Below are 111,289 nucleotides of genomic sequence, written 5' to 3'. Positions count from 1 at the left end.
CCGGACAGCAGCGCGGTCGACAGCAGCACGCGTTCGACGTGGATGCCGCCATAGCGTGCGGCTTCCGGATTTTCGCCGGTGACCCTGATCCTGAAACCAAGCGTCGTGCGCGCGATGAGGAACCAGATTAAAGGTGCGGCGATCAGCGCCGCCACGACGCCGAGATGCAGGCGTGTGCCTTCGATCAGCACCGGAAAGTTGGCCGAATCCTCGATCGGCGGCGAGATCGGATAGCCGCTGAAGCTATCCTTCCACGGCCCTTCGATCAGCGCCATCAGGGCATAGTAGATGACCGAATTGAGCAGCAGCGAGCTGACCACATCGTCAACCTTGAACTTGACCCGCAGCGTGGCGGGAACAAGGGCGACGGCCGCTCCGGCGGCGGCTCCGGCGATGGCCATCAGCAGCATGGCGAGCGGCCCCGGCATCGGGATCGCGCCGACGAAGCAGCTGGCGACCGCGCCGGCCAGCAATTGCCCTTCAGCACCGATGTTCCAGAATTTGGCGCGGAAGGCGACGGCGACCGCCAGCCCGGTGAAGATCATCGGTGCGGCGCGCACCAGCGTTTCGGTGATCGCATAGCTGTCGCCGAGCGAAGCCGTGAACATCACGCCGTAGGATTCGAGCACGCCGGCGCCGGCAAGCGCGATGAGGCCGCTGCACAGGACAAGCGTGGCGCCGATCGCCAGCAGCGGCAGCGCCAGATTGAACCAGGCGGGCGTGGAGGTGCGGACTTCCAGGCGAAACATCAGCCGTGGCCCTCCGCCCCGGTCATCATCAGGCCGAGCCGCGCGATCGTCGCATCGGCGCTGTCGAGCGTGCCGACGATGCGGCCTTCATACATCACCGCGATGCGGTCGCAGAGCACGAGCAGCTCTTCGAGATCCTCGCCGATGACGATGATGCCGCAGCCCTTGGTCCGCATGTCGAGGAATTTTTCGTGGATGAAGCGGGCGGCGCCGATGTCGAGGCCGCGCGTCGGCTGGGAAACGATCAGCACCTTCGGATCGAAGGCGAGCTCGCGCGCCAAGAGCGCCTTTTGCAGATTGCCGCCGGACAGCGCCCCGGCCCGGGTCATCGGCCCGGGGCATCTGATATCATAGGCCTTGATCTGCGCTTCGGCGAAGGCGCAGATCGCGTCCGGCTTGAGCAGGCCCTTGGCTGAAAACGCGGCGGTGCCGATGCGCGGCAGCACCATGGAATCGGCGAGCGGCAGATTGGTGACCAGGCCGGTCGTCATGCGGTCTTCCGGGATGCGGCCGAGGCCAAGCGCCTGCACCTCGCGCGGCGAGAACCGCGACACCTTCTGGCCGGCGATCGTCATCCGGCCGGCGTCGGGCACGCGCACGCCGGAGATCACCTCTGCCAGCGCCCGCTGACCATTGCCCGACACGCCGGCGATGCCGAGGATTTCGCCGGCGCGAACGGCAAGCGACACATCGCGCAGCACGGTGCCGGAATGACGCGAGGTGGAAATGCCGTCGAGCGTCAGCACATCGGCACCGGGCGTCGACGCGCCCCTTGCCGGCGGCACGATTTCGTGACCGCACATCAGCTCTGCCATCGCCGCCGACGTGGTGTTGGCGGGATCATCAACGCGGCCGGCGACGCGGCCAAGCCGCAGCACCGTGCAGCGATGTGTCAGTGCCCTTACCTCGTTGAGCTTGTGCGAGATGAAGATGATGCCGAGGCCCTGTGCCGCCATCGAGCGCAGCGCTGAAAACAGTCCGTCGACCTCGCTTGGCGCGAGCACCGCCGTCGGCTCGTCGAGGATCAAGAGCTTGGCGCCGCGAAACAGCGCCTTGACGATCTCCAGCCGCTGCTGTTCGCCGACCGAGAGCGCCGAAACCGGCAGATCGGGATCAAGCGTCAGCCCGTGCTGGCGGCTGATTTCAGCCAGCCGCGCCAGCCCGCCGACGCGATCGATCCGCCCCGATTTGCCCGGGATACCGATGAGCAGGTTTTCCAGCACCGTCAGCCGTGGCGCCAGATGAAAATGCTGGTGCACCATGCCGATGCCGGCGGCCAGTGCGTCAGCCGAACTGGTGATCCTCACTGGCTGGCCCTGGATCAGGATTTCGCCGGCGTCCGGCGCGTAGGCGCCGAACAGCACGTTCATCAGCGTCGTCTTGCCGGCGCCGTTCTCGCCCAGCAGGCCGAGGATCTCGCCCGGCGCGACGCTGAGGTCGACAGCCTCGTTCGCCTTGACGGCGCCGAACCTCTTGGTGATGCCGCGCATTTCGATGAGTGGGGCGGGCGTCGGCAAAGCGAAATCCTGATGGCGTTGGCTCGGCTCTTCACCCTCCCCCTTGTGGGGAGGGTCGGCTTACGATCGCAGCGAAGCGAAGAGCGTGAGACGGGGTGGGGTGCGGCGCTGACCCCCATCCCGATCCGCTTCGCGGATCGACCCTCCCAACAAGGGGGAGGGTAAGGAAGTCAATCCGAAACCGGCGTGTTCTCGTCCACATCCACCCGGAAATTGCCTTCCAGAATCTCGGCCTTCTTCTTCTCGACCAGGTCCTTGACGTCCGCAGGCAGCGTCTTGTCGAACTTGTGGTAGGGGGCGAGATAGGAACCGCCCTTGGCCATGCGCGAGAAATCGCCATAGTCCTGCGCGGTGTAGACGCCGGCCTTGACCAGTTTGATCGCCTGCTCGACCGTCGGGTACATGTCCCAGACCGGGCCGGTGATGACCGTATCGGGGCCGAGGCTGGACTGGTCCGACATGTTGGAGATGGCGAGGATTTTCTTCTCGACCGCCGCCTCGATGACACCGAAGCGCTCGGCATAGATAACGTCGACGCCGGCATCGATCTGCGCCACCGCGGCCTCCTTGGCCTTTGGCGGATCGAAGAAGGAACCGATGAAGGCGACCTTCTTCTTGACGTTCGGGTTGACCTCCTTGGCACCGGCAAAGAAGGCGTTGACCAGCCGGTTCACTTCCGGAATGCCCATCGCCGCCACGGCGCCGACCGTGCCCGATTTCGACATCTTGCCGGCGATCATGCCCGAGAGATAGGCCGGCTCATGAATCCAGTTGTCGAAGACGCCGAAATTGGGTTCGGCGGGGCCGGCACCCGAACCGAACAGCCAGGCGGTTTTCGGGAACTGCTTGGCGGTGCGGCGCGATTCACGCTCGGCGGCGAAGGCATCGCCCAGCACCAGCTGGTAGCCGCCTTGCGCATATTCGCGCATGACGCGGCTGAAATCGGCGGTCTGCACCTTCTCGGACCACTTGTATTCGATGCCGAGTTCCTTCTCGGCCTTCTGCAGGGCGACATGGATCTGGTTGTCCCAAGGCTCCTCGATCGGCGTGGCGAAGATCGCCGCCACCTTCAGCTTCTTGTCCTTGGCGAAGGCGACGCCCGGCAGCATCGCCGCTGCCAGGCCAAGCGCGCCGAGCTCCAGCACGTTGCGTCGCGAAATCCCTTCGCGTGTCGATTGGAATTTGGTCTTCCGGTTTTCCATTGCAGTCCCCTCTGTTCGACAGCCGTGTCGAGCCGGCTGTTCTAAAAATCAGCCTACAGCGCCGCGCGTCCCTCGGACGCGCAGAGGACGCTGTAGCTCTTAGTTCTGCGCATGATCCTTTCCGAAAATCGATTTCGATTTTCGGGGTCATGCGCGGGGAACTATGGAACGAGCCTGGGCTTTTGTCCACATGGTCAAATTTGGCGACGCGCCGAATCGGACCATGATTTCGGCAAGCCAAGGGATCGCGCGATCAGACCCTTTCGAGCGCGATGGCGATGCCCTGGCCGACACCGATGCACATGGTGGCCAGGGCGTAGTGGCCGCCGCGTTCGCGCAGCTCCAGCGCCGCCGTGCCGGAGATGCGTGCGCCCGACATGCCCAGGGGATGGCCAAGCGCGATGGCGCCGCCATTCGGATTGACGTGCGGCGCATCCTCGGCAATGCCGAGCTGGCGCAACACGGCGATGCCTTGCGAGGCAAAGGCTTCGTTGAGCTCGATGACATCGAATTGTTGCGGCGTCAGGCCGAGCCGCGCGCACAGTTTCTGCGTCGCCGGTGCCGGGCCGATGCCCATAATACGCGGCGCAACGCCGGCCGCGGCCCCGCCGAGGATGCGGGCGATCGGCGTCAGGCCGTATTTGTGCGCTGCTGCTTCCGAGGCAACGATCAGTGCAGCCGCCCCATCATTGACTCCGGAGGCATTGCCGGCCGTCACCGTGCCGCCCTGACGGAACGGCGTCGGCAACTTGGCCAATGTCTCGACCGTGGTGCCGGCACGGGGATGCTCGTCCTTCGAGACGACGACGGCATCGCCCTTGCGCTGCGGGATCGTCACCGGCGTGATCTCCTTGGCCAGCCTTCCATTGGCCTGCGCGGCGACGGCCTTGTCCTGGCTGCGCACGGCAAAGGCGTCCTGGTCCGCGCGCGAAACGGCAAAATCCTCGGCGACGTTCTCGCCGGTTTCGGGCATCGAATCGACCCCGTACTGCTTTTTCATCAGCGGATTGACGAAGCGCCAGCCGATGGTGGTGTCGTAAATCTCGGCATTGCGCGAAAAGGCCGTGTCGGCCTTGGGCATGACGAAGGGCGCCCGGCTCATCGATTCCACGCCGCCGGCGATCATCAGTTCGGCCTCCCCGGCCTTGATGGCGCGGGCGGCGATGGTCAGCGCGTCCATGCCCGACCCGCACAGCCGGTTGACGGTCGAACCCGGGATCTCCTTCGGCAGGCCTGCCAGCAGCAGCGCCATGCGCGCGACGTTGCGGTTGTCCTCGCCGGCCTGGTTGGCGCAGCCATAGACAATGTCGTCGACCGCCTGCCAGTCGATGCCGGAATGGCGCTCGACCAGCGCCTTCAGCGGGACGGCGCCGAGGTCGTCGGCACGCACGGAAGACAGCGACCCGCCGAAGCGGCCGATCGGCGTGCGGATGTAGTCGCAGATATAGGCCTCGGCCATGTTATGCAGCCTTTGCTTTTCCGGTTCCCTCATGCGCCGCCCTGGTGCGGGCCTGCAGGTCGCGCAATGTATTGAGTTCGAGTTCGCTTGGCGCCGGTGTTTCGTCAAGCGCCTCGGCGAACTTAACGACCCAGCCACAGCTTTCCTGCACCTGCTGGCGGGTGACGCCCGGATGCAACGACACGACGGTGAATTCCTTGGTCACCGGGTCCGGCTTCCAGATGGCGAGATCGGTGATCAGCAAGGTCGGGCCTGATGTGTCGATGCCCAGCCGCTTGCGATGGTCGCCGCCCTCGCCATGGCCGAAGGACGTGAAGAAGTCGATCTTTTCGACCATGCCGCGCTTGGTCTGCGCCATGGTGATGTAGATTTCCTTCGATGAGGTCGCGATCTCTGGCGCGCCGCCACCGCCGGGCAGCCTGGTCTTGGGATGGAAATAATCGCCGATGACCGTGGTGTTGATGTTGCCGAACTTGTCGAGCTGCGCCGCACCGAGGAAACCGATCGAGATGCGGCCGCCCTGCAGCCAGTAGCGGAACATTTCCGGCACCGCGACGGTGGTGACAGCGGTTTCGCACAATTCGCCATCGCCGATCGACAACGGCAGCACATCAGGCGCGGTACCGATCGTGCCGCTCTCATAGATCAGCGTGATGTCGGGCGCATGCGTCAGTCGCGCCACATTGCAGGCGGCGGACGGCGCACCGATGCCGACGAAGCAGACATCGTCGTTCTTCAACGCGCGGCTGGCGGCAATGGTCATCATCTCGTTGGGGGTGAAGCCTGTCCCGCTCATGCCGCTTTCCTCAGATGCTCGACACGTCCGGCGAAGTCGCCGGCGCTCTTCTCGATGACGTTTGCCTGCATCCAGGCCTGGAATTTCTCACGGTCGGCGGCGATCTCGTCCCACTCCAGATAGGCGGCGTTGTCGCGCGCGTAATAGCCATGCGCGTAGGACGGGTGCGATCCGCCGGGCACGACGGAGATCGCCGCGATCGTCCAGCGCGGCAGCACCGTCAAATTGGGATGGAGATCGTCGAAATTGTCGGCCACTTCCTCCACGGTCACCACGGCGCGTTTGGCCGCCAGCACCGCTTCCTTCTGGATGCCGATAATGCCTTCGACCAGCACATTGCCTTTCTTGTCGGCCTTCTGCGCATGGATGAAGGTGACGTCGGGACGGATCGAAGGCACCGCCGCCAGAACCTCGCCGGTGAACGGACAAGTGACCGACTTTATGTTCGGGTTGACCGCCGCGAGGCCTGCGCCGCGATAGCCACGGAACACCGCGCAGGGCAGGCCGGCCGCTCCCGCCTCATAGGCATTGGCCATGCCGGCATGGCTGTGCTCCTCGACCTCGATCGACCGGGGAAAACCGTTCTCGATGGCGTCACGCGCACGCCGCAGAAGGCCGACGCCGGGATTGCCGACATAGGAGAAGACGATCTTCTTCGCCATGCCCATGCCGATCATCTGGTCGTAGATCAGGTCTGGCGTCATGCGGATCAGGGTCAGGTCGCGAAATCCCTGGCGGATCGCCTCATGCGCGGCGGCTGTCGGGATCAGATGGGTGAAGCCCTCGAAGGCGACGGTATCGCCATTGTTCAAATTCTCCGCAACGGCCTGCTTGAGCGGCAGGAACTTGACCATCGCCAGGGCTCCAATCCAAAAAGTTCGTATTGCGAACATATGTTTTATATGCGATACTTCTAGTCCGATTAAGGGCACGGAGTCAATCCTGGCGACAGCACCCTTGCGCGGAGGCGAGATGAACGAAGAGCCCCCTTCCCGCGATCATGTCGGCTCGCTCGAACGCGGCCTTGCCGTCATGGAAATCCTGGCCCGGCATCCGGCGGGCATGACGCTGACCGAAATGGCCGAGGAGGCGGGCCTGACCCGCGCTGGCGCCCGCCGCTTCCTGCTGACCTTGGTTGCCACAGGCTATGCCACACAGGCCGGCCGCGTGTTTTCGCTGTCGCCCCGCCTGCTGACGGTCGCCCGCACCTGGCTCGGCGGTGCCTCCCTGTGGAGCTTTGCCGCCCCCATCATGCGGGCCGTGGCGGCACAACTGAACGAGGCTTGCTCGGCCGCGATCCTGTCGGGCGAGGATGTCGTCTATGTCGCCCGCATTCCCGGCCGCCGTATCCTCAGCGTCTCGCTCGATGTCGGCACGAGGCTGCCGGCCTATTGCACATCGATGGGGCGGATCCTGCTTGCCGGCCTGGCATCAGGGGAATTGGACACATTTCTCGGCCAGGCAACCATCGAGAGGCGAACGCCAAAGACCATCACCGATAAGCGTGCGGTGGCCGGCGCCATTGGCAAGGCGAAGGCGGACGGCTTCGCCATCGTCGACGAGGAGCTGGAGCTCGGCCTGCGCTCCATTGCCGTGCCGATCCGCGACCGGGCGAAACGCACGGTCGCGGCGATCAATGTCTCGACCCAGTCGGCGCGGTTCACCGTCGCCGAGATGGAGCGGGAAATCCTGCCGGCGCTGCTTGGAGCCAGAGAGCGCATCGAGGATTTCTTTGTCGTCTAGATCGCGTCTGGCGACCTCAATGCTTGATCCGGTCCCGCATCGCGTACCATAGCATGCCCAGTACATAGAGCGGCCCACGCAGCGCCGTGCCGCCGGGGAACGGCATGGGCGTGAGCGTCGAGAACAAATCCAGCCGTGAGGCATCGCCGGTGATCGCTTCGGCGAGCAGCTTGCCCGACAGTGTCGACAGGATGACGCCCTTGCCGGAATAGCCATGCGCGAAATAGACCTCGCCATAGTGCCCGACATGCGGCAGCCGCGACGTCGTCACCGAAACCAGGCCGCCCCAGGCATGATCGATGCGGCAGCCCCTAAGCTGCGGAAACGTGCCTTCCATATGCGGCCGCACGAAGCCGGCAATGTCGGCCGGCGGCGACGGCGTGTAGCGCTCGCCGCCGCCGAAAAGCAGGCGGCCATCCGCCGACATGCGGTAGTAATTGACGACGAAGCGTGTATCGGACACCGCGACATTGGCCGGGATGACATTGCGCTTGCCCTCCAGCGGCTCGGTGGCGACGATGTAGTTGCCGACCGGCATGATGCGGCTGTTGACGCGCGGCTCCAGCCCGTGCAGCAGAGCATCACCCGCCAGCACGACATGTTTGGCCCGGACCGAACCCTTTGACGTCGAGACGCGGATGGAAGGCTCACGCTCCAGCTTCACCGCCACCGAATTCTCATGGATGACGACGCCGGCGGCCACGGCCGCGCGGGCAAGGCCGAGCGTGTAGTTCAGCGGGTGCATATGGCCGCCAAGCGGCTCATACATGGCACCGTGATAGGGCGTGTCGACCTTGGCGCGTGCGGCCGTCGCCGACAGGATCTCGACGTCGCGAAATTTCATCACGCTCTCGAGGCATTTGGCCTCTTCTTCCAGATCCTTGAGGTCGGAACCGTTGACCGCGCCGACCAGATGGCCGGTCAGCCTCAGATCGCAATCGATGGCATGGCGCTTGATGATGTCGAGCACCAGGCCGCGCGCCTCGAAGGCGAGGTCGAACAGCACCTTCGCCCGCTCGGGACCGTAGAGCTTGACCAGACCCTTGGCGCCCTTGCGCAGGCCGGGGATCATCTGGCCGCCATTGCGCCCTGAAGCCCCCCAACCGATCTTGCCGCCTTCGAGCAGCACCACCTTCAGGCCGAGCTCGGCGGCATGCAAGGCGGCGGACAGCCCGGTGCAGCCGCCGCCGACGACCACCAGGTCGGCCTCGACATCGCCGGCGAGCGCCGGATGGTCCGGCGCCGGATTGGCGGTAGCGACATAGTAGGATTTGCCGATATCGAGACCGGAATTGAAGCCTGTTGAAGATGCCAAGATCACACCTTCAGCAGCAGATGGTCGCGTTCCCAGCTCGTCACCACGCTCTGGAACAGGTCGAGCTCGACGCTCTTGACGCGCAGATAGGTCTGGAAGAAATCCTCGCCGAGCAGTTTGCGGACCGGATCGCAAGCCTCGAAACGATCGAGCGCCTCCTCCATGGTCTTCGGCAGCGTGCTCTTGATCTTGTAGGCATTGCCCGACGCCTCGGCCGAGCGCGCCAGCTTCTGCTCGACGCCGAGATAGCCGGCGAGCAGCGAACCGGCGATCGCCAGATAGGGATTGGAATCGGCGCCCGGCAAGCGGTTCTCCACCCGTCGCGCCGCGCGCCCTCCGGCCGGCACGCGCAGGCCGCAGGACCGGTTGTCATGCGACCATTCGATGTTGGCCGGCGCGCTGTGGTTGGGTCTTATGCGGCGGAACGAGTTCACATTGGGCGCGAACAGCGGCATGATTTCAGGGATATATTTCTGCAAGCCGCCGACGAAATGGCCGAACATCTCGGTGTCGGCATCATCCGCTGCGGCAAACAGCGCGTTGCCCGCCTCGTCGACGACGGACATGTGCAGATGCATCGAGCTGCCGGCCTGCGCGGCGATCGGCTTGGCCATGAAGGTCGCATGCATGCCGCATTGCTGCGCGGCCTGGCGCGTCAATCGCTTGAACAAAAGCACCTGGTCGGCCAGTGGCAGCGCGTCGCCATGCAGGAGATTGATCTCCAGCTGCGCCGTGCCCGATTCATGGATCAACGTGTCGAGCGGCAGCCCGGCGGCCGCGGCATACTCATAGACGCGCCGGATCACCGGCTCGAACTCCTCGAGCGCCGCCATGTCATAGGGATGCTGCACGGTCTCGGTGCGGCCATTGGCGCCGACCGGCGCGGTCAGGGGCCTGTCCGGATCGGGATTGTACGCGGTCAGATAGAACTCGACCTCCGGCGCCACCACGGCCCGCCAGCCACGCTGGCGGTAGAGATCGAGCACGGCGCGCAGCACATGGCGCGGCGAGGCCATCCATGGCCTGCCGTCCATATGGAAGGCGTCGGCGAAGACATAGGCCTTCCCCGCCCCAGCGCCGGGCGCCAAGCAGAGCGTGGAAACGTCAGGCACCATGCGCATGTCCGGGTCCGAATAGGCAAAACCCTCGTCGATCGAGCCGGAATAGCGGCCGTCGATGCTGACCAAGAAGGCGCTGCTTGGCAGATAGAGCGCGCGGTCTTCCAGCGCCTTGAGGAATTTTGCCGTCGGCAGTGCCTTGCCGCGCAGCACGCCGTTCATGTCGGGCACCAGGCATTCGACCTCGTTGATGCCGTGCTGGGCCAGCCAGGCCTTGGGGTCGTTGATCGCGGTATTCGTGTTCTTGTCGAGCATTTCGTTCACGTCCGTATCAGGGAGAGTATGGCTTGGGCGGCCACGTCCGTTCCGGGTTTCAGCGCCATCTGGGCTGCATTGTCCCTCAGGCGGGCGCGCATGGCGGCATCGGCCAGCAGGCCGAGAATGGCTCTCTCCAATACTCCTTCGGTCCAGCCGTCACGGCCGATATGGTCGCCGGTACCGGTCTCTTCGGCGCGGCGCGCATTGTCGTGTCCGTCCCAGCAATAGGGCATGATCAGCGACGGCACGCCGAAGCGCAGCGCCTCGCAAAAGCTGTTGTTGCCGCCATGGTGGATGAACAGGTCGGACTTCGCCACCACCGAAGGCTGCGGAAACCAGGCGTCGAGATAGACATTGTCCGGCACCGCGCGATAGGCGTCGCGCAGGCCGCCGGCATTGACGATGAAACGCGCCGGCAGCCTGTCGAAGACGGCGAGCATGCGCTCGATCAGCCCGACATCCATGGCGCCGAGGCTGCCGAAGCTGACATAGACCAGCGGTCCGCCATTGCGCGGGAAGACCGGCACCTCGAACGGTCCTTCCGATCGCACACAGCCTTCGAGATAGACGAAGCGGGCCGGATCGAGCGGCTCGGCACGCTCGCGGCGCACGATCGTCGGCGTCAGCAGCAGATTGAGGTGGGGCGAGCTTTCAAGGAACAGGCCCTTCGGCAACGGCGCCAGGCCGGCGTCCACGCGAAAGCGATTGAAGCGGTCATGCGCGGGCGCGGAGGCCGAGAGATAGCGGGCCTCGAACGCCGCGCGTTGCGGGTCATCGGCTCCGAGGCCGGATAGGTAGGGTGGCACCCGGGCGTCGGGCAGCTCCGTCTCGGCGCAGGAGACGACACGCACCCAGGGGCAGCCGGCGGCGGCGATCGCCGGGAACATGATGACATTGTCGAGCACCACCGCGTCGGGCTTCAGCCGCGCCAGCAATTGGCGCAGCGGCCCCTCTGCATTGACCGCCGTATCGACGATCGCTTGCCAGGTCGGCGCGACATAGGTTTCGAGCTGGTCGATCGGGCTGAGCCTGAAATGCGGCAGGTGCCGGCGCACGAAGGCCTGCCAGTAGCTCTGGCGCTCGCTGTCGCTCAGCGGCTCGTCGGTCGGCAGCTGGTATTCCTGGAAACCATAGTCGGCAAAGACGCCGGAGAAGCCCGCATGGCAGATGAAGACCGGCCGGGCGCCCTTGGCCCGCAACGCCTGCGCGATGCCGACGCAATTCAGCGCCGCCCCGAAACTGGCTTCGGGAAACAGCGCGATGGTCGGGCTGGCTTTACGCGTCAATTAATCCTCTTCATTCCGGCCGGCTGATCATGCCGAACAGCGCGGGGGCGCCGCGGCTGGCCGCCTGCGGTCGCTGGTTGCGGGAGAGCCGCAGGTGGATGCGAAGCAGATCTGCAGCCACCTCATACTGCCGGCTTTCGAGATGGTCGAGTATGTTCAGGTGTTCCAGCAAGGATTGCCGGAGCCGGAAGACGTTGACGCCGCCATAGAGGCCCGGCAGCCGGCGCAGCCTGAGGTGATCGGCCAGCGCGTCGGCGACGAAGCGATTGGCGCAGCCCTCGGCGATCATGCTGTGAAAATCTATATCCAGCCGCTGGAACTCGCGCGTGTCGAACGCGGCATCCGGCAGCGCCGATAGCGCGTCCATGCCTTGGCGCAGGGCCGCAGCCCGCGCGCCGTCCAGCCGGAAGCCCGGCGTCAGGATCGCCACGGGCTCCAGCACCAGGCGGAATTCATAGCTTTCGCCTTGCGCCTCCGGATCGTCGGGCGTGCGGCGGAACAGCCATGACTGGCCGGGCGCACGGTCCAGAAGATTCTCTTCTGTCAGTTTATTAAGCGCTTTTAGTACCGTCTTCCTCTCGGCGCTGTAGCGTCGCATCAACGCCGCGGCGGTCACCGTCTGGTCCAGCCTGCGCGCCGAGCGGTCGCGCAGGATAGCCTCGGCCAGCTCGTCCTCCTCCGCGCTGGGAAGCTCGGTGGCAATGGCCGGCTGCGCGGCGAGGTCGACCGCCAGGTGGTAACCGGTATCGGCCTCCCAGCGCACGACGCCCCGCTCCGCCAGCAGGCTGAGTGCCGCCCGCACCGGCGTGCGCGAGACATTGCACAGCGAAGCGATCTGCTGCTCGGGCAGGCGCGCGCCGGGTTCGAAGCCGCGCTGCCGCGCCACGTCCAGGATGCGCTGCGCCAGATCGAGATGGTTGGTGCGAGGTCGTCGGGCTGCGGCTTGCATGACTGGTCTCGGCGGACGGATGGGATCTTACTGGTTTGGCCGATCGCCGGGACAAGCGCAATCGGCCAGATTCCTCGGTCGGTTGGCAAATTATGGATTGACGTACTTTTTTCTGCAATAGTACTGTCAGCGCAATCGGCGATAAAAAGACCGAGGGAACAGGATCGAGGGCAGCGGCATGGGTCGCGACCGGTCCAGCACAGAATTCGACGATCAACCGGAATGGGAGTCTGCCATGACCGCTACCAGCCCGCGGCGCCGTGCGCTCAAGGTTTCTTCAATCGCTGTCGGCCTTGCCCTGGCGCTGTCCGCACCGGCAATGGCCGCCGGCCTCGTCATCTCCAACTGGGACGGCTACATGGCGCCCGATGCCATGGCCGCCTTCAAGACCGCGACCGGCGTCTCCGGCGAGGTCGTGGTGCACGCCACCAATGAAGAGATCATGGGCAAGCTCATCGCCGCCGGCGGCAAGGGCTATGACGTGGTCTTCGTGTCCTCGCCCTTCGCCGAAGTGCTGAACAAGCTCGGCCTGACCGAGCCGATGGACCACGCCAAGGTCCCCAACCTCGCCAACCTCTATCCCGAAGCAACGAAACTGCCGCACGATGTCGGCAACACTTTCTCGGTGCCGTACACCTGGGGCACGACCGGCCTCTGCTACCGCTCCGACCTCGTCAAGGCGGCGCCAACGAGTTGGAGCGACCTGCTCGCCCCTTCCGACGAGCTGAAGGGCAAGACCACCATGCTGGCGACCGATCGCTGGCTGCTGGCTGCCGGCCAGCTCGACAAGGGCTTTTCCGTCAACGAGACCGATCCGGCCAAGATGGCCGAGGTCAAGGACCTGCTGATCTCGGCCAAGAAGACCCTGCTCGCCTATGACGACACCACCTTCTATTCCAAGCTGGTTTCGGGCGAAGCGCTGATGGTGCAGGCCTGGGACGGTTGGTGCAATTACGGCATCGCCGAAAAGCCGGAGATCAAATACGTCATCCCGAAGGAAGGTTCCGACCTCTGGGTCGACACGATGGTGGTGATGAAGGCATCCGAGCACAAGGACGACGCCTTCAAGTTCATCAACTTCATGCTCGACGCCAAGAACCACGCCTGGGCGGCGCAGAACATCGACTACAAGGTGCCGAACAAGCCGGCGATGGAAAGCCTGCCGGCCGACTTCCTGGCCAAATTCCCCAACATGGCGATGCCGGTGGCCGACCTCGTCAAGTTCGAACAGCTGCGCGACGTCGGCGAGGCCCAGCGCGACTATTCCAAGATCGTCAGCGAGATCAAGGCCGCCCAGTAGGCGGCACGGATATCACGGCCGGCAGCGCCTCGGCTGCCGGCCCTGAGCGGTACCTTAAATTGTCCCAGACCCGACTTCGCTCCTCCCTGCTGATGGCCCCGGCGCTGGTCTGGCTGACCGCGCTGATGGTGGTCCCGTGCGCGCTGGTGCTGGCGCTCGCCTTCTTCCGGCGCGGCATCTATGGCGGCATCGACTACACCTTCACGCTGGAGAATTTCGGGCTGGTCTTTGACCCGCTCTATGCCGGCATCTTCCTCAAATCGGCGCGCATCGCCGGCAGCGCCACCCTGATCGCCGTGGTGATCGGCTATGCCGCCGCCTATGCCATTGCCGCGGCACCGCGCCGGTGGCAGCCGGTGTTCCTGTTCTTCGCCGTGCTGCCGTTCTGGTCCAACTACCTGATCCGCACCTATGCCTGGATCGTGCTGCTCAACCGCGAAGGCCTGATCACGCAACTGCTGCGGTGGTTGGGCTACACCGGCGAGCCGCCGTCGATGCTCTATACCGAAGGCGCCGTCATCGCCGGCTTGGTCTACAACTATTTGCCCTTCGTCATCCTCGCCTGCTACGCGCCTTTGTCCCGGCTCAACCCGGAGCTTGCCGAAGCCTCACGTGATCTCGGCGCCTCGGCCGCCACCACCTTTCGCCGTGTCGTCCTGCCGCTGACCGTGCCCGGCATCGCCGCCGGCGCGGTCTTCGTCTTCGTGCTGTCGATCGGCAATTTCGTCACCCCGGCGCTGCTCGGCGGCGGCCGCTTCCAGATGATCGGCAATCTCGTCTACGACCAGTTCCTGACCGCCAATGACTGGCCCTTCGGCGCGGCACTCGCCATGGCGCTGATCGCCATCATGCTGCTGGTGCTGATGGCGCAAGCACTGGCCGCCGACCGCGCCTCGGGGCGGGCGGCCGAGGCCAAAGGTAATGCCGATGGCTGAGCGTTCCCCAGCCACGCGGCGCACGCTCTGGCTCGTGCTCGGCCTCGTCTTTGCCTTCCTCTATATCCCGATCGGCGTGCTGGTGGCACTGTCCTTCAACGAAGGCGGGCTGCCGACGGCATGGTCGGGCTTTTCGCTGAAATGGTATCTTTCGCTGGCCAACAACTCCGCGATCCTTTCCGCCGCGCTCAACACGCTGATCGTGGCGCTGGTTTCCACCGCCATCGCCACACTGCTCGGCACGCTGCTGGCGATCGGCGTCGAGATGCGCCGGCAATATGGCAAGGGCCTGGAAGCGCTGATCTTCGCGCCGATGATCATTCCCGACATCGTGCTGGCGATCGCGCTGCTGTCGTTCTTTTCCATGCTCAACCTGACCATGGGGCTGCACACCATCATCCTCGCCCATGTCGTCTTCAATCTCGCCTTCGTCTGCTCGGTGGTGCGTGCCCGGCTGAAGAGTTTCGACTGGTCGATCGTCGAGGCCTCCGCCGACCTCGGCGCCTCCGCCGTAACCACGTTCCAGCGCGTGACCTTGCCGGTCATCCTGCCGGCGGTGATCGCCGGCGCGCTGCTTGCTTTCACGCTTTCGGTTGACGAGTTCATCATCGCCTTCTTCACATCCGGCGCCGGCCGTGCCTCGACCACGCTGCCGATGCAGATCTACGCCATGATCCGCTTCGGCATCACGCCGGAGATCAATGCGCTGGCAACCATCGTCATGGCTGTCTCCATCACCGCGTTGACCCTGTCGCAGCGGCTCAATCGAGGGATTATCGGCCAATGAGCGAACCGCGCACGCTGCTGGCCATCGACCATGTGTCGAAGAAATTCGGCCGCGTCACCGCCGTCGACGGCATCTCGCTCGATATCCGGGAGAACGAGTTCTTCGCGCTGCTTGGGCCCTCCGGCTGCGGCAAGACCACGCTTCTGCGCATGCTGGCCGGCTTCGAGACGCCGACCGACGGACGCATCCTGCTCGACGGCAAGGACATCGCCAGGACGCCGCCCAACAAGCGGCCGGTCAATCTGATGTTCCAGTCCTACGCGCTGTTCCCACATATGAGCGTGCGCGCCAATGTCTCCTACGGGCTGGAGATGGAGCGTTTGCCGGCTAAAGAAATCCGCTCACGCGTCGACGCCATCCTGGCGACCACCGAACTCGTCCCGTTCGCCGACCGCAAGCCTGAGCAATTGTCCGGCGGCCAGAAGCAGCGCGTCGCGCTCGCCCGTGCCCTGGTCAAGTGCCCCCGGCTGCTGCTGCTCGACGAGCCGCTCGGCGCGCTCGACAAGAAACTGCGCGGTGCCATGCAGCTGGAGCTGAAGCGCCTGCAGCACGAGGTCGGCATCACCTTCGTCATCGTCACCCACGACCAGGAAGAATCGCTTGTCATGGCCGACCGCATGGCGGTGCTGAAAGACGGCAGGCTGCTGCAATGCGACACGCCGCACGCGATCTATGAACATCCCGCGGACCGCTTCGTCGCCGACTTCATCGGCGTGATGAATTTCGTGCCCGGCAAGGCCGCCGCCGATGGCGTGGTCGCTGCAAACGGCGCGCGCATCACGGGCAAGGTCCCCGCCACACTTTCACCTGGCGCATCGGCGGTTGCCTCGGTGCGGCCCGAACGCATCCGATTGTTCCCGTCAGCCGAGACCGCCAACCGCACGACCGGCACGGTCGAGGCGCTGGCCTATCACGGACTCGACCTGCAGCTGCATGTCCGCACGCCTTTGTCGCCAAAGCCGTTCATGGTGCGCGTCACCGCGGATGCCGCCGACCGCAGGCCTGTCGCATCAGGCGACCAGCTCGAACTCGGCTGGGACGCCGCCGACGTCAGAATTTTTGAGGAATAGAGGAGAAGCCTGATGGCGCAGAAGACGATCGCGTTTTTTCCCGAAGCCGCCTACGGCCCGGCGCTCAATTCCGTCGGCATCGCGCAAGCCGTCGAGGCGCGCGGCCACAAGGCTGTGTTCCTGTCGGACCCCGGCTTTGTCGAGGTCTACAGGGGCTACGGTTTCGAGGCGCATCCGGTGAACCTCTCCGAACCGATGCCGCCCGAGCAGATGGCCAAGTTCTGGGAGGATTTCATCAACGGCCACATCCCGAACTTCCGCAAGTCGCCCTACGACCAGGTCGACAACTATGTGAAGGATTGCTGGACCGCGATCGTCGACAGCGCCAAATGGGCCCAGAAGGATCTACCGGGCGTGCTTGCCGCCATCAAGCCCGACGTGATCTGCGTCGACAACGTCATCCTGTTCCCGGCGATAAAGCAGTTCGGCAAACCATGGGTACGCGTCATCTCCTGCTCGGAAAACGAGATCGAGGACGAGGACATCCCGCCGCATCTCTCCGGCTGCGGTGAGAATGACCACGCCGGGCACCAGCGCTACCGCGATCACTTCAACGCGGTGATCAAGCCGATCCATGACGACTTCAATGCCTTTCTCACAGCCAACAACGAAGCGACCTATCCGGTCGGCCAGTTCTTCGAGGCGTCGCCCTATCTGAACCTGCTGCTCTATCCCGAGGCCGCGAAATTCAAGCGCCGCCATCCGCTCGACCCGGCGCAATTCCAGTATCTCGAAGGCTGCGTGCGGCAAGAGAAGCCCTATGCGGTACCCACCTTCGCGAAGAACAATGATGGCCCGCTGCTCTATGTCTCTTTCGGCAGCCTCGGGGCCGGCGATGTCGATTTGCTGAAGCGCATCATCGCAACGCTAGGCAAGACGCGCTACCGCGCGCTGGTCAATGTCGGCGGCTACAAGGACCAGTACACAGACGTTCCCGGCAACGTCATCGTCGAGAGCTGGTTCCCGCAGCCTTCGGTCATCCCGCAGGTTGACGCCGTCATCCATCACGGCGGCAACAACTCGTTCACCGAATGCCTCTATTTCGGCAAGCCGGCAATCATCATGCCCTATGTCTGGGACGGCCACGACAACGCCACCCGGGTCGAGGAAACCGGCCACGGCTTCGGCATGCCGCGCTACGACTGGAGCGATGCCGAGCTGATCGCGAAGATCGAGACCTGCCTGACCGATCCCAGGATGAAGGCGAGGCTGGCGAAGACGTCGGCACAGATGCACGCGCAGAACGGGCCGGAAAAGGCGGCTGGGTTGCTGGAGGCGCTGCTGTGACCTCTTCCGCCCCACACCTCCACCACGCCTCCACCCGCACCGACCTCGTCGACTGGGGCACCCAGCCCGATGCACTGGAAGGCGCCTCGCATTCCACCGGCAGGCTGGTGCACAAGGGTCCGAACAACCAGCCGGAATCCGGCATCTGGGTGTGCACGCCGGGCCGTTGGCGGCTCTCGATCCCGCGCGATGAATTGTGCCATTTCGTCGCCGGCCGCGCGACCTACCGATCGGATGTCGGTGAAGTGATAGAAGTGTCGACCGGGACCGTGGTCATGTTTCCCGCCGGCTGGACAGGCGAATGCACCGTGCATGAGACCATGCGCAACGTCTACATGCTGGCCTGACCGAGGAGCTGACATGCCGACACCGCACTGGCCAAAGGCCTCAACCGTGGAACTGGACGACTGGGGCGCGGGCAGCAATACGCTTGCCGGCGCGCCGCGCGCCTCCGGCAAGATCCTGTCGCGGAACCCGGACGGATCGAGCGAATGCGGCCTGTGGTCATGCACGCCGGGCACCCGCAAGGTCACCTTCGCCGCCGACGAGTTCTGCCACTTCCTGTCGGGTCACGGCAGCTATGTCCATGAGAATGGGGAGCAAATTCCGGTCGAGGCCGGCACGCTCGTGTTCTTCCCCGCCGGCTGGACCGGCATCTCCATCATCACGCAAACGCTGACCAAGGCCTTCATGTGCCGGTGAGCCCATTTCAAGGAAATCGATATGACCACACCCATCATGCAATCCCCCTTGGCCATCGCCGACCTCGTCGACTGGGGCATCATCCCGACCATGATCGAGGGGCAATCCCACACCTCGGGTAAATTGCTGCACAAAGGGCCCGAGGGCCGCTCCGAGTGCGGCCTGTGGGTCTGCACCCCTGGCAAATGGCACTGCCACGTTACCCGCGACGAGTTCTGCCACTTCCTCGAAGGCCGCTGCACCTACGTGCATGAATCCGGCGAGGTGATCGAGATCGAGCCGGACACGGCGGCCTTCTTTCCGCAGGACTGGAAGGGCGTCTGCACCGTCCATGAGACCATCAAGAAGGTCTACATGATCCGCTGAGCCTCGGCAGGGCGAATCCTCAAAAAAGGCTCCACGCGTGGAGAAGGATAAGAATGCATTTCTCCCCTGACCAGCCGACTTTCTTCGTCAATCCGGGCTACCGGCCGATGGCTGGCGCAAGCAAACCGGTGATCGACCCGGCCACGCTTGAAACGGTTGGCGCCATCACCGCGGCCAGCGACGACGAAATCGACGCCGTGCTCACTGCCGCAACCACGGCGCAGGTTAGCTGGAAAAAACTCGACGCCAAGAGCCGAGCCAGGCATCTGCATGCCGTCGCCAATGCCATCGAGGCGGCGGATTTCACCCGCTGCGCCGAACTGATGGTGCGAGAGATGGGCAAGCCCTATCCCGAAGCCATCGGCGAGATCGCCAATTGCGCGCCGATCTTCCGCTACTATGCCGAGATGGCGCGCGACGACGCCGGCAAGGTCGCCGGCACGACGCAGGCCGGCTCCTTCCAATATGCGCGCTACGAGCCCTATGGCGTCTCCGTCCACATCATGCCCTACAATTTTCCGATCCTGCTGATGTGCTGGACGGTGGCCGCCTCGCTTGCCGCGGGGAATGCCTGCATCATCAAGCCGGCCGAGGCGACGACGCTGTCGACGCTGGACTATATGGCCGTGTTCCGCTCGCTGCCGGAAGGCCTTGTCTCCTGCCTGCCGGGCGGCGCGGTCACCGCGCAGGCACTGATCACTTCGGACCGCACCCATGCGGTTGCCTTCACCGGCTCGGTCGCCGCCGGCAAGGCGGTCGCGGTGGCCTGCGCCGAGCGCATGAAACCTTGCGTCATCGAGGCGGGCGGCAGCGATCCGCTGATCATCAGCGAACATGCCCCGCTCGAGGTCGCGGCCGCCGGCAGTGTCACCGCCGCCTTCCACCTCACCGGCCAGGTCTGCACCTCGGCCGAGCGTTTCTTCGTCGTCGACGCCGTGCACGACCGCTTTGTCGAATTGTTCGCCGAGAGGACACGCGCGCTGCGCATCGGTAACGGCATGGACAAGACCGAGATCGGGCCGCTGGTCAGCGAGAGTGCGCGGGCCAAGGTGATGCGGTTGGTCGATGACGCCATTGCACACGGAGCGAAGGCCGTCACCGGCGGGCGCATCCCGCCAGCGCACAACACGGGCTGGTTCTACGAACCGACGATCCTGACCGGCGTCACCCCTGACATGGCGATCGTGCGCGAGGAATGTTTCGGGCCGGTCGCCGCCATCTGCCGGGTGAAGGATTTCGACGAGGCGATCCGGCTTGCCAATGACAGCCCGTTCGGGCTCGGCGCCTCGGTGTTCACGACAGACCTCGCCGAGGCGCATGAGGCGGCCGAGCGGCTCGAAGCCGGCATGGTCTGGGTCAACAACCCGCTGATCGACAATGACGCCTTGCCCTTCGGTGGCTGGAAGGCATCAGGCCTTGGCCGCGAGCTTGGACGCCAGGGGCTCGATGCCTTCCGCCGTTCCAAGATGGTCATCATCGATCACAAGCCCGAAATCCAGGGCTGGTGGTATCCCTACCCGGACAGCTGGTTCCGCGAGACAGGCGGCCGCAAGCATGTGTGAGAAATGCAGCACGGCACAGCCGCGCTGCTCCGACGGCTCATGCCTCGATTGCTTCCACCAAGGCGCGCGAGACCGAGGCAATCGTCGCATTGCGCTTGGCCAGACTCTGCTTGGTGCCGGTCAGGTAGACCGACATCAGAACCGGATTGCCTGACATCGGCCAGATGACCGCCGCGTCATTGGTGCTGCCATGCTCGCCGGTGCCAGTCTTGTCGCCGCATTTCCAGCCTTTCGGCAGTCCTGCCCTGATGCGGTCGTCGCCGGTCTTGTTGGCCGCCAGCCAGTCGACAAGCTGCACCCGGCTCTTTTGCGACAGGCTGTCGCCGAGAGCGAGGCGCTCGTAATCCTCGATCATGGCTAGCGGCGAGGTCGTATCGCGGGGGTCGCCCGGCACGGATTCGTTCAGCTCCGGCTCGATCCGGTCGAGCCTGGTCACCGTGTCGCCGATCGAGCGCAGATAAGCGGTCAGTTGCGGCGGTCCGCCAAAGGAGGCCAGCAGCAGATTGGCCGCGCCATTGTCACTGACCGTCACCGCGGCCTCGCAAAGCTGCGCCACCGTCATTGCGCCGCCGGCATGGTTCTTGGTCGTTGGCGAGTTCGCGACAACGGCGTCATGCGGCACCTCTATGCTGCGGTCGAGCTGCTCGACGCCGCCGTCGACGCGATGCAGGATGAGCGCCGCGGCCAGCGTCTTGAAGGTGCTGCACATCGGAAACAGCTCGTTCTCGCGATAACCGAACTGAACCGCCGTTCCTGCGATCCGGCAGGCCACACCAAGCCGGCCGCCGCTTTTCGCTTCGATCCGCCTTATTTTCGGCAAGACCCCATCAAATTTTGTCGGGCTTGTTGCCGCCTTCGCCACCGCGCCAAGCGTGATGGGCGCCGTCAAAACCACTGCGAGACCACCAATGAAACTGCGTCTGCTCGTCATGTCCACACTCTCTGTTGCCCCGCGCCGCAGAACTGGACCGGATCCGACGCCATCGCAAACAAGTAAACGTCGCCTCCGCCATAAGAAAAATTAGGGCTGCACCCGATGAAGCGATCGCATCTTCCGCTGAACGGCTTGCGCGCCTTCGAGGCCGCCGCACGGCATCTCAGCTTCACCGGCGCCGGCCTCGAACTGCGCGTCACCCAGGCCGCCATCAGCCATCAGGTCAAGGGCCTTGAAGAGGTGCTTGGCGTCCGGCTCTTCCGCCGGCTGCCGCACGGGCTGACCTTAAGCGATGAAGGCGAAGCCTTGCTGCCGGTGCTGAGCGACGCCTTCAACAGGATTAGCATCACGCTCGACCGTTTCGAGGGCGGCCGCTTCCACGACATCGTCACCGTCGGCGTCGTCGGCACCTTCGCCTCGGGCTGGCTGATCCCACGATTAGCGCTGTTCCACCAGGCCTATCCGGACATCGAACTGCGCATCTCGACCAACAACAACCGGGTCAACCTCGCCGCCGACGGCCTCGACTTCGCCATCCGCTTCGGCGACGGCTCCTGGCAAGGGACGGACAACACGCCGCTGATGTCAGGCTCGTTCTCGCCTGCTTGCGCGCCCGACATAGCCGCGCGCCTGCGCGACCCCTCCGATCTCGCCCGCGAAACGCTGCTCTGCTCCTACCGGGAGGACGAGTGGCTGCGCTGGTTCGAGGCGGCGGGGCGCCATTGCCCACCGATCAAGGGCATCGTCTTCGATTCCTCCGTCACCATGGCCAACGCCGCCGTCCAGGGCGCCGGCGTGGCGCTGCTGCCGGTCTCGATGTTCAGCCGCGAGTTTGGTTGCGGCCAGCTGGTACAGCCCTTCGGCAGCACGGTCGATGTCGGCCGCTACTGGCTGTCGGCAAGACGCAGGCGGCAGAACTCGCAGGCGATGACGACCTTCGCGGACTGGCTAACGGCGCAAACACTGCGATCAGCCGATGCTCTCGCCGCCGTCGATCACCAGCGCCTGGCCGGTCATGAAGGATGACCGGTCGGAGACGAGGAACAGGATCGCCTCCGCTATCTCTTCCGCACTCGCCCAGCGGCCCATCGGGATCTTGGTGCGGACATAGGTTTCGATCGCCTCGCGTCCGCCCATCTGGGCGATGAACGGCTCGTTGAACGGCGTGTCGACCCAGCCCGGGCAGAGCGCGTTGACGCGCACATTATGCCGGGCATAGTCGAGCGACATTTGCCGCGTCATCGCCACCACCGCATGTTTCGACGTAGCGTAGGCGATCATCTCGCGGTCGTAGAAGACACCCGAATTCGAGGCAGTGTTGAGGATGACGCCGCCGCCTTGCGCGATCATCGACGGCATGACGATCCTCGCCGCCAGGAATTGCGCCCGCACATTGACCCTCCACGAGGCATCCATGCCGTCGGTTCCGACCTCGGTCAGCGTACCGCCGACCTGGATGCCGGCGTGATTATGCAGGATGTCGATGCGACCATGCCTTTGGAGCGTGCCGGCAAGGAGCTGCTCGACATCCGCGTCATCCGAAACGTCGGCGGCAATTGCCTCGGCACTGCCGCCCGCCGCGCGGATATCCGAGGCTGTCGCCTCGCCGCCGGCCTGGTCCCTGTCGGCGATGACGACCGTCGCGCCTTCCCTGGCCATGATCATGGCGCCGGCGCGGCCGATGCCGGAACCCGCGCCTGTCACCACGGCGATGCGGTCTTTGAGGATCATGATGCGGCTTTCAGTTGGACGGCTTGCGCTGGCGCAACTGCCATTGGGCAAGCACCACGAGCAGCACGGAGGCGACGAGCACGATCGTCGCGATGGCGTTGATTTCCGGAGTCACGCCGCGCCGGATCGAGGCGAACACATAGATCGGCAGCGTCGTCTGCGCGCCGGCGACGAAGAAGGCGATGATGAAATCGTCGAAGGAAAAGGTGAAGGCGAGCAGGAAGCCGGCGACCACCGCCGGCATGATCTGCGGCAGCACGATCGAGCGGAACGTCGTCAGCGGCGTCGCGTAGAGATCGCTGGAGGCCTCGACCAGGTTGCGGTCGAGACTGCCGAGCCGCGTGCCGACGATCATCGTCACCAGCGCCATCGAGAACAGGCCATGCGCGGCGATGATCGAACCATAGCCGAGCGACAGGCGCGGCGGCTGATCGTCAGGCCAGATCGAGGCGAGGAACGGATTGACGAAGGCGAACAGCTGGACGAGCGCGACCAGCGTCGAGATGCCGATGACGACGCCGGGAACCACGATCGCGGCACCCAGCAGCGCGTCGAAGACAGCCCGGGTTCTGATTCCGACACGCGCGAGGCCCAGCGCCGCCGCGGTGCCGAACACAGCCGCCAGCAGGGCACTGGTGGTGGCGATGAACAGGCTGTTCTTCAGCGCTTCGACCAGGAACGGGTTCGACAGCGCCGTGCCGTACCACTGCACCGAAAAACCGGTGAACTCGCTGGCATGGCGGCCGGCATTGAAGGAGAACAGCACGACCAGCGCGATCGGCAGATAGAGGAAACCGAAAACGGCAATGACGAAGGCGCGCATCAGATCAGGTCCACCCGGCGGGCGCCCGAGACGCGGGTCGAGATGCGGTTGGCCACGATCAGCACCACCACCGAAACCAGCACCAGCGTGATGGCGATGGCCGATCCGAACGGCCAGTTGCGCGACTGCAGGAACAGGTCGACCAGCGCATTGCCGATGAAGAACACCTTGCCACCGCCAAGCAGCGTCGGAATCAGATACTCGCCGAGCAGCAGGATCATCACCAGCGAGAAGCCGGTCATCACGCCCGGCAGCGAGAGTTTCAGAGTCACGCCGAGGAAGGTCGACAGCGGCGTCGCGCCGAGATCGGCGGAAGCTTCCAGGAGCCTTCGGTCGAGCCGCTCGAGGCTGACATAGATCGGCAGGATCATCAGCGGCAGATAGCCGTAGACGATGCCGAGCAGGACGGCGCCCGGCGTGTTGATCAGCCTGACATCCTCGATGCCGACAAAGGCGAGCAGCGCCGGGATACCGCGTCCGCCCAGAATGTACATCCAGGCATAGGTCCGCATCAAAAGGCTGGTCCAGAACGGAATGACGACCAGCGCCAGCAGGATCAGCCGCCAGCGCTGCGGCGCCTGCAGGGCGAGATAATAGGCGACCGGATAGGCGACGAGCAGACAGGCCAGCGCGCCCACCGGGGCCAGCACCATCGTGTTCCAGAAGGCCGTCGCCCGCGCCGGAAGGTTGGCATATTGCGCGAAGGTGAAGGCCGCCTGATAGCCGCCTTCCGGTGCCCGCTCGCCGACGCTGAAAACGGCAATGGCGATGAACGGCAGCACCAGGAATACCACCAGCCACGCCGTTGCCGGGGCAAGCAGCAAGGCGGTCAGGAAATTATGACGAAATCTGTTGCCGTACATCTGGAACCGCCCCGATACCGGCAGGCATGTGCCCGCCGGTCAATTGTCCCCGTCAGGCCGACCCTCAGGCCGACTTGAAGCGCGCCATCAGTTCGGCGCGGCCCGGATCGGTCAGCGTTGCCGCGGCGCCGAACTCCAGCGGCGTCAACAGGTCGGCCGCCGGATAGAGGATCGGATTGTCGAGCACTTCCTTGGGCAGCAGCTTGTTGACGCGAGCATCGGTCGAGGGCGCGCCGTTGGCAAGGTGCTCCTTCACCGCGACCTGCGGGTTCATCAGATAGTTGAGCAGTGCATAGCCGGCCGGCTTGTTCGGCGCGTCCTTCGGGATGGCGTAGAAGTCGGTCCAGATCTCGCCGCCCTCCTTGCCCAGCACATAGGCGATCTCGGGAATGTCGCGATGCAACTGCGCGCCGTCATTGGTCCAGCACATCGTCATCCAGGCGTCGCCCGCGCGCATGCCCGGCTGATAGTCGGAGGAGACCGCGAACAGATGCGGCTTGACCTTCAGCAGCAGCTCCTCCGCCTTGGCAAGTTCGTCCTGCTTGAGCGAGTTGAACGAATAGCCGTAATATTTCAGCGCATTGCCGATCGTGGTCAGCTGGTAGTCGTGCACCATGGTGCGGCTGTCGCCCTCGGCCATCGCCGTGTCCCAGAACTCCTTCCAGCTCGTCATCGGCTTGGTCAGCTTCTTGGTGTTGACGGCGAAACCTGTCGTGCCCCAGTTCTTCGGCACGGCGTAGATCACCTTGTCGATCGTGCCCTCCGAGGTGAAGCGCGGGTCTTCCTGCGTACCGTCGAAATTCGGCAGTTTCGCCATGTCGAGCGGCTCGATGATGCCGAGCTTCTTGTAGGTCGAGATCGTGTAATTGGTCGGCACGAACAGGCTCCAGCCAGAGGCGCCGGCCTGCAGCTTGGCCAGCATCTCCTCATTGGAGCCGAACACGTTGACCTCGACGGCGACGCCGGTGTCCTTCTTGAAGTTCTCGAAGGTCTGCGGATCATGGTAGTTGGGGCCTTCGCTCGGCTGTTCGAACCCGCCGATCATGCGCAGGCACGTTGTCTTGCCGCAGCCGGACGGCCCGAGCAGGGCGACAAAGGCGGAGGGCGGGACAGAGAGATCAATGCCGCTGACCGCGGTCACCGCGCCATAGCGCTTCGTGACGCCGCGAAACTCGATGTCGGGCACTGCGGTCAAAGGCTGCGGGCTCCAGCGACAGGGCTATTTCCGAACGCTACCAGAGCCAATGGCCGCTAGTATATACCTCGCAGGTGGTATATCTGATCTATTTTCGCGTTTAAGGGGGTAGGGATTGAGTGCGTCCCGCAGCGACGAATACAGCCGGCTCGCCGCCCTCGTCGCGGCGACGCGGGAGACGAGCGGCGACCTGTTCGGCAAGGCGATGGTCGATTGGCTGCGCCAGCATGTCAGCTTCGATCACTGCGTGGTCTTCGGCTATCGCGGCGCCTCGCGCCCGCCATTGCTGTTCGAAACCTTCTCGCCGGCCGAAAGCCATGTCTTCGTCGCGCTCTACCAGGAAGGGCCCTATCTGCTCGATCCGTTCCACCACGCTGCGGTCGAGCGCAAGGAAGGGTTCTGGCGCATGCGCGAGCTGGCGCCGGACCGCTTCTATGCCAGCGAGTATTTTCGCTCCTATTACAGCCAGACCAGGCTGGCCGAGGAGGTTGGCTTCTTCGTGCCGCTGCCGGGCAAGGACGCGCTTGTGCTGTCGCTGATGCGGCTGCGCGCTTCAGGCCCGTTCGGCACCGCGGACGCCAGGCTGCTGCGCGACATGGCGCCGGCCGTGATCAGCTTCATCAGGTTGCGCTGGCCTGCCCTTCCCGTCGACGAGCCGGCTGAAGCCAGGCAAGATGAGACGATCGCCGCGGTCAACGAGTTCGACCGTGCCCATATCTGGAAGAGCCTGTCGCTGACGCCGCGCGAAAAGCATGTGGTCGACCTGGTGCTGCAGGGCCATTCGACGGAATCGATCGCGAGAGCCATGCGCATCGTGCCGGGAACCGTGAAGGTCCACCGCCGCAACATCTACCGCAAGCTCAAGATCAAGTCGCAGGCCGGCCTGTTCGCCCGCTTCGTCGAAATCATCGACGCACGGATTCGATAACCGCCACATCCCTCAGCGGTCATCTGGTCAGGCTGTCGCGTCGGCCTCCCAGGAGCCGGTCTCGGCCATCCGCTTCAGCAGCGTGGCCGGCTTGAACACATCCTTGCCGGTCTGCCGGAACCAATGCTCGAGCCGTTCGACAATCCTGGCTCCGCCTTCGAGGCCGGCCCAGAACATCGGGCCACCCTTGCCGATGGGAAAGCCGTAGCCATTGACCCAGACGACGTCGATGTCCGAGGCGCGGGCCGCGATCTTTTCTTCGAGGATCTTCGCCCCCTCATTGATCATGGGATAGAGCGTGCGCTCGATGATCTCCTCGGCGCCGATGGCGCGCGCTTCGATGCCCCGCTCGGCCGCCTTGGCGCGGATCAGCGCCTCCACCTCGGGATCGGGAACACCTGCCCGTGCACCGGCCTCGTAGAGATAGAAGCCGCGGCCTGTCTTCTGGCCGAAGCGCCCCTGCTCGCACAGCGTGTCGGCGATCACGGCCGTCAGGCCGCGCGCCTTGCGGTTGCGCCAGCCTATGTCGAGACCGGCGAGATCGCCCATCTGGAACGGCCCCATCGGCCAGCCAAAATCGGTGAAGGCCTTGTCGATCTGGCTGGGTGTCGCGCCCTCCAGCAGCAGCGCTTCTGATTCCGAGCCGCGCGCGGCCAGCATGCGGTTGCCGACGAAGCCATGGCAGACCCCGACGACGACCGCCACCTTGCCGATCCGCCGCGCGAGGTCGACCACCGTCGCCAGCGCATCCGGCGCGGTCTTTTCGGCGCGAACGATCTCCAGCAGCTTCATGACATTGGCCGGCGAAAAGAAATGCAGGCCGAGAACATCCTGCGGCCGCGAGATCGAGCCGGCGATTTCATTGATGTCGAGATAGGAGGTGTTGGTGGCAAGGATGGCGCCCGCCTTGGCGACGGCATCCAGCTTGCCGAAAACCTCCTTCTTCACCGCCATGTCCTCGAACACCGCCTCGATGATCAGGTCGCACTCGGCGAGATCGGCATAATCGGTCGAACCCTTGAACTGGGCGAGCCGCCGACGCTTGGCGTCTTCGGTCAGGGAACCGCGCGAAACGGAGACCGCATAGTTCTTCTCGATCGTGCCCAGCCCGCGTTGCAACGCCTCCCCGCTGGTTTCCAGCAAGGTCACGGGATAGCCGCCATTGGCGAAGGCCATGGCAATGCCGCCGCCCATCGTGCCGGCGCCGATGACGCCGACCCGGGCAATGCTGCGCTTGGGCGTGTCCTTGCCGGGAAGCTTTGCCGCCTCGCGTTCGGCGAAGAACAGATGACGCTGGGCGCGCGACTGGTCGCTGCCGACAAGCGTCACGAATAGCGCGCGCTCCGCCGCCAGCGCCTCGTCGAAGGGCAGCGTGACGGCATTGCGCACCGCTTGCGCACAAGCGATCGGCGCTTCCAGCCCGCGCGCTTTCCTGGCGAGGTCGGCGGCCTCGGCATCGAAAGCCCTGAGGTCGGTTTCCTTGAGCCCGTCATCGCGATCACGCACCGGCGTGAAGGGGCCACCCTTGCGGGCGATTTCCCGGGCGAAGTTCACGGCATGCGTGGTCAAATCGCCTTCGAAAACGGCGTCTACGAGACCGGCGGCATGCGCCTCGGCCGCACCGATCGGCGTGCCGGAAACGATCATCTTCAGTGCCTTCACCGCACCGATGAGGCGCGGCAGCCGCACGGTGCCGCCGCCGCCCGGCAATAGCCCAAGCTTCACCTCGGGAAGGCCGAGCTTGGCGCCGGCATCGGCGACGCGGAAATGGCAGCCAAGCGCCAGTTCCAGGCCGCCGCCGAGCGCGGTGCCGTGGATGGCGGCAACCGTCGGTTTGGCGATGGTCTCAAGCGTGACGATCAGAGCGCGCAGATCGGGCTGTTGCACCGGCTTGCCGAATTCCGTGATGTCGGCGCCGGCAACGAAGGTCCGTCCGGCGCAGGCAATCACGATGGCCGCGGCCGAAGCATCATCGCGCAAGGAAACCAGCGCGTGCATCAGCGGTTCGCGGACATGAAAACTCAGCGCGTTGACCGGTGGATTGTCGATGATGACGATGGCAACGTCGCCGTCCCGGCTGACCTTCACGAAATCGGACACACAAACCTCCCAGCAACGGTTAGCGGCCTGGCCGCGATCAGGATTTACAGGGCTGCGGCACGGATGGGAACCAGATGCCTGCCTGGCACAATGTTTACCGTTTGGATCAGCGCCGGCCGGCACTCTCCGCCGCCAGCATCTCCGGCATCGCGGTATTGGCGGTGCGTCCGCCGCGCCAGGAGGCGAAAGCCGCGACAAGGTAGAGAATGGCCGAGAAGGTGAAGGCGAAGACCAGCCCATGCTTGAACGGCCCCGACATCAACTCAGGGAAGAAGACGTGGCCGGTCAGCGTGTCGATGCTCTGCTGCGGCAGCGCGTGCAGCACATTGGCCGGGATCAGTTCGCCCATCGGATTGTAGCCGAGGAAGGCTGCGAACAGGCTGGCGACCGGCGGCATGTTGGCGATCTGGTGAGCGACCGCCTCAGGCACGTGCTGCGCCAGCAGGCCGGCCTCCATGCTCTGCGGCAGGCTGGCGGCGAGGCCGACGATCATCAGGCTGAAGAACAGGCCGATCGACAGAACCTGGCCGGCATTGGTGGTGGTGGCGCGCATGCCTGAAGCCTGGCCGCGTTCGCGCGCCGGCACCGAATTCATGATCTGCGTCGAGTTCGGCGCCACGAACAGGCCGGAGCCGAGGCCGTTGAGGAACAGCAGCGCGGCAAAGGCCGTGTAGGAGAAATCGGCCGGCAGCGCCATCAGCGCCACGAAGCTTGCGGCACCCACGACCATGCCGCCGACCGCGAACGGCACGCCGCCGACCCGGTCGGAGAAATAGCCCGATACAGGACCTGCGATGAGGAAGCCGACCGTCAGCGGCAGCATGAATATCGCCGACCACAGCGGTGTCTCCTCGAAGGAATAGCCGTGCAGCGGCAGCCAGATGCCTTGCAGCCAGACGATGAGCATGAATTGCAACCCGCCGCGCGCTATGCCCGAGGCGAGATTGGCGATGTTACCGTAGGCGAAGCCGGGGATGCGGAACAGCTTCAGGTCCAGCATCGGCTTGGCGACGCGCTGCTCTATAAAGACGAAGGCGATCAGCGAGACGAAGCCTATGGCAAACAGAACGAGCACTTTCGGGCTGGTCCACGCCATCACCTGGTCGCCATAAGGCTGCAGGCCATAGGTAATGGCGGTGAGGATGAGCACGAGGCCGAGGCCGAAGCTGATATTGCCGAGCCAGTCGATCGTGTGGGTGGAACGGTTCGGCGCATCATGCAGCTTGAGATACGCCCAGACCGTGCCGACAAGGCCGAACGGCACGTTGATCCAGAACACCAGCCGCCAGTCGGTGTCGGCAAGCAGGCCGCCGATCAGAAGGCCGACGAACTGGCCGCCAATGGCCGCCACGACATTGATGCCGAGCGCGAAGCCGCGCTCGTTTTCCGGAAAGGCATCGGTGAGCAGCGCCGTGGAGTTGGCCATGATCAGCGCGCCGCCGATGCCCTGGATGATGCGCACGGATATCAGATACATCGCCGCGAAATCGCCTTGTCCCGGCAGCAGGCTGAGCGCGATCGAGGCGGCGGTGAAGACGGCAAAGCCAAGATTGTACATTTTCGCCCGGCCGAACTGGTCGCCGAGCCGGCCGAAGGCGACGACCAGCACCGCCGTGGCGATCATGTAGCCGATGATCGCCCAGAGCAGATAGTTGATATTGCCGGGATCGAGCGCCTTGAGGCCGATGCCGCGGAACACCGCCGGCAGGCTGATCAGCAGGATCGAGCCATTGATGGCGGCGGCCAGCATGCCGAGCGTGGTGTTGCTCAGAACCATCCATTTGTGACTCTGCGGGCGGCTGTCTGCGGCGGTATTCATGGTGGTAAGGTCCAAGGGTGCTGGCGCGGTTGCCGCCGGCGCTATATATGAGGATAGTCTCAGGTTTGGAAATATGAGGATGGCCTCGGAAAAGGCAAGAGCATCGGTGGCGAATCCGCGTGCACCGCAGCAAAAAAGAGGGCGCGAACGGGTCGCGGCACTCATGGCGAGGGCGGCAGCGCTGTTCGTCGAGAAGGGTTTCGACGCCACCACGATGACCGAGATCGCCGCCCGCGCCGGGGCCGCCATCGGCACGCTCTACCTTTTCTTCCCCACCAAGGAAGCGTTGGCGCAGGCCATTCTGGCCGAGAACGCGGAAACCCTGTCCACTCAGCTTGACGCTCTGCAGGAACAGGCCAAGGGCTTGGCGCCGGCAGCGATCGCCGACGCGCTGTTCGAGGTGCTGGGCCGTTTCGTCGCCACGCACCCGGTCTATTCCGCGTTGCTCGACCTTCCCGGTGACGATGGCTGGCGCCGCAAGATGCGGGCCCGCCGGCGCGACCAGATCGCCGCGCTGTTCGCGCAGGCAGAGCCGCCGCTTCCAGCCGGCCAAGCCGAGCGGCTCGCCGTCATCGTGCCGCAGCTGATGCGCATCCCGCTGGCGCTGGTGGGCGAAAAACGGCTGCGCGACGGCGTGCTGGAGGAATTAAGGCTGATGCTGGCCCGGCACCTCGAGGGCACCGCGTAACGAGGCGACTCAGCGCACTGCCTTCTCCCCACCAGCAGCCGTAATCACCCCGACGATGATGAGCCCCGTCAGCAGCAGACGCACGCCGGCGCTGACGCCGAACGTGTTGAGCATGGTGAGCAGCAACACCAGGAACAGCGCCGCGCCCCACACGCCAGGCACATTGGCCTTGCCGCCCGCGACCGACGTGCCGCCGATGACCACCACGGCGATCGAGGCCAGCAGATATTCGTTGCCGATATCGACATTGGCGCCACGGAAATAACCTGCGAGCAGCGCACCGTCGATGCCGCCGAGCGCCCCCGACAGCGTATAGGTGAGGAAGCGGATGCGGCCGACATTGACCCCAGCGAGCCACGCGGCGCGGATGTTCTGGCCGATCGCCAGCACCGAGCGGCCATAGATCATGCGCTGCAAGGCAATGGCCGCCCCGATGGTGAACAGCACGGTCAGGATCGCCAGCACGGGAATGCCCAGGATCTGCCAATTGGTGAAATCGGCGAAGCCGGGCGGCGGCTTGATCTGCAGCCCGCGTCCATAGCTGATGTCGATCGACTGGATGATGAAGCTCGCCGACAAGGTGGCGATGATCGGCGGAATGCGCAGCGCCCAGATCAGCAGGTAGTTGACCGCGCCGATCGCAGCGCCGCAGGCGAGCGCGGCAAGCAGCCCGACCAGGATCATGGAATCGCTGCCGGCCATCACCTTCATGGCAACGGCACTGGCGAGCCCGATATTGGCCGGCAGCGACAGGTCGACATTGCCGGGCCCGAGCGTGATGACGAACATCTGGCCGACGCCGACGATGACGGTGAACACGGCGAGCGAGAGTGCCGCCGTGACCATGCCGCCGGCGCCATAGCCGCCGGTGAAGGCGATCGTCGCCAGCCACACGACAAGCGCGCCAACGAACGACCATATCCAGGGTTTGGCGGCCAGCGATTTCACCAATGCCATCGCTCACCTCTCCCTGCGGCTGATCAGCACCCGCGCCGCCAGCACGATGATCAGGATGGCGCCGTTGGCGGCCACCTGCCAGTCGGGTGGAATGCGCATGAAGGTGAGCAGCGGCGAGGCCGCCAGCGCCAGCGTCAGCGCGCCGATCACCGCGCCGATCGGCGACACCCGGCCGCCGACGAATTCGCCGCCGCCGAGGATGACGCCGGCGATCGCCAGCAGCGTGTAGCCATTGCCGATATTGGCGTCCGCCGATGTGGTGATGCCGATCAGCGCCATGCCGGACAGCACGCCGAACAGGCCGGCCAGCGCGAACAGCACGACCTTGGTTTTGAGCAACGACCAGCCGGCACGTCGAAGCGCTGCCGGATTGCCGCCGGAACCGCGCAGGATCACGCCATAGGAGGTGCGCATCAGGCCAAAGTGGACAATGAGACCGATCAGCAGCGCCGCGATGATCGGGAAGGGAATGAAAGGCGGCTTGAACGACATGATCGCCAGCAACCAGTCCGGCGCCTTGCCGCCGGGCTTGGGCAGGACGAGAATGGCCAACCCCTGCCAGACGAAACTCATGCCGAGCGTCACCACGATCGACGGCAGATTGCGCAGATGGATCAGCGCGCCGAGCAGCGCATAGACGCCGATCGAGCCGAGCAGGATGGCGACGCCGATGAGCGGCGCGTCCTTCAGCCAGGTCGCGGTGACGCAGCCGACGAAACCGACGAAGGTGCCGATCGACAGGTCGAGCTCATTTCCTGATATGACGAACATCTGCGCGATCGTCGCCAGCGCGATCGGGATCGCCAGGTTCAGCATCAGGCTGAAGCCGAAATAGCTGATTGCGCGTGGGTTGAGCCAGGCAATGGCGAGCAGCACCAGCGCCAGTGATAGCGCCGGCAGCAAGCCACGCAGCAGGCGGGCGCGCGCCGCCGCATTGCGTGCCGCCGCCCCTTTGAAGCCATTGTCGATGGATGCTGCCGTCATCTCAGGCCGCATCGCCGAACGAGGACTGGATGATCTTTTCCTCCGTCAGTTCGTCGCGCGTGAGGTTGGCGACGATGCGGCCGTTCTTGAAGACATAGACATGGTCGCAATTGTCGAGCTCTTCGGTTTCGGTCGTGTACCAGAGGAAGGTGCGGCCGCGGCCAGCCTCCTCGCGCACGAGGTCGTACACTTCGAGCTTGGTGCCGATGTCGACGCCGCGCATCGGGTCATCCATCAGCACGATCTGGGCATCGGAGCCGAGCGCGCGGGCAAACAATGCCTTCTGCTGGTTGCCGCCCGACAGCGAGAAGATGTTGTTGTTCATGTCGGGCGTGCGGATGCCGATCCTCTTCTGCCAGGCCTCGGCAAGTTCGGCCTCGCGCTGCGGCGAGATCAACAACCCCTTGCGCAGGCGCGCCAGCGAGCGGATGCCGATGTTCTGCGCGATCGACCATTGCGGGAAGATGCCGTCCGACTGACGGTCGCCCGCGACAAGCGCCACTGGGGCGGTCACCTCGATCCCTGTCTTGGCACGTGAGGCTCCGCTGAAGATCGCCAGCAGCAGGTCGGTCTGGCCATGACCGGCCAATCCGGCAAGACCGATGATCTCGCCGGCCCGCGCCTCGAGGTCAGCGCCATCCTTCTGCGCGGCGGGCCTTGCCCGCACCCGCAGCGGACCCGCCCCGGTTTTCGCGGCAGCGGCTTGCGCCGCGATCTTGCGGCGTGCTTCCGCTCCGCCCATCACCGTCACCAGCCGGTCGCGGTCGAAGGCATCGGCCGCATCCGACGCCACCACCTTGCCGTCGCGCATCACCACGATGCGGTCGGCGTTCTTCAGCACCTCGCCCAGCACATGCGAAATCAGGATGCAGCTCTTGCCGCCGGCGACGAAGCGGCGCACGAAGGCCAGCAACTGGCCGGCCGTATGCGCGTCTAGCGACGAAGTCGGCTCGTCGAGAATGACGAGGTCAAGCCGGTCCTGGGTGACCGTGAAGGCGCGCGCCACCTCGACCATCTGGCGCCGGCCGATCGACAGGTCGCCGACAATGTCCCAGGCCGAGATGCCATGGTCCGGAAAGATTTCGTCCAGCTTGGCGGTGATCAGCGCGGCCGCCTTGCGCCGCCAGCCGACGCCGGAGAGCGAGGCATGGTTGATGCGCGTGTTCTCGGCGACGCTGAGGTTGGGGCAGAGTGACAGTTCCTGGAACACGCAGCGTATGCCGAGTTTTTGCGCACGCGACACCGAGTAGTTCTCCTCGATGCCGCCATGCACGCCGATCTTGCCGCTGTCGGGCACCATCGTGCCCGTCACCATGTGCATCAGCGTCGATTTGCCGGCGCCATTGTGGCCGACCAGGCCGACGCACTCGCCAGGCCCGACATGAAAATCCACCCCGCCCAGCGCGCGAACGGCGCCGAAATGTTTTTCGGCGCCGTTCAGTCTGATGATGTCAGCGTTCCCTTCAGGCATGCTCAACGGTACCCGCTCGGCGATACGGACGGCAACGCTGCCGCGATGCTCACTTGATGTTGGCTTTGATGGCCGCCATTGCATCTTCCTGGCTGTATTCGTGGGTGGCGACGCCGCCTTCCTTGATCTTCGGCAGGGCTGCCTCGAAATCGTCCTGGGTGAAGGCCAGATATGGCACCAGGAGATCGTGCGGTATGTCCTTGCGGCCGTCGAGCACCTGTTGCGCCACCCAGAATGCAAGCGAGGACACTCCGGGCGCGATCGAAGCCGACCAGGTCTGGTAGCCGTCCTTGTCCTTCTGTTCCTTCCACCACTTCAGCTCATCCTGGCGGTTGCCCATGATAATGGTCGGGCGCGGCTTGTTGGCGGCGGCGAAAGCCTGTGCGGCGCCATAGCCGTCGCCGCCCTGATCGACGATGCCGACGACATCGGGCAGCGAAGGCAGGATGGTCGCGACCGCTTTCTGCGCCGTCGTCTGGTCCCAGTCGCCGGTCACCGAACCGACGATCTTGAATTCGGGATGGGCGGCGACGCCTTCGAGGATACCGGCATGGATGGCATCGTCGATGGACGTGCCGGCAAGACCGCGGATTTCCAGCAGGTTCCCGCCCTTCGGCTGGAACTTGGCCATCTGCTCGATTTCCTGCTTGCCCATGTCCTTGAAGTCGACGACGACGCGATAGGCGCAGGGCTCGGTGACGATGCCGTCGAAGGAGACGACGACAATGCCGGCGTCGCAGGCCTGCTTGATGGCGCCGTTGAGCGCATCCGGCGAGGCGGCGTTGATGACGATGGCGTCGTAACCCTGCAGGATGAGGTTCTGCACCTGGGCTGCCTGCGTCGGCACTTCCTTGTCGGCGGTGGTGAAGATGTCGGCCGCGCCGACGACCTTGTCGTCGACCGCCTTCTTGGTGACGATGCCGTAGCTGTCGAGCATCGCCTGCCGCCACGAATTGCCGGCGTAATTGTTGGAGAATGCGATCTTCTTGCCGCTGGTGTCGGCAAGTGCGGTGCCCGAGGCCAACATAGCTGCCAGCGCACCCAGAACGAACAGTTTCTTCATATGATTTCCTCCCAAAGTTGCTAGTTTTGCCTGATGATCGTTACGCGCAGTCCCTGTTTTTTATCTATTGTCAGACAAATGCAGACGAACCGCAAGCTGTCAACTGCAAAGCTTGGCGTGCCTTCGATCAACTTGCGGTGCGATGATTGAAAAAGCCGCCGGCACATGGTCTAGGAGCACGACAGGAGGCCATTTGATGGCAGTGACGCCGACCGTTGCCAAAGGCGCGCCCGGAATACCGGCGCGCTGGACATCAAGCGCCAAGAGTGGCGTCGGCACCGCGTTTTCAGCCAAGAGCCCGCTCTGGTTCACCATCAGTCACGGCATCTTGAACGAGATCTACTATCCGCGTCTCGACAGCGCCTGCACGCGCGACATGGAGCTGATCGTCGCCGGCCCCGGTGGCTATTTCTCGGAAGAAAAGCGCGACGCCACGCACGCCATCGCGCCGTTCGAGGACGGCGTGCCTGGCTACAGGCTGGCCAACACCGCGACAGACGGCGCCTACCGTATCGAAAAGCGCATCATTACGGATCCGAAACGGCCTGTCCTGCTGCAGGAGATTGCATTCGTACCGCTGAAAGGTCCGGCGGCCGACTACCATGTCTACGCGCTGCTTGCGCCGCACCTCGTCAATGCCGGCATGGGCAATACCGCCTGGGTTGGCGAACACAAGGGCCAGCGCATGCTTTTCGCCACGGGGCGCGGCGTATCCCTGGCGCTGGTCTCCTCACTGCCCTGGCATGGCTGTTCGGCCGGCTATGTCGGTTTCTCCGACGGATGGCAGCAATTGCAGAACGGCGGTGCGCTCGATCCCTCCTGCCAGCGAGCGGAAGACGGCAATGTCGCCCTGACCGGCGAGATCGGCTTTTCCGCTGGCAAGACCACGGCCTTGCTGGCGCTTGGCTTCGGCGCTTCGCCGGAAGCGGCCGCGGACCTGGCGCTGGCCAGTCTCAAGCAGGGTTTCGACGCCGCCACGCAAACCTATGTCGGGAACTGGCGGACATTCCAGGCCAGGCTTGAGAAGCTCGACCGCCACACCGCCTCCGGGCTGAACACCTATCGTGTGAGCACAGCGGTTCTGGCCACGCATCTCTCGGTCGCGAGACCCGGCGCCGCCGTTGCCAGCCTTTCGATCCCATGGGGCTTCAACAAGGGCGACGACGATCTCGGCGGCTACCATCTGGTCTGGCCCCGCGACCTGGTCGAGACCGCTGGCGGTTTCCTTGCCGCCGGCGACGGCAAGCAGGCGCTGCAGATCCTGGCCTATCTGCGCTCGATCCAGCAGCCGGACGGTCACTGGCCGCAGAATGTCTGGTCGGACGGCACCGCCTACTGGCCCGGCATCCAGATGGATGAATGCGCCTTTCCGCTGCTTCTGTCCGACGCCTTGCGCCGCGCGGGCTATCTGCCGCGTGCCAAGCTCGCCGATTTCATGGCCATGATCGAAAACGCCGCCTCGTATGTCGTGCGCAACGGCCCCGTCACCGGCGAGGACCGCTGGGAGGAAGACGCCGGATACAGCCCGTTCACGCTGGCCGTCGAGATCGCCGCGCTGCTTGCCGCCGCCGATATGCTGGATGTCGTCGGAAAGACTGAGCCGGCAAACTACCTGCGCGAAACCGCTGATTGCTGGAACGATCAGGTCGAACGCTGGACCTACGTCACGGGCACTCAGCTCTCCATCGACGCAGGCGTCACAGGCTATTATGTCCGTATCGCGCCGCCGGACGATGCGGGCGCCGCTACGCCGAAGGACGGCTTCGTGCCGATCAAGAACCGTCCACCGGCCGACACCGACAAACCGGCGGAAGCCATAGTCAGTCCCGACGCCCTGGCCCTGGTTCGCTTTGGCCTCCGGGCGGCCGACGATCCGCTCATCGTCGATACCGTCAAGGCCGTCGATGCCCTTTTGCGTTGCGATCTCCCGCAAGGCCCGGTCTGGTACCGCTACACCAGTGACGGCTATGGCGAGCACGAGGATGGTGCGCCTTTTGACGGCACCGGCCAGGGACGCGCCTGGCCCCTGCTTACCGGCGAGCGGGCGCATTACGAGCTTGCCGCCGGCCGCAAGGAGAAAGCCGCGCAGCTTCTCGGGACCTTCGAGCGTTCGGCGGGTATAGGCGGGCTGCTGCCGGAACAGGTTTGGGACAGCCCGGATGTGCCGGACCGCGAACTGTGGCTGGGCAAACCGTCGGGCAGCGCCATGCCGCTGGTCTGGGCACATGCCGAGCACATCAAGCTGTTGCGCTCGTTGCGCGACGGCGCGGTCTTCGACATGCCGCCGCAAGGCGTCGAGCGCTACATCAAGGGCAAGACAAGCTCGCCGCTCAGGACATGGCGCTTCAACAACAAGATCCGCTCCATCCCGGCCGGCAAGGTTTTGCGCGTCGAGCTTTCGGCGCCGGGCGTTGTCCATTGGAGCAGCGACAAATGGCTGACGATCCAGGACCACAAAACCAGCGAGAACGCTTTCGGCGTTCATCTGGTCGACCTCCCGGTCGCCGGACTGGAGCCGGGAGGCGGCCTCGTCTTCACTTTTTTCTGGCCCGATGCGATGCGTTGGGAGAATGTCGACTTCAGCGTCGGCATTGACGCATCATGATGAAAGCAGCGGGGCCGATAGATTTGTTCTTTCCTCAAACAATCGGGACGAAACCATGCAGATCGGAATGATGGGACTGGGCCGGATGGGCGCCAACATGGTGCGCCGCCTGATGCGCGACGGCCATGAGTGCGTCGTCTATGACATCAACCCCGCCAGCGTCGCGGCCCTGGTGAGCGACGGTGCGCTCGGGGCGGCATCCCTGACGGAATTCGTCGGCAAGCTCGCCAAGCCGCGCTGTGTCTGGCTGATGCTGCCGGCCGCGATAACAGGCAAGATCATCGATCAGGTCGCGGCCCTGATGGAGCCCGGCGACATCGTCATAGACGGCGGCAATTCCTATTATCACGACGCCGTCGACCAGGCCGCGAAACTGGCCACCAGGGGTATCCATCTTGTCGATGTCGGCACCAGCGGCGGTGTCTGGGGCCTGGAGCGCGGCTACTGCCTGATGATCGGCGGTCCCGACGTGGCGGTGCAGCACCTCGATTCCATCTTCGCCACGCTGGCGCCGGGCGCCGATGCGGGCGCGCCGACCCCGGACAAGGCCGCCGGGACGGCGCCCTTCGGCTATCTGCATTGCGGACCGAGCGGCGCCGGCCACTTCGTCAAGATGGTGCACAACGGCATCGAGTATGGAGTCATGGCCGCCTATGCCGAAGGCATGAACATCCTGAAGTCGGCCAATGCCGGCAAGCGGCAACGCTCGGCGGACGCCGAGACCAGCCCGCTGGAAAACCCTCAATACTATCAATTCGACATTGACCTGCCCCAAGTAGCCGAGGTCTGGCGCCATGGCAGCGTCATCGGCTCCTGGCTGCTCGATCTCACCGCCGGTGCGCTGAAGAGCGATCCGGGCCTGGCGCAGTTCGGCGGCCGTGTTTCGGATTCGGGCGAGGGCCGCTGGACGCTGAAGGCGGCGATCGACACGGGCGTGCCGGCGCCAGTGCTGTCCTCGGCGCTGTTCGACCGCTTCTCCTCGCAAGGCGAATCCGAATTCGCCGACAAGCTGTTGTCCGCCATGCGCTATGCCTTCGGCGGCCATGTCGAAAAGCCGAAGGCCGGCAAGTGACGCCACAGCGGGAGACGCACGCATGAGCCAGGAACGGTCCGACACGCTGGTGCTCTTCGGAGCCACCGGCGACCTCGCCCACAAGAAGATATTTCCAGCGCTGTACCAGATGGTCGCCAAGGGCACGCTCACCGAACCGGTGATCGGCGTCGCCTTCGACGCCTGGGACATCAAGCAGCTGCAGGACCGCGCTCGCGACGGCATCGTCAATGCGCTGGGCAAGATCGACGAGAAGGTGTTCGCCAAATTCGCGTCGCTGCTGCGCTATGTCAGCGGCGACTACCGCGATGGGGCCACCTTCGAGAAGCTGAAGACCGCGCTTGGCAGTGCCCAGCGGCCGCTGCACTACATGGCGGTGCCGCCGATCATGTTCGAGACTGTCGTGCAAGGGTTGGAGCAGTCGGGCACCGCGCATGGCGCGCGGTTGATGGTGGAAAAGCCCTTCGGCCACGATCTGCAGTCGGCGCGCTGGCTGAACCGGGTGCTGCATCTGGTGTTCGACGAACAGTCGATCTTCCGCATCGACCACTATCTCGGCAAGGAAGCGATCCAGAACCTGCTCTATTTCCGCTTCGCCAATTCCTTGCTCGAGCCGATCTGGAGCCGCAATTTCGTCGAGAGCGTGCAGATCACCATGGCCGAGGATTTCGGCGTCGAAGGGCGCGGTAAGTTCTATGACGATGTCGGCTGCATCCGGGACGTCATCGAGAACCATCTGCTCAACATCCTCCTGCTGCTGGCCATGGAACCGCCGGTCGGCCGCTCCGCCGACGATTTGATCGACGAGAAGGTCCAGGTGCTGCGCGCGATCCGCACGCTGACCAGGGACGATGTCGTGCGCGGCCAGTTCACCGGCTACCTGGCCGAGCCCGGCGTCAAGCCGAACTCGCCGGTCGAGACCTTTGCCGCGGTGCGCTTCTTCGTCGACACATGGCGCTGGCAGGACGTGCCGTTCTTCATCCGCGCCGGCAAGAACATGCCGGTGCATGTCACCGAGGTGGTGGTGCGGCTCAAGCGCCCGCCGCTCGACGTCTTCGACCCGATCAAGCCCGCCGACCAGAACTACGTGCGCTTCCGCATCGACCCACAGGTGGTGATCGCCATCGGCGCGCAGCGCAAGGCGCCTGGCGACGACATGGTCGGCGAGCAGGTGGAACTGACGGCGCTCGACGACAGGAAGGCCGACATGCCACCTTACGAGCGCCTGATCGGCGACGCCATGAACGGCAATGGCCAGCTCTTCACCCGCCAGGACGCGGCAGAACTGGCGTGGCGCATCGTCGGGCCAGTGCTTGGCGACACCACGCCGCCGCATCTTTACGAGCCGAAGACATGGGGGCCGGCGGACGCCATGGCCGGGTTCGGCCCGCCCAATGGCTGGATCGACCCGGTGGCATGAGCGGAGGGGACCCGATGGCCAAGGCGGTGAAGCAGGCAGCAACCGACCCCGAGCAGATCGTGCTGGCGATCGACATTGGCGGCTCGCACGTCAAGATCCTGACCAGCGCCGGCGACACGGAGCGCCGGGACGATTCCGGCCCGGACCTGACGCCGCAGCAGATGATCGACAAGGTGAAGAAGCTCGCCGAGGGCCTGTCCTATGACGTCATCTCGATGGGCTATCCGGGCCCGGTGCGTCACAACAAGCCGGTGCTCGACCCGATGAATCTCGGCAAGGGTTGGGCCGACTTCGATTTCGCCGCGCAGTTCGGCAAGCCGGTCAAGGTGGTCAATGATGCGCTGATGCAGGCCATCGGCAGCTATGAAGGCGGGCGCATGCTGTTCCTGGGACTCGGTACCGGCCTCGGTGCGGCGATGGTCTTCGACAATGTCGGCCAGCCGATGGAGCTCGCCCATCTTCCCTACAGGAAAGGCCGGAGCTTCGAGGACTATGTCGGCGAGCGCGGCCTGGAAAAGCACGGCAAGAAGAAGTGGCGCAAATACGTCTTCGACGTCGTCATCCGGCTGCGCGCCGCCCTGCAACCAGACTATGTCATCATTGGCGGCGGCAATGTCGACAAGCTCGACGAGTTGCCGGCCGAGTCCAGGCGCGGTGACAACACACGCGCCTTCGAAGGTGGATTTCGTCTGTGGCGAGACAAGGCCTTGATCGTCTGATATTATTACAGTTTAGTATAGTTGTTCAAAATAACGTGTGACGGCGCGCTAAATCATTGCGTTATGCAGATTTGCCGACTAGGAATTTCGCCGCACTGCCCGGCGTGCTCCAGTGGATACGCTTAAGACGCTTCAGCATTTTTGATTTTGTGCCTCGTCCTGTCGAAAGCGATTCTGATTTTCGAGGCCGTGTGCCACAGACGGAGGAAACATTGACCGACGATAGCAACGACGCTCGCAAAGACATCGACCTTCTCGAGCTGACCGCCCATATCGTGTCCGCTTACGTCGAGAAGAATCGCCTGCCCGTCTCCGGCCTTGCCGACCTCATCGCCAGCGTCGCCACCTCGATCGGCGGGCTCGGCAAGCCGGCCGTGCCGGTGGCAGCCCCCCTGGTTCCCGCTGTCAACCCGAAGAAGTCGGTGACGCCGGATTTCATCATCTGCCTCGAGGACGGCAAGAAGTTCAAATCTCTGAAGCGCCATCTCGGCGTGCATTTCGGCCTGACGCCGGACGCCTATCGCGCCAAATGGGGCTTGCCGGCGGACTACCCGATGGTTGCGCCCAACTATGCGGCCTCGCGCTCGGAACTGGCGAAGTCGATCGGCCTGGGCCGCAAGGCTGTCGAAGTGATGCCCGTCAAGGCCACCAAGGGCCGGAAGGCCAAGGTCTCGGCCTGAGAAGATCAGTCCTGAACCAATCGTCAGGACGACTGGAACAGAAGCCTGCCGGCGAATTCGCCTTGGCAGGCTTCACGTTTTTGTGGCTTGGATGAACCGGACAGGTTTTTGGGGGCAAGCGAAGCCATGAACTACACCAGGATGGTGATCGAGAAGGAAGCACCGGAGGAATACGGCTACGACCGTATCCGCTACAATCTCTCCGAAAGCTCGATCGCCGATCAGAAGCTTTCCGACATCGGCCTGTCGCTGCCGGACCTGACGCTGTTCTATGGCGAGCATCGCGGCGACAAGGACTTGCGCGCTCTGGTCGCAGCGCAGGATGCCGGCATCTCGGCCGATGATGTGCTGGTCACCGCCGGTGCCGCCGGCGCGCTGTTCATCATCTCGACCTCGCTCTTGTCGGCGAGCGACCATCTCGTCGTCATCAGGCCCAACTACGCCACCAACATCGAAACCCCGAGGGCGATCGGCTGCGCCATCAGCTTTGTCGACCTCGCCTTCGAGAACGGATTTGCCATCGATGTCGAGGCCATCAAGGCGGCGATCCGGCCGAACACGAAACTGATCAGCGTCACCTGCCCGCACAACCCCACCGGCACGATGATGTCACGTGCCGATCTCGACGCGCTGGCGGCGCTGGCCGAGGCCAACAACTGCCATTTGCTGGTCGACGAAACCTATCGCGATCTTTCCTATGGCAGGCGCCTGCCGTCGGCGGCCTCGCTGAGCAAGAAGGCGATCAGCGTCTCGTCGCTGTCCAAGGCCTTCGGCATTCCCGGCATCCGCGTCGGCTGGCTGATCACCAGGGATGCCGCCCTGCAGGAGACATTCCTCGCCGCCAAGGAGCAGATCGGCATCTGCGGCAGCGTCATCGACGAAGGCATCGCGCGCGGCATGCTGGAGCGCCGGGATACGTTCCTGGCGGCGCTGCTGCCCGAGATGGCCAAGCGCCGCGATATCGTCCAGGCCTGGATCGACCGCGAGCCGCTGGTCGACTGGATCAGGCCCGAAGGCGGTGTCGTCGGTTTCCCGCGCCTCAATGTCGAACCCGGCTTCGACCTCGACCGCTTCTACGCGAACCTGCTGGAGAACCACGGCACCTATGTCGGACCCGGCCACTGGTTCGAAATGGAAAAACGCTTCTTCCGCGTCGGTTTTGGCTGGCCGACGGAAGCCGAGTTGCGGGACGGCCTCGACGCCATTTCCGCGACAGTGAGACAGTAACTTCATCGTGCGATCGAAGGAACCGGCTGAAAATCCCTTGATCCAGGCCTGATTTTAACGCACATCCCGCCGCGAACTTTGTTAGACGTTCCATTGGTCGGACCAGCGCCCATCCGGGAAGTGCCCCGCCGATCAATGACATTGCAACGGGGCCTCTCTCCATGACACCAGTACAAACTTCACCGGAGCAGCGTTACGCCGCCTTCCGGCACAAAGCCTTCCTCAGCTACTGGACGGCGCGCTTCCTCACCACCTTCGCTACCATGATCGTCTCCGTCGCGGTCGGCTGGCAGATCTATGATCTGACGCGCGATCCCTTCGACCTTGGCATTGTCGGCATCGTCCAGTTCCTGCCATCGCTGCTGTTGGTGCTGGTCACCGGCGTCGTCGCCGACCGCTTCGGCCGCCGCCTGATCATGGCGCTGGCAACGGTGGTCGAAGCAAGCTGCGCGCTCGTTCTCCTGTATCTCACGCTGCGCGGCCTCGTCAGTCCGCTGCCGATCTTCGTCGTTCTGGCGCTGTTCGGCATGGCGCGTGCCTTTTACGGACCGGCCTCGTCGTCGCTGTTCGCCAATCTGGTGCCGCCGGAGGATTTCGGCAATGCGATTGCCTGGAACTCGTCCGCCTGGCAGACGGCGACCATCGTTGGGCCGGTCGCCGGCGGCCTGCTCTACGGCGTTTCGCCGGAGGCTGCATACGCCGTCGCCTCCGTGCTGATGCTGGTGGCTGGTCTGCTGATCTTCACCATTCCCAAGCCTGCCCAGCAGACCGCCACCGACAAGCCGACGATGGAGACGCTGTTTGCCGGCTTCCGCTACATCTGGAGCGAGAAGATCGTGCTCGGTGCCATCTCGCTCGACCTCTTCGCCGTGCTCCTCTCAGGTGCCTCGGCGCTGCTGCCGGTCTATGCGCGCGATATTCTTGAACTCGGTCCCTGGGGCCTCGGCCTGTTGCGCTCGGCGCCCGGCATCGGCGCCATCTGCGTTGCGGTGTGGCTCGCCGGGCATCCGCTTCGCGACAATGCCGGCAAGATCATGCTCGGCTTCGTCGCGGCATTCGGTGCCTGCACCGTATTGTTCGGCCTGTCGACCGTCACCTGGCTGTCGATCGTCGCACTGGCCCTCCTCGGCGCCACCGACATGTTCAGCGTCTACATCAGGGAAACACTCATCCAGTTGTGGACGCCGGACGAGGTCCGTGGCCGCGTGAATGCCGTGAACCAGGTTTTCGTCGGCGCCTCCAACGAAGTCGGCGAATTCCGCGCCGGCATCATGGCGGCGCTGATCGGCACCGTGCCGGCGGTGGTCATTGGCGGCGTCGGCGCCATCGCGGTTGCCGGCTTGTGGGCGTATCTTTTCCCGCAATTGCGCAAGGTGCGGCATTTGAACGGGCGCAACTGATTCAGCCCCCTATGTGAGCCGCTGCCCCGAGCAATCGGCTTGCGCCGGCAATGGCTGAGATAGGGCCAATCCGGCAAGCATGTCGGCTATACGTGGAAGGTCGGCTTGAGTGCGCGGGAAATCGACATTGTCCGGCACGTCCACTTTCCTTGCGGTCGACGTTCCGTTGCCGGCGTCTCTTCCGGCGCTTCCAGGAGAAACCCGAATCGGGTACGCCGCTCGTGCCGACTCTGGCGATCGGATGGAGCCCTCGCTTGGGGCGGATGAAGATGACCACCTGTCTCAGCGTCGCCCTTTGTGTCGACGGTGGAAATGTCGACCAGGCGGCGGTGACGATCGCTTCGGTGCTGGCCCATCTGTCGCCTGGGCCACCACTGGCGTTTCATGTATTTTATGGCGAGCCGCCCAGTCGCCGCTCCCGGCGCCTGGAAACGCTGCGTGTGGCCCCACACCGCCTTTTCGTGCACTATGTCGAGAACCGGTTTCGGAATATAGGGATCTTCGACCACGTTACCCCAGCGGCGTTGCTGCGGCTGCAACTCGGCGAGTTCCTCCCCGACCTGGATCGCGTTCTATATCTCGATGCGGACGTCCTTGCCGTAGCAGACATCCGGCCGCTGCTCGCCGCCGATCTTGGCGATGCCGTGGTGGGTGCCGTACAGGATTTGGGCCTGCACGCGGCCATAGCCGAGGAGAAGGTTACCGGCCGACTCGACTATATCCTCCATGTCCGCGACGCGCTCGGCTGGGACCCTGACAACTTCGCCTATGTCAACTCCGGCATGCTGCTGCTTGACCTTGCCGCCCTTCGTCGCGAACGGTTCGGCGAGCGGGCGGGGCAACTTGTACTGGACCATCCCCATAGGTTCCGCTGGCGTGATCAGGATGCGATAAACCTGCTGCTCCGAGGCCGCGTCGTTCTGCTGGACCCGCGCTGGAACAGCATGGTGTGGTTCCTCGAGCGCGAGCCACGCCGCGGCCATGCCGATATGGCTGCCACGGTACTACAGCGCCGCGACCCCTGGCTGTTGCATTTCTCAGGCCCCAGCAAACCATGGCATGGCCTTGTGGACATACCCGACTATCGTCGCTGGTGGCGCGCCGCAGTTCGCACGTCCCCGATCTGGGGCCTGAGATGGTTCAGGCTGCTGCTCGCGACAGCGGGAGCGCAAGCGTGGGGGTGGATCCGACGAGAACGCAGGTAACGGTGCGTGAAACCGCTCTCGTCGAGCACAACTCGATCAAAGCACACGATGTGGCCGCAACGGCTTCCAGTGGATAACGTCCGCTCTCGGCTGCTCTTGGGTCAAGCCCGGCGGTTCAACGCAATTGGATTTTGCTCTGCCTCATCGCCGGCCTGCCGAACACCATCCGCAAAAACTCGTCCAGCCAGCGTTTCAGATGCATATCCCAGATCAGCCGGCCGCCGAGATGGTCGCGGCCGGGCTGCGCGCCCGGCAATTCGAAGCGATGCGCGCCGCGCACCACCCAGCGCTGCATCATCACCCGGGTCAGTTCGCCGTGGAACTGGATGCCCCAGGCATTGTCGCCGTAGCGGAAGGCCTGATTGGGGTAGGTATCGGCCGTCGCCAGCAGCGTCGCGTCCCTGGGCAGCGAGAAGCCCTCGCGGTGGAACTGGTAGACCATGTCGGGCCAGTGCATCAGTTTCTTGCCGGCCTCGGTCGCCTTGAGCGGATACCAGCCGATCTCGACCAGCCCTTCGCCGTGCCCCTCGACCTTGCCGCCGAGATGGTTGACCAGCATCTGCGCGCCGAGGCAGATGCCGAGACATGGCCGGTTCTCCTTGAGCGGAATCTCCAGCCAGTTAGTCTCGCGGCGGACGAACTCGTCCTCGTCATTGGCGCTCATCGGCCCGCCGAACACCACCGTGCCGGCATGGCCATCCAGCGTTTCCGGCAAGGCGTCGCCCAGCGGCGGCCGGCGGATGTCGAGCTCGAAACCCTCTTCGATAAGCATGTGGCCGACGCGTCCGGGGCTCGAATTCTCCTGATGCAGGACGATCAGGATTTTTGGCTTCGAACGCGTCCTGTGCGGCATCTGTCGGCGAGATCCCGTCTATTCGTCGCTGGATGTTCCACGCGCGCCCGGCGCATGCGCCGCCGCCTTGCGGCGCGCCTCGACCCGGTCATGGCGCTCGACGCCGATCAGCTCGGCGACACGCCAGACCGTATTGTCCTCGAGTTCATGCAACTCGCCATCGGCATAGACGATCTCCCACATCAGGCCGATGAACGCCTTGCGCCCCTCGGCGTCGAGATGGCGCTTGAGCACGCTGGTGAAGGCATAGAGGTCGATCGCCTCGTTGTCGGCCCGTTCGCCGGCGGCGGCGAGCGCCTCGAGTTCGGCGCCGCTGATCGAATAGCTCTCGGAGAGCACCGCCATGAACCGCTCCCATTCGACATCTTGGCGCACGCCGTCGGCATTCATCACATGGTAGAGCAGCGCCGAGGCGGCAACACGAGGATCGTCCGTGCTGGCATGCGCGCCGGCGCCGGCCGGCAGGTCCCTGAGAAACGATAGAACGCGTTCGAACATCAATCCATTCCCAAACGGCCCAATGGCAAAGTCAGTCACCCGAAGGCCAAAATCAAAACAGCCGGAACCGGCGTGGCGACTTCTCCGCCTCATCGTCCGGATCGACGCCGGGATCGTCCGGCAGGCGCGCCAGTTCCTCCGCCGGCTCCACGGCCTCGGCATCGGCCGGCACCGCCGCGAACGCCGCCGCCGTGACCGGGGTAACATGGTCCTCGCGGCTCTCGACGTCCTTGCCCCTCGCCTCGTCGGCCGGGGCGGCATGATCGATCACGTCGATCGGCTTTTCGCTGGCCGGCTTCGCCAGCGCTTCGATGACCGGCACGGCGGCGTCCGGCGCATCGTCGCGGCTGTCGATCAACTGGCCAAGCCGCTCCATCGGCGCGCGCCACTCGAAGGCATCAAGCCGTCCGGTGATCGGCGACACCGGCGCCCAGCGTTCCGACACGACGCCGTCGGCCACCCAGGCCGGATCCCGCGGTGCCCGCAAAGCCTTTGAGAGCAATTGCCGCACCTTGCCCTGGTCACCGGTCTCGGCCTCCTCGATATCGGCCAGAAGCAGATAGGCACCCTCGCGGCGGTCCATCCGGATCGCGGCCTCGGCTTCGCTGCGGGCGGTCGAAAAATCCTGCGCGTCGAGCGCCGCACGCGCCACCGTCATCGACGATTCGGCATGGTTCTTCTTCATTTCCTGCAGCTTCTTCGCCCTGTTGAGGCGGTCGAGCACGGCGTCGCCCGGACGAGCATGGGTGTAGAGCTCGGCGATCTCGGGATGCGGCTCGGCCCTCCACGCCGTCTCCAGGATCTTGGAGCCTTTTCGCACATCGTTCTGCTTGAAGAGCGCTGCCGCGGCGGCAACGGCGGCCGGAGCGAAATCCGGCCTGAGCTTGTTCGCCTCCAGCGCCGCTGTCCTGGCGGCCGTGGGATCACTGTCGGCGAGCGATTGCGCCTTGGCGGTCAACAGCACGGCGCGGCGGCGGCTGGCGGCGTCGCGTTCGATCTGCCGCGTCGACTTCTGCGCGTCGACCAGTTTCAAGGCGCCGTCCCAGTCACCGCGCGCCGTCAACTCCTCGAGCGTCGATTCGGCCGCCCAGGCCAGTTGCGGCGCAACGGCGGCGGCACGGCCTGCATAGTGGCGAGCGGCATTGCGGTCGCCCAGCCGTTCGGCTTCGAGATAAAGCCCGCGCAGGCCGAGCAGCCGCATTTCGGGATCGTCGAGCATGCTCTCGAATTTCTGCCGCGCGCCTTCATGGTCGCCTTCGAGCAGCGACGCCTGCGCCTCGAGCAGATGGATCAGCGGCTCCTGGTCGGAACGGATCAGTTTGGCCGCTTCCTTGGTCTTCTTGCGGGCCAGCGCGCCATCACCGGCGCCGGCGGCGATCATGCCGGTCGACAGTGCCTGGTAGCCGCGGTCGCGGCGGCGCACGCGGAAATAGCGCGAGATGGTGTAGGGGCTGTTCCACAGCGACCTGACCAACCACCACAAGATCATCACCGCGGCGACGACGGCGACGATGGCCACCGCCGCCACCATCAGGCTGACCTGGTACTGGTAGCCGTTGAAGGTGACGACCATGTCGCCCGGCCGGTCGGCCAGCCACGCAAAGCCCAGACCGAGCGCGAAGACGACGATGAGGAAGGCGAGCAGGCGGATCATCGTGTTGCCCTCATGCCTTCATCGCGCTGGAGATCAGGGCGTCGACCTGGGTTTCGACCTCGATGCGCGCCTTCAGTTTGCCGGCAAAGTCGGCGCCCGCGGCCTTCGCGGCCTCAGGCAGCGAATTATACTCGCTGAGCGCCTTGGCATAGTCGCCCTGGGTGACCGCCACTTCCATGCGCGCCACGGTTTCGGGTGCACCCACACCCTCGACAGCACCGATCGGCCGGACCTTGACCAGCGATTCGGCGCTCGACATCAGGTTCTGCAGGAAGCCGGCATTCTGGTCGACCGGCGTGGCGGCGGCGACCATGGCATTGGCGGCGGCATCCATCTGCGAGGCGATCTCGGTGCGGGTCGGAACGCCCTTTTCGGCATAGGGCCGCAAGGTCGCGAGCTCAGGCGCGTTGGGAGAGATCGCGGCCAGCGTATCCAGTTCCGCCGAGAACGGCGCGCCGCGTTCGAGCGCCGACTTCAAAGCCGACGCGGCAATGGCGAGCGCGATCTTCGGCTGTCCCGCCGCCGCCTCGACCTTGCTGGAAAGCTGCGACACCGACTGTTCCAGCGCCGTCAGCCGGCCATCCTGCGCCTTCGCCGCCTCGCCGGACGATTTCACCAGCGCGTCGAGACCGGCCAGTTTTTCGTTGAGCGGGCCCAGATCGACCGGGGCGGCGCCGCCGGCCTTGCCGAGAGCGGCGAGCGCGGTTTCGATCTGCTTGACCTTGTCGCCGAGCGCGGCAAGCCCGGCACTGTCTCCGGCGCCACTCTGCTCGACCGCCGATTTCAGTGCCGCGACATCGGCCTTTACCTGCTCCAGACCCGAGGAAAGCCCGACCATCTTGGCCGCCGCGTCATTGTTGCCGCCGGTTTCCTTCAGACCGGCGATTTCGCTCTTCAGCGAGGCGATCTCGCCATTGACGCCGTCCAGTGAGACGCCGGCGCCGGAACCGGGCGCGCCGAGCAGGCCTGCAAACTGCAGGCCTCCGGCGCCGACCAGTGCGATGACGCCGCCGATAAGGCCGGCGGCAATGCCGTTTACGCCGCCACGCCTTGCTGGAGGAGGAGTAGGCGCCATTTTTTCGCCCCGTGTCTCGGTTCTTGCCTTGCTGTCGTCGGCGCGCTTCGCCGACGCGTCCTCGAAATTGTAGTCTGAGGCCTTGGCGCGGTTGGACGGTGCATCCGAACCGGGATAGGGCAGCTCCGGCCCAGCGGCTTTGGCCTCCGCGGGCGGCTCTGTCCCAGCCTGCCCCGCGGCATCGGCATGTTCCCAGGGCTCAAGGTCGGTCTGGTCGGCATGCACCGGCTCTTCGGGAATCTCTGCTTGAGAACCTTCCGCGGCCTCGCCTTCTTCGCTTGTTTCTGGCGACTTCGCGGCTTCCTCGTCGACGATACGGGAGACGGCGCCGGGTTCGAGATCGATGGTCACCGGCTCGCGGCGGCTTTTCGAGTGTCGCATCTTCGGCGTCTTGACCATGCCTGGCTCCGCAAAATTCGCTTCGTCTCAACGCCTGGGGGCGCGTGATGGTTCACAAAGGGTCTAGCACATCACCAAGCGGTGAAAAGGGGCGGTGTGATGACGCGGGTCAGCGGGGCGGTGGCAAAAGCGCCAGCAGGGCTTCCTCATCGGGCTCTTCGGCAATGCGGATTGCCTTGCCGCCACTGTCGTCGAAGGCAGTGGCAATACGCGCGGAAAGAGCGAAAAAACATGTCTTTTCAAAGGCCCCTTGCAAGGCAGGCTGTTTGGTCAGATCCCGCATCGCGGCGGCTGCCTTGGCCGAATAGAGCAGTACCGCATCGACCGGTCGGCCGGACAAAAGCGCAAGGATGGTGTCATCCGAATGCCGCACCGGAAGCGTGTCATATGTCTCCAGGGCGTGGACCAGGACTCCAGCCGCTTCCAGCCTCTGCTCGAACATCGGAAACCGCACGCGTCCGCAGGGATAAACGATTGCCATGCCGGGAAACGCTTGCGCAAGGCTATCGGCCAGCGCCTCGGCATCGCCGGCGCCTTCAACGACCGGCGAGAACCCCATCTTGCGAGCCGCTTCAGCGGTCCTTCCCCCCACGGCGTGGCAGGGCAGGGTAGCAAGCGCCGCGATCACTTCCTTCGGGGCATGACGCAAGCCATTGGCGCTGGTGACGGCAACGGCGACAGCGTCATCTGGAATCAGCCCGGCATCGACAGGCAAAGTCACCGTTTCAGTCAGGGGCAGGAGAACCGGCTGAAAGCCTGTGTCCTGAAGCCGCCGGGCCGTGCGCGAAGCGCCCGGTTCCGGTCTGGTCACCAGGACGCGAAGCATGTTCAGACCCAGCCGTCGAAGAACTTTTCGCCGGCCTTGGCCCGCACCGTCCGCGCGGCCTCATCGCCGATGCGGGCGGCATCCTGTGCTGCCCCTTGCAGTTCGACCGTGTGCGACTGCGTGCCGTCGGGCGAGATGATCAGGCCGGCGAAGGTGAGTTTTCCGGCCTCGATCGCCGCATAGCCGGCGATCGGCGTGCGGCAGGAACCGTCGAGTGCCGCCAGGAAGGCGCGCTCGCAGGTGAGTGCCTGTCCGGTCGGCACATCGTGGATCGCCATCAGCATCCTCTCGGCAGCGCGATCGCCGATCCGGGTCTCGATGCCGATCGCGCCTTGGCCGGGCGCCGGCGGGAAGATCTCGAGCGGCATCAAATCGGTGGCGACATGTTCGAGCCCCAGCCGCTTCAGCCCCGCGTAAGCGAGGATGGTTCCGGCCGCGACGCCTTCGTCCAGCTTGCGCAGCCGCGTCTGCACATTGCCGCGAAACATCACCACGTCGAGATCCGGCCGCATGCGGCGGATCAGCGCCTGCCGCCTGAGCGATGAAGAGCCCACTTTGGCCCCGCGCGGCAGTTCGGCGATCGTCCTCACCGCCTTGCCGACAAAGGCGTCGCGTGCGTCCTCGCGCGGCAGGAAGGCGGAGAGTTCCAGGCCGTCGGGCAATTGCGTCGGCATGTCCTTCGACGAATGGACGGCTATGTCGATCGCACCGGTGAGCAGCGCTTCCTCGATCTCCTTGGTGAACAGGCCCTTGCCGCCAGCCTCCGACAGCGGACGGTCCTGGATGCGGTCGCCGCTCGTCGAAATGACGACGACCTCGAAGGCATCCGCCGGCATTTTATGCGCGGCCATCAGACGCGCCTGCGTTTCATGCGCCTGGGCGAGCGCCAGCGGGCTGCCGCGTGTTCCGATTTTCAAGGCTGTTTGCATGGCGCGCGGTCCGTGATAACCCCCGGCCAGAGCATTTTGCAGCCAAGTGGAGTCACCTGGCGTCGCGGAAATGCGGCTGGAATAACCGAGGCCTTTTCGGGCTTTCTCCTAACGGGGAAAGGCCCGATAAACAATCTCTTGGGATAGCGACGAATTGATCCGTGTTCTGGGCATTGAGACGAGTTGCGACGAGACAGCCGCCAGTGTCGTGGCGCTCGAAGGCGACGCCGTGCCGAAAATCCTGTCCAATGTCGTGCTTTCCCAGATCGAGGAGCATGCCGCCTTCGGCGGCGTCGTGCCCGAGATTGCCGCGCGCGCCCATGTCGAGGCGCTGGACGGTATCGTCGAGGCGGCCCTTGCCGATTCGGGCACGGCCCTTGGCGACATCGATGCCATCGCCGCCACCGCCGGCCCCGGCCTCGTCGGTGGCCTGATCGTCGGGCTGATGACGGCCAAGGCGATCGCCGCGGCGACGGGCAAGCCGCTGATTGCCATCAACCACCTGGAAGGTCATGCCTTGACGGCGCGGCTGACCGACGGGCTTGAGTTTCCCTATTTGCTGCTGCTCGTCTCCGGCGGCCACACGCAGATCCTGGCCGTGCGCGGTGTCGGCGACTATCAGCGCTGGGCCACCACCATTGATGACGCGCTCGGCGAAGCCTTCGACAAGACCGCCAAGATGCTCGGATTGCCCTATCCCGGCGGCCCGAATGTCGAGAAGGCGGCACAGAGCGGCGACGCCACGCGCTTTGCCTTTCCCAGGCCGATGAAAGGATCGGCGCAGCCCGATTTCTCCTTCTCCGGCCTGAAGACCGCCGTACGCCAGGCCGCGACGGCGATCGAGCCGCTGAGCGATCAGGACGTCGCCGACATCTGCGCCTCGTTCCAGGCGGCGGTCGCCGATGCGCTTGCCGACCGCGTGTCTCGCGCGTTGGCACGGTTCAGCGAAACATTTCCCGGCACCAGGAACCCGGCGCTGGTCGTCGCCGGCGGCGTCGCCGCCAACCGCACCATCAAGGCGACGCTGGAGCGGCTCTGCGCCCAGGCCGGTTTCACCTTCGTCGCGCCGCCGCTGAAGCTTTGCACCGACAATGCGGCGATGATCGCCTGGGCCGGCATCGAACGCCTGCGCGAAGGCATGGCGCAGGAGAACGGCTTCGATTTCGTGCCGCGCTCGCGCTGGCCGCTGGACAGCATCTCGGCGCCGATGGTCGGCTCCGGCCGGCGCGGAGCCAAGGCATGACGGGTGAAGCCAAGAACAATCCAGGCAAAAGCGGCTGGCGTGTCGCCGTGCTCGGCGGCGGCGCCTGGGGCACGGCACTGGCGCTGGCCATGCTGCGCGCCGGACATGCGGTGCGGCTCTTCGCGCGCGATCCGGAAACCGTGGCCGCGATCGGCCAGGGCCAGAACCCGCGCTACCTGCCCGGCATCGCGATTGCGCCCGGCATCGAGGCGACATCGGACATCGGAACAGCGCTCGCCGGTGCCGATTGCGTGTTGGCGGTGACCCCGGCGCAGTCCTTGCGGGCTGCTCTGACGGCCGCGAAGGACCATATTCCGGATGGTATCCCGATCGTTCTCTGCGCCAAGGGCATCGAGCGCGACACCGGCGACCTGTTGTCGGCGATTGTCACCGAGATCCTGCCGCGAAATCCTGTCGCCGCCTTGTCAGGTCCGAGCTTCGCCACCGATGTCGCCCGAGGCCTGCCGACAGCGGTGGTGGTGGCCGCCGGCGACGAGGCCCTGGCGGCCGACCTTGCCGCCCGCTTTTCCGCGGAGAATCTGCGCTGCTATTCGAGCGACGACCTGATCGGCGTCGAGATCGGTGGCGCCCTGAAGAATGTCTTTGCCATCGCCGCGGGTGCGGTCACTGGCGCCGGGCTCGGCGCCAGCGCCCAGGCCGCGATGGTGACGCGCGGCTTCGTCGAACTGCGCCGCATCGGCGCCGCCTTCGGCGCCCGGCCAGAGACCCTGATGGGGCTTTCCGGCCTTGGCGACCTGCTGCTGACCTGCTCGTCGGCGCAATCGCGCAATTTCGCCTACGGGCTGGCGCTCGGGCAAGGCAAGGCGCTTTCCGGACTGCCGCTGGCCGAAGGTGTGCCGACGGCGGCGATCGCCGCTCGCATCGCCGCCGAACGCGGTATCGACGCCCCGATCATCTCCGCCGTCGCTGCCATACTGGACGGCACCATCACCATCCGCCAGGCTGTAACGGCCTTGATGACCCGGCCGCTGAAGACCGAAACCAACGATTGATCCCCACGACTTTGATCCCTCAATCTCGATCCCCCAAAACTCGATCTCAAGACCAGGAGAAAAACCATGCTGTTTGCTTTGATTTGCAAGGACAAGCCGGGGAGCCTGCAGGTGCGCCTCGACACGCGGCCCGAGCATGTCGCCTTTCTCGAAGGGCTGAATGGCGACAAGAAGCTGGCATTTGCCGGTCCGTTCCTCGATGCCGACGGCAAGCCCAATGGCAGCCTCGTGGTCGTCGAGGCGCCGGATCTGGCAGGAGCGCAAGCCCTGTCGGCCGCCGACCCCTATGCCAAGGCCGGACTGTTCGAAAGCGTCGAAATCCACCCGTGGAACTGGACGTTCAACAAGCCGGCGGCTAGTTAATCTCGGTCGCTCGCAGCAGGGCCGCAAGGAGGAGAAGAAATGAACTACTGGCTGTTCAAATCGGAGCCGTTCAAGTTCTCCTTCGAGATGCTGAAGGCCAAGGGCAAGGCCGGCACGCAGTGGGATGGCGTACGCAATTACGCCGCCCGCAACAACATGAAGGCCATGCAGGTCGGCGATCTCGGCTTCTTCTACCATTCCAACGAGGGGCTGAACGTGGTCGGCATCGCCGAGGTCTGCGCGCTCGCCCATCCCGATACCACGTCGGATGATCCGCGCTGGGAGTGCGTCGATGTCCGCGCTTTCAAGGATGTGCCCAACCCGCCGACGCTGGCGGAGATCAAGGCCAACCCGAAGCTTGCCGAGATGGCGCTGGTGCGGCTCGGACGGCTTTCCGTGCAGCCGGTCACCCCGGCCGAATGGAAGGAAGTCTGCCGCATGGGCGGCCTGACGCCTGCTCCGTGACGGCACTCACCCCGCACAGCGCCAGGCAGTTCATCCTCGACAACACGGCGCTGATGGCGCCGCCGCATGTGCCCGAGATTCTGCTTCATCTTGCCGATGAAGCGCACGATCTTTGGCAGCGGACCGAGGACGAACTGGTCGAGATCGGCCTGCCGCCGCCTTTCTGGGCCTTTGCCTGGGCCGGCGGCCAGGGCCTCGCCCGCTATATCCTGGACAATCCCGACACGGTTCGGGGCAAGCGCGTGCTCGACTTCGCCTCGGGTTCCGGCCTTGTAGGGATCGCCGCCGCCAGGGTGGGTGCTGCCGAAGTGACCGCCGCCGACATCGATCCGTTCTGCGCCACCGCCATACGCCTCAACGGCGAGGCCAATGGCGTCGGCATCGATTTCCTCGGCACGGACTGCATCGGCACCGACGCGGGCTGGGACGTGATCCTCGCCGGTGACGTTTTCTACGACAAATCCTTCGCCGACCGCCTGATGCCGTGGTTCGCAACGCTCAAGGCGCGTGGTGGCGAGATCCTCGTCGGCGATCCCGGCCGGTCGTATCTGCCAAGGTCAGGGCTGGAACCGCTTGCGGTCTATGAGGTCGCCGTCACGCGGGCACTGGAGGATTCGCTGGTCAAGCGCACCACCGTCTGGCGCTTTGCTTGACGCCACCGCCGAACAGGCGTTTCCATAAAACCAGCATCGAGGGGGAAGCTCATGGATTTTTCGGCAGTGAACTGGCTGGCGGTGATCGCCGCCGCCGTCTTGGCCTGGCTGTTCGGCGCCGTCTGGTACATGGCCCTGAGCAAGCCTTGGCTGAAGGCGGCCAGGCTCGATCCGGCGACAATGAAGAAATCGCCGCTGCCTTTCGTCATCAGCTTCATCGCCGAACTGGTCATGGCCTACATCATGGCCCTGGTCGTCGGCGCGATGACCGGCGGTGAGCCGACACTGCTTGCCGGGCTTGTCTTCGGCTTCGTGCTCTGGCTGGGTTTCGTCGCGACAACGCTGTCGGTCAACCATCGCTACGAGAATTTCGGCTGGGACCTGACCCTCATCGATGGCGGCCACTGGCTGGGTGTGCTGTTGATCATCGGCGCGGTGACCGGCTGGTTCGGCGCCGCGGCAAGCTGAGAGTGGGTTGACGATGGCAGACGAGTCCGGTTTCCCGCGCGACCTGGTGTTCACCCGGGTCTGCCACGTCAAACAGGGCTATGACGACCGGCGCCGCCACATTGTCCGCGAATTCGAGCGGCGCGGCGTGCCGGTCTATTTCTATACCGACTGGGATCAGGCCGACATCACGCCGGAGATCCGCGACGAATTGATCGCGCCCACCTTTACCCACCCACCGGCCGTCTCGCTGGCACTGAAGCATGTCGGCATCTGGCGCGATTTCCTCGAGACCGACCAGCCTTATTGCCTGGTGTTCGAGGACGACGTGTTCCTCGCCCGCGACTTCGTCGCCAAGTTCCGCCAGGGACTGGCCGAGCTCGGCAGCCCCATGCGCAAGGCCGTCATCTATCTCGGCAATGGCAGCAACTACTACACGCCGAGCTGGGAACTACGGAAGGGTCGAAGGCTCTACCCGGCACTGCATGCCAGATGCACCGATTCCTACCTCATAACCCGTCCGGTCGCAGAGGCCCGTTGCGCCTGGATCGCCCAGAACAAGATATACACGTCGATCGACCACCAGGTCGAACAGATGGACGAGAAGCTTGGCATTGAAATGCTGTGGTTCGAACGGCCGATCGTCGAACAGGGGAGCGAGAACGGAGCGTTTCAAACATCCATTTCCGCGAAAAGGTACCCGCGTTTGTACAAAAGCCTGAAATGGAAGTGGAAGAAATACACCCGCATGATCTTCGGCCACAACGCCAGGTCGTGAGCTGAATTTGGCCGTGATGATCTATGCCTTGTCCATCGTTCGCGTCCTGGCCACTTCCTCCAGGATCCATTCACGGAAAGCGACGATGCGAGGGTCGTCAACCATCGCCTGGGGATAGACCAGGAAGTAGGCGTATTCGGGCGCGACCTTGATGCTGAGCGCGAAGGGCTGCACCAGCCGGCCTTCGGAAAGGTCGTTCGCCACCATGGCGAAATCGGCGAGTGCGACGGCGTTGCCGTCAAGCGCCGCCTGGACCGCATCCGTGGAGGTGCCGAAGACAACGGTGCGGCTGTCGTCGAAATCGTCGACACCGGCCGCCGCCATCCACATGCGCCAGTTCGGCCATGTCACGCCCTGCCGCGCCCATTCGATATGGGCGAGCGTGTGGAGGAAGAGGTCGCGCGGTTCGCGCAACGGTGGCCCCGATGCCAGCAGGCCTGGGCTGCACACCGGAATGATGATGTTGTCGAACAGGCGGTGCGCGCAAAGCCCCGGATACTTGCCAGCCCCGAAGCGGATGCCGACATCGACATCATCCAGGTCGAAATCACGCAGCCCGTAGGCGATGTCGAACCTGAGCTCGATCCCCGGCCTTTGCTTACGGAAATCCTCGACGCGCCGCATCAGCCATTTCGCCGCGAACTGGGCATCCAGCGTGACCTTCAGAAACTCCGTCCCGCGTGCCATCTTGCGCGCCCGCATGACGGCCCGGCCAAGCAGGTCGAGCGTGTCGGTCGCGGCCTCGAACAGCACCGTGCCCGCCTCCGTCAGACGGATGGTGCGGCTGGTGCGCGTGAAAAGCACGATGCCGAGCTGATCCTCGATTTCCTTGATCTGGTGGCTGACCGCGGCCGGCGTCAGCCCAAGCTCGTCGGCGGCGCGGGTGAAATTGAGGTGACGCGCCGCCGCCTCCAGCGTCCTCAGCGCCCGCGTTCCCGGCAGCAGGGTTGCCATCAGCGCGTGACCCGGGGAAAGCGTTCCATAACACCTCAATTCTCAAATAAAACTTGATGATTGAGAAAAAACTACTCGTTTCCTTCCAAGATTTCAATCCGGCATGATGCGGGCACTGAAACACCATCAAACCGGATTTGAAGTCCGGAAGGACGGATCACACCATGTCTCACATCGCTCTTCACCCCGCCTATAGCGCCAGGTCGGCACGGCTGTCGGCGATCCGCGACTGGCTGCGTCAGGCCAGGGTCGCGATCAATCTTCCGCACCAAAACGTCGAGGACCTGTCCGATCGCCAGTTGCGCGACATCGGCGCCGGACGCAAGGACATCGCCCGCGCCATGGATCGGGAGATCGGCCGGCTGGGCCTGCTCGACATCGGCTGGCAGCAGCCCCGCAGGAAGGGAATAGGGGAGTAAGGCAGTACGGGAAATGCAAGGCAGCACCGGAAGACACGCCCTACTGCCCTACTGCCCTACTGCCCTACTGCCTTTCCTACCTCACCACCCTCACCACCGTCCGGGCCGACAGCAGCGGCAGCAGCCGCGCCATCGTGCGTGCACTCACCGCGACGCAGCCTAGCGTCGGCGTGTATCCGGGACGCGCCAGATGGAAGAAGATGGCGCTGCCGCGCCCCCTGCGGCGTGGCGCGATGTTCCAGTCGAGCACCAGGCAGGCGTCATAGAGATCGTCGTCGCGCCGCATGCGTTCGTGGCTGGCGCGGTAGGGAAGCCTGACCGGACGGTTGTAGTTGCGGTCGTCAGGCACTTCGCACCAGCCGAGATCGGGCCCGATCGGCGTCATCGCCAGACGCGTCCGGCGGCCGGCGGCGAACTGATCTCCCCGGAAATAACCCGACAGGATCCGCATCGAGCCCAGCGGCGTGGCGCCGTCGCCCTCGCGCTTGTCGGCCGAGATGCCGCCATGCCCCAGCGCACAGGCAAACACCGCATTGCCGGCCTGCAGCAGGCCCTGGCTGGGGTGGCCGGGCCTTGCCCGCACGGTCAGTACGCGCAGCCGTTTTACCAAAATTGCGCCGGCTGCATTGCGATCGCGTTTTTTCTTGTATGATCGTGCCACGGAACAAATCACTGTGATCGGCTATTGTGTCGGCCAGCTTCCGCATAAATACGCAGCGGTCAACTGAATTTCATTTTCAAAACAACGGATTGATCCATGACTTCACGCACCATCCTGATCGTCGACGACGATGACGACCTGCGCGGCACGCTGGTCGAGCAACTCGCCCTCTACGAGGAATTCGACGTGCTGCAGGAAGCGACTGCGGCAAAAGGCGTCACGGCGGCACGCGGCGGCCTCATCGACCTGCTTATCATGGATGTCGGCCTGCCCGACATGGATGGCCGCGAGGCCGTCAAGATCCTGCGCAAGGGCGGCTACAAGGCGCCCATCATCATGCTGACCGGCCACGACACCGATTCGGACACGATTCTGGGTCTCGAGGCCGGCGCCAACGACTATGTGACCAAGCCTTTCCGCTTCGCGGTGCTGCTTGCGCGCATCCGCGCCCAGTTGCGCCAGCATGAGCAGAGCGAGGACGCCACCTTCTCGGTCGGCCCCTACACCTTCAAGCCCAGCCAGAAGCTGCTCATCGATCCGCGTGGCGGCAAGGTGCGGCTGACGGAGAAGGAAGCCTCGATCATCAAATATCTCTATCGCGCCGACCAGAAGGTGGTGACGCGCGACGTGCTGCTCGAGGAGGTCTGGGGCTACAATTCCGGCGTCACCACGCACACGCTGGAAACCCATGTCTATCGTCTGCGCCAGAAGATCGAGCGCGATCCTTCCAATGCGGAAATTCTTGTGACAGAAAGCGGCGGCTACAAGCTGGTTCCTTAAACATTTCATTATCCAATGAGCAATTCCAGGAAAAGTGTGGGCGGTTTTCCGTCCGGAATTGCGAAAACTAAAGGGATAGAGCGGTCTGGGCGGGACCGCTTTCGGGTGCGATCCTGTTGGAGGGTATACGGGGTCGACTCGTGAAGGAGGGATTGGACTGACCGTTCGGGGACGCAGCTAGAGATGGCGTTGGATGACGACATCCGCATCCTGTCCGCCGTGAGGCTCTTCGAGGGTTTCACGCAGGAACAACTGCGCCTGCTCGCCTTCGGCGCCGAGACCACCGTGGTGCGGGCCGACCACAAGCTCTACCGCGAGGATGACGAGGCCGATTCGGCCTATATCGTGGTCAGTGGCCGCATCGTGCTCTATCGCGAGCAGAATGGCCAACGCATCCCGATCGGCGAGGCCGGCCCCGGCACGATGCTCAGCGAACTGGCATTGATCGCCGACACCAACCGGCTGACCAGCGCGTCGGCCGAAATCGACTCGGAAGTGATCCGCCTCAGCCGCAAGATGTTCCGCCGCATCCTGGAGGAATATCCGGAAGTCGCGATGAAACTGCACCAGCGCATCTCCGAGGAATTCCAGGCCATGATCCGCCGTATCGAGGAACTGGCGTCGCGGTTTTCAGGATAGGTGAGAGCCGCGGATGGACTTCCGGCTTGTTCGCGCCACCGAAAATGACCTGCCCTTCATCATGGCGACCGAACGGCGCGAAGGCTACGACGCCTTTGTCGGACGTTGGGATGAGGCGCGCCATCGCGAAGCCTTTGTCGACGGCAATCACGCCTATTTTGTTGGGATGGACGGTTCCGCACAGATCGGCTTCGTGATCCTGCGCGGTTGGGCTTCTGCCGAACGCGTGGCGCTGGTCAAACGCATTGCCGTCGTCGCGCCTGGGCAAGGCCAGGGCAGAATGCTGCTGACGGCAACGGTGGAACAGGTTTTTGTCGAAACGGGTGCCTATCGGCTCTGCATTGGCCTTTTCCCCGACAATCATCGCGCGCGGCGCGCCTATGAGGCTGCCGGTTTCACGGCGGAGGGTATTGCGCGAGGCAGCGCATTCTTCAATGGCGTGCATCGTGACGAACTGGTCATGTCGCAACTGCGGCCGGAGTGGGAACGGCGTCGAACAAGGCCTAGTCCAGATCGAACCGCGCAATGACAGGCACATGGTCCGAGGGGCGGTCCCAGCCGCGTGCCGCCCTCAGGATTTCGTAACCGGCGAAATCGGGCACCAGGTTGGGCGACGACCAGACATGGTCGAGCCGCCGGCCCCGGTTCGACGCTTCCCAGTCCTGCGCGCGATAACTCCACCAAGTGTAGAGCTTCTGGTCTGATGGCACGTTGAGCCGCATCAGGTCGACCCAGTTGCCGGCGAGCCGCATCGCCTCGAAGTTTTCGGTCTCGACCGGCGTGTGGCTGACCACATTGAGCAATTGCTTGTGCGACCAGACGTCGTGCTCGAGCGGCGCGATGTTGAGGTCGCCGACCAGCACCGAAGCGGACACCTCGTTGTGCTCGGCGCGGATGGCGTTCATCTCGGCGACGAAATCGAGCTTGTGCTTGAATTTCTTGTTGATTTCGGGATCCGGTTCGTCGCCGCCCGCCGGAACGTAGAAATTGTGCAGCAGGATCGTCTTGCCGCCGGCGCGCACCGTCACCGACAAATGCCGGCTGTCCTCGATTTCGCAGAAACGGCGCTTTTCGACCACCTCGATCGGCCGCCGCGCCACGGTGGCGACGCCGTGGTAGCCCTTCTGGCCATGGAAGGCGATGTGCCCGTAGCCGAGCTTGCGGAACGCCTTTTCCGGGAACAATTCGTCCGGAACCTTGGTCTCTTGCAGGCACAGCACATCGGGGGCGTACTCATCGAGCAGGCGTTCGACGATCGGCATGCGCAGGCGCACGGAGTTGATGTTCCAGGTGGCGATCGAAAAGGGCATTGGCAATCCGGACAGCGTACTTCCAGCCAGGACCGATGAATCCTGGCGGAGAAGACGCCTTTTGAGGGAGTCAGTCCGGAAACTGCCAGCCGGGCGCCGCAAAGACAAGCCGGGCCATGTTCGGAACCTGCTCAGGCGCGGCCCAAGATGCGCTGAGATTCAGGTCAGGCCGAGTCGAGAACGATGGATTCCGAGATGCGGAGCGTACGTTTGATACGTGAATTCCGTTCTACTGCGACGCAGTAGAACGGAGAAGCGCAGGAGGCCGCCATTCGCAGGCCGGCCTCACCTGAATATTAGTGTACCTCAGCGCGTCTTGGTGTTCAGCTCGCGGTTGGCCGTATAGTCGATGGCAAAGGTGTCGGCGGCGAAGCTGACGCCCTCCTTGGTGTTGAAGATCATCACCGTGGTGTCCTTGCCTTGCGCGTCGGTGATCGTCCACTGCCGCAGATCATAGGTTTTCGGATCGAACATCATGGTGATCATCGCATTGCCGAACACCGACTTGTCGGCGAGCTTGATGGTGGTGAGGTCGTCCTCTTCCTTGACGCTCTTGACGCGATCGCCGGAGAGGTCGATGCGGTCGTCGAGCAGGAGCTTCAGCGGCGTCTTGGACAGCGGATACAGATCCGACGTGTTCAGCTTCTTGTTGAGGATGACCACGGACTTGCCGTCGGAAATCACCCGGAAATTCGACGCTCCGTCATAGTTGAAGCGGATCTTGCCCGGCCGTTCCAGGAAGAACTTGCCGCCGGTCTGCTCGCCCTTGGGGCCGAACTGGACGAATTCGCCGCTCATCGATTTGACCGCGGAAAAATGGTCGGCGATTTTCTGTGCGGCCGTGGGCACGGCCGCCTGCGCCGAGGCCAGCAACTGGAACCCGGGCACCACATTGATGGCGGCTGCACCCGCAAAGGCAAGGCCGAGGCCGAGCAACTGACGACGGGTCGGGGCAAAATCGCTGAGTGCGGAAAGATCGTTCTTCATGTCGGTCACTCGCTTGATGATTCCTGTATCTGTCGCTGTCCTGAACCCCCAGTTGGGCTTAAGTTTGGCGGCGCACCCTCGCTTCAACGCGCCGCGAGGTTCAAGGTTGCGGCCGGCTTCCCATCAGAACTTGTCCTCTTCGGTCGGCACCAGGATTTCGCGTTTTCCCGCGTGGTTGGCCGGGCCGACAATGCCTTCCTTTTCCATCTTCTCGATGATCGAGGCGGCGCGGTTGTAGCCGATGCCGAGACGGCGCTGGATGTAGCTGGTCGATGCCTTGCCGTCGCGCAGCACCACGGCGACCGCCTGGTCGTAGGGGTCGTCGGAATCCTCGAAATTGCCGCCACCACCACCACCGCCGGAACCGCCCTTGCCGGACGGTTCGTCGTCGTCCTCGTCGTCATCCTCGGTGATGGCGTCGAGATATTCGGGTACGCCCTGCAGCTTCAGGTGCCCGACGATCTTCTCCACCTCATCGTCGGAGACGAAAGGACCGTGCACGCGCTGGATGCGGCCGCCACCGGCCATGTAGAGCATGTCACCCATGCCGAGCAGCTGCTCGGCGCCCTGCTCGCCCAGAATGGTGCGGCTGTCGATCTTCGACGTCACCTGGAAGGAGATGCGGGTCGGGAAGTTGGCCTTGATGGTGCCGGTGATGACGTCGACGGAGGGACGTTGCGTCGCCATGATGACATGGATGCCGGCGGCACGCGCCATCTGCGCCAGGCGCTGCACGGCACCTTCGATGTCCTTGCCGGCGACCATCATCAGGTCTGCCATTTCGTCGATGATGACGACGATGTAGGGCATCGGCTCGAGGTCGAGATTCTCGGTCTCGTAGATCGCCTCGCCGGTCTGGCGATCGAAGCCGGTCTGCACCGTGCGCGATATCTTCTCGCCTTTTTTCTCGGCCTGCTGAACGCGGGCGTTGAAACCGTCGATGTTGCGCACGCCGACCTTGGACATCTTGCGGTAGCGGTCCTCCATCTCCCGCACGGTCCATTTCAGCGCCACCACCGCCTTTTTCGGATCGGTGACGACGGGCGTCAGCAGATGCGGGATGCCGTCATAGACGGAAAGTTCGAGCATCTTAGGGTCGATCATGATCAGCCGGCATTCCTGCGGCGTCAGCCGATAGAGCAGCGACAGGATCATGGTGTTGATGGCGACCGACTTGCCCGAGCCGGTGGTGCCGGCGACCAGCACGTGCGGCATCTTGGCGATGTCGACGATGACGGCCTCGCCATTGATGGTCTTGCCCAGCGCCAGCGCCAGCTTGGCCTTGGTCGTCTCGAAGTCGCGGCTGGCCATGATCTCGCGCAGATACACCGTCTCGCGCTTGGCATTCGGCAATTCGATGCCGATGGCGTTGCGGCCGGGCACCACGGCGACGCGGCAGGCGATCGCGCTCATCGAGCGGGCGATGTCGTCGGAGAGGCCGATGACACGGGACGATTTGATGCCGGGCGCCGGTTCCAGCTCATAGAGGGTGACCACGGGACCGGGGCGTACGGCAATGATCTCGCCCTTGACGCCGAAATCTTCCAGCACCCCTTCGAGCAGGCGCGCGTTCTGCTCCAGCGCGTCCTTCGACAGGCTCGGGTCCTTCGCCACGTTCTTCGGTTCGGACAGGAAATGCAGCGACGGCATCTCGAACTTGTCCGAGCCGATCAGCGAGGTCTGCGCCTCACGCTGGACGCGTGCGCCGGGAGCCGGGCGTGGTGCCGGCGCCTCGACGCGGGTGGCGGCGTCGGAGCGGAACTGCTGCACCTTGGCGGCGGAGCCCGCGCGACGCTGGACGATGGGCTCCTCGTCTAGATCCATGTCCTCGTCGTCGCGGAAGATATCGTCATCATCCGGATCGACGGAAACGCTGCGGTCATTGACCATGGCGGCGAAGAATTCCGGCTCGACGCGGGCGCGGCCATCCTGGCTCATGCGCTGCTCGGCGAACTCAGCCGATTCGACCCGTTCGGCGGCGCGGCGCCAGGCGCTGGCGCGCGGCTCCAGCTCCGGCTCGTATTCGTCCCGCTCCTGCCTGCGGCGCACCGCGCGCCGATGCATCCACGCGCGCAGCGACAGCCACCAATGGGTGATGGCGCCGAGCGCCAATATGCCCTCGTCGCCCTCATCCTCGTCATTGTCGAACAGAAGATCGTCCTCGCGCGGGTCCGCGGCCGGTTCCTCCATCACGGCGAAGCCGTTCTTGCGCCCGATCAGCGCCGAGCCATAGGCGAACAGCCAGAGCGCGGGTGCAGCCAGCAGAACTGCGAGCACGCTGGCGATCAGTCCGGTCGGATAGCCACCGATGAGGACGCCGGGAATCTTGAGCACCATGTCGCCGAACACGCCGCCAAGGCCGGTGGGCAGCGGCCAGGTCTTGGGCGGAACGATGCAGCCGGCGATGGCGGCGGCAAGCAGCGCGAAACCGAACCAGAACAGCCCGCGCTTGGCCAGCCTGTCGACGCCGCGCGCCGAAAACAGCAGGTACCCCCAGACCACGGCCGGGACCAGCGCAGCAACCGCGGCAAGGCCGAAGAACTGCATGGCAAGATCGGAGAACACAGCGCCGGCATAGCCCATGGCGTTGGTGACGGTGTTGTTGGTGGCGTGCGAGAAGCTTGGATCGGCAACATTCCAGGTGGCGAGGCTGGCAACCCCGAAGGCCACCGCCAGGAACATGCCGGCACCGACCAGACGGCCGACCTGGCGCCGCGCGAAAGCCTGGATGCCGTGCCCCGTATCGGCCAGCGCGAGCGGTGCTGAAGCCCCTGAACGCATGCTCTTCCCCGTCAGATTGCCTGGCCGGAGCGCATGACGCACTCCGGCAGATTCGGAGGTCAGACTAGCTGTGGGAAGGTTAAGGCCGCATTAACCATGGCTTTTTACCGATGCCGCCCCGCGGACAAGAATGGCGGGCCGCGAAGCCCGCCATTCCTGTCTTGAAACGACGAAGCGATCGGGGCCTTCCGGACCCGATCCCGCGCGATCACTTGTGACCGGCGTACATCATCAGGTTGGCGCAGAATTCGGCATGAGGCTTGCTCATCGCCGCGTCCTGGCATTCCTTCATCATCGTGTCCTGCTTGTCCTTGGCCGTCGCGGCCCAGGCTGCCTTGAAGTCCGCTTCCGGCTTCATGGTCTTCATGCCGGAATCGGTGAAGAACGGCGCCATGTTGTCAGGCTCGTCGAGCGCGCCAGCAAGTGCAACACCGCTGAGCATCGACAGAGCCAGCGCTCCCAGGAAGATGTTCTTAATGTTCATCAGTTGGTTCCTTCCCTGTTGGTAGCGAGCGTCGGAACGGCGCTCGCTAACCCCAGTACGGAGCCGGGAAGCCCTATGTTTCTTCCCTTTGGCCGATCACGCAAACGTGATCATTCCGAAAAACGATTCCTCCTTCATCTTTTCGAAGCGAACGATTTTCCAAAAAAAGAGGCCCGAATTGCTTCGGGCCTCAATGCGTGAGCCTCTTTCGAGAACGTCACGACGGGATCTCTGGAGCAACCCCGATGAAAACCGAACCACGGTCTTCAGGTGGAAGTTGCGTGAAATATGGGGCCGGCGGGAGGAGGATCCGCCGGCCCCTTGGCGAGGCTGGCCTTACGGCACCACTTCGCCATGCTGGGAGATGTCGAGGCCTTCGACCTCTTCCTGGGTCGTCGGACGCAGGCCGACCAGCGCCTTGACGATGTAGAGGATCACGAAGGTGGCGATCGCCGTCCACAGGATGGTGAAGACGATGCCGTAGAGCTGCTTGCCGACGGAGGCACCCGACGACAGGCTGTTGATCGCCGGATCGGCGAGCAGGCCGGTCAGCAACGCACCAACCACGCCGCCGACGCCATGGACGCCGAAGGCATCGAGCGAGTCGTCATAGCCGAACATGTGCTTCACCTTGACCGCCGAGATGTAGCAGACCACGCCGGCGACGATGCCGACGATGAAGGCGCCGGTCGGGTTGACGAAGCCGGAAGCCGGCGTCACCGCGACCAGGCCGGCGACGGCACCCGAGATGATGCCGAGCACCGAAGGCTTCTTGGCGACGATCCATTCGGCGAACATCCAGGCAAGGGCCGCCGCGGCGGTAGCGACCTGGGTGTTGAGCATGGCGGCGCCGGCAAGGCCGTCGGCCGCCAGTTCCGAACCGGCGTTGAAGCCGAACCAGCCGACCCACAGCAGCGAAGCGCCGATCACCGAGTAGACCAAGTTATGCGGTGCCATGTTGGTGGTGCCATAGCCCTCGCGCTTGCCCAGAACCAGGGCGCAGACGAGACCGGCGACACCGGCATTGATGTGGACGACCGTGCCGCCGGCGAAGTCGAGCACGCCGGCCGCGCCAAGGAAGCCGCCGCCCCAGACCCAATGCGCGATCGGCGCATAGACGACCAGCAGCCACAGCGCCATGAAGATCAGCAGCGCCGAGAACTTCATGCGCTCGGCGAAGGCGCCGGCGATGAGGGCAGGCGTGATGATGGCGAAGGTCATCTGGAACATCGAGAAGACGAATTCAGGAATGTTCGCGACCCCGGGCGCCCACAGCGTCGAGGTGGTGATGCCGTGATGGAAGAATTTCGAGAAGCCGCCGAGATAGGCATTCATGCCGCCGCCGTCGGAGAAGGCGAGCGAATAGCCGAACATGAACCACAGGATCGTCACCAGGCAGGTGATGGCAAAGCTCTGCATGATGGTGGCGAGCACGTTCTTCTTGCGCACCATGCCGCCGTAGAACAGCGCCAGGCCCGGGATGGTCATCATCAGCACCAACGCCGTCGAGGTCAGCATCCAGGCGGTATTGCCGGTATCTAGCACCGGCGTGGGGGCGGCAGCCGGTGCGGCGGCGGCAGCGGCCGGAGCTGCTTCCTGCGCGAAGGCGGCGACGCTGCCCAATGCTGCGAGAGCAAGCGAGCCCAGAAGGGCCGCCCGTCCCGTCGTCTTCAAGGTGGAAGAAATATTCATTGAACTCTCCATTGGAATACGTGTTCGCCGCTTAGAGCGCGTCGGTGTCTGTTTCGCCGGTGCGGATCCGCACCGCCTGGTCGATGCCGAAAACGAAGATCTTGCCGTCGCCGATCTGGCCGGTCTTGGCCGCGGCGGTGATGGCTTCGACGGCCTTGTCGACCGTGTCGGCACTGACCGCGACCTCGATCTTGATCTTCGGCAGGAAACTGACCGCGTATTCCGCCCCGCGATAGATTTCCGTATGCCCCTTCTGACGCCCGTAGCCTTTGACTTCGGTGACGGTCAGGCCCTGGATGCCGACGGCGGTAAGCGCTTCGCGTACCTCGTCCAGCTTGAACGGCTTGATGATTGCCATCACGATTTTCATAAGGTTTCACCCTTTGCTGTTGCGGTCCCCCGCGTTTGCACGACTTCACCGATCCCAAGGAGCCGGAGAGTGCCCCCAAGGATTCAAGCTCCGTGCCAAGTGCCGAAGCAGCGTGTTAACCTGTTGTAAACAAAGGAAATGGGGGGACCGAGGTCAGCAGGCGCCGGTCCCTGCGGCGCGCCATATGCTTAAAATTTGTGCAATTTTTCCATTTTGCCTATTTTGCCGGCTTTGAGCTTGGCGCGAAAGGCAGGAGCCCGGTTTTCTCGGACAAACGGTTTTCGTTTGTCCAGTCATCCTGCTCAAACAAGACTCGCAATGCTCAACGCTTGAGCCGGATCAGGCCTTCCTGGGCCACCGAGGCGATCAGCGTGCCGTCGCGGGCATAGAGCGTGCCGCGGCTGAAGCCGCGCGATCCCGAACTCGAAGGGCTGTCCTGCGCATAGAGCAGCCAGCCGTCGAGCGAATGCGGTCGGTGAAACCACATGGAATGGTCGAGACTTGCCGCCTGGATATCGGGATCGAACAGGCCGCGCCCATGCGCGAAGGTCGAGGTGTCGAGCAACGTCATGTCGGAGAGATAGGCGAGCAGCACCGATTGCAGCGCGCGGTCGTCGGGAACCGGCCCTGCAAGCCGGATCCAGACATTCTGCCTGGGCGGCAGCTTGTCGCGGCTCTCATAGTGCTGGAGATTGACCGGCCTGAGCTCCAGCGGCCGCTCACGCGCCCAGAAACGGCGCACCGCCTCCGGCACGCGTTCGGCCTTCTCGAGCAGCTGCCGCTGGGTCTGCAGGCCCTCCGGCGGCGGCACGTCGTCGGGCAGCGCGAATTGATGCTCGAGCCCCTTTTCATCGACCTGGAACGAGGCTTCCAGCGAAAAGATCGCCTGTCCGTGCTGGATCGCCAGCACGCGTCGCGTGGTGAAGGAGCCGCCGTCGCGGATGCGGTCGACCTCGTAGACGATCGGTACCTTGATGTCGCCCGGCCGCATGAAATAGCCGTGCAGCGAATGCACGAAGCGGTCCGGCTCGACCGTGCGCTGCGCCGCCACCAGCGCCTGGGCGATGGTCTGGCCGCCGAACACGCGCTGCCACTCCACCTGGGGGCTGCGACCACGATACAGATTGTGTTCGAGCCTCTCGAGGTCGAGAATGCGCAGAAGCTCGTCCATGGCCGCCGTCATGTTTTGTGACCTCGCCGCAAAATTGCTATGGCGGTTTCCGACAGGAAGGACGAGCCGTCAAGGGCGCAAGCCCGGTCGGTGCGCAAGGAGCCAAGACAATGGAACGCAAGGCGGACGCCAAGACCAGATCCGGGCTCGATATCCTCGTTGCCGGCGCCGGCTATGTCGGACTGGCCGCCGCCGTCTCGCTGAAGCAGGCGCGGCCGGGTCTTGCCGTGGCGTTGGTCGATGCCGCGCCGGCCGGCGCTTGGCAACGCGATGGCCGTGCCTCGGCCATCGCCGCTGCCGCCTGCCGCATGCTCGACCAGCTCGGCGTCTGGGCCGAGATCGCCCCGCAGGCGCAGGCCATCACCGAAATGATCATCACCGATTCACGCAGCTCCGATCCGGTGCGCCCGGTCTTCCTGACCTTCGGCGGCGAAGTGGCGCCGGGCGAGCCCTTCGCGCACATGGTCGCCAACAAGGCGTTGAACGGCGCCTTGCGCGCCAGGGCCGAGAAGCTCGGCATCGATATCATCGAAGGCGTCGCGGTGCAGGGTTTTGAGACCGGCGGTGCCGGTATATCGGTGCATCTGGCCGATGGCGCCGCGCTGACGGCGCGGTTGCTGGTCGCCGCCGACGGCGTCAATTCGAAGCTGCGCGACATGGCCGGCATCAAGACGGTGAAATGGGAATACGGCCAGTCCGGCATCGTCTGCACGGTGGCGCATGAGCGGCCTCACAACGGCCGCGCCGAAGAACATTTCCTGCCCGCCGGGCCCTTTGCCACGCTGCCGCTGAAACCCGACGAGGACGGCACCAACCGCTCGTCGATCGTCTGGGTCGAACGCACGGAAGATGCCAAGGCGCTCGTGGAAGGCGACGATCTCGTCTTCGAGCATGAGCTCGAACAGCGCTTTGGCCTGAAGCTCGGAGAGATCCGTGTCGCCGACAAGCCGCGCGCCTGGCCGCTCGGCCTCACCATTGCACGGGCCTTCGTCGCGCCGCGCGTCGCCCTTGCCGGCGACGCCGCCCACGGCATCCATCCGATCGCTGGACAGGGCCTCAATCTCGGCTTCAAGGATGTGGCGGCACTTGCCGAGGTGATCGTCGAGGCGGACCGGCTCGGGCAGGACATCGGTGCGCTCGACGTGCTCGAGCGCTACCAGCAATGGCGCCATTTCGACACGGTGCAGATGGGTGTCACCACGGACGTGCTGAATCGGCTGTTTTCCAACGACATCACCCCACTGCGCGCCGTCCGCGACATCGGCCTCGGCCTCGTCGAGCGCATGCCGCGCCTGAAGGAGTTTTTCATCCGGCAGGCATCGGGACTTTCGGCCGGTACGCCGAGGCTTTTGAAGGGCGAGGCGATCTAGTCTTTCGTATAGTCAGGCCCGACACGTGTCGGCAGGCCGTCGGCGAGTTTCAACCAAGGGAGCTTCTCCTCGAAAGCGACATGCAGCGTTGGTGCAAATTTTTCCGGCTCCTCCATCGCTGCGGCAAAAAAATGCATGACACCGGACATGTTCTTTGAGCGGAAGGACAGCGGCGAGCCACAGTGATCGCAAAATGTTCTTTCCACACCGGGAGAAGAGTTGAATACCTTCGGCGGCTTGCCCAGCCATCGCCATTGGCTGTCCAAGACGCCAATGTAGGTGGTCATCGGCGCAGAACATTGCCGCCGACAACTTTCACAATGACAGCTCACGCAGGCTTGTGCCGGGCCATCGACTTCAAAAGCAATAACGCCGCATAAGCAATGACCGCGCATGCAAAGTCTCCTTGAGCCAACCGACCTGACCGATAATTTATACCCGTCGTAATGAGGGAGTCGGCGTGAAATGCGCTGAACTGGCGCCCAATTCCGACACCATGTCGAGAACGGTAGTTTTTGAGAACGGAGCGGAGCGTACTCAAATACGTGAGCATTGGCCTACGCCGGCCGGTAGCCTTAACTGCAACGCCACTCATGAGTGCTTCGGCCGGCGAAGGCCGGAAGCGCAGGAAGCGCAGGAAGCCGTCGTTCGCAGACCGGCTTCACCTGAACATCAGCACACCTAGTTCACTTCAAAGCCCAGTCTCTGCCGCAGCCTCAGCATGCGCTGGTCGGCGATCTCAAGACGCTCCTCGCCGCCTTGGGCCGCACGGTTCACCATCTGCAGCAGGTCGTTTCGTTCCGATACGTCGAGGCGCTCGCGCAGGAACGGCGCCAGCTTGTCGATGACGACAGTGGTGTCGTCGATCTGTGAGGCCGCCCACTTGGCGTAGTTGATCGCCTCGTCGGTCTTCTTCTTGTCGGCGATCTCGGAGATCACCGCGCGAATGACGGCTTCTCGCCGCGGCAGGACAGGGCCGTTCTCGGAGACGATCGATGTAATCAGCGTCGCGGCGGCCACCACAGGATCGTCGATCGTCGTCAGCGGCGACAGGGCCGCCTGATTGCACAGCTTCTTGCGCCTGATGTTGCCTTGCACGCGCCCGACGACATCGGCGACCTCGCGCGCGGCGTCGTTCATGGCCTTCATCCGGTACCACCAGAACACCGCCGCCCCGAGCACGCCAAGGACAGCAATCAGGAAAGGCATGTCGAAATCCCCCAGGAATCCGACGGACGATAAGAGACCTGCCACGTTGCTTCAACACGCAAGAGTTGCCTCTGGCGAAGAAAATTCAATTTGCGGCTGGTGGAGCTTGGGCGACTGAACAAGCCGATTGCAGGCTCAACCGCCAAGGCCACGCGCCGCCTATGACCCGGGTATGTCATAGATCGCCCGCACCTCGATCGTGCCGAGTTCGGCCAGCGGAATGTCGGCGGCGATGTCCAGCGCTTCCTCGAGAGTGTCCGCCTCGATCATGACGAAGCCAAGCAACTGCTCCTTGGTTTCGGCGAAAGGGCCGTCGGTGACAAGGCGCTTGCCCTTGCGCCGTCGCACCGACTTCGAGGTCTTCACCGACTGCAGCGCCTGCGCGATGATCAGCTTGCCCTGTTGATCCAAGGACCTGTCATAGGCCAGCGAATCGGCGTCGAGCTTGGCCCCGCGCTCCACGGTCAATGCATGGAGGTCTTTTTCCTCACCATAGACCAGACAGACATATTTCATTGCGCGCTCCCGTGCTGCGATGAATCATAGGATGCGGCGACGAGCGTGTCAGCCTTGCCGTCGACCGCGGCCGCGTGGTCGAGAAGGCATGCCGCGGCGCCGATGATGGCAACAGCCGCCAGCAGCCTGCCGAAGCCGCCCACCGGCGGGTCTAGCCAGAGATCTTCCTGTCGCCCGGCCTTATGGCCTGGCCTCTTCCACAATGCGAAAAACAGATTGTCCATGTGATACCTCCATCCGGCCACAAATCCGATGGCCGCCCCCAGGACGGCCGGGCCGGATGGAAGTCGACATTTTCGCACGCGCTTTTTTCAGGAAAAATTTCGGCCCGACACCAATGTCGCGGTTTCCGCTGCGATCGCGCGGTGGCCTTCCCCCGCGCCCGCGCTATAGTTGGCTGGAACGCCGGCGCCGGGCCGGCGCAATCGAGGCCAAGGAGGACTTCATGGACCGCACCGCAACCGCCGTCTGGAAAGGCAATCTGAAAGAAGGCAAGGGCACGCTCGACAGCCAGAGCGGAACCTTGAAAGGCACGCCCTATTCGTTCAAGGCGCGCTTCGAGGATGAAAGCGGCAAATCCGGCACCAATCCGGAAGAGCTAATCGCGGCTGCCCATGCCGGCTGCTACGCCATGCAGCTTTCGCATTTCCTGGCCGAGAACGGCACGCCCGCCGCCGAACTCGACGCCAAGGCCGTGGTGACGCTGGTCCCGGGCACCGGCATCACCGGCAGCGCGATCACGCTCGTCGGCAAGGTGCCCGGCATCGATGCGGCGAAATTCAAGGAATTGGCCGAGAAGGCCAAGGCCGAATGCCCGGTCTCCAAGGCTCTTGGCGCCATAAAAGTGTCGCTCGACGCCAGGCTTGGCTAGAGCAGGATGCCCTGAAGTGACAAACGCCGGCCCAAGAGCCGGCGTTTTCATTGGGGGCAACGGCACCCTGCGTCAACGTCTCGAATGAGTGCTGGCGGCCCTAAGCGCCCAGCGCGTCAAGCCGGGCGCGAAGTGCCGCGACTTCCTGCTCCAGAGCCTCCAGCCTCGCTTCCAGGTCGGAGTGAGGCAAGGCCGGCGCACTGCGCTGCGCCGATAGCACCGCGACGTCCACCGGGCCGGCGAGAAGATGCACATAACGGTCCTCACGCTGGCCCGGCCCGCGCGGTATTTCCTGGATCAGTGGCGGCCGACGGCCGATCAGCATGTCGAGTTCACCGCGCAGGTCTTCGATCGAGGAAAATCGCGCCATGCGCTCGGCTCGCGCCAGGAGCTCGTGCGCCGTCTGCGGTCCGCGCAGCAAGAGCAGGCCGAGCAACGCGCTCTGCGGCGTGGTCAGCGAGAAGCGCTGCGCCATCTGATGCTCATAGCGCTCGACGCGCGAGCCGAACATCTGCCGCACAAGCCCCTTCTGCTCGAGCAGCTTCAGTGCCCGGTGCACCTCTGTCTGCTCCAGCGCCATCACCGGCTCGCGCGCCGTCTTCTGGTTGGCGGCGGCAAGTGCGCTGTTGAGCGTCAGCGGGTAGACATCAGGCGTCAGCTCCTTCTTCTCGATAAGGCAGCCGAGCACGCGCGCTTCGACGGGATTGAGGATGGGAAGGTCTTCGCTCATGAAAGTTCAGCCTCCCGGCGGTAGAGATCGGTTGCAAGCGTTCGTTTGCGGGCTTGACGGGCGTCATCCCTGGCCACGCCGGCCAGGTTGATTTCCTCAAGCACTCCATCCAATGCCTATAGCCGCCACCGCACGCGCCGTTCAACCGTCATTTTCGCCGTTGCTGTCGTCACAGCCTGTCGTCGGCAGGCAAGGTCGCGGTCGAGCCGGTCACCACGGCGGATGCCGGCGGGATCAGCGGCGTTACCATCCGGCCCTCCTCCGCTTTGTAGAAATACTGGCTGGCCACCAGCCATCCCTTCAGCGGCCGCAGCGGCGGGATGCAGGTCAGAAGCATGAACGGCAAGGTGGTGAAGAGATGGACCCAGTAGGGCGCTTCAAAGCGCACCTCGATCCAGAGCGCGAGCACCACGCTCGGCACGCATGCGAAGCAGATCACGAAGAACGCCGGGCCATCGGCTGGGTCGGCGAACGAATAATCGAGCCCGCAGACCTCGCAGCCCTTGCGCAGTTTCAGGAAGCCCTCGAACAGATGTCCCTCGCCACAGCGCGGACACCGTCCTCTTATGCCCGTCTCAACCGGTGAGAGGGGAGGCCATTCGCGATCCTGAACCATTTTGTCTTGCCCTCGTCTGCGGCGCCTGGAGACCCCTGCCCTTCGCGGTCACTCGCCCGCGTCTGACGGCAGGAATTTGCTGGTCTCCATGGCGTCATTGATTGCACAATGTATGTGGTATGTATGCATACATTGTCAAGAGCAATCCCTACAAGATCAAACCACCATCGACGATATGGCCGGCGACTGCGACAGAAGGTCCGTAACGATGCGCAGGCTGTCACGCAGATCGTCTTCGTTCGCGGCCGCGCCAAGTCCCAGGCGGACAGCCTCGGGCGGCGACGCGATGGCGAAGGCGTCGCTCGCCACCACGCCGATGCCGGCCGAGCGCAGCCGCGCGGTGAATTCGCCCCGCGTCCAGGGACCGGTCAGCCGCAGCCATGCGTGGAAACCCCGCGGGTCGGCCTGTCCGAAGCCGGGCGGCAAGATGGCGGCGGCGATCGCCTGCCGGCGACGCGACTCCTCGCGGATCGCGGCAAGGACCGCGTCGGCGGTTCCCTCCTCGATCCAGCGCGTCGCGATCGCGGCCGTCAGGGGGGAGGCCATGGAGGCGGTCGCCCTTATGGCGCCCGCCACCCTGGCGGCAGAGCGGCCGTCCGGCAGCACGAGATAGGCAATCCGCAACGCTGGGGACAGGCATTTCGCCAGGCCCGCGACATGATAGACGAGATCCGGCGCAAGCGCGGCCAGCGGCGGCATGGGGTCGGCCGGCAAGGCGCCATAGGCATCGTCCTCTATAATGGGCATCTGATGGCGGCGGGCAATCTCGATCAAGGCCTCGCGACGGCCGAGAGGCAAGGTCGCGGTCGTCGGATTGTGCAAGGTCGGCGTGCAATAGAGGGCTTTTGGCCGATGCTCCGCGCACACGGCCTCGAATGCTTCGGGAACGAGCCCATGCTCGTCGATCGGCACGCCGACGAGATTGATCCTGAGATGCGCGGCCAGCGACCGGAAGCCGGGATAGGTCAGGGCCTCGACACAGATCGTCTCGCCGGGTCCGGCGAGCACCCCGGCCAGCGCCAGCAGCGCGCCCTGTGCTCCCGGGCAAACCAGAAGCCGCTCCGCGGGAATGGCGCCGAGCCTCGGTGAAAGCCAGCGCGCGCCAGCGGCGCGGTCGCGACCGGTTCCGCCGGCCTCATGGTAGCGCAGAAGCAGGCCCAGCCCGTCATCCGCCCGCAGATCGGCAATTCCATCCCACATCCGCGCGACCAGCCCGGCATCCTCGAACCGGGGTGGCAGGTTCATGCTCATGTCGACAAGGCCGGTCGAGACACCTCGTCCCTCGGTCGGTCGCCGAGCCCGGACATAGGTGCCCTGCCCGACCCGCCCGTCGATCACCTCGCTTGCGCGCCTCGGCATAGGCGCGGCTGACCGTGGTGAAATCGATGCCGAGCGCGTCCGCCAGCGCGCGCTGCGGCGGCAATCTGAAACCGCCGGCCAGCCGGCCCGAGACGATATCGGCCGACAGGGCATCGGCAATGGCGAGGTAGACCGGCCCGGCGCCCTTGCGGATGACCGGCGTCCATGAAGCCTGATTGTCGTCCATTGCCTTCGCCTCGCGATCCAGATGTATGGATATTGTATGTCGCGGCAGGCGAATGCAAGGCCCCGACAATTGGCTGGCGATGGGAACACTGCCGGCGACCGGACGATCCGACCTTGCCGACACGACAGCCCGCCCCAAGGGCGGTTTAGATAGTCGGCGTCAGACGCGCCGTTCGACCATCATCTTCTTGATCTCGGCGATCGCCTTGGCCGGGTTGAGGCCTTTGGGGCAGGTCTGCGCGCAGTTCATGATGGTGTGGCAGCGGTAGAGCCGGAACGGGTCTTCGAGATTGTCGAGCCGCTCACCCTTGGCCTCGTCGCGGCTGTCGATCAGCCAGCGATAGGCCTGCAGCAGCGTCGCCGGGCCGAGATAGCGGTCGCCGTTCCACCAGTAGCTCGGGCACGAGGTCGAGCAGCAGGCGCACAGGATGCATTCGTAGAGCCCGTCGAGCTTCTCGCGGTCCTCATGGCTCTGCAGCCATTCCTTGGCCGGCTGCGGCGACACCGTCTTCAGCCACGGCTCGATCGAGGCGTGCTGGGCGTAGAAATTGGTGAGGTCGGGCACCAGGTCCTTGACCACCTGCATATGCGGCAGCGGGTAGACTTTTACGGCGCCGGAAATGTCGTCGCAGCCCTTGGTGCAGGCGAGCGTATTGGAGCCGTCGATGTTCATGGCGCAGGAGCCGCAAATGCCTTCGCGGCAGGAGCGGCGCAAGGTCAGCGTCGGGTCGATCTTGTTCTTGATCCAGAGCAGCGCGTCGAGCACCATCGGCCCGCAATCGTCCATGTCGACGAAATAGGTGTCGATGCGCGGATTCTCGTCATCGTCCGGCGACCAGCGGTAGATGCGGTATTCCCGCAGATTGGTGGCGCCCTCCGGCTTCGGCCAGGTCTTGCCCTGCTGGATTTTCGAGTTCTTGGGGAGCGTGAGTTCGACCATTACCTCAGGTCCTTTCGGATGACGAGCTTCAGCCCGGACCAGATTTCATTCACTGCGGCGACCTTGACGTCGACAAGGCCGCGCTTCAGCGCTTCGGTGCGCACGACACCCTCGGTGACATCGGTCGGCACTTTCGATGCCTTCTTCGGCCAGGACACCCAGACCATGCCGTCGCGCTTGATCGCTGCCTCGACATCGCCCAAGCGATTCTCGATCTCGGCGCGCTGCCTGGTGAAGGCGTGGACAGCGTCGTATTTGAGAGCAACGCCGGAAATGCCGGACCAATCGGCCAGCCGATCGACTTCGGCGAAGGCGATGGCGTCCGTCAGGTCGTCGAGTTCCGGCGGCAGCGCGATAAAGGCCGCGGTCATGCCGTCCTTCAGGCCGAGCTTGGCCGGAAGAGGCGTGCCGGAATATCCCGTCGCCGCCAGCGCCATTGTCAGTACACCCTGGCCTTGGGCGCGATCTTGGCGAGGCTGATGCCACCGTCCTTTTCGGCCAGCAGCGGCTCGGTGTGCACCGGCCGGTAACTGAGCGTCACCTTGCCGTCCTCACTCAGCTTGGCCAGCGTGTGCTTGCGCCAGGTGGCATCGTCGCGCGCGGAAAAGTCTTCCCGCGCATGCGCGCCACGGCTCTCCTTACGCGCCTCGGCGCTGTAGACCGTGGTGATGGCATTGGCCATCAGGTTCTCAAGTTCCAGTGTCTCGACCAGGTCGGAATTCCAGATCATCGAACGGTCGAACACCTTGACGTCCTTGAGCTCGCCCCAGATTTCCGAAATGCGCTTGCAGCCGTTCTCCAGCGATTCCTGCGTGCGGAACACGGCAGCGTCTTCCTGCATCGCCTTCTGCATCTTCTCGCGCAGCACCGCCGTCGGCGTCGAGCCATTGGCGTGGCGCAGTCCGTCGAAGCGATCCATGATCCTCTCAACCGAGGCTTCGTTGGGCGAAGGGATCGCCGCCTTGCGGTCGATGACCTGGCCGGCGCGGATCGCCGCGGCGCGGCCGAACACCACCAGGTCGATCAGCGAATTCGAACCAAGCCGGTTGGCGCCATGCACCGAGGCGCAGCCGGCCTCGCCGACCGCCATCAGTCCGGGCGACACCTTGTCCGGGTTCTCTGCCGTCGGCCTCAGCACCTCGCCCCAGTAATTGGTCGGCACGCCGCCCATATTGTAGTGCACCGTCGGCAGCACCGGGATCGGCTCCTTGGTCAGGTCGACGCCGGCGAAGATCTTTGCCGATTCCGAGATGCCGGGCAGCCGCTCATGCAGCACGGCTGGATCAAGATGGTCGAGATGCAGGAATATATGATCCTTCTTCTTGCCGACGCCACGGCCCTCGCGGATCTCCAGCGTCATGCAGCGCGAGACGACGTCACGCGAGGCAAGGTCCTTGGCCGACGGTGCGTAGCGCTCCATGAAGCGCTCGCCTTCGGAATTGACGAGATAGCCGCCCTCTCCGCGCGCGCCTTCGGTGATCAGGCAGCCGGCACCATAGATGCCGGTCGGGTGGAACTGCACGAACTCCATGTCCTGCAGCGGGAAGCCGGCTCTGGCTGCCATGCCGCCGCCGTCGCCGGTGCAGGTATGCGCCGAAGTCGCCGAGAAATAGGCGCGGCCGTAGCCGCCGGTCGCCAGCACCACCATCTTGGCCGAGAAGCGGTGGATGGTGCCGTCATCGAGATTCCAGGCGACGACGCCGGTGCAGGTGCCGTCCGGCTCCATGATCAGGTCGAGCGCGAAATACTCGATGAAGAACTGCGCGTTGTTCTTCAGCGACTGGCCGTAAAGCGTGTGCAGGATGGCGTGGCCGGTGCGGTCGGCGGCGGCACAAGTGCGCTGCACCGGCGGACCTTCGCCGTAGTTCATCATGTGGCCGCCGAACGGCCGCTGGTAGATCTTGCCCTCTTCGGTGCGCGAGAACGGCACGCCATAGTGCTCGAGTTCGTAGACCGCCGCCGGTGCTTCGCGCACCAGATATTCCATGGCGTCGACATCGCCGAGCCAGTCCGACCCCTTGACGGTGTCGTACATGTGCCATTGCCAGGAATCCGGACCCATATTGGACAGCGAGGCGGCAATGCCGCCTTGCGCCGCCACCGTGTGCGAGCGGGTTGGGAACACCTTGGTGATGCAAGCGGTGCGCAGGCCCTGCTCGGCCATGCCCAGCGTGGCGCGCAGGCCGGCACCGCCGGCCCCGACCACCACCACGTCGAACTTGTGGTCGACAAAAGTATAGCCTGCCATGTTGGCTGATTTCGCGTCCTTGGCCAACTCAGCCTCCGAATGCCAGCTTGAGCAGGGCGAAGATCGAGGCGACGCCAACCGCTACAGTGAAAAATGTATTGAGCGCGATGAGCGCCAGCTTCATGCCTTCGCCATGCACGTAGTCCTCGATGATCACCTGCATGCCGAGCCGCATATGGACAAGGCCGGAGACCAGCACCAGGGCCAGCACCAGGGCGACGAACGGATTGGCAAGCGCCGCGCGCACCTCCGCATAGCCGGCGCCGTTGAGCGCGATGAGAAACCCGACGAAGAACAATGTCAGCGGAATGTTGGCGATAGCCGTGAGGCGCTGGCGCCAGAAATGGCCGGTGCCCTCACGGGCGGAGCCAAGGCCGCGGACTTTCGCCAGCGGCGTGCGCATGTCGGTCTTGCCAGTACTCATGGTCAGGCTCCTCGCGCCATGTAGCCGGCGACCCAGATCAGCAATGTGAGCAGGATCGAACCCGCGAGCGTTGCCCAGGCGATCTTGGAGGCCGTGTGCTTTTCGAGGCCGGCGCCGGTATCCCAGACCAGGTGGCGCACACCGCCCAGCATGTGATGCATCAGCGCCCAGGTGTAGCCGAACAGGATGAGCCGACCGAGCCAGGTGCCGAAAGCCCAGTTGACCCAATCGAAAACCGGTTGCGAGCTTGCCGCCGCCATCAGCCAGGCCGCGACCAGCAGCGTACCGAAATAAAGCGCGCCACCGGTGATGCGATGGATGATCGACATCGTCATGGTGATCGGCGGCCGGTACACGCTCAGGTGCGGCGAAAGTGGCCGTTCACGCCGGGCGAATTCGCGGGTGGCTGGTGATTTGCTCATGGCTCCCCCAGTTCGGCGTCTCTGGAGCCCCAGGTGGAAATGCGGCATTACCGCTTTCGGTTGCGACTTCGGACAGCCGGTTTCTAATGCTCTTTTTGCACCGCGTCAAAGCCAGAAAATCGTTTTGGAAACGTCATTTAGTCTGACAAACCGGCGGTCTTCCGCCTCAATCGATTAGAAGCCGGCACAGCGTTCGCTGCAGTGCGATAGGCCGCGGCGGTTTACGCGGGCCCTATCGCTTGCAGGTCTGTGGCGTCGAGCCCCTCTTCATCACCAGCGCCTCACGCCCGTCGATCACGATTGCGTCATGCGTCGCGGCCTCCTGGTAGCGGCTGGACTGGTTGGCGGGCGAGGCCGCAAACTCCTCGGTCGCGCCGTCAGGCCCGACCACATGCAACGACGAGCCGAGATTCTGGATGGTGATCATGCCGTTGTTGCCGCATCTGTAGGTGGCCGTGCCGATGCCGGATCGCGGCGCGGTCAGGTCGGTGGTGATCTTGGTCGCAGGTGCCGGAGGCGGCGTGGCTGCGATGGACTGCTGAGCCGGCGGGGGCGGGACGGTGTTGGCCGCCTTCGGCGCGTCATCCTGCGGCACGCAGGCAGCAACGATAAGGAGCAACGGGAAAACGGACATCCAAACCGTTCGGCGTAACGCCATATGCTGTCCTCCCGCGCGGCAGACTAGCCACGATGCCGCCCCAAGATCAAGGTTGCCTCGGCGTTACCCTCAGATCCATTCTGATGCCGGCCGCGATGGTGCGGTCAAGCATGGCCGAATGATGGCCGCCGGATTTTTGTCCAGACGGATATTAACCATGTTTATCGAGACATCGCCGCCAAACGCGCCGGCCTCTTAACAAAGGTTAAGAAAAGGTTAATTTCTGATTCGAGGAGGCTGTGCATGTCGCTCCAAGGTGCGTCAGCGGTTTGGGCAACGACATGCATCCCATCAACCTCGAACACGGAGGACGCCATGCGTTCGAACTCTGGCAGATCGCGCCTTGCGGCGATCATCATGGCGGCTTCGGTTGCCGGCCTGGCTGTACCGGCGCTCGCCGGGACCCGTCATCAGGACCGCGTCTACGCCGATTCCTTCGGCAATCTCGTCATCGACAGCGCCGCCGGCTACAAGCGCATCCTCGTCGGTGAGGGCAGACTGGCCAAGCAGTTGTCCGACTACACCAGTGCCGGCCAGCCCAAGGTGATCTACCAGAACGAATCCGACGAGATATCAGGCTACAGCGATTGCTACCGGCCGCCGGTCTTCGTCAAAGGCCGCAGCTACATGTACGGACTGTCCGACGGCGAAATGCCCGAACTCAGCCCCTGCCGCTAGCGTTGGCTTCCGACCCGGCTGACACCCGGGCATCCGCCGGCCCGGCGGAAATGCGTACGCAGTCGCGCCCGGCATTCTTCGCCTGATAGAGCGCCTCGTCCGCGCGTCGCATGAGATCGGCAATCTCTTCGCCCGGATGAAGTTCGGCGACCCCGAAACTCGCCGTGCAGCGATTGTCCGCGGGCAGCCCGTCGATGGGCTGCGCGCCGAAAGCGCTGCGCGTGCCTTCGGCGAACAACCGGGCGGCGGCGAGGTTGGTCCCGGGCAGGATGATTGCGAATTCCTCGCCGCCGAGGCGGCCCGCGACATGGTGGCCGGCGGCGGCTTCGCGCAGGAAACCGGCAAAGGTCTCGATCACGCGGTCGCCGGAGGCATGGCCGAAACTGTCGTTGATGCTCTTGAAATGATCGAGGTCGGCGATGACCAGGGCGACCGGCACGCCTTGCCGCATGGCGCCAAGCACCGCGAGCTCGGCCTGGCGCGTGAAGGCACCACGATTGAGCAATCCCGAGAGCGTATCGGTCTCCGACTTGGACGTCACTTCGGCAAGCGCCTCACGAACCAGGATGGCCAACATCAGCAGCGCCAGCGCCAGGGCAAAGACAGTGCCGAGCGATTGTGAGACCAGCGCGTAGTTGCTTTGCAGATAGGCTTGCGGATTGGCCCCCCAGCCGCCGAGCGCATGCGCGATGAACGGCTTTGAGGCGAACAGCAGCCCGCTGGCGGCCAGCACGGCCATCAGGATGCGATCGAGCCGGCCATGCCTTTGCCTCGACGACCAGACAATGGCCAGCCCGACGAATTGCATGACGGCATAGGGAAGCTGGTAGGCCGTCATGCGGGCCAGTGACTGGCGCGGCAGGTCCTGGACAAGATAGACGGCGATGGTGGCGGCGACGAGGAAGAACAGCATCGCCGGCCATGGCGGCGCGATACCGTATTTGCGCGCCAGTCCGGCATTGAAGGCTATTGTTGCGCCAAGGAAAACCGCGAAGGCGGTCACCACCGGAAGCCGGGCATCGGTGAAGGCGGGAATGCTGAATTCGATGGCCGAATAGGCCATGCCCAGGACATAGCCTGATGCAAACCATCGTGCCGGCGCGCGGCCGGCATCATGGAACGCGACCGCCATGAAGGATGCCGCCAGAAGGCCGGCAACCGACAGATTGATCAACAGGATGAAGTTGGCGCCGCTCATCTCTTTTCGCACCCCCCGAAAAGTGTGAAGCGGTTTTCGGACGGCATCATGGTCTATCTCTTTTGATTGGGGACGGATTCAGACTTCAGGTCGATTCGACCTGAAGTCATCCGGCTCTGGACGGCTCCGGCACGAACATCGCTTCCGGCCGTTCGTAGGAAAGGCGCACACTGTCGCGGCCATTTCTCTTGGCCTTGTAGAGCGCTTCGTCGGCACGGCGCATCAACGGTTCCAGCGCTTCCTCGCCGCTGCGGGCCGCCACGCCGAAGCTGGCGGTGACCTTGGTGCCGGCGGGGAGCCCGTCGATGCCGCCCGCCGAATAGAGCGTGCGCACGGCCTCGGCGAACAGCCGCGCGGCGGCGAGATCGCTCAGGGGCAAGAGCACGGCGAATTCCTCGCCGCCGATGCGCCCGGCGGCACCCCGTGCGCCGGTCGCGGACCGGAGCTTGGCGGCGAAATCGGCGATCACGCGGTCGCCGGCGGCATGACCGTGCACATCGTTGAGCGCCTTGAAATGATCGAGGTCGGCCAACACCAGCGCGACCGGAAACTTCGCCGCCGCGCAACGCTGCAGCAGGAACTCGGCGCGCTCCTCGAAGCCGCGCCGATTGAGCAGGCCTGACAGCGGGTCGGTATGCGTCTCGGCCTTGAGCGCCTTCATCACGTCGAGTGCGGCGGCCGTGAACAGGGCAAGCGCGATCAGCAGGGATAACAGCACGTGCGACAGCAAAGCCGTCGTCCAATAGGACGAAGCATGGAGTTCGTCGTAACTCTCGAAGGGTCCGTGCGCGATGATGACAGCCAGCGTCCGCACGAAGAAATTGAGCCCGGCGAGCAGCGACAGGGCGAGCAGGATTTTTTCCGTCGGGCCGTTGCCGCGCACGGTGCGCAATTCGGCGGCGGCGATCAGGCTGATGCCGCCTATTGCGAAATTGACCACCAGGATCCGCCAGGTGAGATCCGGCTCGACGAACAGAAACCAGCAGAAGGCAGCCATACCGCTGCCCGCCAGCGCGCCGATGCCGAAATAAGGCACGCGCCGGCCATAGCGCGCCACGATCGCGCCGGCGAGACAGGACGCGGCCAGGCAGAAGCACAGGTTGGAAAGCAGCTTGGACGGTGCCAGGCCGACCGGCAGCGTGAAATGCTGAAACAGGAAGCCGGCCGCCGCCAGTGAGTAACTGAGCGCCAGCACGGCCAGATGGGGGCGGTGGCGCTGATGGGTCCATAGCACGAGGAAGGCCGCGCCGAGGGCCAGCGCGATCGTTGGATTGAGCAGCGCTATGAACAGGCCGGTGTCCAAAGGACCGTGACTTCCCCTCGTTTGACGTCACGTAAGAGAGTAGAGGGCAAGCCCAAACAAGCGGTTAAGCCTAGAGCATGATGCCGAAAAGTGTGAAGCGGTTTTCGGACGACATCATGCTCTATCTCTTTGATCTAGAGGCGGATTCAGATTTCAGGTCGATTCGACCTGAAATCATCCGGCTCTAGGCGAATATGCGGGCCGCTCGAATGAAAAAGACCCCGGAGCCGCGATGCGGTCCGGGGTCTGTCATACGTGGGAACGTGTGGGCCGGCTGTTATTTCCAGTCGCGGATGTCGACGAAGTGGCCAGCGATCGCCGCCGCCGCCGCCATCGCCGGCGAGACCAGATGGGTGCGGCCCTTGAAGCCTTGCCGGCCCTCGAAATTGCGGTTCGAGGTCGACGCGCAGCGTTCATGCGGCTTCAGCCGGTCGTCATTCATGGCCAGACACATCGAGCAGCCCGGTTCGCGCCAGTCGAAACCGGCGGCCAGGAAAATCTTGTCGAGGCCCTCGGCTTCCGCCTGTTCCTTGACCAGGCCCGAGCCTGGCACGATCATGGCGTTGACGCGCGGATTGACGGTCTTGCCCTCGATCACCTTGGCGGCGGCGCGCAAATCCTCGATACGGCCATTGGTGCAGGAGCCGATGAAGACTCGGTCAAGCGCGATGTCGGTGATCTTTGTTCCTGGCGTCAGGCCCATATAGTCGAGCGCGCGCTGCTTGGAGGTGCGCTTGTTTTCGTCGGTGATATCGTCCGGGTTCGGCACGATGCCTTGCACGGAGACGACATCCTCGGGCGAAGAGCCCCAGGAGACGATCGGCGGCAGTTTCGCCGCGTCGAGCACGATCACCTTGTCGAAATGCGCGCCTTCGTCGGACTGCAGTGTCTTCCAATAGGCGAGTGCCGCATCCCAGGCCGCGCCCTTCGGCGCGCGCGGCTTGTCCTTGACATAGGCGAAGGTCGTCTCGTCAGCTGCGATCAGGCCGGCGCGCGCGCCGCCCTCGATCGACATGTTGCAGATCGTCATGCGGCCTTCCATCGACAGCGAGCGGATCGCCTCGCCGGCATATTCGATGACATAGCCGGTGCCGCCGGCGGTGCCGATCTCGCCGATGATGGCCAGGATGATGTCCTTGGCGGTGACGCCTTCCGGCAACTGGCCGTCGACACGCACCAGCATGTTCTTGGCCTTGCGCTGGATCAACGTCTGCGTCGCCAGCACATGCTCGACTTCCGACGTGCCGATGCCGTGCGCCAGCGCACCGAACGCTCCATGCGTCGAGGTGTGGCTGTCGCCGCAGACGATGGTCATGCCGGGCAAGGTAAAGCCCTGCTCCGGGCCGATGATGTGGACGATGCCCTGGCGAATATCGTTCTCGGAATAATATTCGACGCCGAAATCCTTGGCGTTCTTGGCCAGCGCCTCGACCTGGATGCGGCTTTCCTCGTTCTTGATGCCGAACTTGCGCTCGGGCGAGGTCGAGACATTGTGATCGACCACGGCCAGCGTCTTTTCCGGATGCCGGACCTTGCGGCCGCTCAGGCGCAGGCCTTCGAAGGCCTGCGGGCTGGTCACTTCATGGACGAGGTGGCGGTCGATGTAGAGCAGGCAGGTGCCGTCGTCCTGGCGGTCGACGACGTGGTCGTCGAAAATCTTGTCGTAGAGGGTGCGCGGTGCGCTCATGTGCGTAAATCCGTCGATATGAGAATGGGAAAGAGCAGACGCCGGGCAGTTCCCGGCGCGACGACCTGAACAGGTTGGCCTAGGTAAGTCGGCTGGTCAGCGCGCCGGACACGCGCGCGGAGAAGCGCGACGGCAGGCGTTTTCTGTCCTGCAGCACGAACCCCTTGTAAGCCGGATCGCCAAAAAGCTCTTCCATGGCGTGGCTCATACCAATGTTTTGGCTTTTCGGCAATTGCGGCGTGGCGGGGCAGGAATTGGGTTCCTCACCCTCACTTCCGCACTTTCAGGGAGAAAGGGCACCAACGTCGGGCGAACTCGCAGCTCACAAGACCTCGAACACAAACGTCTTCACCAGTGCATCCGGCTCGGCGATGGCGTAGCAGCGGAACCACGGGCTTTGCTCTGCCAGGCGCCATTTACCCGCCCGCTCCAGTTCGTCGAACACCGCCTGGAAGCCGCCGCTTTCAAAGACCTGGTCGCGTACAGTGAAGATGGCGTGGCCACCCTTTTTGGTGATGCGCACCAGATCGTGCAGGCCGGACGCCGGAGCGTGGCTGATGGTGAACACACCCGTCGAGAAGAAGGCCCGGAAATGACCGTCCGGCCATGGCAGCGGTCCACCCAGCATCGCCTGTTTCAGCTCGCCATAGGCGTTGCGGCTGCCGGCGATCCTGAGCATGTCATCCGACAGGTCGAGCCCGGCAATGTCACGATAGCCAAGCGCCTTCAGCGACGGCCCAGACAGGCCGGTGCCGCAGCCGGCATCGAGCAGCGGCCCTTCATCGGGCGGGACATAGCGCGCCACCCAGGCAATGATCAGGAAGGGGAGCAGATAACCGAGCGAGGCGGTCTCGCTGTCATAGGTCGCGGCCCATGCGGCATAAGCTTGCGCCAGCGATTCCGGCGTGTCGGCGCCATAGACGGAATCCAGCGCCGCATTGGCTTTGTCGACGATCATGAGACCTCCCCAAACCAGTATGTCGACAGGATCGTAACCCTGTCTGCGTCCAAAGACTATTCCTCGTGCTGGCGGCGCAAGCGCCGCTCCAGCGCCCTCAGCGCCAGCGACAGGCCGACAGTCAGGATGAGATAGATATAGGCTGTTATCGAATAGGTCTCGAAGAAGCGGAACGAGCCGGCGGCATAGACCTTGCCCATCTGGGTGATGTCGGCGACGCCGAGCACCGAGACCAGCGAGGAATCCTTGACCAGGGCGACGAAATCATTGCCGAGCGGCGGCAATATGGTGCGGATCGCCTGCGGAAACACGATCAGCCGGAAGCGCTGCGCGCGGCTCAGGCCGAGCGCCTTGGCCGCTTCGATCTGGCCTTTCTCGACCGACTGGATGCCGGCCCGGAAAACCTCGGAGATGAAGGCCGAATAGCCGATGGTCAACGCCATGATGGCGCGCCACAGCAGCGAGACGTCGCGCACAAGAAGCTCGCCGAGATAGCCGGCGCTTTGCAGCGGCGCGGTCAGCGCGTTCCAGGCCGCGACGAAGCCCGGCGCGCCGGCAAAGGCGATCCAGAACAGCAGCACCAGGATCGGCACGCCACGGATGATCTCGACATAGAAGCGGGCGATCTGGCGCAGCCAGGGCGACGCGGACAGGCCCATCAGCGCGATGCCGAGGCCGATGATCGACGCCAGGGCGAAAGCGACCACGGTGACGAAGACAGTGATGCCGATGCCCTTGGCGACGGTGGCGAAGACCTGGGCGTAGAGATCGCTGGCCGCGATGAACAAAGCCGCCGCTAGGGCAAGGGCGGCGGCAACGGCAAGCCACCAGGGGAATTCGGCTTTGTTGGAGGAGGACGAAGGCGCCATCAGGCGTGGCCGCCGAGGCGGGCATCGCGAAGGCAGGGTGCCAAGCCGGCCGGGCGCGGACCTAGCGCGAGTTGTGCATCACCCCACGAATGCGCCAAGACGAGTTCACTGCCCCATCTTGTAGTCAAGGAACCACTTCTTGTTCAGAGCGTCGAACGTCCCGTCCGCCTTGAGCGCCGCGATCGCGGCGTTGACCGGCTTCACCAGATCGGATCCCTTCGGGAAGATGAAGCCGAAATCCTCGGTGCCGAGCGGCCCGCCGATGAGCTTCAGCTTGCCCTCCGACGCATCGACATAACCCTTGCCGGCGGTGCCGTCGGTCAGCACGACATCGACGTCGCCGGACTTCAGCGCCTGCACGGTGGCGCCAAAGGTCTCGAAAAGCTTGATGCGCGGGTTCTGCTCATTGCCGTCGAGCACGCTGTAGACGGCGGTGTAGAAGGGTGTGGTGCCGGCCTGCGCGCCGATCAGCCCGTCCTTGAAGGCACCGAACGTCTTGGCGTCGGTGAATCGACTCTCGTCGCCGCGCACCAGCATGAACTGCTCCGAGCGCATATAGGGATCGGAGAAATCGACCTTCTCCTTGCGGTCGTCCTTGATGGTGATGCCGGTCATGCCGATGTTGTACTGGTTGTCGGAAACGGCCTGGATCATCGCGTCCCAGGAGGTGTTCTGGTACTCGACCTTGAAGTTGAGCCGCTTGGCGATCTCGTTCATCGCGTCATACTCCCAGCCGATCTGTTTGCCGGTCTTGGCGTCGATGAACTGCAGCGGCGGATAGGCGTTTTCGGTCACCACCACCACCTTCCTGCCGCCGAGATCGGGCAGCGCCTGGGCGAAAGCGGCGACAGGCGCCAGGACGAGGGCAAGCAGGCCGGCCAGCAGCAGTTTCGACTTGGTCATGACACACTCCCGAAAATTCAAAGCGCCCGGATGGGCTTACAGGAAATCCGGCGCCGACTTTAGCTTTCCGCAAACGCCATGCAAGACGGTCCGCTGCGTCAGCGCGCGTGAAAGGGGATTCCAATGCCCTCAATTCAGGGATTTCGGGATGATCTGCTTATCTCGAGCCAGGGACCGGCGCTTCCGCTGATCGATCACCGGTCGCAGTGTTGCGCAGACCGGCGACAAGATGGGTGAGTGTTGCGTGCAGGGCTTTCATTTCACCAGGCTCCAGCGGCACGCTGCAGGCGAGTGCGGCGGACACATCCTTCATGTGAGCACGCAGCGCCTGGCCCTTGGCCGTCGGTTCGACGAACACCCGGCGCTCGTCGGCGGCATCGCGCCGGCGGGTGACGAGCCCACCCGCCTCCATCCGCTTGAGCAGCGGCGTCAGCGTCGCCGAATCCAGGCCCAGCGCTTCGCCAAGCGCGCCAATGGTGCTCGGCGCGTGCTCCCACAGCGCCAGCATCACCAGATATTGCGGATAGGTCAGACCAAGCGGCTCGAGCAGTGGCCGATAAACCTTGGTCATCAGCCCGCTCGCCGAATAGAGCGCGAAGCACAGCTGTTGGTCGAGGCGCGGCACGTGAAACGTCCCGGCGGCCTCCGCCGGGACATCCTTGGCTCTCTTTTCGACTTTTGTCGTCATGCCGCCTTTACCGAAAGCGCTACGTCGACATTGCCCCTGATGGCGTTCGAATAGGGGCAGATCTTGTGTGCCTCCGATACAAGCGCCTCCGCGGCCGCCTGATCAAGGCCTTTCGTCTCCGCCGCGAGCGCGACACCCAGCTTGAAGCCCTCGCCATTGGGCAGCAGGTTGACGGTGGCGGTTATCGCGGCATCCTCGAGCGGCAGCTTCTGTTTGCGCGCGACGAAGCGGATGGCGCTTTCGAAGCAGGCAGCGTAGCCGATGGCGAAAAGCTGCTCGGGATTGGTGGCGCCACCCGGCCCACCAAGCTCCTTGGGCATCGCCAGATCGACCTTGAGCAGACCATCGCTGGTCTCGCCATGGCCGGCGCGGCCACCGGTGACGTGAGCCTGTGCGGTATAAAGTGCCATATCATGTCTCCAATTATCTTGTGCACGATTATTTAGTGCACAAGATAATATGCCGTCAACACCCGAATTCGATTTCCGGGGCCGAAGGCGTTCACAGTCCGGTGAAACGAAAAAGGCGGCCGAAGCCGCCTTTTTGAATGGGATTGCCGAAAATCTTATTCGGCCGGGGTCGCTTCAGCGGCCTTGGCGGCTTCAGCCTCGGCGGCGGCCTTCTTCTCGGCGGCTTCCTTGGCGGCCGTCTCGGCGGCCAGCGCCTGGGCAGCGGCGACCTTCTCGGCCTCGATGCGGGCCTTCTCGGCGTTCAGCGCATCGCGCTCCTCATCGTTGAGCTTGCGGGCGCGCACGCCGGTGTTTTCCGAAATACGGGCCGACTTGCCACGACGATCGCGCAGGTAATAGAGCTTGGCGCGCCGCACCTTGCCGCGACGCACGATCTCGACACCTTCGACCATCGGCGAGTAGACCGGGAACACGCGCTCGACGCCTTCGCCGTAGGAAATCTTGCGGACGGTGAAATTTTCCTGGAAGCCGGAACCGGCGCGGGCGATGACGACGCCCTCGTAGGCCTGGACGCGGGTGCGGGTGCCTTCGGTCACGCGGACCTGGACGCGCACGGTGTCGCCGGGCTGGAATTCGGGGAGCTTGCGCTTGGCTTCGATCTTGGCGGCCTGCTCGGCCTCGAGCTGACGGAGAATATCCATCTCAATAGTCCACTTCTTGTTCTTCCGACAGTCAGAGCGCCCTGCGCTCGCCTTGCAGTTCCATTGACCGCTCGGCTATGTCCTTTGTCTCCGAGACATTTTTGTCTCTAAGACATCGGACAGGGGCGACTACACCGTCATTGTTGACGGGCCCGGCAGATTTTTCTTCCGGTTCGGCGCGCACATACAGCTATTTCGGCGCTTTGTCACGCCCGACAGGAGTCTTTTTTGCCTGCATGGCACCATTGTAATACCCGCCGTGCCGGGTTGCACCCGCCTGCCAAGCTTCCTAAGCCTGGAATATCACAGTCTCCGCGGCGGCATTCCATGTCTGTCTTCGACGCCATTCTGCTTTTCCTGGCGGGCTTCCTGTCCGGCGCCGCCAACGCGGTCGCCGGCGGCGGCACCTTCATCACCTTCGGCGCCATGACATTGGTCGGCGTGCCGCCGATCGTCGCCAACGCCACCTCGTCGGTTACGCAATTTCCAGGCTACATCACCTCGACGCTCGCCTATCGGGACGACATCAGGCATTTCTGGCGCGGCGCCCTGCTGCTCTGCCTCATCTCGGCGATCGGCGCGCTGGCGGGCGCACTGATCCTGCTGGCGCTCGACAACCCCTCGTTTCGCGTCCTGGTGCCGTGGCTGCTGCTGGGCGCAACGGCGCTGTTTGCCGCCGGGCCATGGCTGAGGCCGGCGCCAAAACCCGGCCATGAGGCATCGGTGGGCTCGCTCGCCGGCTCGCTGGCGCAATTCACCACCGCCATCTATGGCGGCTTCTTCGGCGCCGGCATGGGCGTGATGATGCTGGCAACGCTTGGCCTGACGCAGGCCGGCGACTACCACCGGCTGAATGCGCTGAAGAACATGCTGGCGGTGATCATCGCGGCTGTCGCCATCGTCGTCTTCGTCTCGGGTGGCGTCGTCGCCTGGCCGCAGGCAATCGTCATGATCCCCGGCGGTGCGCTGGGCGGCTATGCCGGCGTCTTGATCGCCAAGCGCGTGCCGCAGAACGTGGTGCGCGGCTTCGTCATCGCCGTCGGCCTGTTTCTGGCTTTTTATTATTTCGGCAAGGGCTGATCGCCGAGCAAATCCGGCCGCCGTTCTTTCGTCAGCGCTTCCGACTGCTCACGCCGCCATGCCGCGATCTTCTTGTGATTGCCGGAGATCAGCACTTCGGGAATCTCCCGTCCCTCGAATTCCTGCGGCCTTGTGTAGTGCGGATGTTCGAGCAGGCCGTTCTCGAAACTTTCTTCCTCGCCCGACACCGCATTGCCCATCACGCCGGGCAACAGTCGCACCACAGCGTCGAGCAGAACGAGCGCTGCCGGCTCGCCGCCGGAGAGGATGAAATCGCCGATCGAAACTTCCTCTAATCCTCGCGCCTCTATCAGCCGCTGGTCGACGCCCTCGAAGCGGCCGCACAGGATGACGGCGCCCGGCCCGGCGGCGAGCTCGCGTACGCGCAACTGCGTCAGCGGCTTGCCGCGCGGGCTCATCAGCAGGCGCGGACGCAAATCGCCTCCCGGCGAGGCGTGGTCGATCGCCCTGGCCAAGACATCGGCGCGCATCACCATGCCGGCACCGCCGCCGGCCGGCGTGTCGTCGACGGTGCGGTGCTTGTCGGTGGCGAAGTCGCGGATCTGTATGGCTTCCAGCGACCATGTGCCCGCCTCGAGCGCGCGGCCCGCCAGCGACAGGCCGAGCGCGCCCGGAAACATCTCGGGATAGAGCGTCAGCACCGAAGCCTTGAATGTCACCGGTTGCCCCCGGCGTCGCGCGGTCCGCGCGGCCTGCCCTTGGGGTCGAAGTCTTCCTCGCGCGGCGCTTCGCCATCCTCGTCCTCGACCAGCCCGGCTGCTGCCGGATCGACGCGGACGAAGCCATCGGCGATCGACACCTGCGGCACGGCGGCCTGCGTGAACGGGATCAGCACGCCCTTGCGGCCGGAAAGCGTCACGTCGAGAATGTCGCCGCCCCCGAAATTGTGCACCGCGATCACCTTGCCGAGCGCGGCACCCGTATCGTCCCGGACTTCCAGCCCGATCAGGTCGGCATGATAGAACTCGTCCTCCTCGCCATCGTCGGGCAACATCGAGCGGTCGACGAACAGCTCCGTGCCGGCGAGCGCCTCGGCCGCGTTGCGGTCGCTGATGCCCTTGAAGCGCACCACGACGACGGTGTTGGCCGGCCTTATGTCTGTTATCTGGAAGGCACGGCCATCCCTGGCATAGAGCGGGCCATAATCGGCCAGCGCCATCGGCTCGCCGGTGAAGGTTTTCACCCTGAGCTCGCCCTTGATGCCGTGGGCGGCGCCGATAACGGCCATCTGGACGGGGTTTTGCGGCTTGCTCATCGCGAAATATCCTTTGGCCTGCTCTAGCCCCAGCCCGGCGTCATTTCAATGATCGCCCGCTGTCATTTCAATGACCGGCTCTTCACCGCTTCCTAACCCGAATACTCGAAAATGCCGCCATGCAGGAATTCCTTATCCCGGCCAAACCCGATCTCCAGGCAGCGCGTGAAAGCTGGCTGAAGATGCTCGCGCGTGAACGTCGTCTGTCACCCGAGACAGTGGAAGCCTATGAGCGCGACACGCGCCAGTTCCTGCATTTCCTTACTGGCCATTGCGGCGGCTCGCCCGGCATTTCCGATATCGCCAATCTGCGCCCGGCCGATCTGCGTGGCTTCCTCGCCGCCCGGCGCAACGATGGCGCCGGCGCCCGCACGCTCGGCCGGGGTCTCGCCGGCATCCGTTCGCTGCTGCGGTTCCTGGAACGGCGCGGTCTCGCCAATGCGGCGGGTGCCGCCGCGCTACGCGCGCCTCGCCAGCCCAAGTCGCTGCCCAAACCGCTGACCGCAAGCGACGCCAAACAGGTTGTGTCCATTGAAGGTCAACTGGCGGAAGAGCCATGGATCGCTGCCCGCAATGCAGCCGTGCTGACGTTGCTCTACGGCTCGGGCTTGCGTATCTCGGAAGCGCTCGGCCTAGCCGGTGCCGATCTGGCCTCGGAGGCCGACACCGTGCTGCGCGTCACCGGCAAGGGCGGCAAGACGCGGCTGGTGCCGGTGCTGCCGGTGGCGCTCCGGGCAGTCGCCGAATACCGCCGGCTCTGCCCCCATCATCTCGACCCGAAAGGCCTGTTGTTTCGCGGCGCGCGCGGCGGCCCGCTCAACCCGGCCATCATCCAGCGCGACATGGCGAAACTGCGCTCGGCGCTCAACCTGCCCGACACCGCGACGCCGCACGCGCTGCGCCACTCCTTCGCCACGCATCTGCTTGGCAGGGGCGGCGATTTGCGCACCATCCAGGAACTGCTCGGCCATGCCAGCCTGTCGACGACGCAGATCTACACCGGCGTCGACACGGCGAGGCTGCTCGAAATCTACGAATCGGCGCATCCAAGGGCGTGACCTCTTCAATTTCGACCTGCCAATTAACCGTTTTGCCGCTTTTCATCCTTAGAAGAAGGGCATGAAACGTATCATTGCCATCGCTGACCGTGCAGCTTCCATGTCGCTGAAGCTGCTTGTCGCGCTCAACGTGCTGTTTTTCCTGTCCTTCCTTGCCGTGCTGTTGTTCGCGGCCGGCAGGGCGCATGCGGAAATCCCGACCTGCACCGGCGCCGACATGGTCTCGGCCCTGCAGAAGAGCAGCCCTGCCACCTACAGCAAGATCGAGGCGGAAGCCGCCGCGACGCTCAATGGCAAGGGCCTGTTGTGGAAGCTGGAAAAACCAGGCGAACAGCCATCCTACCTGTTCGGCACCATGCACATGACCGACCCGCGCGTCACCACGCTGCCGCCGAACGCGCAGAAAGCCTTTGACGCCGCCGGCACCCTCATCATCGAAACCACCGACGTGCTCGACAAGCAGAAGATGATGACGGCGATACTCAAGGAGCCGGACCTGATGATGTTCACCGACTCCACGACGCTGTCGTCCTTGCTGTCGCCGGACGAAGCGGCGGCCATGAATGCCGCGCTCGATGCGCGCGGCATTCCGCCGGCAACGGTCGCCAAGATGAAGCCGTGGATGCTTTCGGCCATGATGGCGCTTCCGGCCTGCGAACTCGCCCGCCAGTCCGGCGGCGCCCCGGTGCTCGACGTCAAGCTGGCCGAGGGCGCCAAGGCCGCCGGCAAGCCGGTGGAAGGGTTGGAAACGGCCGAGAGCCAGCTGCGCGCCATGGCCTCGCTGCCGCTCGCCTTTCACATGAAGGGCCTCGTCGACACGCTGAAGCTCGGCGACAAGGTCAACGACATCAACGAGACCATGATCCTGCTCTACCAGCGCGGCGAAACCGGCATGTTCTGGCCGCTGTTCCGCGCCGCCATGCCCGAAGAGCAGAACGACGCGGCCGGCTATGCGGCCTTCGAGGAAACCATGATCACCAGCCGCAACAAGGTGATGATCGATCACGCCGAGCCGATCCTGGCCAAGGGCAACGCCTTCATGGCGGTCGGCGCGCTGCACCTTCCTGGTCCGCAGGGACTGGTCGAGGATTTCCGCAAAGCCGGCTATACTGTCACCGCCGTCAATTGAGTCGGACGGCAGCGGGGGGTCCTAACGCCGCGTTTTCGGCGCTTTCCTTCCCTAGCGTGAAACCCATTCAACGGTTGCGCGTTGATGGCTGTTGATTGATCATTTTCATCCACGGAGGACACTTTTATGGCGAATCCATCGAACGACACTCCCAGGCCAAGCGGCGGGGGCGGCAGCCCCTGGCTGATTGCGCTGGTCGTCGTTATCCTGGCGATTGTCGCGTATTACGTTTTCGGCAGAAGCGGCGAGCATCCGGCACCCGCCGAGCCGCCGGCGGCGAGCACACCGGCTCCGGCACCCGCGCCGGCTGAACCGATGAAGCCAGCCGAACCTGCGCCCGCTCCGGCACCCGCTCCGGCTCCGGCACCCGCGCCTGCTCCGGCACCAGCGCCTGCACCCGCCCCGGCGCCTGCTCCGGCCAACTGATCGGCTCGATACCAGATACGAACGGCCCGCTGAAAAGCGGGCCGTTTTGTTTTGAGCGATGACCGTCGTTTCGCCCGGTCGTCATCCTCGGGCTTGACCCGAGGATCCATGCCGCGACCTCGACCAGGTCGCCGCGGAGCAGAATTCATGGCCGTTGGGGGCTCTGAAGTCACGGCATGGATCCTATGGTCTACGCCGCGTCGCTCCGTTCCTTGCTCCGCCACAGGATGACGAAGCATTGGGTGCCCCCTAGATATGGATCGGCTTGAAGAAGGTGGCCAACGCCGCTTCCTTCACCGCTTCCGACATCGTCGGATGCGCATGGCAGGTGCGGGCAAGATCCTCCGATGAGCCGCCGAACTCCATCAGCACCGCCGCCTCGTGGATCATCTCGCCGGCACCGAAGCCGACGATATGCACGCCGAGCACGCGGTCGCTGGCCTTGTCGGCGAGGATCTTCACGAAGCCGTCGGTGTGCAGCATGGCGCGTGCCCGGCCATTGGCGCTGAACGGGAATTTGCCGACCTTGTAGTCGATGCCGGCCTTCTTCAGTTCTTCCTCGGTCTTGCCGACCGAGGCGATTTCAGGGCTGGTGTAGACGACGCTCGGAATGACCTCATAGTTCACATGGCCAGCCTGGCCGGCAATGGTTTCGGCCACCGCCACGCCCTCGTCCTCGGCCTTGTGCGCCAGCATCGGCCCGGCGATGACATCGCCGATGGCATAGATACCGGGCACGTTGGTCTTGAGATGCCCGTCGGTCTTGACCCGGCCACGCTCGTCGACCTCGACGCCCGCTTCCTTCAGCCCGAGACTGTCCGAAAAGGCGCGGCGGCCGGTGGCGATCAGCACGACGTCGGCAGCGATGGTCTCGGTGGGGCCGCCCTTCACCGGCTCGAAGGTGACGGTCGCACCCTTCTTGGCCTTGGCGACGCCGGTGACCTTGGCGCCGAGCTTGAACTCGAAGCCTTGCTTGGAGAGCAGCCGCTGGAACTGCTTGGAGACCTCGCCGTCCATGCCGCCGAGGATCGTGTCGAGGAACTCGACCACGGTGACCTTGGCGCCGAGCCGCGCCCACACCGAGCCGAGCTCGAGCCCGATGACGCCGCCGCCGACCACCACCAGATGGCCGGGAACCTTGTCCAGCGACAGCGCGCCCGTCGACGACACGATCACCTTCTCGTCGAAATCGACCTTGACGCCGGGAATGCCGGCGACGTCCGAACCGGTGGCGATGACGATGTTCCCGGTCTCGATCTCCTCGACCTTGCCGTCCTCGCCAGTCACCGACACCTTGCCGGCCGCGACCACCTTGCCGGTGCCGCGAAAGCTGTCGATCTTGTTCTTCTTGAACAGGAAGGCGACGCCGTTGACGTTGGACGACACAGTCGCATCCTTGTGCGCCATCATCTTCTTGAGGTTGAGCTTGGGTGCCGCGATCTCGACACCGAGCGTGTCGAAGGAATGGCCGGCCTCGGCGAACATTTCGGAGGCATAAAGCAGCGCCTTGGACGGGATGCAGCCGATGTTGAGGCAGGTGCCGCCGAAGGTGGCGTTCTTCTCGACCACCGCGACCTTCAGCCCAAGCTGCGCCGCCTTGATGGCGCAGACATAGCCGCCGGGTCCCGATCCGATGATAACGACGTCATAAGCCATGTTTGTTTCCCTTTGCTTGGCGCTCAGCGGCCGCCGCTGACATTCAGGATCGCGCCTGTCGTATAGGATGCGGCGTCGGATAGAAGATAGAGAACAGCAGCGGCGACTTCATCGGCGGTGCCGGCTCTTTTCATCGGCAGCGTGTCCTGGATCAGCGCCACCCGGTCCGGCTGTCCGCCGGAGGCGTGGATGTCGGTGTCGATGATGCCCGGTCGCACCGCGTTGACGCGGATGCCTTCCAGCGCCACCTCGCGGGCGAGCCCGACGGTGAACGTGTCGATGGCGCCCTTGGAGGCGGCATAGTCGACATAATTGTCCGGCGCGCCCAGCACCGCCGCGACCGACGAGATATTGACGATCGCTCCGCCCTTGCCGCCATGACGGGTCGACATGCGCTTGACCGCCTCGCGGGCGCAGAGGATGGAACCGACGACATTGATGCGCATCATGCGTTCGAGCCGTGCCGCGCTCATCTCGTCGACGCGCGCCTTGGCGTCGACGATGCCCGCATTGTTGACGAAAACATCGAGCCGCCCATAAATGCGGTCCACCGCGTCGAAGATGGCCAGGATATCGGCCTCGCTGCCGACATCGCCCTTGACCGAGAAAGCGTCGCCGCCGGCGGCCTTGATGTCGCCGACCAGCGCATCGGCGGCAACCTGGTTCGAGGCATAGTTGACCGCCAGGCGATAACCGGCCTTGGCCCCTAGCCGGCAGACGGCGGCGCCGATGCCGCGACTGCCGCCGGTGACCAGCAGCACCTTTTGCGCCTCCCTCATTCCTGGCATCCCTTCAGCGTGAACACATCCGACGGCACTTTCGAAAATCCGCTGCCGCCATAGGCGGTGGACTGATGCAGCATCGGACCGAGATCCGGCAGGATCAGCGTCTTCGGTGCCTCGACGCCTTCCGCCGGCAACAGCCCGATGCTGCCCTTGTCGTCAGACGTATAGATGACGCCGTGCCAGGGGGTACAGGCGGCGAGTTCATCGCCGGTGGTGTCGCCTTCCGGGCATTTGTACATCAGCGCGCCGTTCGGCCTGGAAACACCTTCGTTCCACATGACGATGCCGTTCAGCACCACATTGTTGTCGAGGATCATGCGGAATGTATTGGTGACGGTGGCCGAGGTGCCGGTTGGCGTGAAGTCTATTTCGCTACCGCTTTGAGGGTCGCCGTAGACGGCTAGTTCGATGGGGCAGGCAGCATGCGCGTTGGCCGCCGCCAGCGCCGTGCCGCCCACGATGGTCGAGATCAAAACGCTCCTTGGAGTCGTCATCCTGCTGCGCAGATCCCTTCCTCCGGCTTGCAGTGCAAACTCCGGATCAGCACCAATCCTAGAGATCGAGCACCAGCCGTTCCGGATCTTCGAGGCTTTCCTTGACGCGCACCAGGAAGGTCACGGCTTCCTTGCCGTCGACGATGCGGTGATCGTAGCTCAGCGCCAGGTACATCATCGGCCGGATGACGATCTGGCCGCCGACCACGACAGGCCGGTCCTGGATCTTGTGCATGCCCAGAATGCCCGACTGCGGCGCATTGAGGATCGGCGTCGACATCAGCGAGCCATAGACGCCGCCATTGGAGATGGTGAAGGTGCCGCCCTGCATGTCGGCGACCGACAGCTTGCCGTCGCGCGCGGCGATGCCCAGCCGGCCGATTTCCTTCTCGATTTCGGCGATGGACATCTGGTCGGCATCGCGCACGACCGGCACGACGAGGCCCTTCTCGGTACCGACAGCGACGCCGACATGGGCAAAATTCTTGTAGATGATGTCGGTGCCGTCGATCTCGGCATTGACCGCCGGGATTTCCTTCAGCGCGTGGGTGACGGCCTTGGTGAAGAAGCCCATGAAGCCGAGCTTCACGCCGTGCTTCTTCTCGAACACGTCCTTGTACTTGGTCCGCAGCGCCATCACCGCCGACATGTCGACCTCGTTGAAGGTGGTGAGCATGGCGGCGGTCGACTGCGCTTCCTTGAGCCGCCGCGCGATGGTCTGGCGCAATTTGGTCATGCGCACGCGCTCTTCGCGCGAGGCATCGTCGCCCGCGGATGGCGCACGCACCGCGATCGGCGCCGGCGCCGCCTTTGGCGTCTCGGCCGGCTGTGACGGCGCGCCCTTGGAGACGGCGTCGAGCACATCGCCCTTCAGCACCTGGCCACGCTTGCCCGAGCCGGAAAGCTGGTCGACCGACAGATTGTTCTCGGCGATCAGTTTTGCGGCGGCCGGCGCCGGCGGCATCGAGCGCGGCTCGACCGCGCCGGCATCGCCGGCGATCTTGGCGGTCTCGGCCGCGGCCTGCTTGGTGGTCGACGCCGCATCCGGCGACGAGGCCTGAGACACCGCCTGCGACTTGGTCGCGGGTGCGGCGGCGGCGCCACCGGCCGAGATCGACCCCAGAAGCGCGCCGACGCCAACCGTTTCACCTTCCTTGACCGCGATCTCCGAAAGGATGCCCGCGGCCGCGGCCGGAACCTCCACCGTCACCTTGTCGGTTTCGAGCTCGACCAGCGGTTCGTCGACGGCAATGGCATCGCCGACCTTCTTGAACCATTTGCCGATGGTCGCCTCGGTGACGGATTCGCCGAGAGTGGGAACGCGGATTTCGGTAGCCATTGTGCCTGTCCGTTCTTGTCGGTTCTGTTCTTTATCTTGCCCAATTCTGCTCTATTCGCCGAGCGCGTCTTCGAGCAAGGCGGCGAGCTGGGCTAGGTGCTTGGACATCAAGCCGGTCGCTGGCGACGCGGCTGCCGGGCGGCCGGTGTAGCGAACCCGCTGATGCTTGGCGTCGATATGCGCCAGCACCCATTCCAGGTACGGGTCGATGAACGACCAGGCGCCCATGTTCTTGGGCTCCTCCTGGCACCACACCATCTCGGCGTTGCGGAAACGCGACAGTTCGGTGATCAGCGCCTTGGCCGGGAACGGATAGAGCTGTTCGACGCGCAGCAAATAGATGTCGTTGATGCCGCGCTTCTCGCGCTCCTCGTAGAGGTCGTAATAGACCTTGCCCGAGCACAGCACGACGCGGCGGATCTTCGAATCCTTGGTCAGCTTGATCGCCTGGTTGGGCAACAGCTGGGCGTCGTCCCACAACAGCCGGTGGAACGAGCTCTCGCCTGAGATTTCCGGCAGCGTCGACACCGCCCGCTTGTGGCGCAGCAGCGACTTCGGCGTCATCAGGATCAGCGGCTTGCGGAAGTCGCGCTTCAGCTGCCGGCGCAAGATGTGGAAGTAGTTGGCCGGCGTGGTGCAGTTGGCCACTTGCATATTGTCTTCGGCGCAAAGCTGCAGGAAGCGCTCCAGCCTTGCCGAGGAGTGTTCCGGACCCTGGCCTTCATAGCCATGCGGCAGCAGGCAGACGAGGCCCGACATTCTGAGCCACTTGCGCTCGCCCGACGAGATGAACTGGTCGAACACCACCTGGGCGCCGTTGGCGAAGTCGCCGAACTGCGCTTCCCACAAGGTCAGCGCCTTCGGCTCGGCCAGGCTGTAGCCATATTCGAAGCCCAGCACCGCCTCTTCCGACAGCATCGAGTTGATGACTTCGTAGCCGGCCTGCGCCGCCGACAGATTGTTGAGCGGGATGTAGCGGGTCTCGTCGCGCTGGTCGTAGAGCACGGAATGGCGCTGCGAGAAGGTGCCGCGCTCGGAATCCTGCCCCGACAAGCGGATCGGATTGCCGTCGAGCAGGATGGCGCCGAAAGCCAGCGCCTCGGCCGTCGACCAGTCGATGCCTTCGCCGGACTCGATCGCCTCGCGGCGGTTTTCGAGGAAGCGGATGATGGTCTTGTGCGCCTCGAAGCCCTTCGGCACCTCGGTCAGCTTCTTGCCGATTTCCTTCAGCGTCTTGACCGGCACGGCGGTCTTGCCGCGCCTTTGTTCGTCCTGGTTGTCGGCCGTGCGCAGGCCGGACCAGGCGCCATCCAGCCAGTCGGCCTTGTTGGGCTTGTAGTGCTGGCCGACTTCCCACTCGGATTCCAGATGCGCGCGCCAGTCGGCCTTCATCTGGTCGAGCTCGGCCTGGGTGAGGTGGCCCTCGGCGATCAGCCGGTCGCCATAGATCTGCACCGTCGTCTTGTGGGTGCGGATGTTGCGGTACATGATCGGCTGGGTGAAGGCCGGTTCGTCGCCCTCATTGTGGCCGAAGCGGCGGTAGCAGAACATGTCCACGACCACCGGCTTGTGGAACTTCATGCGGAATTCGATCGCCACCTTGGTGGCGTGGACCACGGCTTCGGGGTCGTCGCCATTGACGTGGAAGATCGGCGCCTCGATCATCTTGGCGACGTCGGACGGATAGGGCGACGAGCGCGAGAAGCGCGGATTGGTGGTGAAGCCGATCTGGTTGTTGATGATGAAATGCAGCGTGCCGGCGACGCGGTGGCCGCGCAGGCCCGACAGGCCGAGGATTTCGGCGATCACGCCCTGGCCGGCGAAGGCGGCGTCGCCATGCAGGAGCAGCGGCAGCACCTTGGCGCGCTCCTCCAGCGGCACGATCTCCTCGCGGCCGCGGCCGAACAGGTAATCCTGCTTGGCGCGCGCCTTGCCCATCACCACCGGGTCGACGATTTCCAGATGGGACGGGTTGGCCGTCAGCGACAGGTGGACCTTGTTGCCGTCGAACTCACGGTCCGACGAGGCGCCGAGATGGTACTTCACGTCGCCCGAGCCTTCCACCTCGTCAGGTGCGGCCGAGCCGCCCTTGAACTCATGGAAGATGGCGCGGTGAGGCTTCGCCATCACCTGGCTGAGCACGTTCAGGCGGCCGCGATGGGCCATGCCGAGCACGATCTCCTTCATGCCGAGCTGGCCGCCGCGCTTGACGATCTGCTCCAGCGCCGGGATCAGCGCTTCGCCGCCGTCGAGGCCGAAGCGCTTGGTGCCCTTGTACTTGACGTCGATGAACTGCTCGAAGCCTTCCGCCTCGACCAGCTTCTGCAGGATCGCCTTCTTGCCGGTGGTGGTGAAGGAGATTTCCTTGTCGGCGCCCTCGATGCGTGCCTGGATCCAGGCCTTCTCCTCGGGGTCCGAGATGTGCATGAATTCGACGCCCAGCGTCGAGCAATAGGTGCGGGTCAGGATCTCCAGCATCTGCCGGATGGTGCCGAATTCGAGCCCCAGCACATTGTCGAGGAAGATCGGCCGGTCGTAGTCGGCTTCGGTGAAGCCGTAATTCTCGGGCGACAATTCATTGTAGTCCTCGAGCGGCTTGGCGATGCCGAGCGGATCGAGATTGGCGTGCAGATGGCCGCGCATGCGGTAGGCGCGGATCATCATGATGGCGCGCACCGAATCGCGCGTCGCCTGGTGCACGTCGGCGTCGGAAAGAACGACACCGTTGGTGACCGCCTTGTCCTTGACCTTCTTTTCCAGATGCTTCTCGACAATGCCCCAATTGCCGTCGAGCGCCGACACCAGCTCGCCATTGGCCTGCAGCGGCCAGGAGGGCTTGGCCCAGGAGGCGCCCTTGGCGTTCTTGCGTACATCGCCGGCATCGTCCTTCAGGCCAGCGAAGAACTCCTGCCATTCGGGATTGACCGAGGCGGGATCGTCCTCGTAGGCGGCATAGAGCGCGTCGATGTAATCGGCGTTGCCGCCATAAAGGAATGAGGTGAGCGAAAATTGGTCGTTGGCCTGATCTTGTCTTGCCATGTCGTTTCAGCGGAGCAGCGCTCCGTCTCCTTACGTTTGCGGCAGGGCCGCGATAGTGGGCGGTTCACCCGCCCTTCTTGTCCCCTCAAAAGCCAACGAACCGTCGTTGGCCCTCATTCCACAACCGGCGCCAGATTCAGCCCTTGATGGCTTCAACCAGCGTCGTGCCAAGCCGCGCCGGTGACGGCGAGACCTTGATGCCGGCCGATTCCATTGCCGCGATCTTGTCCTCGGCGCCACCTTTGCCGCCGGAGATGACCGCGCCCGCATGGCCCATGGTACGGCCTGCCGGCGCCGTCCGCCCGGCGATGAAGCCGGCCATCGGCTTCTTGCGGCCACGCTTGGCTTCGTCCTTGAGGAACTGCGCGGCGTCTTCCTCGGCCGAACCGCCGATCTCGCCGATCATGATGATCGACTTGGTCTCGTCGTCGGCGAGGAACATCTCGAGCACGTCGATGAACTCGGTGCCCTTGACGGGATCGCCGCCAATGCCGACGGCGGTGGTCTGGCCGAGGCCGACATTGGTGGTCTGGAACACGGCCTCATAGGTAAGTGTTCCCGAGCGCGAAACAACGCCGACCGAACCCTTGCGGAAGATGTTTCCGGGCATGATGCCGATCTTGCATTCGTCAGGGGTAAGCACGCCCGGGCAGTTCGGTCCGATCAGCCTCGAGGTCGAGCGGTCGAGCCGCGCCTTGACCTTGACCATGTCCATCACCGGAATGCCCTCGGTGATGCAGATGATCAGCGGGATTTCCGCCTCGATCGCCTCCAGGATCGCTGCGCCGGCGCCAGCCGGCGGCACATAGATGACCGAAGCGTTGGCGCCGGTCTTTTCCTTGCCTTCGGCGACGGTGGCGAAGATCGGCAGGCTTTCGCCCTTCGACCCGGTCCAGGTCTCGCCGCCCTTCTTGGGATGGATGCCACCCACCATCTTGGTGCCGTGATAGGCCAGCGCCTGTTCGGTATGGAACGTGCCGGTCTTGCCGGTCAGGCCCTGCACCAGCACCTTGGTGTTCTTGTCGACGAGAATGGACATCGGAGCCCTTTTCTAAAAACCGTTGATCGAGGAAGGCGAGACGCGCTTGTAGACGCCGCTCACCATGTCTTGCCATGCATCGCTGCCGGCGGGTTTGAAATGCAATCGCATGCGGTAGGTGTCGGCATCGTCAAGAATATACGTCACGCGCGCCGAGCCGCGCGGTGATGACCGCTCCAGATTGAGCTCGCTGCCGTTCCACGTGCCCGTGGCCGGCGAGGTCGGCACGAAGCCCATCGAATCGAACTGGTGCATGGTGACGACGCTGTTCTGCTGGTCGAAGCCGAACACGTTGTGCGAACCGAAGGAAATCGTGCCGTCGCGGCGCTGGCGATAGCGCTGCACCACGAACAGGCCGCCGAACTGTGCCTCCGCCAGCACTTCCGACGTCGCCGGGCCGCCATCGGCCCATTGTGTGTCCGCCACCTCTTCCTCGCCACGCCACGCGCCGACCAGCGCCTGCAGGCGCTGGTGTTCGGCCGAGAGCGAGGAGAAGGAAGCCGCGTTCATCGGTCAGAGCCGCTTCAGGTCGGTGACGGTAAGGTCGCTCTTGGCATTGCCGGTGTTGAGCGTCGTCGCCGGCTCGAACATCAGCACCACGGGCTCCTGGGTCAGCGAACGCGGCCGGTGCTCGACGCCACGCGGCACGACGATGAAATCGCCCTCGCCAAGCTCGACCGGGCCGTCGCGGAAATCGATGGCAATGCGCCCGCGCAGCACGAGGAAGGCTTCGTCCTCATGCTCATGCGCGTGCCAGTCGAAAACCTCGCCGAACTTGGCGACCTTCGCCTGACTGTCGTTCACGTCGCCGGCGATATGCGGATCGAATACCGCGGTGATCTTCGCGTCCGCCGCCTCGACCAGGTTTATCTTGCGCGGAGGCATCCGCTCAGCCCTTCACCGCCGCCACGATCTTCTTGGCCGCGTCGTCGAGATCGTCGGCCGACACCACGTTCAGGCCGCTGTCGTTGATGATCTTCTTGCCGAGCTCGGCATTGGTGCCTTCCAGGCGCACCACCAGCGGAACCTTGAGGCCGACTTCCTTGACCGCGGCGATGACGCCCTCGGCAATGATGTCGCACTTCATGATGCCGCCGAAGATGTTGATCAGGATACCCTTGACCGCCGGGTCCTTGGTGATGATCTTGAACGCCGCCGTCACCTTCTCCTTGGACGCGCCGCCGCCGACGTCGAGGAAGTTGGCGGGTTCGGCGCCATAGAGCTTGATGATGTCCATCGTCGCCATGGCAAGGCCGGCGCCGTTGACCATGCAGCCGATATTGCCGTCGAGCGCGACATAGGCGAGGTCGTATTTCGACGCCTCGATTTCCTTCTCGTCCTCTTCGGTCGTGTCGCGCAGTTCGAGCACGTCCGGGTGGCGGAACAGCGCGTTGTTGTCGAACGACACCTTGGCGTCGAGCACGCGCAGCCGGCCATTCTTCATGACGATCAGCGGGTTGACCTCGAGCAGGCTCATGTCCTTCTCGACAAAGGCCTTGTAGAGGATCGGGAACAGCGTGCCGCCGTCCTTGGCCGCGTCGCCGTCGAGCTTGAGGGCCGCGTTGAGTTTCTTCACACCATCGGCCGTGACGCCCTTTTCAGGGTCGATGGCGACGGTGATGATCTTTTCCGGCGTGTCATGGGCGACCGCCTCGATGTCCATGCCGCCTTCGGTCGAGACGACGAAGGCGATGCGGCCGACCGAACGGTCGACCAGGATCGAAAGATAAAGCTCGCGCTCGATGTCGGCGCCGTCCTCGATATAGAGGCGGTTGACCTGCTTGCCGGCCGGGCCGGTCTGCTTGGTCACCAGCGTGTGGCCGAGCATCTCGCTGGCGTTGGCGACGACTTCGGCGACCGATTTCGCCAACCGCACGCCCCCCTTGGCATCCGGGCCGAGCTCTTTGAATTTGCCCTTGCCGCGGCCACCGGCATGGATCTGGCTCTTCACCACATAGAGCGGACCGGGCAGCGCCTTGGCGGCGGCTTCGGCCTCGCTTGCCTTGAACACCGGCACGCCTTCGGCCACCGGCGCGCCAAAGCTCTTCAGCAGCGCCTTGCCCTGATATTCATGGATGTTCATCGGGAACTATCTCCAGGTCTTTGCCGGGGTTGTTTTTGGCGGGGTTCACTTCGAAGCGAGTTGCGGCGCGATCTTGACGCAGGCCTCGGTCAGGCCCTGCACCGTCGCCACCGAGCTTTCGAACATCTTCTGCTCGGCCTTGTTGAGGTCGATCTCGATGATGCGCTCGACGCCGCCGGCACCGATCACCACGGGCACGCCGACATAGGTACCCTTGACGCCATACTGGCCGGAGAGGTGCGCCGCGCAAGGCAGCACGCGCTTCTTGTCCTTGAGATAGGCTTCGGCCATCTGGATCGCCGAAGCGGCCGGCGCGTAATAGGCCGAGCCGGTCTTGAGCAGGCCGACGATCTCGGCACCGCCGTCACGGGTGCGCTGCACGATCTGGTCGAGCTTTTCCTTCGAGGTCCAGCCCATCTTGACGAGGTCGGGCAGCGGAATACCCGAGACCGTCGAATAGCGGATCATCGGCACCATGGAATCGCCGTGGCCGCCGAGCACGAAGGCGGTGACGTCCTCGACCGAAACCTTGAACTCCTCGGCCAGGAAATAGCGGAAGCGCGCGCTATCGAGCACGCCGGCCATGCCCACGACATGGGTCTTGGGCAGGCCCGAGAACTTCTGCAGGGCCCACACCATGGCATCGAGCGGGTTGGTGATGCAGATGACGAAGGCCTTCGGCGCGTACTTCTTGAGACCGGCGCCGACCTGTTCCATGACCTTGAGATTGATGCCCAGCAGGTCGTCGCGGCTCATGCCCGGCTTGCGCGGCACGCCCGCGGTGACGATGCAGACATCCGCGCCCTCGATGCCGGCATAGTCGTTCACGCCGGTCAACCGGGAGTCAAAACCATCGACCGGCGACGACTGCGCGATATCGAGACCCTTGCCTTGCGGAATGCCCTCGGCAATATCGAACAGCACTACGTCTCCGAGGTCCTTGAGGCCGATCATGTGGGCGAGCGTGCCGCCGATCATACCCGAGCCGATAAGCGCTATCTTGTTGCGTGCCATGTGAGGATGTTTTCCCTTTGTCTGTGACTGCGCCGAAATCTTTGACGACTTGATGACGGTGCCGAGGAAGAGGCCGGAATGCTGCGGAAACCCGCGAGATTTCGCCGCACCCAATAGCCCCGGTACAAGATAAATTCAATCGATTATTTTGGAGTGAGCGTTTTCAATCGGTTAGATGGTTTGGGATTTACGTAAGCGTCAAAGTTTGTAAGCCGACTTGCCTCAGATTACACAATTAGGATGACAATCAGAAGGCTTGAAGAGGCGATGACGCCCTTGTGATGCGGGCCGCCGAGGATGTGAACCTCGGCGGGACAGAGGGGGCGCGAAGGATCGCGGCCTTCTGGAAACCGTCTCCTACGCCTGCGCGCGCGACGCTTCCGGGGCCGCCTTCTCTTTCCGCCGCTCCGCCCAGTCTTCCAGCCAGTCGCGACTCTGCATCTCGATCAGGCGTGACGCGGTGCGCTCGAACTCGAACACCTCGACGCCGCGCTTGGCCACATAGAGCTCTTGCGGCGGCGCCTCGGCGCTCGCCACCAGGCGCACATGGTGGTCGTAGAGCGTGTCGATCAACAGGATGAAGCGCTTGGCCTCGTTGCGCTTGCTCTCCCCCAGAACCGGAACGTGGTCGATGAAGACCGTCGAGAAGCGTCCGGCGATGGCCAGGAAATCGCGCGCGCCGAGGGGTTTTTCGCAGAGGTCGGCGAAGGCAAACCGCGCCGCGTCGCCGGCGGCAGCCGGCACCACGACTTGCCGGCCCTTCAGCGTCAGCGACGTCGCGGCTGTCGGCGCGCCGCGCGTCATCGCCTGCCAGGCCTCGTCGAGCGCGCGGTCGGCTTCCGCGTCGGCCGGCGTGACATAGACCGGCGTCCGGGCGAGCTTTTCCAGCCGGTAATCCTTGTCGCTGTCGAGCGACAGCACCTGCGCGTGCCGTTCCAGAATGCCGATGAACGGCAGGAACAGCTGGCGGTTGAGCCCGTCGCGGTAAAGATCCTCCGGCGCCACGTTCGAGGTGGCGATCAGCACCACGCCATTGGCGAACAGCGCCGAAAACAGCCTGGACAGGATCATCGCGTCGGCGATGTCGGTGACGGAAAACTCGTCGAAGCACAGCACCCAGGCCTGCTCGGCCAGGGCTTTTGCCACGGGTGGGATCGGATCGTCTTCCTTGACGTCGCCATTCTTGCGCGCCTGCCGGTGCTTCTGGATGCGGTCCTGCACGTCGGCCATGAAGTCGTTGAAGTGGACGCGACGCTTGCGCCGGACCGGCAGCAGCTCAAAGAACATGTCCATCAGCATGGTCTTGCCGCGGCCGACACCACCATGGATGTAGAGGCCCTTGACGATCTCACGCGTCTCGCGCTTGCGGGCAAACAGCCAGCCCAGCGCACTGGATTTGTGCGCCAGCCGTTTTGCCGAGATTTCCGATGTCAGCCGGTCGAGCGCGGCGGCGATGCGCTCTTGCGCCGGATCGCGCTCGATCGCGCCGGTTTCCACCAGATGGTCGTAGCGCTGCCTGACGGTCGCATGGGTCTGGAGGCCGTCACGCAGATGCATCGGTCACGTCGTTGTTCAGTCCGGGGAGGACTAGGTGTGTTGAGATTCAGGTCAGGCCGAGCCGAGAATGTCGGCTTTCGAGAAGCCGCCGTCCGCAGGCCGGCATCGCCTGAATATCGGCATATCCAGCTTACCTTGTAAGCGAAATCGGCTGCCCGTTGGAAGTCTGGCCGTCGAATTTCGAGCCGCCCGAGGAATAGAGCCGCGCCAGCGAACCGCCATTCTCATCATAAAGCGTCAGCTGCTTGCCGGCGACATTCCACGACTTGATGCCATCGATCGGCGCCGGGCAGTGCAGCGGCCCGGCGCGGAAGCCGGCGCCGAACTTGGTCTGCGGCGTCGCGATCTTGCAGCTCTGGCCGGAAACGCTGGCGTTCCAGACGCCGGCGACGCTTGCCGCGCTGAGATCCGAGGCACCGGCGGGTGCCGAGCCGTCCGGCGGCAAGGACGCGACCTGCGTATTCGCCGGAGCGGTCGGGAACTGCGACGGGTCGGTGGTGCCGGGCGAGGCTGGCGGCGGCAGCTGGTTGGAGGTCACCTGGCCAGCCGGCGCTGGCTGCAGTGGCGCCGGCTGCTGGTCGTCCATCGACGAGAACCGTGAGGTTGAGCAGCCACTCGCAACGAGCGCCGCCAGCGATACGGCCGCCAGGCCGCTTTTCGAAAAATTCATTCCAACCTCCGTCGGATCCGGCTGGGGGGACGCCGTCCGCGCAATCTCTCACCTCCACCAAGATGGAGAAGGTGGCGAAATTTCAACCCGATATGGTTAAAATAGGGTTTGTAGCAAGATTTGTTGCAAATTTATCGCAATCAGGATGGACCGGCCGGCTTGCTGCCCGGCCTCCGCAATCCCAGCCTGCAAGGCTTGCGCCTTCGCCATTCGGCGCTTGCGCCGACCGACGCAGGACCTATGTCTAGGGACCGAAACGCGGGAGCACACCTTGGCCGCGAGAAAGAAAGCCGCCAACCGCTATTACAGCGGTCCGCCCAGCGACCATTTCGATGGCACCCTGTTCTTCAACCCGGGCGGCCGGATGCCCGGCCGCTTCGTGGATCTGCTGAAATGGCAGTTCAATGGCCAGCGCGCGAAATGGCCCGCGACCAGTGCGAACCCCTTTCCGCAGGCAAGGCCCGCCGGGAAGGTCGAGGGTGCCGAGCTCACGGTGACCATGGTCGGTCACTCCACACTGCTGATCCAGACCGCCGGGCTGAACATACTCACCGATCCGGTCTGGTCGCAACGCGCCTCGCCGTTTTCCTTCGCCGGGCCAAGACGCGTCAATCCGCCGGGCATCGCCTTCGCCGACTTGCCGCCGATCGACCTCGTCCTGGTCAGCCACAATCACTACGACCATCTCGACCTCGCCACGCTGAAGCAGCTCAAGGCCGGCCACGATCCGATGGTGGTCACCTCGCTCGGCAACGATGTCCTCATCGGCGAGGCGGTTCCCGGCATGCGTCTTTCGGCATATGACTGGGGCGGCAGGATCGATCTCGGTGACCGCGTTTTCGTCCACATCGAGCCGGCGCATCACTGGTCGGCACGCGGCGCGCGTGACCGGCGCATGGCACTGTGGGCCGGCTTCGTCATCGAGACGCCGGGCGGCAAGATCTATTTCGCCGGCGACACCGGCTTCCACGACGGCATCAACTACCGGCTGATGGCGACGAAACATGGCGGCTTCCGCTTCGCCATCCTGCCGATCGGCGCCTACGAGCCGCGCTGGTTCATGGCGCCGCAGCACCAGAACCCGGAGGAAGCGGTGCAAGGCATGAAGCTGTGCGATGCCGCCTTCGCCGCCGGCTGCCACTGGGGCACCTTCCAGCTCACCGACGAACCGATGGACGAGCCGGTCCGCAAACTTGCCGAGGCGCTTGACGCCGAGGGCCTGCCGCAGGAACACTTTCGCGCCTTGCGGCCGGGCGAGGTCTGGGACGTGCCCAAGACCGTCGCGCCCTGAACCGGGAGCCGGCTTCGCGGCTCGCGGGAACCTAGGCACGACAGCCGCGTTCTTCATGCGGTTTCAAAATGTGTCGGTTCGCGAGGCATTCCCATGATCAAATGGATCATCATTCTCCTGATCATCGCCGCGGCGGCGAGCCTGCTCGGCATGCCGGCGCTGGCCGGAGCCGCCGCCACAGGCGCGCGCATCCTCATCGGCATCGTTCTCGTCATCTTCCTGCTGGTCGTGCTTGGCATCTTTGCCGTGACCTAATCCCGGCGTCTTCGCCGTGACTGAACACGCCTGCGCACTGGTAATTCCCGCCCGTTTCCGCCATATAGCGCCAAATGGACACGGAATGACCGGAAGAATGGCAGGCACCGCCCCCTTCGCCAAGATGAACGGCATCGGCAACGAGATCATCGTTGCCGATATGCGCGGCCGTGCCGATCAGGTGACGGCGGCGGCCGCCCTTGCGCTGAACGCCGATGCCGCGACCCGCTTCGACCAGATCATGGCCATCCATGACGCCAAGACACCGGGCACGGCCTACTATGTCGACATCCTGAATTCGGACGGCACCAGTGCGCAGGCCTGCGGCAACGGCATGCGCTGCGTCGTCCAGGCGCTTGCCGCCGAGACCGGCCAGAAGACATTTACCTTCGAGACCCGTGCCGGCATCCTCAACGCCAGGGAACATGCCGACGGCACGATCTCGG

112 protein-coding genes and 1 pseudogene (2 of these 113 only partly in view) are annotated in these 111,289 nt (G+C 64.3%); 41 read left to right on the top strand and 72 right to left on the bottom strand.

Features of this window, described 5'->3' with window-relative positions; translation table 11 throughout:
* The 6 genes from EB231_RS05760 to EB231_RS05735 all read right to left on the bottom strand — a co-directional run.
* Window positions 1–749, bottom strand: the 5' portion of a protein-coding gene (locus EB231_RS05760; protein WP_172347979.1) for an ABC transporter permease. Its footprint begins 307 nt before the window's first position; the window shows 749 of its 1,056 coding nt (coding positions 1–749); it begins with the start codon at window positions 747–749; its stop codon lies beyond the left edge, outside the window.
* Entirely contained in the window at window positions 749–2,239 is a 1,491-nt protein-coding gene (locus tag EB231_RS05755; protein ID WP_172352822.1) for an ABC transporter ATP-binding protein, read from the bottom strand. Before EB231_RS05755 ends, EB231_RS05760 begins: the two co-directional genes overlap by 1 nt.
* A gap of 197 nt (window positions 2,240–2,436) precedes the next feature.
* Window positions 2,437–3,468, bottom strand: coding sequence for a BMP family protein (locus tag EB231_RS05750; RefSeq protein ID WP_172347978.1), 1,032 nt, complete (start codon window positions 3,466–3,468; stop codon window positions 2,437–2,439).
* Window positions 3,469–3,721: 253 nt separating this feature from the next.
* On the bottom strand, window positions 3,722–4,927 hold the full coding sequence (gene pcaF / locus EB231_RS05745; protein WP_172347977.1) for a 3-oxoadipyl-CoA thiolase: 1,206 nt from the start codon (window positions 4,925–4,927) through the stop codon (window positions 3,722–3,724).
* A gap of 1 nt (window position 4,928) precedes the next feature.
* The gene (locus EB231_RS05740; protein ID WP_172347976.1) at window positions 4,929–5,723 is read right to left on the bottom strand and encodes a CoA-transferase subunit beta; all 795 of its coding nucleotides are present in this window, start codon (window positions 5,721–5,723) and stop codon (window positions 4,929–4,931) included.
* A complete protein-coding gene (locus EB231_RS05735) occupies window positions 5,720–6,577 on the bottom strand; it encodes a CoA transferase subunit A (protein WP_172347975.1) in 858 nt (285 codons plus the stop codon). The genes EB231_RS05740 and EB231_RS05735 overlap by 4 nt, the downstream gene beginning before the upstream one ends.
* 118 nt (window positions 6,578–6,695) lie before the next feature.
* Between EB231_RS05735 and EB231_RS05730 the strand changes: the two genes are divergently transcribed.
* A complete protein-coding gene (locus tag EB231_RS05730; RefSeq protein ID WP_172347974.1) occupies window positions 6,696–7,466 on the top strand; it encodes an IclR family transcriptional regulator domain-containing protein in 771 nt (256 codons plus the stop codon).
* A 16-nt stretch (window positions 7,467–7,482) separates the two neighbouring features.
* Here EB231_RS05730 and EB231_RS05725 read toward each other — a convergent pair whose 3' ends face one another.
* Genes EB231_RS05725 through EB231_RS05710 form a run of 4 tightly spaced genes read right to left on the bottom strand, consistent with a single transcriptional unit; the run spans window position 7,483 to window position 12,392 of the window.
* On the bottom strand, window positions 7,483–8,781 hold the full coding sequence (locus EB231_RS05725) for an NAD(P)/FAD-dependent oxidoreductase (RefSeq protein ID WP_172347973.1): 1,299 nt from the start codon (window positions 8,779–8,781) through the stop codon (window positions 7,483–7,485).
* Between the two features lie 2 nt (window positions 8,782–8,783).
* On the bottom strand, window positions 8,784–10,154 hold the full coding sequence (locus EB231_RS05720; RefSeq protein WP_172352821.1) for a glutamine synthetase family protein: 1,371 nt from the start codon (window positions 10,152–10,154) through the stop codon (window positions 8,784–8,786).
* A 5-nt stretch (window positions 10,155–10,159) separates the two neighbouring features.
* A complete protein-coding gene (locus EB231_RS05715; RefSeq protein ID WP_172347972.1) occupies window positions 10,160–11,443 on the bottom strand; it encodes a nucleotide disphospho-sugar-binding domain-containing protein in 1,284 nt (427 codons plus the stop codon).
* A gap of 10 nt (window positions 11,444–11,453) precedes the next feature.
* The gene (locus tag EB231_RS05710) at window positions 11,454–12,392 is read right to left on the bottom strand and encodes a GntR family transcriptional regulator (RefSeq protein ID WP_172347971.1); all 939 of its coding nucleotides are present in this window, start codon (window positions 12,390–12,392) and stop codon (window positions 11,454–11,456) included.
* A 235-nt stretch (window positions 12,393–12,627) separates the two neighbouring features.
* Here EB231_RS05710 and EB231_RS05705 point away from each other — a divergent pair, with 235 nt between their 5' ends.
* The 9 genes from EB231_RS05705 to EB231_RS05665 all read left to right on the top strand — a co-directional run bounded on the left by EB231_RS05705 (window position 12,628) and on the right by EB231_RS05665 (window position 20,401).
* The gene (locus EB231_RS05705) at window positions 12,628–13,692 is read left to right on the top strand and encodes a polyamine ABC transporter substrate-binding protein (RefSeq protein WP_172347970.1); all 1,065 of its coding nucleotides are present in this window, start codon (window positions 12,628–12,630) and stop codon (window positions 13,690–13,692) included.
* A 92-nt stretch (window positions 13,693–13,784) separates the two neighbouring features.
* On the top strand, window positions 13,785–14,627 hold the full coding sequence (locus EB231_RS05700) for an ABC transporter permease (RefSeq protein WP_172352820.1): 843 nt from the start codon (window positions 13,785–13,787) through the stop codon (window positions 14,625–14,627).
* Window positions 14,620–15,414 (top strand): ABC transporter permease, encoded by a 795-nt coding sequence (locus tag EB231_RS05695; RefSeq protein ID WP_172347969.1) that lies wholly within the window; start codon window positions 14,620–14,622, stop codon window positions 15,412–15,414. The genes EB231_RS05700 and EB231_RS05695 overlap by 8 nt, the downstream gene beginning before the upstream one ends.
* Window positions 15,411–16,484 carry an ABC transporter ATP-binding protein gene (locus EB231_RS05690; protein WP_172347968.1) on the top strand — a complete coding sequence of 358 codons (1,074 nt, stop codon included), beginning with the start codon at window positions 15,411–15,413 and terminating at the stop codon, window positions 16,482–16,484. The genes EB231_RS05695 and EB231_RS05690 overlap by 4 nt, the downstream gene beginning before the upstream one ends.
* Window positions 16,485–16,496: 12 nt before the next feature.
* Window positions 16,497–17,771 (top strand): glycosyltransferase, encoded by a 1,275-nt coding sequence (locus tag EB231_RS05685; RefSeq protein WP_172347967.1) that lies wholly within the window; start codon window positions 16,497–16,499, stop codon window positions 17,769–17,771.
* The gene (locus EB231_RS05680; protein WP_172347966.1) at window positions 17,768–18,118 is read left to right on the top strand and encodes a cupin domain-containing protein; all 351 of its coding nucleotides are present in this window, start codon (window positions 17,768–17,770) and stop codon (window positions 18,116–18,118) included. The genes EB231_RS05685 and EB231_RS05680 overlap by 4 nt, the downstream gene beginning before the upstream one ends.
* A 13-nt stretch (window positions 18,119–18,131) precedes the next feature.
* On the top strand, window positions 18,132–18,473 hold the full coding sequence (locus tag EB231_RS05675; RefSeq protein WP_172347965.1) for a cupin domain-containing protein: 342 nt from the start codon (window positions 18,132–18,134) through the stop codon (window positions 18,471–18,473).
* A gap of 21 nt (window positions 18,474–18,494) precedes the next feature.
* Window positions 18,495–18,839 (top strand): cupin domain-containing protein, encoded by a 345-nt coding sequence (locus EB231_RS05670; RefSeq protein ID WP_172347964.1) that lies wholly within the window; start codon window positions 18,495–18,497, stop codon window positions 18,837–18,839.
* 53 nt (window positions 18,840–18,892) lie between these two features.
* A complete protein-coding gene (locus EB231_RS05665; RefSeq protein WP_172347963.1) occupies window positions 18,893–20,401 on the top strand; it encodes an aldehyde dehydrogenase family protein in 1,509 nt (502 codons plus the stop codon).
* Between the two features lie 37 nt (window positions 20,402–20,438).
* Here EB231_RS05665 and bla read toward each other — a convergent pair whose 3' ends face one another.
* Window positions 20,439–21,332, bottom strand: coding sequence for a class A beta-lactamase (bla, locus tag EB231_RS05660; protein WP_172347962.1), 894 nt, complete (start codon window positions 21,330–21,332; stop codon window positions 20,439–20,441).
* Window positions 21,333–21,437: 105 nt separating this feature from the next.
* Between bla and EB231_RS05655 the strand changes: the two genes are divergently transcribed.
* Window positions 21,438–22,361, top strand: coding sequence for a LysR family transcriptional regulator (locus EB231_RS05655; protein ID WP_172347961.1), 924 nt, complete (start codon window positions 21,438–21,440; stop codon window positions 22,359–22,361).
* Here EB231_RS05655 and EB231_RS05650 read toward each other — a convergent pair.
* The 4 genes from EB231_RS05650 to EB231_RS05635 all read right to left on the bottom strand — a co-directional run bounded on the left by EB231_RS05650 (window position 22,305) and on the right by EB231_RS05635 (window position 25,893).
* A complete protein-coding gene (locus tag EB231_RS05650) occupies window positions 22,305–23,066 on the bottom strand; it encodes an SDR family NAD(P)-dependent oxidoreductase (protein ID WP_172347960.1) in 762 nt (253 codons plus the stop codon). The genes EB231_RS05655 and EB231_RS05650 overlap by 57 nt on opposite strands.
* Before the next feature lie 10 nt (window positions 23,067–23,076).
* Window positions 23,077–23,889, bottom strand: coding sequence for an ABC transporter permease (locus EB231_RS05645; protein WP_172347959.1), 813 nt, complete (start codon window positions 23,887–23,889; stop codon window positions 23,077–23,079).
* Window positions 23,889–24,752, bottom strand: coding sequence for an ABC transporter permease (locus EB231_RS05640; protein WP_172347958.1), 864 nt, complete (start codon window positions 24,750–24,752; stop codon window positions 23,889–23,891). The genes EB231_RS05645 and EB231_RS05640 overlap by 1 nt, the downstream gene beginning before the upstream one ends.
* Before the next feature lie 64 nt (window positions 24,753–24,816).
* Complete coding sequence (locus EB231_RS05635) at window positions 24,817–25,893, bottom strand: extracellular solute-binding protein (protein WP_445299313.1); 1,077 nt, start codon at window positions 25,891–25,893, stop codon at window positions 24,817–24,819.
* Between the two features lie 169 nt (window positions 25,894–26,062).
* Here EB231_RS05635 and EB231_RS05625 point away from each other — a divergent pair, with 169 nt between their 5' ends.
* A complete protein-coding gene (locus EB231_RS05625) occupies window positions 26,063–26,875 on the top strand; it encodes a helix-turn-helix transcriptional regulator (RefSeq protein ID WP_172347957.1) in 813 nt (270 codons plus the stop codon).
* Window positions 26,876–26,902: 27 nt separating this feature from the next.
* Here EB231_RS05625 and EB231_RS05620 read toward each other — a convergent pair whose 3' ends face one another.
* Window positions 26,903–28,975 carry a 3-hydroxyacyl-CoA dehydrogenase NAD-binding domain-containing protein gene (locus EB231_RS05620; RefSeq protein WP_172347956.1) on the bottom strand — a complete coding sequence of 691 codons (2,073 nt, stop codon included), beginning with the start codon at window positions 28,973–28,975 and terminating at the stop codon, window positions 26,903–26,905.
* Window positions 28,976–29,081: 106 nt separating this feature from the next.
* Window positions 29,082–30,794 (bottom strand): MFS transporter, encoded by a 1,713-nt coding sequence (locus EB231_RS05615; RefSeq protein WP_172347955.1) that lies wholly within the window; start codon window positions 30,792–30,794, stop codon window positions 29,082–29,084.
* Between the two features lie 79 nt (window positions 30,795–30,873).
* Here EB231_RS05615 and EB231_RS05610 point away from each other — a divergent pair, with 79 nt between their 5' ends.
* Window positions 30,874–31,482: a TetR/AcrR family transcriptional regulator gene (locus EB231_RS05610; RefSeq protein ID WP_172347954.1), complete on the top strand. Its 609-nt coding sequence runs from the start codon at window positions 30,874–30,876 to the stop codon at window positions 31,480–31,482.
* Window positions 31,483–31,491: 9 nt separating this feature from the next.
* On the opposite strand, the gene EB231_RS05605 is transcribed toward EB231_RS05610, so the two are convergent.
* Genes EB231_RS05605 through EB231_RS05590 form a run of 4 tightly spaced genes read right to left on the bottom strand, consistent with a single transcriptional unit; the run spans window position 31,492 to window position 35,957 of the window.
* Window positions 31,492–32,439 carry an ABC transporter permease gene (locus tag EB231_RS05605; RefSeq protein ID WP_172347953.1) on the bottom strand — a complete coding sequence of 316 codons (948 nt, stop codon included), beginning with the start codon at window positions 32,437–32,439 and terminating at the stop codon, window positions 31,492–31,494.
* Window positions 32,440–32,442: 3 nt separating this feature from the next.
* A complete protein-coding gene (locus EB231_RS05600; RefSeq protein ID WP_172347952.1) occupies window positions 32,443–33,423 on the bottom strand; it encodes an ABC transporter permease in 981 nt (326 codons plus the stop codon).
* Window position 33,424: 1 nt separating this feature from the next.
* A complete protein-coding gene (locus EB231_RS05595) occupies window positions 33,425–34,894 on the bottom strand; it encodes a sugar ABC transporter ATP-binding protein (RefSeq protein WP_172347951.1) in 1,470 nt (489 codons plus the stop codon).
* Between the two features lie 49 nt (window positions 34,895–34,943).
* Entirely contained in the window at window positions 34,944–35,957 is a 1,014-nt protein-coding gene (locus EB231_RS05590) for an ABC transporter substrate-binding protein (RefSeq protein ID WP_172347950.1), read from the bottom strand.
* A 196-nt stretch (window positions 35,958–36,153) separates the two neighbouring features.
* Between EB231_RS05590 and EB231_RS05585 the strand changes: the two genes are divergently transcribed.
* From EB231_RS05585 to EB231_RS05550, 8 genes are all read left to right on the top strand, one after another.
* Complete coding sequence (locus tag EB231_RS05585) at window positions 36,154–38,562, top strand: glucan 1,4-alpha-glucosidase (protein WP_172347949.1); 2,409 nt, start codon at window positions 36,154–36,156, stop codon at window positions 38,560–38,562.
* A gap of 55 nt (window positions 38,563–38,617) precedes the next feature.
* Window positions 38,618–39,634 (top strand): phosphogluconate dehydrogenase (NAD(+)-dependent, decarboxylating), encoded by a 1,017-nt coding sequence (gene gnd, locus EB231_RS05580; protein ID WP_172347948.1) that lies wholly within the window; start codon window positions 38,618–38,620, stop codon window positions 39,632–39,634.
* Between the two features lie 22 nt (window positions 39,635–39,656).
* Window positions 39,657–41,033: a glucose-6-phosphate dehydrogenase gene (gene zwf, locus EB231_RS05575; RefSeq protein ID WP_172347947.1), complete on the top strand. Its 1,377-nt coding sequence runs from the start codon at window positions 39,657–39,659 to the stop codon at window positions 41,031–41,033.
* 14 nt (window positions 41,034–41,047) lie between these two features.
* Window positions 41,048–41,752, top strand: a complete 705-nt coding sequence (locus tag EB231_RS05570; RefSeq protein ID WP_172352819.1) for an ROK family protein — start codon at window positions 41,048–41,050, stop codon at window positions 41,750–41,752.
* Window positions 41,753–41,964: 212 nt separating this feature from the next.
* Window positions 41,965–42,432 (top strand): MucR family transcriptional regulator, encoded by a 468-nt coding sequence (locus tag EB231_RS05565; RefSeq protein ID WP_172347946.1) that lies wholly within the window; start codon window positions 41,965–41,967, stop codon window positions 42,430–42,432.
* Window positions 42,433–42,558: 126 nt separating this feature from the next.
* Entirely contained in the window at window positions 42,559–43,659 is a 1,101-nt protein-coding gene (locus EB231_RS05560) for an aminotransferase class I/II-fold pyridoxal phosphate-dependent enzyme (RefSeq protein ID WP_172347945.1), read from the top strand.
* A gap of 161 nt (window positions 43,660–43,820) precedes the next feature.
* Entirely contained in the window at window positions 43,821–45,059 is a 1,239-nt protein-coding gene (locus EB231_RS05555; protein ID WP_172347944.1) for an MFS transporter, read from the top strand.
* A 263-nt stretch (window positions 45,060–45,322) separates the two neighbouring features.
* Complete coding sequence (locus EB231_RS05550) at window positions 45,323–46,264, top strand: glycosyltransferase family 8 protein (RefSeq protein WP_172347943.1); 942 nt, start codon at window positions 45,323–45,325, stop codon at window positions 46,262–46,264.
* Window positions 46,265–46,379: 115 nt separating this feature from the next.
* Here EB231_RS05550 and EB231_RS05545 read toward each other — a convergent pair whose 3' ends face one another.
* The 6 genes from EB231_RS05545 to hemC form a co-directional block, all read right to left on the bottom strand.
* Window positions 46,380–47,117: a glutamine amidotransferase gene (locus EB231_RS05545; protein ID WP_172347942.1), complete on the bottom strand. Its 738-nt coding sequence runs from the start codon at window positions 47,115–47,117 to the stop codon at window positions 46,380–46,382.
* An 18-nt stretch (window positions 47,118–47,135) separates the two neighbouring features.
* Window positions 47,136–47,615 (bottom strand): tellurite resistance TerB family protein, encoded by a 480-nt coding sequence (locus EB231_RS05540; RefSeq protein WP_172347941.1) that lies wholly within the window; start codon window positions 47,613–47,615, stop codon window positions 47,136–47,138.
* A gap of 52 nt (window positions 47,616–47,667) precedes the next feature.
* Window positions 47,668–49,269 carry a heme biosynthesis protein HemY gene (locus tag EB231_RS05535; protein ID WP_172347940.1) on the bottom strand — a complete coding sequence of 534 codons (1,602 nt, stop codon included), beginning with the start codon at window positions 49,267–49,269 and terminating at the stop codon, window positions 47,668–47,670.
* A gap of 10 nt (window positions 49,270–49,279) precedes the next feature.
* Window positions 49,280–50,743, bottom strand: coding sequence for a COG4223 family protein (locus EB231_RS05530; RefSeq protein ID WP_172347939.1), 1,464 nt, complete (start codon window positions 50,741–50,743; stop codon window positions 49,280–49,282).
* Between the two features lie 109 nt (window positions 50,744–50,852).
* Window positions 50,853–51,569 carry a uroporphyrinogen-III synthase gene (locus tag EB231_RS05525; protein ID WP_172347938.1) on the bottom strand — a complete coding sequence of 239 codons (717 nt, stop codon included), beginning with the start codon at window positions 51,567–51,569 and terminating at the stop codon, window positions 50,853–50,855.
* 2 nt (window positions 51,570–51,571) lie between these two features.
* Window positions 51,572–52,498, bottom strand: a complete 927-nt coding sequence (hemC, locus tag EB231_RS05520; protein ID WP_172347937.1) for a hydroxymethylbilane synthase — start codon at window positions 52,496–52,498, stop codon at window positions 51,572–51,574.
* A 157-nt stretch (window positions 52,499–52,655) separates the two neighbouring features.
* Between hemC and tsaD the strand changes: the two genes are divergently transcribed.
* The 7 genes from tsaD to EB231_RS05485 all read left to right on the top strand — a co-directional run bounded on the left by tsaD (window position 52,656) and on the right by EB231_RS05485 (window position 57,460).
* On the top strand, window positions 52,656–53,741 hold the full coding sequence (gene tsaD / locus EB231_RS05515; RefSeq protein WP_172352818.1) for a tRNA (adenosine(37)-N6)-threonylcarbamoyltransferase complex transferase subunit TsaD: 1,086 nt from the start codon (window positions 52,656–52,658) through the stop codon (window positions 53,739–53,741).
* Window positions 53,738–54,754: an NAD(P)H-dependent glycerol-3-phosphate dehydrogenase gene (locus tag EB231_RS05510; RefSeq protein WP_172347936.1), complete on the top strand. Its 1,017-nt coding sequence runs from the start codon at window positions 53,738–53,740 to the stop codon at window positions 54,752–54,754. Before tsaD ends, EB231_RS05510 begins: the two co-directional genes overlap by 4 nt.
* A 66-nt stretch (window positions 54,755–54,820) precedes the next feature.
* Window positions 54,821–55,117 carry a YciI-like protein gene (locus tag EB231_RS05505; protein WP_172347935.1) on the top strand — a complete coding sequence of 99 codons (297 nt, stop codon included), beginning with the start codon at window positions 54,821–54,823 and terminating at the stop codon, window positions 55,115–55,117.
* A gap of 39 nt (window positions 55,118–55,156) precedes the next feature.
* The gene (locus EB231_RS05500; protein ID WP_172347934.1) at window positions 55,157–55,582 is read left to right on the top strand and encodes an EVE domain-containing protein; all 426 of its coding nucleotides are present in this window, start codon (window positions 55,157–55,159) and stop codon (window positions 55,580–55,582) included.
* A complete protein-coding gene (locus EB231_RS05495) occupies window positions 55,579–56,235 on the top strand; it encodes a class I SAM-dependent methyltransferase (RefSeq protein ID WP_172347933.1) in 657 nt (218 codons plus the stop codon). The genes EB231_RS05500 and EB231_RS05495 overlap by 4 nt, the downstream gene beginning before the upstream one ends.
* 51 nt (window positions 56,236–56,286) lie before the next feature.
* Window positions 56,287–56,703 (top strand): DUF1761 domain-containing protein, encoded by a 417-nt coding sequence (locus tag EB231_RS05490; RefSeq protein WP_172347932.1) that lies wholly within the window; start codon window positions 56,287–56,289, stop codon window positions 56,701–56,703.
* Window positions 56,704–56,716: 13 nt separating this feature from the next.
* Window positions 56,717–57,460, top strand: coding sequence for a glycosyltransferase family 25 protein (locus tag EB231_RS05485; RefSeq protein WP_172347931.1), 744 nt, complete (start codon window positions 56,717–56,719; stop codon window positions 57,458–57,460).
* A 21-nt stretch (window positions 57,461–57,481) separates the two neighbouring features.
* Here EB231_RS05485 and gcvA read toward each other — a convergent pair whose 3' ends face one another.
* The gene (gcvA, locus tag EB231_RS05480) at window positions 57,482–58,414 is read right to left on the bottom strand and encodes a transcriptional regulator GcvA (RefSeq protein ID WP_140776043.1); all 933 of its coding nucleotides are present in this window, start codon (window positions 58,412–58,414) and stop codon (window positions 57,482–57,484) included.
* 164 nt (window positions 58,415–58,578) lie between these two features.
* Here gcvA and EB231_RS05475 point away from each other — a divergent pair, with 164 nt between their 5' ends.
* Entirely contained in the window at window positions 58,579–58,833 is a 255-nt protein-coding gene (locus EB231_RS05475; protein ID WP_172347930.1) for a hypothetical protein, read from the top strand.
* A 76-nt stretch (window positions 58,834–58,909) separates the two neighbouring features.
* Here EB231_RS05475 and EB231_RS05470 read toward each other — a convergent pair whose 3' ends face one another.
* Entirely contained in the window at window positions 58,910–59,446 is a 537-nt protein-coding gene (locus EB231_RS05470; RefSeq protein ID WP_172352817.1) for a L,D-transpeptidase family protein, read from the bottom strand.
* Window positions 59,447–59,590: 144 nt separating this feature from the next.
* On the opposite strand from EB231_RS05470, the gene EB231_RS05465 reads away from it, so the two are divergent.
* The 3 genes from EB231_RS05465 (at window position 59,591) to EB231_RS05455 (ending at window position 61,442) form a co-directional block, all read left to right on the top strand.
* A complete protein-coding gene (locus EB231_RS05465; RefSeq protein ID WP_010912284.1) occupies window positions 59,591–60,274 on the top strand; it encodes a response regulator transcription factor in 684 nt (227 codons plus the stop codon).
* 183 nt (window positions 60,275–60,457) lie between these two features.
* Entirely contained in the window at window positions 60,458–60,913 is a 456-nt protein-coding gene (locus EB231_RS05460) for a Crp/Fnr family transcriptional regulator (RefSeq protein WP_172347929.1), read from the top strand.
* Between the two features lie 13 nt (window positions 60,914–60,926).
* On the top strand, window positions 60,927–61,442 hold the full coding sequence (locus EB231_RS05455; protein WP_172347928.1) for a GNAT family N-acetyltransferase: 516 nt from the start codon (window positions 60,927–60,929) through the stop codon (window positions 61,440–61,442).
* Here EB231_RS05455 and EB231_RS05450 read toward each other — a convergent pair.
* The 7 genes from EB231_RS05450 to tesB all read right to left on the bottom strand — a co-directional run bounded on the left by EB231_RS05450 (window position 61,417) and on the right by tesB (window position 69,720).
* The gene (locus EB231_RS05450) at window positions 61,417–62,223 is read right to left on the bottom strand and encodes an exodeoxyribonuclease III (RefSeq protein WP_056574724.1); all 807 of its coding nucleotides are present in this window, start codon (window positions 62,221–62,223) and stop codon (window positions 61,417–61,419) included. The two genes, EB231_RS05455 and EB231_RS05450, sit on opposite strands and share 26 nt — an antisense overlap.
* A 306-nt stretch (window positions 62,224–62,529) precedes the next feature.
* Window positions 62,530–63,210 (bottom strand): outer-membrane lipoprotein carrier protein LolA, encoded by a 681-nt coding sequence (locus EB231_RS05445; protein ID WP_172347927.1) that lies wholly within the window; start codon window positions 63,208–63,210, stop codon window positions 62,530–62,532.
* Window positions 63,211–63,333: 123 nt separating this feature from the next.
* A complete protein-coding gene (locus tag EB231_RS05440; RefSeq protein ID WP_172347926.1) occupies window positions 63,334–65,991 on the bottom strand; it encodes a DNA translocase FtsK in 2,658 nt (885 codons plus the stop codon).
* 208 nt (window positions 65,992–66,199) lie between these two features.
* Window positions 66,200–66,475 (bottom strand): hypothetical protein, encoded by a 276-nt coding sequence (locus EB231_RS05435; RefSeq protein ID WP_172347925.1) that lies wholly within the window; start codon window positions 66,473–66,475, stop codon window positions 66,200–66,202.
* Between the two features lie 336 nt (window positions 66,476–66,811).
* Window positions 66,812–68,167 carry an ammonium transporter gene (locus EB231_RS05430; RefSeq protein WP_056574714.1) on the bottom strand — a complete coding sequence of 452 codons (1,356 nt, stop codon included), beginning with the start codon at window positions 68,165–68,167 and terminating at the stop codon, window positions 66,812–66,814.
* A gap of 31 nt (window positions 68,168–68,198) precedes the next feature.
* Window positions 68,199–68,537 carry a P-II family nitrogen regulator gene (locus EB231_RS05425; protein WP_010912291.1) on the bottom strand — a complete coding sequence of 113 codons (339 nt, stop codon included), beginning with the start codon at window positions 68,535–68,537 and terminating at the stop codon, window positions 68,199–68,201.
* A gap of 322 nt (window positions 68,538–68,859) precedes the next feature.
* Window positions 68,860–69,720, bottom strand: coding sequence for an acyl-CoA thioesterase II (gene tesB, locus EB231_RS05420; protein WP_172347924.1), 861 nt, complete (start codon window positions 69,718–69,720; stop codon window positions 68,860–68,862).
* A gap of 98 nt (window positions 69,721–69,818) precedes the next feature.
* On the opposite strand from tesB, the gene EB231_RS05415 reads away from it, so the two are divergent.
* Window positions 69,819–71,078, top strand: coding sequence for a ubiquinone biosynthesis hydroxylase (locus EB231_RS05415; RefSeq protein WP_172347923.1), 1,260 nt, complete (start codon window positions 69,819–69,821; stop codon window positions 71,076–71,078).
* On the opposite strand, the gene EB231_RS05410 is transcribed toward EB231_RS05415, so the two are convergent.
* The 4 genes from EB231_RS05410 to EB231_RS05395 form a co-directional block, all read right to left on the bottom strand.
* The gene (locus EB231_RS05410; RefSeq protein WP_172347922.1) at window positions 71,075–71,473 is read right to left on the bottom strand and encodes a GFA family protein; all 399 of its coding nucleotides are present in this window, start codon (window positions 71,471–71,473) and stop codon (window positions 71,075–71,077) included. The two genes, EB231_RS05415 and EB231_RS05410, sit on opposite strands and share 4 nt — an antisense overlap.
* Before the next feature lie 286 nt (window positions 71,474–71,759).
* Window positions 71,760–72,287, bottom strand: coding sequence for a hypothetical protein (locus EB231_RS05405; RefSeq protein ID WP_172347921.1), 528 nt, complete (start codon window positions 72,285–72,287; stop codon window positions 71,760–71,762).
* 159 nt (window positions 72,288–72,446) lie between these two features.
* Window positions 72,447–72,803: a YciI family protein gene (locus EB231_RS05400; RefSeq protein ID WP_140776054.1), complete on the bottom strand. Its 357-nt coding sequence runs from the start codon at window positions 72,801–72,803 to the stop codon at window positions 72,447–72,449.
* Window positions 72,800–73,027, bottom strand: coding sequence for a hypothetical protein (locus EB231_RS05395; protein WP_172347920.1), 228 nt, complete (start codon window positions 73,025–73,027; stop codon window positions 72,800–72,802). The genes EB231_RS05400 and EB231_RS05395 overlap by 4 nt, the downstream gene beginning before the upstream one ends.
* A 221-nt stretch (window positions 73,028–73,248) precedes the next feature.
* Between EB231_RS05395 and EB231_RS05390 the strand changes: the two genes are divergently transcribed.
* A complete protein-coding gene (locus tag EB231_RS05390) occupies window positions 73,249–73,674 on the top strand; it encodes an OsmC family protein (protein ID WP_010912297.1) in 426 nt (141 codons plus the stop codon).
* Between the two features lie 100 nt (window positions 73,675–73,774).
* Here EB231_RS05390 and EB231_RS05385 read toward each other — a convergent pair whose 3' ends face one another.
* The 9 genes and pseudogenes from EB231_RS05385 to EB231_RS05345 form a co-directional block, all read right to left on the bottom strand.
* On the bottom strand, window positions 73,775–74,404 hold the full coding sequence (locus EB231_RS05385; protein ID WP_172347919.1) for a YceH family protein: 630 nt from the start codon (window positions 74,402–74,404) through the stop codon (window positions 73,775–73,777).
* A gap of 169 nt (window positions 74,405–74,573) precedes the next feature.
* A complete protein-coding gene (locus EB231_RS05380) occupies window positions 74,574–75,020 on the bottom strand; it encodes a DUF983 domain-containing protein (protein WP_172347918.1) in 447 nt (148 codons plus the stop codon).
* Window positions 75,021–75,176: 156 nt separating this feature from the next.
* A pseudogene (locus tag EB231_RS05375) lies at window positions 75,177–76,566 on the bottom strand (aminotransferase-like domain-containing protein).
* A gap of 159 nt (window positions 76,567–76,725) precedes the next feature.
* Window positions 76,726–77,505 (bottom strand): succinate dehydrogenase iron-sulfur subunit, encoded by a 780-nt coding sequence (locus tag EB231_RS05370; RefSeq protein WP_010912301.1) that lies wholly within the window; start codon window positions 77,503–77,505, stop codon window positions 76,726–76,728.
* Window positions 77,505–77,942, bottom strand: a complete 438-nt coding sequence (locus EB231_RS05365; protein ID WP_172347917.1) for a DUF3052 family protein — start codon at window positions 77,940–77,942, stop codon at window positions 77,505–77,507. The genes EB231_RS05370 and EB231_RS05365 overlap by 1 nt, the downstream gene beginning before the upstream one ends.
* A 2-nt stretch (window positions 77,943–77,944) precedes the next feature.
* Entirely contained in the window at window positions 77,945–79,753 is a 1,809-nt protein-coding gene (gene sdhA / locus EB231_RS05360; protein WP_172352816.1) for a succinate dehydrogenase flavoprotein subunit, read from the bottom strand.
* Window positions 79,754–79,781: 28 nt separating this feature from the next.
* Window positions 79,782–80,177 carry a succinate dehydrogenase, hydrophobic membrane anchor protein gene (gene sdhD, locus EB231_RS05355; protein WP_172347916.1) on the bottom strand — a complete coding sequence of 132 codons (396 nt, stop codon included), beginning with the start codon at window positions 80,175–80,177 and terminating at the stop codon, window positions 79,782–79,784.
* A gap of 2 nt (window positions 80,178–80,179) precedes the next feature.
* Entirely contained in the window at window positions 80,180–80,599 is a 420-nt protein-coding gene (gene sdhC, locus EB231_RS05350; RefSeq protein ID WP_172347915.1) for a succinate dehydrogenase, cytochrome b556 subunit, read from the bottom strand.
* Between the two features lie 232 nt (window positions 80,600–80,831).
* Window positions 80,832–81,257 (bottom strand): hypothetical protein, encoded by a 426-nt coding sequence (locus EB231_RS05345; protein ID WP_172347914.1) that lies wholly within the window; start codon window positions 81,255–81,257, stop codon window positions 80,832–80,834.
* Between the two features lie 315 nt (window positions 81,258–81,572).
* Between EB231_RS05345 and EB231_RS05340 the strand changes: the two genes are divergently transcribed.
* Entirely contained in the window at window positions 81,573–81,935 is a 363-nt protein-coding gene (locus EB231_RS05340; protein ID WP_172347913.1) for a hypothetical protein, read from the top strand.
* Here the strand turns inward: EB231_RS05340 and EB231_RS05335 are convergent.
* The 9 genes from EB231_RS05335 to rplS form a co-directional block, all read right to left on the bottom strand.
* Window positions 81,919–83,133: a GGDEF domain-containing protein gene (locus EB231_RS05335; RefSeq protein WP_172347912.1), complete on the bottom strand. Its 1,215-nt coding sequence runs from the start codon at window positions 83,131–83,133 to the stop codon at window positions 81,919–81,921. The genes EB231_RS05340 and EB231_RS05335 overlap by 17 nt on opposite strands.
* A gap of 106 nt (window positions 83,134–83,239) precedes the next feature.
* A complete protein-coding gene (locus EB231_RS05330) occupies window positions 83,240–84,436 on the bottom strand; it encodes a GGDEF domain-containing protein (RefSeq protein ID WP_172347911.1) in 1,197 nt (398 codons plus the stop codon).
* 277 nt (window positions 84,437–84,713) lie between these two features.
* Complete coding sequence (gene leuC, locus EB231_RS05325; RefSeq protein ID WP_056574655.1) at window positions 84,714–86,123, bottom strand: 3-isopropylmalate dehydratase large subunit; 1,410 nt, start codon at window positions 86,121–86,123, stop codon at window positions 84,714–84,716.
* Between the two features lie 322 nt (window positions 86,124–86,445).
* Complete coding sequence (locus tag EB231_RS05320) at window positions 86,446–87,081, bottom strand: class I SAM-dependent DNA methyltransferase (protein ID WP_172347910.1); 636 nt, start codon at window positions 87,079–87,081, stop codon at window positions 86,446–86,448.
* Window positions 87,082–87,137: 56 nt separating this feature from the next.
* Entirely contained in the window at window positions 87,138–87,950 is an 813-nt protein-coding gene (locus tag EB231_RS05315; protein ID WP_172347909.1) for an amino acid ABC transporter permease, read from the bottom strand.
* Between the two features lie 105 nt (window positions 87,951–88,055).
* Window positions 88,056–88,853 (bottom strand): transporter substrate-binding domain-containing protein, encoded by a 798-nt coding sequence (locus EB231_RS05310; protein WP_172347908.1) that lies wholly within the window; start codon window positions 88,851–88,853, stop codon window positions 88,056–88,058.
* Between the two features lie 157 nt (window positions 88,854–89,010).
* Window positions 89,011–89,541: a MarR family winged helix-turn-helix transcriptional regulator gene (locus EB231_RS05305; RefSeq protein ID WP_172347907.1), complete on the bottom strand. Its 531-nt coding sequence runs from the start codon at window positions 89,539–89,541 to the stop codon at window positions 89,011–89,013.
* Window positions 89,538–89,951: an organic hydroperoxide resistance protein gene (locus tag EB231_RS05300; protein ID WP_056574646.1), complete on the bottom strand. Its 414-nt coding sequence runs from the start codon at window positions 89,949–89,951 to the stop codon at window positions 89,538–89,540. Before EB231_RS05300 ends, EB231_RS05305 begins: the two co-directional genes overlap by 4 nt.
* 155 nt (window positions 89,952–90,106) lie before the next feature.
* Window positions 90,107–90,652, bottom strand: coding sequence for a 50S ribosomal protein L19 (gene rplS / locus EB231_RS05295; RefSeq protein ID WP_027042867.1), 546 nt, complete (start codon window positions 90,650–90,652; stop codon window positions 90,107–90,109).
* Window positions 90,653–90,979: 327 nt separating this feature from the next.
* Here rplS and EB231_RS05290 point away from each other — a divergent pair, with 327 nt between their 5' ends.
* The gene (locus tag EB231_RS05290; protein WP_172347906.1) at window positions 90,980–91,732 is read left to right on the top strand and encodes a sulfite exporter TauE/SafE family protein; all 753 of its coding nucleotides are present in this window, start codon (window positions 90,980–90,982) and stop codon (window positions 91,730–91,732) included.
* Here EB231_RS05290 and trmD read toward each other — a convergent pair.
* Both trmD and rimM read right to left on the bottom strand, forming a co-directional pair.
* Complete coding sequence (gene trmD / locus EB231_RS05285) at window positions 91,714–92,412, bottom strand: tRNA (guanosine(37)-N1)-methyltransferase TrmD (RefSeq protein ID WP_172347905.1); 699 nt, start codon at window positions 92,410–92,412, stop codon at window positions 91,714–91,716. The genes EB231_RS05290 and trmD overlap by 19 nt on opposite strands.
* Window positions 92,409–93,008 carry a ribosome maturation factor RimM gene (gene rimM / locus EB231_RS05280; RefSeq protein ID WP_172347904.1) on the bottom strand — a complete coding sequence of 200 codons (600 nt, stop codon included), beginning with the start codon at window positions 93,006–93,008 and terminating at the stop codon, window positions 92,409–92,411. Before rimM ends, trmD begins: the two co-directional genes overlap by 4 nt.
* A 119-nt stretch (window positions 93,009–93,127) precedes the next feature.
* On the opposite strand from rimM, the gene EB231_RS05275 reads away from it, so the two are divergent.
* Window positions 93,128–94,066: a tyrosine recombinase XerC gene (locus tag EB231_RS05275; protein WP_172347903.1), complete on the top strand. Its 939-nt coding sequence runs from the start codon at window positions 93,128–93,130 to the stop codon at window positions 94,064–94,066.
* 61 nt (window positions 94,067–94,127) lie between these two features.
* Window positions 94,128–95,195 carry a TraB/GumN family protein gene (locus tag EB231_RS05270; RefSeq protein WP_172347902.1) on the top strand — a complete coding sequence of 356 codons (1,068 nt, stop codon included), beginning with the start codon at window positions 94,128–94,130 and terminating at the stop codon, window positions 95,193–95,195.
* Between the two features lie 675 nt (window positions 95,196–95,870).
* Here EB231_RS05270 and lpdA read toward each other — a convergent pair.
* From lpdA to EB231_RS05210, 12 genes are all read right to left on the bottom strand, one after another.
* Complete coding sequence (gene lpdA / locus EB231_RS05265) at window positions 95,871–97,277, bottom strand: dihydrolipoyl dehydrogenase (protein WP_172347901.1); 1,407 nt, start codon at window positions 97,275–97,277, stop codon at window positions 95,871–95,873.
* Window positions 97,278–97,300: 23 nt separating this feature from the next.
* Window positions 97,301–98,056 (bottom strand): SDR family oxidoreductase, encoded by a 756-nt coding sequence (locus EB231_RS05260; RefSeq protein WP_172347900.1) that lies wholly within the window; start codon window positions 98,054–98,056, stop codon window positions 97,301–97,303.
* Window positions 98,053–98,556: a hypothetical protein gene (locus EB231_RS05255; RefSeq protein WP_172347899.1), complete on the bottom strand. Its 504-nt coding sequence runs from the start codon at window positions 98,554–98,556 to the stop codon at window positions 98,053–98,055. The genes EB231_RS05260 and EB231_RS05255 overlap by 4 nt, the downstream gene beginning before the upstream one ends.
* Before the next feature lie 58 nt (window positions 98,557–98,614).
* Window positions 98,615–99,895, bottom strand: coding sequence for a 2-oxoglutarate dehydrogenase complex dihydrolipoyllysine-residue succinyltransferase (odhB, locus tag EB231_RS05250; protein WP_172347898.1), 1,281 nt, complete (start codon window positions 99,893–99,895; stop codon window positions 98,615–98,617).
* 51 nt (window positions 99,896–99,946) lie between these two features.
* Entirely contained in the window at window positions 99,947–102,934 is a 2,988-nt protein-coding gene (locus EB231_RS05245; RefSeq protein ID WP_172347897.1) for a 2-oxoglutarate dehydrogenase E1 component, read from the bottom strand.
* 136 nt (window positions 102,935–103,070) lie between these two features.
* A complete protein-coding gene (sucD, locus tag EB231_RS05240) occupies window positions 103,071–103,973 on the bottom strand; it encodes a succinate--CoA ligase subunit alpha (RefSeq protein WP_172347896.1) in 903 nt (300 codons plus the stop codon).
* A 12-nt stretch (window positions 103,974–103,985) separates the two neighbouring features.
* On the bottom strand, window positions 103,986–104,483 hold the full coding sequence (locus EB231_RS05235) for a DUF1579 family protein (protein ID WP_172347895.1): 498 nt from the start codon (window positions 104,481–104,483) through the stop codon (window positions 103,986–103,988).
* A gap of 3 nt (window positions 104,484–104,486) precedes the next feature.
* Window positions 104,487–104,858, bottom strand: a complete 372-nt coding sequence (locus EB231_RS05230) for a cupin domain-containing protein (RefSeq protein ID WP_172347894.1) — start codon at window positions 104,856–104,858, stop codon at window positions 104,487–104,489.
* A 4-nt stretch (window positions 104,859–104,862) separates the two neighbouring features.
* Complete coding sequence (sucC, locus tag EB231_RS05225; protein ID WP_172347893.1) at window positions 104,863–106,056, bottom strand: ADP-forming succinate--CoA ligase subunit beta; 1,194 nt, start codon at window positions 106,054–106,056, stop codon at window positions 104,863–104,865.
* Window positions 106,057–106,101: 45 nt separating this feature from the next.
* Complete coding sequence (gene mdh, locus EB231_RS05220; protein WP_056574603.1) at window positions 106,102–107,070, bottom strand: malate dehydrogenase; 969 nt, start codon at window positions 107,068–107,070, stop codon at window positions 106,102–106,104.
* Window positions 107,071–107,427: 357 nt separating this feature from the next.
* On the bottom strand, window positions 107,428–108,627 hold the full coding sequence (gene zapE, locus EB231_RS05215; protein WP_172347892.1) for a cell division protein ZapE: 1,200 nt from the start codon (window positions 108,625–108,627) through the stop codon (window positions 107,428–107,430).
* Window positions 108,628–108,757: 130 nt separating this feature from the next.
* Complete coding sequence (locus tag EB231_RS05210; protein ID WP_172347891.1) at window positions 108,758–109,297, bottom strand: protease inhibitor Inh/omp19 family protein; 540 nt, start codon at window positions 109,295–109,297, stop codon at window positions 108,758–108,760.
* A 271-nt stretch (window positions 109,298–109,568) separates the two neighbouring features.
* On the opposite strand from EB231_RS05210, the gene EB231_RS05205 reads away from it, so the two are divergent.
* From EB231_RS05205 to dapF, 3 genes are all read left to right on the top strand, one after another.
* A complete protein-coding gene (locus EB231_RS05205; protein WP_246740882.1) occupies window positions 109,569–110,588 on the top strand; it encodes an MBL fold metallo-hydrolase in 1,020 nt (339 codons plus the stop codon).
* Between the two features lie 93 nt (window positions 110,589–110,681).
* Window positions 110,682–110,843, top strand: a complete 162-nt coding sequence (locus tag EB231_RS05200; protein ID WP_032932257.1) for a DUF1328 family protein — start codon at window positions 110,682–110,684, stop codon at window positions 110,841–110,843.
* 97 nt (window positions 110,844–110,940) lie between these two features.
* A protein-coding gene (gene dapF, locus EB231_RS05195; protein WP_172352815.1) for a diaminopimelate epimerase crosses the window boundary here: on the top strand, window positions 110,941–111,289 show its beginning. The gene runs 536 nt beyond the window's last position; 349 of the gene's 885 nt are visible here — the first part of the coding sequence; the start codon lies at window positions 110,941–110,943; its stop codon lies beyond the right edge, outside the window.

Source organism: Mesorhizobium sp. NZP2298, assembly GCF_013170825.1.
In the GTDB taxonomy this organism is placed as follows: domain Bacteria; phylum Pseudomonadota; class Alphaproteobacteria; order Rhizobiales; family Rhizobiaceae; genus Mesorhizobium.
Note: the sequence above shows the minus strand (reverse complement) of the source record. Positions and strands in the feature narration are given on the sequence as shown.

What these genes read in the sequence shown, in the direction of transcription:
- sdhA (WP_172352816.1), bottom strand. Translation starts at nt 79,753, where the DNA reads ATGGCAGGCTATACTTTTGTCGACCACAAGTTCGACGTGGTGGTGGTC.
- EB231_RS05600 (WP_172347952.1), bottom strand. Translation starts at nt 33,423, where the DNA reads ATGACGGCAGCATCCATCGACAATGGCTTCAAAGGGGCGGCGGCACGC.
- EB231_RS05310 (WP_172347908.1), bottom strand. Translation starts at nt 88,853, where the DNA reads ATGACCAAGTCGAAACTGCTGCTGGCCGGCCTGCTTGCCCTCGTCCTG.
- EB231_RS05380 (WP_172347918.1), bottom strand. Translation starts at nt 75,020, where the DNA reads ATGGTTCAGGATCGCGAATGGCCTCCCCTCTCACCGGTTGAGACGGGC.
- EB231_RS05500 (WP_172347934.1), top strand. Translation starts at nt 55,157, where the DNA reads ATGAACTACTGGCTGTTCAAATCGGAGCCGTTCAAGTTCTCCTTCGAG.
- EB231_RS05365 (WP_172347917.1), bottom strand. Translation starts at nt 77,942, where the DNA reads ATGGCGCTGGCGGCGACGGGATATTCCGGCACGCCTCTTCCGGCCAAG.
- EB231_RS05695 (WP_172347969.1), top strand. Translation starts at nt 14,620, where the DNA reads ATGGCTGAGCGTTCCCCAGCCACGCGGCGCACGCTCTGGCTCGTGCTC.
- EB231_RS05685 (WP_172347967.1), top strand. Translation starts at nt 16,497, where the DNA reads ATGGCGCAGAAGACGATCGCGTTTTTTCCCGAAGCCGCCTACGGCCCG.
- zwf (WP_172347947.1), top strand. Translation starts at nt 39,657, where the DNA reads ATGAGCCAGGAACGGTCCGACACGCTGGTGCTCTTCGGAGCCACCGGC.
- EB231_RS05670 (WP_172347964.1), top strand. Translation starts at nt 18,495, where the DNA reads ATGACCACACCCATCATGCAATCCCCCTTGGCCATCGCCGACCTCGTC.
- EB231_RS05570 (WP_172352819.1), top strand. Translation starts at nt 41,048, where the DNA reads ATGGCCAAGGCGGTGAAGCAGGCAGCAACCGACCCCGAGCAGATCGTG.
- EB231_RS05585 (WP_172347949.1), top strand. Translation starts at nt 36,154, where the DNA reads ATGGCAGTGACGCCGACCGTTGCCAAAGGCGCGCCCGGAATACCGGCG.
- EB231_RS05755 (WP_172352822.1), bottom strand. Translation starts at nt 2,239, where the DNA reads ATGCGCGGCATCACCAAGAGGTTCGGCGCCGTCAAGGCGAACGAGGCT.
- EB231_RS05315 (WP_172347909.1), bottom strand. Translation starts at nt 87,950, where the DNA reads ATGGCGCCTTCGTCCTCCTCCAACAAAGCCGAATTCCCCTGGTGGCTT.
- gcvA (WP_140776043.1), bottom strand. Translation starts at nt 58,414, where the DNA reads ATGGCAACCCTGCTGCCGGGAACGCGGGCGCTGAGGACGCTGGAGGCG.
- EB231_RS05590 (WP_172347950.1), bottom strand. Translation starts at nt 35,957, where the DNA reads ATGAAGAAACTGTTCGTTCTGGGTGCGCTGGCAGCTATGTTGGCCTCG.
- EB231_RS05320 (WP_172347910.1), bottom strand. Translation starts at nt 87,081, where the DNA reads ATGATCGTCGACAAAGCCAATGCGGCGCTGGATTCCGTCTATGGCGCC.
- EB231_RS05545 (WP_172347942.1), bottom strand. Translation starts at nt 47,117, where the DNA reads ATGCCGCACAGGACGCGTTCGAAGCCAAAAATCCTGATCGTCCTGCAT.
- EB231_RS05230 (WP_172347894.1), bottom strand. Translation starts at nt 104,858, where the DNA reads ATGCCTCCGCGCAAGATAAACCTGGTCGAGGCGGCGGACGCGAAGATC.
- odhB (WP_172347898.1), bottom strand. Translation starts at nt 99,895, where the DNA reads ATGGCTACCGAAATCCGCGTTCCCACTCTCGGCGAATCCGTCACCGAG.
- EB231_RS05235 (WP_172347895.1), bottom strand. Translation starts at nt 104,483, where the DNA reads ATGAACGCGGCTTCCTTCTCCTCGCTCTCGGCCGAACACCAGCGCCTG.
- EB231_RS05340 (WP_172347913.1), top strand. Translation starts at nt 81,573, where the DNA reads ATGCGTTCGAACTCTGGCAGATCGCGCCTTGCGGCGATCATCATGGCG.
- EB231_RS05550 (WP_172347943.1), top strand. Translation starts at nt 45,323, where the DNA reads ATGAAGATGACCACCTGTCTCAGCGTCGCCCTTTGTGTCGACGGTGGA.
- EB231_RS05640 (WP_172347958.1), bottom strand. Translation starts at nt 24,752, where the DNA reads ATGTACGGCAACAGATTTCGTCATAATTTCCTGACCGCCTTGCTGCTT.
- EB231_RS05665 (WP_172347963.1), top strand. Translation starts at nt 18,893, where the DNA reads ATGCATTTCTCCCCTGACCAGCCGACTTTCTTCGTCAATCCGGGCTAC.
- EB231_RS05305 (WP_172347907.1), bottom strand. Translation starts at nt 89,541, where the DNA reads ATGACGACAAAAGTCGAAAAGAGAGCCAAGGATGTCCCGGCGGAGGCC.
- EB231_RS05555 (WP_172347944.1), top strand. Translation starts at nt 43,821, where the DNA reads ATGACACCAGTACAAACTTCACCGGAGCAGCGTTACGCCGCCTTCCGG.
- EB231_RS05260 (WP_172347900.1), bottom strand. Translation starts at nt 98,056, where the DNA reads ATGAGGGAGGCGCAAAAGGTGCTGCTGGTCACCGGCGGCAGTCGCGGC.
- hemC (WP_172347937.1), bottom strand. Translation starts at nt 52,498, where the DNA reads ATGCAAACAGCCTTGAAAATCGGAACACGCGGCAGCCCGCTGGCGCTC.
- EB231_RS05370 (WP_010912301.1), bottom strand. Translation starts at nt 77,505, where the DNA reads ATGGTCGAACTCACGCTCCCCAAGAACTCGAAAATCCAGCAGGGCAAG.
- EB231_RS05395 (WP_172347920.1), bottom strand. Translation starts at nt 73,027, where the DNA reads ATGGACAATCTGTTTTTCGCATTGTGGAAGAGGCCAGGCCATAAGGCC.
- EB231_RS05270 (WP_172347902.1), top strand. Translation starts at nt 94,128, where the DNA reads ATGAAACGTATCATTGCCATCGCTGACCGTGCAGCTTCCATGTCGCTG.
- EB231_RS05335 (WP_172347912.1), bottom strand. Translation starts at nt 83,133, where the DNA reads ATGAGCGGCGCCAACTTCATCCTGTTGATCAATCTGTCGGTTGCCGGC.
- rimM (WP_172347904.1), bottom strand. Translation starts at nt 93,008, where the DNA reads ATGAGCAAGCCGCAAAACCCCGTCCAGATGGCCGTTATCGGCGCCGCC.
- EB231_RS05615 (WP_172347955.1), bottom strand. Translation starts at nt 30,794, where the DNA reads ATGAATACCGCCGCAGACAGCCGCCCGCAGAGTCACAAATGGATGGTT.
- tesB (WP_172347924.1), bottom strand. Translation starts at nt 69,720, where the DNA reads ATGACGGCGGCCATGGACGAGCTTCTGCGCATTCTCGACCTCGAGAGG.
- EB231_RS05255 (WP_172347899.1), bottom strand. Translation starts at nt 98,556, where the DNA reads ATGACGACTCCAAGGAGCGTTTTGATCTCGACCATCGTGGGCGGCACG.
- EB231_RS05210 (WP_172347891.1), bottom strand. Translation starts at nt 109,297, where the DNA reads ATGAATTTTTCGAAAAGCGGCCTGGCGGCCGTATCGCTGGCGGCGCTC.
- EB231_RS05525 (WP_172347938.1), bottom strand. Translation starts at nt 51,569, where the DNA reads ATGCTTCGCGTCCTGGTGACCAGACCGGAACCGGGCGCTTCGCGCACG.
- EB231_RS05245 (WP_172347897.1), bottom strand. Translation starts at nt 102,934, where the DNA reads ATGGCAAGACAAGATCAGGCCAACGACCAATTTTCGCTCACCTCATTC.
- EB231_RS05400 (WP_140776054.1), bottom strand. Translation starts at nt 72,803, where the DNA reads ATGAAATATGTCTGTCTGGTCTATGGTGAGGAAAAAGACCTCCATGCA.
- EB231_RS05535 (WP_172347940.1), bottom strand. Translation starts at nt 49,269, where the DNA reads ATGATCCGCCTGCTCGCCTTCCTCATCGTCGTCTTCGCGCTCGGTCTG.
- EB231_RS05560 (WP_172347945.1), top strand. Translation starts at nt 42,559, where the DNA reads ATGAACTACACCAGGATGGTGATCGAGAAGGAAGCACCGGAGGAATAC.
- EB231_RS05740 (WP_172347976.1), bottom strand. Translation starts at nt 5,723, where the DNA reads ATGAGCGGGACAGGCTTCACCCCCAACGAGATGATGACCATTGCCGCC.
- bla (WP_172347962.1), bottom strand. Translation starts at nt 21,332, where the DNA reads ATGACGAGCAGACGCAGTTTCATTGGTGGTCTCGCAGTGGTTTTGACG.
- EB231_RS05460 (WP_172347929.1), top strand. Translation starts at nt 60,458, where the DNA reads ATGGCGTTGGATGACGACATCCGCATCCTGTCCGCCGTGAGGCTCTTC.
- EB231_RS05690 (WP_172347968.1), top strand. Translation starts at nt 15,411, where the DNA reads ATGAGCGAACCGCGCACGCTGCTGGCCATCGACCATGTGTCGAAGAAA.
- EB231_RS05440 (WP_172347926.1), bottom strand. Translation starts at nt 65,991, where the DNA reads ATGCGTTCAGGGGCTTCAGCACCGCTCGCGCTGGCCGATACGGGGCAC.
- EB231_RS05455 (WP_172347928.1), top strand. Translation starts at nt 60,927, where the DNA reads ATGGACTTCCGGCTTGTTCGCGCCACCGAAAATGACCTGCCCTTCATC.
- EB231_RS05435 (WP_172347925.1), bottom strand. Translation starts at nt 66,475, where the DNA reads ATGAACATTAAGAACATCTTCCTGGGAGCGCTGGCTCTGTCGATGCTC.
- EB231_RS05510 (WP_172347936.1), top strand. Translation starts at nt 53,738, where the DNA reads ATGACGGGTGAAGCCAAGAACAATCCAGGCAAAAGCGGCTGGCGTGTC.
- EB231_RS05505 (WP_172347935.1), top strand. Translation starts at nt 54,821, where the DNA reads ATGCTGTTTGCTTTGATTTGCAAGGACAAGCCGGGGAGCCTGCAGGTG.
- EB231_RS05385 (WP_172347919.1), bottom strand. Translation starts at nt 74,404, where the DNA reads ATGAGCGAAGACCTTCCCATCCTCAATCCCGTCGAAGCGCGCGTGCTC.
- EB231_RS05465 (WP_010912284.1), top strand. Translation starts at nt 59,591, where the DNA reads ATGACTTCACGCACCATCCTGATCGTCGACGACGATGACGACCTGCGC.
- EB231_RS05540 (WP_172347941.1), bottom strand. Translation starts at nt 47,615, where the DNA reads ATGTTCGAACGCGTTCTATCGTTTCTCAGGGACCTGCCGGCCGGCGCC.
- EB231_RS05475 (WP_172347930.1), top strand. Translation starts at nt 58,579, where the DNA reads ATGTCTCACATCGCTCTTCACCCCGCCTATAGCGCCAGGTCGGCACGG.
- EB231_RS05675 (WP_172347965.1), top strand. Translation starts at nt 18,132, where the DNA reads ATGCCGACACCGCACTGGCCAAAGGCCTCAACCGTGGAACTGGACGAC.
- EB231_RS05425 (WP_010912291.1), bottom strand. Translation starts at nt 68,537, where the DNA reads ATGAAAATCGTGATGGCAATCATCAAGCCGTTCAAGCTGGACGAGGTA.
- EB231_RS05610 (WP_172347954.1), top strand. Translation starts at nt 30,874, where the DNA reads ATGGCCTCGGAAAAGGCAAGAGCATCGGTGGCGAATCCGCGTGCACCG.
- EB231_RS05655 (WP_172347961.1), top strand. Translation starts at nt 21,438, where the DNA reads ATGAAGCGATCGCATCTTCCGCTGAACGGCTTGCGCGCCTTCGAGGCC.
- EB231_RS05200 (WP_032932257.1), top strand. Translation starts at nt 110,682, where the DNA reads ATGATCAAATGGATCATCATTCTCCTGATCATCGCCGCGGCGGCGAGC.
- EB231_RS05290 (WP_172347906.1), top strand. Translation starts at nt 90,980, where the DNA reads ATGTCTGTCTTCGACGCCATTCTGCTTTTCCTGGCGGGCTTCCTGTCC.
- EB231_RS05605 (WP_172347953.1), bottom strand. Translation starts at nt 32,439, where the DNA reads ATGGCATTGGTGAAATCGCTGGCCGCCAAACCCTGGATATGGTCGTTC.
- EB231_RS05720 (WP_172352821.1), bottom strand. Translation starts at nt 10,154, where the DNA reads ATGCTCGACAAGAACACGAATACCGCGATCAACGACCCCAAGGCCTGG.
- EB231_RS05710 (WP_172347971.1), bottom strand. Translation starts at nt 12,392, where the DNA reads ATGCAAGCCGCAGCCCGACGACCTCGCACCAACCATCTCGATCTGGCG.
- EB231_RS05645 (WP_172347959.1), bottom strand. Translation starts at nt 23,889, where the DNA reads ATGCGCGCCTTCGTCATTGCCGTTTTCGGTTTCCTCTATCTGCCGATC.
- EB231_RS05735 (WP_172347975.1), bottom strand. Translation starts at nt 6,577, where the DNA reads ATGGTCAAGTTCCTGCCGCTCAAGCAGGCCGTTGCGGAGAATTTGAAC.
- EB231_RS05750 (WP_172347978.1), bottom strand. Translation starts at nt 3,468, where the DNA reads ATGGAAAACCGGAAGACCAAATTCCAATCGACACGCGAAGGGATTTCG.
- rplS (WP_027042867.1), bottom strand. Translation starts at nt 90,652, where the DNA reads ATGGATATTCTCCGTCAGCTCGAGGCCGAGCAGGCCGCCAAGATCGAA.
- EB231_RS05730 (WP_172347974.1), top strand. Translation starts at nt 6,696, where the DNA reads ATGAACGAAGAGCCCCCTTCCCGCGATCATGTCGGCTCGCTCGAACGC.
- zapE (WP_172347892.1), bottom strand. Translation starts at nt 108,627, where the DNA reads ATGCATCTGCGTGACGGCCTCCAGACCCATGCGACCGTCAGGCAGCGC.
- EB231_RS05430 (WP_056574714.1), bottom strand. Translation starts at nt 68,167, where the DNA reads ATGAATATTTCTTCCACCTTGAAGACGACGGGACGGGCGGCCCTTCTG.
- EB231_RS05445 (WP_172347927.1), bottom strand. Translation starts at nt 63,210, where the DNA reads ATGAAGAACGATCTTTCCGCACTCAGCGATTTTGCCCCGACCCGTCGT.
- EB231_RS05415 (WP_172347923.1), top strand. Translation starts at nt 69,819, where the DNA reads ATGGAACGCAAGGCGGACGCCAAGACCAGATCCGGGCTCGATATCCTC.
- sucC (WP_172347893.1), bottom strand. Translation starts at nt 106,056, where the DNA reads ATGAACATCCATGAATATCAGGGCAAGGCGCTGCTGAAGAGCTTTGGC.
- EB231_RS05410 (WP_172347922.1), bottom strand. Translation starts at nt 71,473, where the DNA reads ATGCGCGGTCATTGCTTATGCGGCGTTATTGCTTTTGAAGTCGATGGC.
- EB231_RS05345 (WP_172347914.1), bottom strand. Translation starts at nt 81,257, where the DNA reads ATGGCGTTACGCCGAACGGTTTGGATGTCCGTTTTCCCGTTGCTCCTT.
- gnd (WP_172347948.1), top strand. Translation starts at nt 38,618, where the DNA reads ATGCAGATCGGAATGATGGGACTGGGCCGGATGGGCGCCAACATGGTG.
- EB231_RS05490 (WP_172347932.1), top strand. Translation starts at nt 56,287, where the DNA reads ATGGATTTTTCGGCAGTGAACTGGCTGGCGGTGATCGCCGCCGCCGTC.
- EB231_RS05405 (WP_172347921.1), bottom strand. Translation starts at nt 72,287, where the DNA reads ATGCCTTTCCTGATTGCTGTCCTTGGCGTGCTCGGGGCGGCGGTGTTC.
- EB231_RS05485 (WP_172347931.1), top strand. Translation starts at nt 56,717, where the DNA reads ATGGCAGACGAGTCCGGTTTCCCGCGCGACCTGGTGTTCACCCGGGTC.
- sucD (WP_172347896.1), bottom strand. Translation starts at nt 103,973, where the DNA reads ATGTCCATTCTCGTCGACAAGAACACCAAGGTGCTGGTGCAGGGCCTG.
- EB231_RS05650 (WP_172347960.1), bottom strand. Translation starts at nt 23,066, where the DNA reads ATGATCCTCAAAGACCGCATCGCCGTGGTGACAGGCGCGGGTTCCGGC.
- EB231_RS05595 (WP_172347951.1), bottom strand. Translation starts at nt 34,894, where the DNA reads ATGCCTGAAGGGAACGCTGACATCATCAGACTGAACGGCGCCGAAAAA.
- leuC (WP_056574655.1), bottom strand. Translation starts at nt 86,123, where the DNA reads ATGAGCGCACCGCGCACCCTCTACGACAAGATTTTCGACGACCACGTC.
- pcaF (WP_172347977.1), bottom strand. Translation starts at nt 4,927, where the DNA reads ATGGCCGAGGCCTATATCTGCGACTACATCCGCACGCCGATCGGCCGC.
- EB231_RS05390 (WP_010912297.1), top strand. Translation starts at nt 73,249, where the DNA reads ATGGACCGCACCGCAACCGCCGTCTGGAAAGGCAATCTGAAAGAAGGC.
- EB231_RS05700 (WP_172352820.1), top strand. Translation starts at nt 13,785, where the DNA reads ATGGCCCCGGCGCTGGTCTGGCTGACCGCGCTGATGGTGGTCCCGTGC.
- mdh (WP_056574603.1), bottom strand. Translation starts at nt 107,070, where the DNA reads ATGGCACGCAACAAGATAGCGCTTATCGGCTCGGGTATGATCGGCGGC.
- EB231_RS05530 (WP_172347939.1), bottom strand. Translation starts at nt 50,743, where the DNA reads ATGGTCAAGACGCCGAAGATGCGACACTCGAAAAGCCGCCGCGAGCCG.
- EB231_RS05300 (WP_056574646.1), bottom strand. Translation starts at nt 89,951, where the DNA reads ATGGCACTTTATACCGCACAGGCTCACGTCACCGGTGGCCGCGCCGGC.
- EB231_RS05705 (WP_172347970.1), top strand. Translation starts at nt 12,628, where the DNA reads ATGACCGCTACCAGCCCGCGGCGCCGTGCGCTCAAGGTTTCTTCAATC.
- sdhD (WP_172347916.1), bottom strand. Translation starts at nt 80,177, where the DNA reads ATGAGTACTGGCAAGACCGACATGCGCACGCCGCTGGCGAAAGTCCGC.
- lpdA (WP_172347901.1), bottom strand. Translation starts at nt 97,277, where the DNA reads ATGGCTTATGACGTCGTTATCATCGGATCGGGACCCGGCGGCTATGTC.
- EB231_RS05450 (WP_056574724.1), bottom strand. Translation starts at nt 62,223, where the DNA reads ATGCCCTTTTCGATCGCCACCTGGAACATCAACTCCGTGCGCCTGCGC.
- sdhC (WP_172347915.1), bottom strand. Translation starts at nt 80,599, where the DNA reads ATGAGCAAATCACCAGCCACCCGCGAATTCGCCCGGCGTGAACGGCCA.
- EB231_RS05275 (WP_172347903.1), top strand. Translation starts at nt 93,128, where the DNA reads ATGCAGGAATTCCTTATCCCGGCCAAACCCGATCTCCAGGCAGCGCGT.